We start from the raw sequence: 93,429 nt of genomic DNA, 5'->3' as shown, positions 1-93,429 counted from the left end.
GCCGCCGCCGGGCTGTAACACCCCGCACGCACCGGCACGCACCGGCACGCACCGGCACGCACCGGCCCGGCCCCCGCGACTCCCCACCGGAAGCCGCGGGGGCCGGGCCGTGTCAGCGTCTTCTGGTAGGACTGAGGGCTGTGAGCAGCGACAACGGGCGACCGGACAGGCCTCCGGCACAGGATCCGCCGGGAGGCGAGCAACTCGCGCTGATCCGCGAGACCGTCCGCCGGGCCAAGCCGCCCCGTGCCCGGCCGCGCACCTGGCGCGGCGCCGAGCTCGCCGGGCGCGACCCCGTCGCCCGCGTCCTGGTCGACAAGGGACTGCTCCACCTCGACCGTCTCTTCGACTACGCCGTCCCCGCCGCCATGGACGCCGAGGCCCGGCCCGGGGCGCGGGTGCGGGTGCGCTTCGGCGCGGGGGAGCGGGGCGGGCGCCGGGAGGGAGGCGGGCTGGTCAACGGCTTCATCGTCGAGCGCCGCGCGGACTCCGACTTCCCCGGCGTCCTCGCCCCCATCGCCCAGGTCCTCTCCCCGGAACCCGTCCTCGGCCCCGGCCTGCTGCGGCTGTGCCGGGCCGTCGCCGACCGCTACGCCGGAGCGCTGGCCGATGTCGTCCAGCTCGCCGTGCCCCCGCGCATGGCCCGCGCGGAGAAGCCCCCCGCGTCGGGAGCTCCAGCCGGGCCGCCGTCACCGCCCCCGCCGCCCGAGGCGTCCTCCTGGGCGCGCTACCCGGCCGGGCCCGGCTATCTGCGGGCGCTGGCCGGGGGCGGGTCCCCGCGCGCGGTGTGGACGGCGCTGCCCGGCCCGCACTGGCCCGACGAACTGGCCCGGGCCCTGGCCGCCGCCCTGGCCTCCGGCCGCGGCGCGCTCGCCGTACTGCCCGACGGGCGGGCCGCGGCCCGGGTGGACGCGGCCCTCACCGCCCTGGTCGGCACCGGCCGGCACGTCCTGCTCACCGCCGACGCCGGAGCCGAGGCCCGCTACCGCCGCTGGCTGGCCGTCAACCGCGGGCAGGTGCGCTGCGTCGTGGGCACCCGCGCCGCGATGTTCGCGCCCGTGCACGACCTGGGGCTGGTGGCGATCTGGGACGACGGGGACTCCAGCCACCGCGACCCCCGCGAACCGATGCCGCACGCCCGCGAGGTGCTGCTGCTGCGCTCCGCCCGCGAGAGCTGCGGCTTCCTGCTGGGCGCGCACGGCGGCACCGTGGAGGCCGCCCAGCTCGTCGAGACCGGCTGGGCCCGCCCGCTGGCCGCCGACCGCGACGCGGTACGGGCGAGCGCGCCCCTGGTCCGCACCGTCGGCGACGGCGACGAGGCGCGCGACCCGGCCGCGCGCGCCGCCCGGCTGCCCACCCTCGCCTGGAGCACCGTGCGCGAGGCCCTGCGACGCGGCCCGGTACTGGTGCAGGTGCCGCGGCGCGGCTACGTACCCCGGCTGGCCTGCGACCGCTGCCGCGAACCCGCCCGCTGCGCCCACTGCTCGGGCCCCCTGGAGGCCGCCGCGGGCGACGCCCCGCCCCACTGCGGCTGGTGCGGCCGCGACGCGCCCGGCTGGGCTTGCGCGGAGTGCGGCGGCACCCGCCTGCGGGGGCGGGTCTTCGGAACCCGGCGCACCGCCGAGGAACTGGGCCGGGCCTTCCCGGCCGTGCCCGTCCGCACCTCCGGCCGCGACCACGTCCTGGACTCCGTGCCCGACCGGCCCGCCCTGGTGGTCAGCACTCCCGGCGCGGAGCCGGTCGCCGAGGGGCCCGGCTACGCGGCGGCCCTGCTGCTGGACGGCTGGGCGCTGCTGTCCCGCCCCGACCTGCGGGCGGGGGAGGAGGCGCTGCGCCGCTGGCTGGACGCCGCCGCACTGGTACGCCCCCACGGGGAGGGCGGCACGGTGGTGGTGATGGCCGAACCCTCGCTGCGGCCCGTCCAGGCGCTGGTGCGCTGGGATCCGGCCGGACACGCCCGGCGCGAGCTGGCCGAGCGGGCCGAGCTGGGATTCCCGCCGGTGTCCCGGATGGCAGCGGTGACCGGGCCGCCCGAAGCCGTCGCCGAACTGCTGGCCGCGGCCGAACTGCCGCCCGACGCCGAGGTCCTGGGGCCGGTGCCGCTGCCCGTGCCCGACACGGGCCGTCCCCGGCGCCCCGGCGGCCCGCCGCCGGGCGAACGGTGGGAGAGGGCCCTGGTGAGGGTGCCGCCGGGCAGCGGCGCGGCGCTCGCCGCTGTGCTCAGGACCGCCCGCGCGGCCCGGCTCGCCCGCCGTGGGAGCGAGCCCGCACGCGTCCGTGTCGATCCGGAGGACATCGGCTGACCGCCCGGATACGGAACCGCCCGGAACGCGGAACCGCCCGGCGCCGGGCCGAGGGGGAGGGGCCGGGCGCCGGGCGGAGGAGGGGACGGCCTCGGGTCAGCCGTTGCGGGGGGAGGGAAGGGCGCCCGGGCGGGGCTCCGGCGGCTGCGCCCGCTGTCCGGGCGCCGGTGGAGCGTCCGGACCCGCGGCCACGGCGTGTGCGGCGGTCCCGGCCTCCCGGGCGCCCTCCCCGGCCGGGCCGGGCCGCCGCGCCGCCTCCGCCCCGTCGGCGGCCGGGGCCTGCGCGGCGGCCTGCGCGGAGGCCGCCGTCGCGGCACCGCCCACCCGTGCCGCCGGCCGGCGTGAGCCGTAGCGGCGGTGGACGGCCTGCTTGGTCACGCCGAGGGCCGAGCCCACCGAGTCCCAGGAGAAACCCAGTGAGCGGTCGAACTCCACGGCCGCCGTCACCAGCGTCTCCACGCTGTCGCGCAGCTCCTGGGCGAGCCGCACGGTCGGCGCGGGCGCCCTGCCGTAGACGACGAAGCCCGCCGACGGCCCCGTGCGCCGCGGCCGGTAGACGTTGCCGAGTTGTGCGGTGAGCGTACGCAGTGCGTCCACCTGCCGGCGGACCCGCTCGATGTCCCGCACCAGCAGGTGCAGGCTGGCCCGTGCCCGGGCGTCGGGGGTGGCGTGGTCGGCCATGGTCAAGCCTCTCGAACCGGCGTGGGGTCGGCCGGCCGCGTCTGCGGCCGATTCGGTCAAGCTGCATTGACCAACGCGGCACCGGGCGCCGGGGTCACGCTGAGGGGGCGTGAAAAGACCGGTGGGGGCGGGGCGTCCGGTCCCGTACGCCCCGCTCGGCGCCCGGAGCGCCCGCCGCTGAGGCGGACCGTAGACTGGTGCGCCGTTCCGCGCCGCGCTCGCATCCCGCGCCCGGCGCGGCCCCGTGCCCGCCCCGACGTATCCGCCCGCATCCGCCCACGCCCGTTCCCGGCACACCCGTCTTCGAGAGGTAGTCCCGCACCGATGAGGCTCGTCTTCGCCGGCACCCCCGAGGTCGCCGTACCCGCCCTCGACGCACTGATCGCATCGGAGCGGCACGAGGTCGCGGCCGTCGTCACCCGACCCGACGCGCCGGCCGGGCGCGGGCGCCGCCTGGTGGCGAGTCCGGTCGCCCAGCGGGCCGAGGAGGCCGGCATCGAGGTCCTCAAGCCCGCCCGCCCGCGCGAGGAGGACTTCCTCGCCCGGCTGCGCGAGATCGCCCCGGACTGCTGCCCGGTCGTCGCCTACGGCGCGCTGCTGCCGAAGGCCGCGCTCGACGTCCCGGCCAGGGGCTGGGTCAACCTGCACTTCTCGCTGCTGCCCGCCTGGCGCGGCGCCGCGCCCGTCCAGCACGCGATCATGGCCGGGGACGAGGTCACGGGAGCGTCCACCTTCCTCATCGAGGAGGGGCTGGACTCCGGGCCGGTCTACGGCGTGGTCACCGAGGAGGTCCGGCCCACCGACACCAGCGGCGACCTGCTGACCCGGCTCGCCTTCGCCGGCGCCGGACTGCTGGCCGCCACCATGGACGGCATCGAGGACGGCACGCTGCGGGCCGCCCCCCAGCCCGCCGACGGCGTCAGCCTCGCACCCAAGATCACGGTCGAGGACGCCCGGGTGGAGTGGGCCGCCCCCGCCCTGCGCGTGGACCGCGTGGTACGCGGATGCTCGCCCGCGCCCGGCGCCTGGACGCTCTTCCGGGGCGAGCGGTTGAAGCTGAGGCAGACCGCCCTCGCCCCCGGCCGCACCGGCCTGGCCCCCGGTGAGCTGGCCGTCGGCAAGAACACCGTGCACGCCGGCACCGGCTCGCACGCCGTCGAGCTGTTGTGGGTCCAGCCGCAGGGCAGAAAGCCGATGGCCGCCGCCGACTGGGCGCGTGGTGTGCGCATCGCCCCGGGGGAGCGGCTGGGGGACTGAGGCGGAGCCGGCTCCGGACCGTCGCGCCGCAGGTGGGGCGGCACCACCTGCGGCGGGATGCCCGGACGAGTGGGATTAGGCTGGAACGCCGCGCCCCCGGCGCCCACCGCGCCGTCCCCGACACCACCCGGAGCACCTTTTCCGTGAGCAGCCGGCCACGCCGTCCCGCCAGGCCCTACCGCCGACCCAAGAAGGACCCCGTACGCCTGATCGCCTACGAGGCGCTGCGGGCCGTGGACGAGCGCGACGCGTACGCCAACCTCGTCCTGCCCCCGCTGCTGCGCGAGGCCCGCGAGCGCGGCGACATCGACGGGCGGGACGCGGCCCTGGCCACCGAGCTGGTCTACGGCACGCTGCGCCGGCAGGGCACCTACGACGAGATCGTGGCCGCCTGCGTGGACCGCCCGCTGCGCGAGGTGGACCCGCCGGTGCTGGACGTCCTCTCGCTCGGTGCCCACCAGCTGCTGGGCACCCGCATCCCCGCCCACGCCGCGGTCAGCACCACCGTGGAACTGGCCCGGGTGGTGCTCGGCGACGGACGGGCCAGGTTCGTCAACGCCGTACTGCGCAGGATCGCCGCCGACGACCTGGAAGGCTGGCTGGAGAAGGTCGCCCCGCCCTACGAGGACGACCCCGAGGAGCACCTGGGGATCGTCCACGCCCACCCCCGCTGGATCGTCTCCGCCCTGTGGGACGCGCTCGGCGGCGGGCGCCGTGACATCGAGGCGCTGCTGGAGGCCGACAACGCCCGACCCGAGGTCACCCTGGTCGCCCGCCCCGGCCGCGCCACCGCCGGTGAACTGCTGACCGGTGAAGCGGTGCCCGGCCGCTGGTCGCCGTACGCCGTCCGGCTCGCCGAGGGCGGCGAACCCGGTGCGATCGGGGCGGTGCGCGAGGGGCGCGCCGGGGTGCAGGACGAGGGCAGCCAGCTCGTCGCCCTCGCGCTGGCGAACGCGCCCCTGGACGGGCCCGACGAACGCTGGCTGGACGGCTGCGCCGGACCGGGCGGCAAGGCCGCTCTGCTGGGCGCGCTGGCCGCCGGCCGAGGTGCGGCCCTGATCGCCGCCGAGAAGCAGCCGCACCGCGCCCGCCTGGTGGCCCGCGCCCTGCACGGCAACCCCGGTCCCTACCAGGTGATCACCGCCGACGGCACCCGCCCCGCCTGGCGGCCCGGCTCCTTCGACCGCGTCCTGGTCGACGTGCCCTGCACCGGGCTGGGCGCCCTGCGCCGCCGCCCCGAGGCGCGCTGGCGCCGCCGTCCCGAGGACCTGGCCGGCTTCGCCCCGCTCCAGCGCGGACTGCTGACCGAGGCACTGCGCGCGGCCCGGCCCGGCGGCGTCGTCGGCTACGCCACCTGCTCGCCGCACCCGGCCGAGACCCGCGCGGTCGTCGACGACGTGCTCAGGCACGAGAGCGCCGAGCCGATCGACGTCCGAGGGCTGCTGCCCGGTGTGCCCTCCCTCGGGGACGGCCCCGACATCCAGCTCTGGCCGCATCTGCACGGCACCGACGCGATGTATCTCGCCCTGCTGCGCCGCACCTGAGCACACGGCGGCACACGGCAGCGCACGATTCCGCCGCCGGGCGCGCCCCAGCGCACCTGGCGGCAGGGCCGGACGGGTGACACGACATACTGGGGCCATGGTTCAGATCAACCCCAGCATCCTGTCCGCCGACTTCGCGCGCCTGGCCGAGGAGGCGCGGCGCGTCGGAGGGCCCGAGGGCGCCGACTGGCTCCATGTGGACGTGATGGACAACCACTTCGTCCCCAACCTCACGCTCGGCGTCCCGGTCGTCGAGTCGCTGCGCAAGGCGACCGACACCCCGCTGGACTGCCATCTGATGATCGAAGACCCCGACCGCTGGGCGCCGCAGTACGTCGAGGCGGGGGCCGGATCGGTCACCTTCCACGCCGAGGCCGCCGCCGCTCCGGTGCGGCTGGCCCGCGAGATCCGCGCCAAGGGCGCCCGCGCCTCCATGGCGCTCAAGCCCGCCACGCCGATCGAGCCGTACGAGGACCTGCTGCCCGAGCTGGACATGCTGCTGGTGATGACCGTCGAGCCCGGCTTCGGCGGCCAGGCGTTCCTCGACGTCATGCTGCCCAAGATCCGCCGTACCCGGCAGCTCATCGACAAGCACGGCCTGGAACTGTGGCTCCAGGTGGACGGCGGGGTGTCGGCCTCCACCATCGAGCGGTGCGCCGAGGCCGGCGCGGACGTCTTCGTGGCCGGCTCGGCCGTCTACGGCGCGGACGACCCGGCCGCGGCGGTGCACGCGCTGCGCGCCCAGGCCCGGGAGGCCGCGAACGGGGCCGCCGGAACCTGCGCCCACTGAGGGCGGTCCGCGCCTCCCGCAGGGACGGCTGTGGGGAGGCGGGCATGGGTGCACCGTGCACGGAGTGGATCAGGACCGCCGCGGATCTGCGAGGATGAACGCGCAGAGTGAGGAACGGCGCGTACACGAGTACGGCGGAACGGTAGCGAGGTGAGTGCGGTGTCGACCGGGCGGTCAGCCACGAGAATGGGTCCCGCCGAGCTGATGCAGGCGGCGGCCATGGCGCGCCGCTTCTATCTGGAAGGCAAGTCCAAGATCCAGATCGCGGACGAGTTCGGGGTGAGCCGCTTCAAGGTGGCCCGGGTGCTGGAGACCGCGCTGGAGCGGGATCTGGTGCGCATCGAGATCCGCGTCCCGGCCGAACTGGACGCCGAGCGGTCCGACGCGCTGCGCGCCCGCTACGGGCTGCGCCACGCCGTGGTCGTCGAGTCGCCCTCGGACGCCGCGGAGGACGCCGCCGACCCCGAGAACCTCGGCGAGGTCGCCGCCGACCTGCTGGGCGAACTGGTCACCGAGGGGGACGTCCTGGGCCTGGCCTGGGGCCGCTCCACCATCCACATGGCCACCGCGCTGCACCGCCTCCCGCCGTGCACCGTCGTCCAGCTCACCGGCGTCTACGACGCGGGCACCGCCGAGCGCGGCTCGGTGGAGGCCGTACGCCGCGCCGCCACCGTCTCCGGCGGCGAGGCCCACCCGATCTACGCGCCGATGCTGCTGCCGGACGCGGCCACCGCCGCCGCGCTGCGCGGCCAGACGAGCATCGCCGCAGCGTTCGAGTACTTCGACAAGGTGACCGTGGCCGCGGTCTCCATCGGCTCCTGGGAGCCGGGCGTCTCCACCGTCCACGACATGCTCGGGGAGGAGGAGCGCGCCCACTACGCCTCCCTCGGGGTCGCCGCCGAGATGTCCGCGCACCTCTTCGACGCCGAGGGCCGCCGCATCGGCCGCGACCTGGGCGAGCGCTGCATCACCGTCGAGGCCGACCGGCTGCGCCGCATCCCCGAGGTCATCGCGATCGCCGGCGGCCGCCGCAAGGCCGAGGCGATCGGCGCCGTGCTCCGCTCCGGGCTGGTCACCAGCCTGGTCACCGACACCGCCGCCGCCGACTACCTGCTGCACGAGACCGCCCCCGGCCCCCGGCCCGCGCTGGAGCGGGCCGACCCGGACGAGAGCACGCCCTGAGGGCCTGGGCCGGCGGAGCCCGGCCCAGGCGCCGGCTTTGGTGGGAACGCACGACGACGGCCCCGCTCACCTGGTCTTCTCTCCATGGCCGGGGGCCGGGGCCGACGTGCAACAATGAAGTACGTGCGATTTCTCAACGACCAGCGGCCCGCGTACGACCTGACGTACGACGACGTCTTCATGGTGCCCAACCGCTCCGCGGTCGGCTCCCGGCAGGGCGTGGACCTCTCCGCGCCGGACGGGACGGGCACCACCATCCCGATCGTCGTGGCCAACATGACCGCGATCGCCGGGCGCCGGATGGCCGAGACGGTCGCCCGCCGCGGCGGCCTCACCGTGATCCCCCAGGACATCCCCCTGGAAGTGGTCACCGAAGTCATCTCCTGGGTCAAGCGGCGCCACCTGGTCCTGGACACCCCCATCGTCCTGGAGCCCTCCGCGACCGTCGCCGACGCCCTGTCCCTGCTGCCCAAGCGGGCGCACGGCGCGGGCGTCGTCGTCGACGGGGAGCGGCGGCCGGTCGGCGTCGTCACCGACTCCGACCTGACCGGCGTGGACCGCTTCACCCAGCTCGCCCAGGTCATGTCCCGCGACCTGCTGCTCCTGGACGCCGGAATCGACCCGCGCGAGGCGTTCACCCGCCTGGACGGCGCCCACCGCAAGCTCGCCCCCGCCGTCGACGCCGAGGGCCGCCTGGTCGGCATCCTCACCCGCAAGGGCGCCCTGCGCGCCACCCTCTACACCCCCGCGACCGACGAGGCCGGACGGCTGCGGGTGGCCGCCGCCGTCGGCATCAACGGCGATGTCGACGGCCGTGCCGAGGGGCTGCTCGACGCCGGGGTGGACACCCTCGTGGTGGACACCGCCCACGGCCACCAGGAGTCCGTGCTCTCCACTCTGGAGAAGATCCGCGCCCTGGACCCGCGGGTCCCCGTGGTGGCGGGCAACGTCGTCTCCGCCGAGGGCACCCGGGACCTGATCGAGGCCGGCGCCGACATCGTCAAGGTCGGTGTCGGACCGGGCGCCATGTGCACCACGCGCATGATGACCGGTGTGGGCCGGCCCCAGTTCTCCGCCGTCCTGGAGTGCGCCGCCGAGGCGCGCAGGCACGGGAAGCACGTCTGGGCCGACGGCGGTGTGCGGCACCCGCGCGACGTGGCCATGGCACTGGCCGCCGGAGCCTCCAACGTCATGATCGGCTCCTGGTTCGCCGGCACCCACGAGTCCCCCGGCGACCTCCAGCAGAGCGCCGACGGGCGCCTGTACAAGGAGAGCTTCGGGATGGCCTCCGCACGCGCGGTGCGCAACCGCACCGCCGATGAGTCCGCCTACGACAGGGCCCGCAAGGCCCTGTTCGAGGAGGGCATCTCCACATCCCGGATGTTCCTGGACCCGGCCCGGCCGGGGGTGGAGGACCTGATCGACTCGATCATCGCCGGGGTGCGCTCCTCGTGCACCTACGCCGGGGCCGCCACCCTGGAGGAGTTCGCCGAGAAGGCCGTCATCGGCGTCCAGAGCGCCGCCGGCTACGCCGAGGGCAAGCCGCTGCACGCCAGCTGGTGACCCGCGCCCCGTCGCCCGCGGCCCGCACCCTTCCCCGGTGCGGGCCGCGGCTGCTTCGATGGGCCCATGAGCGGACCGGCGTACGAGGAGACCCACCGGGGCCACAGCGGTACCGGCCCAGGAGCGATCACCCCCGACGGCTGCGCGGTGGAGGTCTACACCCGCGTCCCCGCCGGCGACGAACCCGGCATCATCGCCTCGGCCGTGCCCGCCGGGGCGAGCCTGCTGGAACTGGGCTGCGGGGCGGGCAGGGTGACCCACCCCCTGCTGGAGCGCGGTTTCACGGTGACGGCCGTCGACGAGTCGCCGCGGATGCTCGAGCACGTGCGCGGCGCCCGCACCGTGTGCTCGCCCATCGAGACGCTGGAGCTGGACGAGCGCTTCGACGCCGTCGTGCTGGCGTCCTTCCTGGTCCACACCGGCGACGTCCGGGCGCGCGACGCGCTGCTGCGCGCCTGCCGCCGGCACGTCGCGGACGACGGGTGCGTGCTGATCCAGCGCGAGGGCGAGGACTGGCACGAGCGGGTGCCCCGGGAGCGGAAGGCCGGGGGCGGGCTGATCCGGATCGCCGCGGCCGATCCCACCGACGACCCGCGGGTGTCCGCCATCCGCTGCGAGTACGTCTTCCCGGACGCCACCTGGACCCAGACGTTCCTCTCCCGGCGGATGGACCGGGAGGAGTTCGAGGCGGCGCTGGCCGGCGCGGGACTGGCCGTCGACTCCTACCTCACCGACGACCGGACCTGGGTGAGGGCCCTGCCCGCGGAGTGACGTACGCGGCGGCGGCCGGAGCGGCGCGTACGCGCCTGCACCGGCCACCGCCGGGCGGTGTGCGAGGCTCGGGGGATCCGCGTGTGACCGGTATGCGAAAGATCTCCCGAGGAGTCGTCCCGCGATGGACCAGGGCGCCGCTTCCCCCGTCCCCTCCCCCTCCCCAGGGCCCGGCAGGAACCTCTCGCGGCTGACGCGCCGCAAACCCGTCGAACGCCTCGTCGCCGAGAGCGGCCACGGGGAGGGCGGCCTGCTGAGGCGCTCGCTGGGGGTGTGGCAGCTCACCGCGATCAGCATCGGCGCCACCCTGGGCACCGGCATCTTCGTCGTCCTGGGCGAGGCCGTGCCCGAGGCCGGCCCGGCCGTCACCGTCTCCTTCGCCCTCGCCGGGCTGACCGCGCTGTTCTCCGCCCTGTCCTACGCCGAACTGGCCGGCGCCATCCCGGTCTCCGGCTCCTCCTACACCTACACCTACGCCACCATGGGCGAACTGCTGGGCTGGGTGATCGGCTGGTGCCTGATCCTGGAGTACGGGGTGTCGGTGGCCGCCGTCGCCGTCGGCTGGGGCGAGTACCTCAACGAACTGCTCGACGGCACCGTCGGCGCCACCATCCCGGCCGCCCTCTCCGCGCCCCCGGGCGACGGGGGGATCGTCAACCTGCCGGCCCTGCTGGTCGTCCTGCTGGCCATGGCGCTCCTGCTCGGCGGCGCCCGCGAGAGCGCCCGCGCCAACGCCGCCATGGTCGCGGTGAAGATCGGCGCGCTACTGATGTTCTGCGCCGTCGCCGCCACCGGCGTGCGCGCCGGGAACTACACCCCGTTCGCGCCCCTGGGGGTGGCCGGGGTCAACGCCGCGGCCGCGACGCTGTTCTTCTCCTACATCGGCTTCGACGCCGCCTCCACCGCCGGGGAGGAGGCCAGGAACCCCCGGCGCGACCTGCCGCGCGCCATCGTCCTGTCGCTGGTGATCGTCACCGTGCTGTACTGCCTGGTCGCGGCCGTCGCGGTCGGCGCCCTGCCCTGGCAGGACTTCACCGGCACCGAGGCCGCCCTCGCCGGGATCATGGAGGAGGTCACCGGCCGCTCCTTCTGGTCCGTCCTGCTGGCCCTCGGCGCCGTCGTCGCCATCGCCAGCGTCGTCCTGGCCGTCCTGTACGGGCAGACCCGCATCCTGTTCTCCATGTCCCGCGACGGACTGATCCCGAGGGTGTTCTCCCGGGTGCACCCGCGCACCGGAACCCCGCGCGCGGGCACCCTGATCGTGGCCGCCTTCTGCGGCACCCTGGCCGCCGTGATCCCGCTGGGCCGGCTCGCCGACGCCACCAGCATCGGCACGCTGTTCGCCTTCGCGCTGGTCAACGTCTCCGTCGTCGTCCTGCGCCGCACCCACCCGCGGGCGCCGCGCGGCTTCCGCGTCCCGCTCTCACCGCTGCTGCCCGCGCTGGGCTTCGGCTTCTGCGTGTGGACGATGGCCGGCCTGGACGCGGTCACCTGGACCGCCTTCGGCCTCTGGCTGGCCGGCGGCCTGGCGGTCTACTTCTTCTACGGCACCCGCCACTCGCGCCTCAACGAGCCGGGCGGGACCGCCGGGCCGGCCGGACCGGCCGCCACCGACCGGGCCGGGCGATAGCACCCGGCCGCAGCCGGTCCGGTGGGCCTCAGGTGCACTCGCCGGACTTCCCGACGGCCTCGGCGTAGGCGGAGATGAGCTTCTTCATCGCCGCCTCGTCGGGCTTGCCCGGTCCATTGACCCGTACCGCCACGAAGAGGTCACCGTCGGCCTTGCGGGGGTCCGAACAGGCGACCTTTCCGACCGCTCCGGTGTCCGAGTAGAGATACCGCCCGTCCCGCGTCTCCTTGTCGTCCGGATCGACATTGGGGATCACGAGGGCGGCCTTGCGCAGGGAGGTCCCTTTCTTCCACCACTCGGTACTGAGTGCGAGGACCTGTTCGCCGTCGACGCTGACGAGGCAGCGCCTCACTCCCTCCACCCTGTCGGAGACGGTGGTGGAGAACGTGTCCCCCGGCGGCAGGAGGGGCGTTGTGAGGTCGGGGGAGACCGCTGTGCCGCACAGAGCGGAGGGGATCTCGTAGTTCCTCTCCTGAACGGAGCAGGCGGCTGTCCCGAGGCCGAGGAGCAGGGCTCCGGCGGCCGAGGCCAGGAGCCGGGTCCGCTGCCGTGTGGGTTCCGCTGGGCTTCTCAAATCGACCTCGGTGGCGTGTGTATGGGGGTGTGGTTGCAGCATGCCGTCAGCTGGGGATGTTGGTGTCCAGATCGTCGGCCATCCGGGAGACGTTGACCGAGGCGTTGGCGAAACCGTCCTCACTCCCGTACAGCACCCAGTCCGCCACCTTGTTGCTGTATGGCAGGTCATGGGCCTCGGCGGCCTCGATTGCGGCGATCTGGCCGTGCTCCGTGCTGTTCTGCCTGGCCATCTCCCATCTCACACCCTCGTTCTTCCCCGCTTCCGCGAGGTTGTTCGGCTCGACATTGCCGAAGACCTGCTCCAGGACGACACTGCTGACGGTGTTCGCGGTTCCGCCTGCGACGGCTCCTGCGACGGGCGTCGCGACGAAACTCGTCCCCACGCCGATGCCGGTGCCGATGGTGCCGGAGATGATGTTCTTCACCTGCCCCATCGACTTCTTGTAATCCTCGTCCTTCTGGTGAGCTTCCCCCAGGACCGCTTCCTGGCGGCCGATGGCCAGGGTTCCGCTGACCTCGCCGGACCGTCTCGCGATCTCCTCGATCGTGGTCTGGGGGTTCTGCGGGTACCGCCTGTCCTCCGGCAGGTCGGGGTTCAGGTGGTAGTCCATCAGGTTGGTCATATAGGCCTTCTGGCCCATCTCGACCCTGGCGAACCCCTCCGGGTTCTGGCCCACGCTGACGAGGAAGCGCGTGACGTCGTTGTGGTCCAGCTCGGCCGCGGTGCCGGCGACGGGGAACAGCAGGTTGGTGTTCCCGTATCTGTCGTCGGCGGTGGCCCGGTTGATGTCGGGCAGGTACTCCGCCGCGATCTGGCCCATGCTGTCCGACAGGTAGCCGCGCTCGGTGAGGCGTTCGGTGTCGTCCGAGACGGAGTCGAAGATCTGCTCCACCAGCCGGGCCTGCTCCGGACTGTGCGGAGGGGTGCCCGGGCCGGGCTGCTCGCCGGCCGGGTGGCCGGTCGCCGCGGCCTCCAGGGCCCAGCCCATGGCGTTCTGCCCGGTGATGCTCTCCTCGAACTCGGAGTCGTACTGCTTGGGCCAGTCGCGCTCCTCGAAGAGGTACTGGAAGTTGGTCAGCCCGACCTTGCCCTCCTTGCCGTTGCCGTCGGTGTCCCGGGTGAAGTCGTGGTCCTCGTCCTTGGTGACGAAGGTGCCGTTGAAGAAGTCGGTGGCGGCCTCCGGGCTCCTGCCCAGCGCCATCATGAAGCCCGTCATCGGGTCCGAACCCTCGTCGGTGCCCGTCCGGTTGAGCATCGGGCCCATGGGGAAGTGCCAGGCCAGCTCCGCGCTGCGGCCGTTGCCGCTGCGCTCCTTCTCGACCCTGACGAGCTCGTCGCCGTAGTCCTTCAGGAACTTGTCGTCGAAGTCGCCCCAGCGCATCAGGTTGCTCATCACCTGGGCGCCCACGGCCCGGGGATTGTCCTTGCTCGGGACGAACTCGCCGGTCAGCCCGACCATGTCCCGCTCCCAGCGCTGCATGGCGGGGCTGTCGGACTGGGTGGCGGTGGCCAGGGTCAGACCGAGGTTCTCCTGCAGGGCGCCGTACTTGTCCACCCGGGCCTGGCCGAGCTGCATGTTGGTGTGCGGGTCGTTGATGCCCGCCCAGAAGTCCAGCACGCCCTGGGGGCCCAGCCCGGTGGCGAACCGCTCGGCGAAGAGGGGATCGTCCTTGTACCGCGCCATGGTGGAGTTGAAGTCGTCGAACTCCTGCGGGGACATGTCCGAGGGGTCCTCGGCGAGCTCGACGGCCCGGTCGGCGGCCTCCATCGCCTCGGCGGCGGAGTCGCGGTCGGAGTAGGAGGCGTCGGAGAAGCCATGGGGGGTCTGGTCGGCCAGGGCCCTGAGCGCCCTGGCGGCGCTGGAGTCGCTCTCGGCGGCCTTGGTGAGGATGCCCTGCACCTCGTCGCGCAGGGCGGTGACGTCCTCGGGGGTGTGGTCGGGTACGTCGGTGCCCCCGGCGGCGCGGTCGGGGTGGATGTTCATGGTGACGGTGAAGCTGCCGTCGGTGTTGGCGATGACCGTCAGGTTCTTCCTCAGCCCGCGCTCGATCGCGTCGTTGAGCTGCCTGCGGTACTCCACCAGCTCGTCGCGGGTGTCCTTGAGGATGTTGTGGATGGAGGACGCCTGGGTGTGGGCGTCGGCGAACTCGCCGGTGGTCTTGGCCACGAACTCCCGGGTGACGGCGGCGTTCATGCCGGTCCAGTCGGCCTTGTCGGCCTTGCCCTTGAGCTGGGAGCGGGCATCGTCCTTCAGGGTGCTGAGCTTCCCGACCATCTCCGACCAGTCGGAGACGGCCTTGTTCAGCTTGGAGAAGTCGGCGTGGCGGAGGGCGTCGAGCTTCACTGGAGCCGGGTCCTCTCGTCGAAGCCCTCGTCGAGCGCGGAGACGCTGTTGAACAGCGAGCTGATGTGCTGCTCGTCGTTGGCGTGGGCTTTGTTGCTGTACTCCATGTGGTTGGAGATGTGGGCGCAGGCGTCGGTGAGGGTGCGCAGCTGCTCCTGCCACCGGGTCGCGACGTGGTCCAGGGCGCCGCCGATCTCGAAGTCGCCCCTCAGGCCCGCGGCTGCGCTGTTGCTGCTCTCCCGGGCTAGGTCACCGTCCTTGCGCAGCCGCCCGTGGAGCTCGAACGCCGCGTCCCCGACGGCGGCCAGGTCCTTCTGCGAGACCTCCAGTTCACCGGAGGACGTCGAGACGCCCCCGCCTCCGCCGCCGTCGAGCCGGTTCAGGCGCATCTGTGTGGCCTTCCGCTCGGCGGCGGCCTCCACCAGCTGTTTCCACTCATCGTCGAACGACACGTTCTCTCCCCCGCGTCCGGCTCGGCCTGTCGGGCCACACCGTATAGAAGCGCGTCTTCCGGTCGCCAGTGAGAGCTGCGCTGAAGGGGGGCCGGGACGAGGCCGCCGTGCCGCCGGCGGCGGCACGGGGACGCCCGCTTCGCGGGGGTGCGGCCGGAAAGGGGCGCCCGGAAAACCGGATATGTGCCCTCCCGGGCCGTGGCGCCGCCGTGCGGTGCCTCGGTGAGGATTCCCCGGCCGCCCGCGCCGCGGCCCGGGACCGCCGGAGAAACGCCCCGCCGGCCCGGTGTGCTGTACTTCGCTGCCGGGGCGACGCGATCACCGCGGTGCCCCGAGTACCGCCCGCACGACAGAAGTGGCCCACCCGCAGTGCGACTGAACGAGCTCGACGAACGCATCGTCCGCGCCCTCGCCGAGGACGCCCGGCGCTCCTACGCCGACATCGGCGCCGAGGTGGGGCTGTCGGCCCCCGCCGTCAAACGCCGGGTGGACCGGCTGCGCGAGCAGGGCGCCATCACCGGCTTCACCGTACGGGTGGACCCGGCGGTGCTCGGCTGGGAGACCGAGGGCTTCGTCGAGATGTACTGCCGCCACAAGACCTCGCCCGAGGACATCCGCCGAGGGCTGGCGCGCTATCCGGAGGTGGCCTCCGCCTCCACCGTGACCGGCGACGCGGACGCCGTCGTCCAGGTCTTCGCCTCCGACATGAGGCACTTCGAGCGGGTGCTGGAGCGGATCGCGGGGGAGCCGTTCGTCGAGCGCACCCGGTCGGTGCTCGTCCTCTCCCCGCTGCTGCGGCGCTACGGTTCCGGGTCGCCGGCCTGAGGCACCGCGCACGCGCGGCCGGGCGCACACCCGGGTGCGCGACCCGGGCACGCAACGAATCGGCGCACCACGGCCCCAAGACGCAACGGATCGATGCCGGGTGCGCAACAGGTGCGGCTTGTGGGGCGAAGCGGGCGGACCGTACCGTCGAGGCGTCCCCAGATCCCGCAGCCGTACCCCGGCACGCCCGGTACGGCTGTCCGACGTGAACGCGAAGAGGTCCCATGACGCCGCTGCGCACCGCGCTGCTCCAGGGCCCCGGCGGTGTCCCCGGCTCCACCGCGGACAGCCTGGACGCCCTCGACCGCGCCGCCCGCGAGGCCGCCGCGGGAGGGGCCCGGCTGCTGGTCGCCTCCGAGATGTACCTGACCGGGTACGCGATCGGGGAGCGGGTGGCGGAGCTGGCCGAGCCCGCCGATGGCCCCGGCGGCGAGGCGGTCTCCCGCATCGCCGCCGAGCACGGGATCGCCGTCGCCTACGGCTACCCCGAGCGCGACGGCGACGCGGTGTACAACTCCGCCGGGCTCGTCGGCCCGGACGGCGCCCGGCTGGCCGACTACCGCAAGACCCATCTGTACGGCGGCTTCGAGACCTCGGCCTTCCGCCCGGGCGACACCCCCGTCGTCCAGGCCGACCTCGACGGCGTCCGCGTCGGGATGCTGGTCTGCTACGACGTGGAGTTCCCGGAGAACGTCCGCGCCCACGCGCTGGCCGGCACCGAGCTGCTGCTGGTGCCGACCGCGCTGATGCGGCCGTACGAGATCGTCGCCGAGACCCTTCTGCCGGCCCGCGCCTTCGAGAACCAGCTCTACATCGCCTACGCCAACCGCTGCGGCACCGAGGGCGCGGACGGGAACGGTGACGGCGGTGCGATCACCTTCGCCGGACTGAGCTGCCTTGCCGCCCCCGACGGCACGGTCCGCGCCCGCGCGGGAGCGGGGGAGGACCTGATCACCGCCGACGTCGACCCCGGGCGGCTGAGGGCGTCGCGCGCGGACAACCCGTATCTGCGCGACCGCCGCCCCGAGTTGTACGCCTCGCTCACCTGAGGGGCCGGCCCCGCGCCGCCCCCGTACCGACCCGCCCCACCCGGCACCGCCGCCGGCCGCCGGCCCGGGCCGACCGCCCGGACACAGCCCGCCACGTACCACCAGGAGAACCATCCATGACCTCCACGGTGCCCGCCGCCGTCCACGACGAGCAGCACGCACAGGCGCGGACCGAGCCGCCCGTCACCATGTTCGGCCCGGACTTCCCCTTCGCCTACGACGACTACCTCGCCCACCCCGCCGGTCTCGGCCAGGTGCCCGCCACCGAGCACGGCACCGAGGTCGCGGTCGTCGGCGGCGGACTGTCGGGGATCGTCACCGCGTACGAGCTGATGAAGATGGGCCTGAAGCCGGTGGTCTACGAGGCCGACCGGATCGGCGGGCGGCTGCGCACGGCCCGCTTCGACGGCTGCGACCCCGAACTGACCGCCGAGATGGGCGCGATGCGCTTCCCGCCGTCGTCCACCGCCTTCTGGCACTACGCGGACCTGGTGGGCCTGGAGACCAAGCCGTTCCCCAATCCGCTGGCGCCCGACACGCCCTCCACCGTCGTCGACCTCAAGGGCGAGTCCCACTACGCCCGCACCCTGGACGACCTGCCGGAGGTCTACCACCGGGTGATGGAGGCGTGGAACGCCTGCCTGGAGGAGGGCGCCGACTTCTCCGGCATGCAGCAGGCCATACGGACGCGCGACGTGCCGCGCATCCGCGAGATCTGGTCACGCCTGGTGGAGAAGCTCGACAACCAGACCTTCTACGGCTTCCTGTGCGACTCCCCGGCGTTCTCCTCCTTCCGCCACCGGGAGATCTTCGGCCAGGTCGGTTTCGGCACCGGCGGCTGGGACACCGACTTCCCCAACTCCATCCTGGAGATCCTGCGGGTCGTCTACACAGGCGCCGACGACGACCACCGCGGCATCGTCGGCGGCAGCCAGCAGCTCCCGCTGCGGCTGTGGGAGCGCGAGCCGGCCAAGCTGGTGCACTGGCCGGCGGGCACCTCGCTGAAGTCCCTGCACGGCGGCGACCCGCGTCCGGCAGTGACCCGGCTGCACCGCACCGCGGGCAACCGCATCACCGTCACCGACGCCACCGGCGACGTGCGCACCTACCGGGCGGCGGTCTTCACCGCCCAGTCGTGGATGCTGCTGTCGAAGATCGACTGTGACGACGACCTGTTCCCCATCGACCACTGGACGGCGATCGAGCGGACCCACTACATGGAGTCCTCCAAGCTGTTCGTGCCGGTGGACCGCCCGTTCTGGCTGGACAAGGACGAGCGCACCGGCCGGGACGTGATGAGCATGACGCTCACCGACCGCATGACGCGGGGCACCTACCTGCTGGACGACGGCCCGGACCGGCCGGCCGTGATGTGCCTGTCGTACACCTGGTGCGACGACTCCCTGAAGTGGCTGCCGCTCAGCCCCCGGGAACGGCTGGAGGTCATGCTCAAGTCCCTGCGCGAGATCTATCCGGACGTCGACGTCCGCAAGCACATCACCGGCAACCCGGTCACCGTCTCCTGGGAGAACGAGCCGTACTTCATGGGGGCCTTCAAGGCCAACCTGCCGGGCCACTACCGCTACCAGCGCAGGCTGTTCACCCACTTCGCGCAGGACCGGCTGCCCGAGGACAAGCGGGGCGTCTTCCTCGCCGGCGACGACATCTCCTGGACGGCCGGCTGGGCCGAGGGCGCGGTTCAGACCGCCCTCAACGCGGTGTGGGGCGTGATGCACCACCTCGGCGGCTCCACCGACCCCGCCAACCCCGGGCCGGGCGACGTCTACGACGAGATCGCCCCGGTCGAACTCCCCGAGGACTGAGCGGGCCGGGAGGCCTGCGCGGACCGGGACGGCCGGGAGGCGCACCCGGACGCCTGGAGGGACATCTCCCGCCGGGCGTCCGGGCGGCGCTCCAGCGGGGTGAGCAGGAAGCGGCCCACCAGGCCCGCTCCGGTGTCCAGCCGGCGGGTGAACTCCTCGGCCAGATCCGGCAGTCGCCGCATGCTCCACAGCATCCGCGCCGCCGACCAGGCCGATTCCCTGGCCCGCTCCATGTTCCAGCCGGCGATCAGATGGGTGAGCGGGTCGGCGACGTCCAGCGGGCCGGGACCGGGCGCCAGATCCTCGCGAATCCGCTCCTCCAGCTCCACCAGGACGTCCCCGATCCGGTCGAACGCGCCCTGGAGCGCGGAAGGTTCGCACCCGTGCGCCCGGGCGGTGTCCACCACGGCCAGCGCCAGGTCGTACCCGATGTGCGCGTTGACCCCCGCCAGCGCGAACTGCGCCGGGTGCAGGCCCGTGTGGTGGCGCGCCCGGAACAGCGGGCGCCAGCAGGCGGGGACGGGCTCCCCGGCGGCGGCCAGGTCGACGGCGGCCGGATAGCGGCCGGCGAAGACCGCCGCCAGGGTCGCCGCGGAGCGGGGGCGGGGCAGGAGACCGTCGACGAGGCTGTGGCGCACCGCCAGCGTCACGGACAGATAGACCCGGTTGAAGGCCGCCACCCCGTCGTGCGGCGGCAGTTCCTCCTGGAGCGAGCGCATCCGCGCGATCACTCCGTCCATCCCCTCCGCCCCGCCCGCCTCGTCGGTCCTGCCCGCGGCGGACCCGGACTGCGTCATCGTCATGCGCTCAGCGTGGCAGAAAGGGGCCGGACGCAGGGGGGAGAGCGGGAAGTCCGCCGGATCGGGCGACCCCCGAACGGACGGCGGACCACTGCCCGCGGGGGGAGCGGCGGTCGGCGGGCGGCAGGGGGCGACCGTCCGTTCGGGGGCGCCTACCGCCCGCCGAGACCGGTGCCGTTCGCGCCCTCCGCGCCGCCGGCGCCGGTGTCGTAGGAGGAGGTGCCCTCGTCCAGCAGCGGCTCCTGGGCGCGCATGTGCGCCGGGGCCAGCGCCCGCAGCACGTGGTAGCCGGTGAGGACGACGATGGTGCCCAGCGCGATGCCGTTGAGCTCGAAACTGTCGGTGATCTCCAGGCTGACGCCACCGACGCCGATGATGACGCCCGCCGAGACCGGCACCAGGTTCAGCGGGTTGCGCAGGTCCACCCGGCCCGCGAGCCAGATCTGCGCGCCGAGCAGGCCGATCATGCCGTAGAGGATCACGGTGATCCCGCCGAGCACGCCGCCGGGGATCGCGGCGATCACCGCGCCGAACTTCGGGCAGAGCCCGAACAGCACGGCGAAGCAGGCGGCGGCCCAGTAAGCGGCGGTGGAGTAGACGCGGGTGGCGGCCATCACCCCGATGTTCTCGGAGTACGTGGTGGTGGCCGGGCCGCCGACCGCCGTGGACAGCACCGTGGCCGCGCCGTCGGCGCCGATCGCGGTGCCCAGCTTGTCGTCGAGCGGGTCGCCGGTCATCTCGCCCACGGCCTTCACATGGCCCGCGTTCTCCGCGATCAGCGCGATCACCACCGGCAGCGCCACCAGGATCGCCGACCACTGGAACTCGGGGGCGTGGAGGGAGGGCAGCCCGATCCAGTCGGCCTCGGAGACGCCCGAGAGGTCCAGCCGCCAGTGGTCGACGGCCTCCCCGCCGCCCGCCGGGGAGTGGATCTTCCCGAAGACCAGGTCCATGATCCAGGAGACGACGTAGCCGAAGACCAGCCCGAGGAAGATCGCCACACGGGACCAGAAACCGCGCAGCGCCACCACCGCGAGCCCGGTGAAGAGCATGGTCAGCAGCGCCGTCCACTGGTCCTGCGGCCAGTACGTGGAGGCCGTCACCGGCGCCAGGTTGAAGCCGATCAGCATCACGACCGCGCCGGTGACCACGGGCGGCATCACGGCGTGGATGACCCGCGCGCCGAACCTTTGCACCACCAGGCCGGCCAGCAGCAGCACCACGCCGACCACCAGCAGCGCCCCGGTGATCGTCCCGCTGTCGCCGCCCGACGCCCGGATCGCCGCGGCGACGCCGACGAAGGAGAGGCTGGAGCCCAGATAGCTCGGCACCCGGCCACGGGTCATGAGCAGGAACACCATGGTGGCGACGCCCGACATCATGATGGCCAGGTTCGGGTCCAGGCCCATCAGGACCGGGGCGACGAAGGTGGCGCCGAACATGGCGACCACGTGCTGTACCCCCAGCCCGGCCGTCCGCGGCCACGACAGCCGTTCGTCGGGCCGTACGACGGCTCCGGGCGCCGGTGTGCGACCGTCGCCGTGCAGGGTCCAGCGCAGACCGAGGCCCATGGGTGCTCCGTTTCGTGCTCGCGCGGTGGTGCGTTCCGGCGCGCTTCGGAGCGCGCCGGGGTGTGATCGGGGGTGACCGGAATCGATCGGCCCACATGGTACGGGGCGCCTTTGACGATGTCAGTCGGCGGTGTGCGGCGGGAACGACCCGCCATGCCAGCCGGGTGGCCCCTCCGGCCGGGAACGTCGCCCCCGCTCCCGGCCCGTCCCCGCCCGACCTCAGCGCAGTTCCGCCCGCGCCTCCCCGGCGGCCCGGGCGACGACGCCGCCCCGGCGCGGGGCGCCCAGCACCCCGGCGGCCAGGACGAGGACGGCGGTCGCGGCGGTGACCAGGGCGAAGGACGCCCGCAGCGAGACCAGTTCGGCCAGGAGACCGATGACGGTCGGTGCGGCCAGCCCGGTGGTGTAGGTGATGGTGGCGACGCCGGCGATGGCCTGCCCGGGAGCCGGACCGCTGTGCCCGGCCGCGGCGAAGGCCAGCGGCACCACCACGGCGATCCCGACGCCCAGCAGGGCGAACCCGGCGACGCCCGCCACCGGTCCGGGCGCGGTCACCACCAGCGCGCCGCCCGCGGTGGCCAGGACGCCGCTGATCCGCACCGTGCGCACCGGGCCGAGACGGTGCACGGCGGCGTCGCCGGCCAGGCGGGCGGCGGCCATGGTGCAGGCGAACGCGGTGTAGCTCGCGGCCGCGACCGTCGCCGAAGCGCCGGTGACGTCCCGGAGGTAGACACCGGACCAGTCCATCGAGGCGCCCTCGGCGAGCACCGCGCACATGCCCACCGCACCGATCAGCAGGGCCGAACGCGGCGGCAGCGCGAAGCGCGGCGGCGCCTCCTGCCCCGGCGAGGGGCGTACGTCCAGCAGACCGCGGCAGGCGGCCGGAACGGCCGCGACCAGGACGGCGGCGGCCAGCGCGAGGTGGATCCGGGCGTCCAGACCGAGGTGGACGGCGCCCACGCCGGCCGCCGATCCCAGCAGTGCGCCCACGCTCCACATGCCGTGCAGCCCGGACATGATCGAGCGGCCGTGGCGCTGTTCCACCTCCACCCCCTGGGCGTTCATGGCCACATCCGCCATCCCGGCGGTGGCGCCCAGGAGGAGGAACGCGGCGCAGAGCACGGCCAGGTGGGGCGAGAGGGCGGGCAGGGCGAGACAGGCGCACCACAGGGCGAGCAGGACGCGTACGGCCGCCCGTCCGCCGTGGCGGTGCACGACGCGCCCGGCCAGCGGCATGGCGAGCGAGGCGCCGATCGCGGGGAAGGCCAGGGCGAGGCCCAACTGGCCGTTGCTCAGGTCGAGCTGATCCCGGAGCCAGGGGATGCGGGTGGTGAAACCGCCGGAGACCGCGCCGTGCAGGGCGAAGACCAGGGCGACCGAGCGCCGGGCCCGGCCGATGGGTGAGGAGGGCATGCGCGCAAACTATCAGGAAGGCTTCCTGAATGAAAAAGAAAATCTGCGAGGATTCCCGCATGACCACGCCCCCACGGCCCGAGCCCGGCGCCCCCACCCCTCCGGTCCGTCCCGCGCGTACCGCCTCGCCCCGCACGGCCCGCGCCATCAACGACCGGATCGCGCTGGAACTGCTGGTGGAGCACGGCCCCCTGACGGCCGGCCGGCTCAAGGAGCTGACCGGGCTGTCCCGCCCCAGCGTCGCCGACCTGCTGCGGCGCCTGGCCGAGGACGGGCTGGTCCGGGACGCCGGCGAGGCGGGAGGGAGCCGCCGCGGGCCCAACGCCCGGCTGTACGGCCTCGTCGCCGAACGCGCCCACGTCGCGGCCGTCGACGTCCGCACCACAGGCGTCTCCTTCGCCCTGGCCGACCTCGCGGGCGGCGCGGCGGGCGGCGCGGAACTGCCCGTCGCGGACGGCGGAGACGGTGCGGACGGCGGAGGCGGCGGGGGCGACCCCGCGGAGCGGACGGCGACCGCCCTGCGGCAGGCGCTGCGTGAGGCGGGCGTCGCCGCGCTGCACACCGTCACCGTCGGTGCCCCCGGCATGATCGACCCGGCCACCGGAGCCCTCGGCCGCAGCACCACGCTGCCGGCCTGGCACGCCCGCGTCCCGGCCGCGATCCGCGAACGGCTGGGCGTGACGGTGGTACTGGAGAACGAGGTGAACCTCGCGGGCATCGCCGAGCACCGCCTCGGCGCGGCGCGCGGCCGCGACACCTTCGTCCTGCTCTGGCTGGGGCACGGGGTGGGAGCCGCCGTGATCCTGGACGGCGCACTGCGCCGCGGCGCCTCCGGTGGTACCGGCGAGGTCGGTTTCCTGCCGGTGCCCGGCACCGCCGGACCGCCGTCGGCGACGGTCTGCGACGGCGGCTTCCACTCCCTGGCCGGTGCCGCGGCGGTGTGCGCGCTGGCGCGCGGGCACGGCCTGCGACCGCCGCGGCACGCCACCGGGGACGGCGTCCGCGCCGCGGAGGCGGTGGTCCGCGCCGCGGTGGCCGGCGGGGCGGGAGCCGGCGCCGAGGCGTTCCTGGACGCGCTGGCCGAACGGATCGCCGTGGGCGCCGCCGCCGTCGCATCGGTTCTCGACCCCGGCTGCGTGGTGCTCGGCGGGGAGGTGGGGCGGGCCGGGGGACAGCCCCTTGCGGAACGGGTGGCCGGCCGGCTGGCCGGGATGTCCCCGCTGGCCACCGAGGTGCTGTGCGGCACGGTCGAGGGAAGCCCTGTGCTCGGCGGCGGCCTGGTGACGGCGCTGGACGCGGCGCGGCGGGAGCTGTTCAACCCGCGGTGACGCGAGGTGAACAGCCGCCGTCGCGGGCCCGGCGGGCCCGCCGAGCTGCGGGTACGGGCCGATGCGCCGCTTGCCGCTGTGAGCCGGTCCACAGGCCCTCTCTAGTGCTGCCCTATCCGGACGTGGCACACTGGCCGCGTACCAACGTCAAGCGCACTCCGGGGTCGGTGAAATTCCGAACCGGCGGTTACAGTCCGCGACCCGGCCGCTGCCAGCGGCCGGTTGACCAGGTGAAATTCCTGGACCGACGGTCAAAGTCCGGATGGGAGGCAGTGCGCGGCGGGCCGTGAGACGGCCGGTACGCCGCCGCAGGCGGATTCTCGGGCGCTCAGCCGGGCCCGGAGAGTCCGGCCCCGCGCTCCGGCGTCCCGTCCATCCCGCGAGGCCGCTCGTTTCCCGTACCGCCCCGGAGTCCGTGCCCGAAGAGGCAGGAGGACCCGGTGGCCACCGAAGCCGCAGCACCCGCCGTGCGGGAGCGCGAACGCGACGCCATGCGCCGCGCCGTAGCCCTCTCCGCCCGCGGTCTCGGCTCCACCAGTCCCAACCCCGTCGTCGGCTGCGTCGTCCTCGACGCCGCCGGGCACGTCGTCGGCGAAGGCTGGCACCGGCGTGCCGGCGGTCCCCACGCCGAGGTCCACGCCCTCGCCGAGGCGGGCGAGTCGGCCCGCGGCGGCACCGCCGTCGTCACCCTGGAACCCTGCGACCACACCGGCCGCACCGGCCCGTGCAGCCGCGCCCTGCTCGACGCCGGCGTCGCCCGGGTGGTCTACGCCGTCGCCGACCCCACCCCCGCCGCCCGCGGCGGCGCGGCCACCCTGGCCGCCGCCGGGGTCGACACCGAGGGCGGCCTCCTGGCCGAGGAGGCCGCCGAGGTCAACGCCCCCTGGCTGACCGCCGTGCGTCTGGGCCGCCCGTACGTGCGCTGGAAGTACGCCGCCACCCTCGACGGCCGTACCGCCGCCGCCGACGGCACCAGCCGCTGGATCACCTCCGGCGCCGCCCGCGCCGACGTCCACCGGCTGCGCGCCGAGGCCGACGCCGTGCTCGTCGGCTCCGGCACCGCCCGCGCCGACGACCCCCACCTCGCGGTGCGAGGTGTCCCCGGCGCGGTCCAGCCGCTGCGCGTCGTCGCCGACACCGAGGCCCGCGCCGTCCGGCCCGGCGCACGTGTCCTGGACGGCGAGGCCCCCACCCTGGTCGCCGTCGCCGACGACCTGCCGGAGGCCGCCACCGCCCACCTCGACGGGCACGCCGAGGTGGTGCGGCTGCCGCGCGCCGGCGGGCCCGGCGGCGGTCTGGACGTCGCCGCGCTGCTCACGGCCCTCCACGACCGCGCGGTGCGGTCCGTGCTGCTGGAGGGCGGCGCGACCCTGGCCGGGGCCTTCGTCGCCGCCCGCGCCGTGGACCGGGTCACCGCCTACCTCGCCCCGGCCCTCCTGGGCGCCGGGCCCGCGGCCCTGGCAGGCGCCGGAATCGCCACCATCGCCGATGTGCTGCGGCTGACGGTGACCGCGGTCGAACGCATCGGGCCCGATCTGCGCATCGACGCCGTGCCCGCCGTGCCCGCCGCACCCGCCCCCGCCGTCCACGTGTCCAAGGAGTCCTGAGTGTTCACCGGAATCGTCGAAGAGCTGGGCGAGGTCGTCGCCGTCGAGGAAATGGCCGAGTCCAGCCGCTTCCGGCTGCGAGGCCCGCTGGTGACCGAGGGGGCGAAGCACGGCGACTCGATCGCGGTCAACGGCGTCTGCCTGACCGTCGTGGACACCTCCGGCGGCGAGTTCACCGCCGACGTCATGGCCGAGACCCTCAAGCGCTCCGGCCTCGGCGCCCTGTCCGCCGGCGACCGCGTCAACCTGGAGCGCCCCATGGCGCTGGGCGGACGGCTGGGCGGCCACATCGTCCAGGGCCACGTGGACGGCACCGGCACCATCACCGAGCGCGTACCCGGCGAGAACTGGGAGATCGTCAGGATCGCCGCTCCGGGCGGACTCACCCGCTACATCGTCGAGAAGGGCTCGATCACCGTTGACGGCGTCAGTCTCACCGTCGTCGAGGCGGGCGGGACGGACTTCACCGTCAGCCTCATCCCCACCACCCTCGCCCTGACGACCCTGGGCGTGAAGGGCGTCGGGGATCCGGTCAACCTGGAGGTGGACGTCCTGGCCAAGTACGTCGAGCGGCTGCTCGGCCACCGCGCCGCCGCCGGAACAGCCGGAACAGCCGAGTCCGCCGGTGCTGCCGGGGCCGTTCGATGAGCGCGCTGGAGTGGCTCGACGGGGCCCTCAACGGCACCGCCTTCGAGGCGTTCGGCCAGAGCGTGAAGTGGTCCGACATGGTCGGCAACGTCATGGGCCTGATCGCCCTCGCCCTCGGCTGGCGCCGCTCCATCTGGACCTGGCCCGCGCAGTTCCTGGCCGGGCTCATCCTGGTCGCCGCCTACGCCTCCGCCCAGCTCTCGGGCGGCGTCGGCAAGCAGCTGCTGGTCATCGGCGTCGCGGTGTGGGGCTGGTACCAGTGGCGGCGCGGAGCCCCCGCTTCCGCGGAGGACCACGGGAGCGCGGCCGACAGCGCCGACGGCAGGATCACCGTACGGTTCGCCACCTGGCGCGAACGCGGGTGGCTGCTGGCCGGAACGGCCGCCGGCACCCTCGCCGTCGGCGGACTGTTCACGCTCTACCCGCAACTGTCCTGGAGCCCGTGGGCCGACGCCTACATCTTCGTCGGCACCCTGGCGGCGATGGTCGCCCAGGCCCGCGGATGGGTGGAGTTCTGGTTCGCCTGGCTGCTGGTGGACCTGGTCGGCGTCCCGCTCGCCTTCGGCAGCGGCCTGGCCTTCTCCGGCCTGGTCTACGTCATCTACTTCGTCCTCGTCCTGTGGGGCCTGCGCGACTGGTGGCTGCGCTCCCGCGCGAAGGCGGCGAACGACTCCGCTCTGGAAGGAGCCCCGGCATGACCGTGCTGCACCCCTGGAACCCGCGCACCGCCGAATCCGAGGCAGCGGCCGACGCGTTCGGCGGTGCGGCCGGCGACGTCCCGGCGCTGGACCCGGTCGAGCGAGCGATCGCCGACATCGCCGCCGGGCGCCCGGTGGTCGTCGTCGACGACGAGGACCGCGAGAACGAGGGCGACCTCATCGTCGCGGCCGAGCTGATCACGCCCGAGATCGTCGCCTTCATGATGAGCGAGTGCCGCGGCCTGATCTGCACCCCGATGGAGGCCGGCGAGCTGGAGCGGCTGGAGTTGCCGCAGATGGTCGGCGACAACACCGAGTCGATGGGCACCGCCTTCACCGTCTCCGTGGACGCCTCAGCCGCCCACGGCGTGACCACCGGCATCTCCGCCGCCGACCGCGCCACCACCATCCGGCTGCTGGCCGACCCGGCCCGCGAGGCCGGCGACTTCGTGCGCCCAGGCCACGTCTTCCCGCTGCGCGCCCGCCCCGGCGGCGTGCTGGAGCGCCCCGGCCACACCGAGGCCGGGGTCGACCTCGCCCGGCTGGCCGGACTGCGCCCCGCCGCCGCCATCGTGGAGATCGCCGGCGAGGACGGCACCATGCTGCGCCTGCCCGAGCTGGTGCCCTTCGCCCGCAAGCACGGTCTGGCGATCGTCTCCATCGAGGCGCTGATCGCCTACCGCCGCTCCCGCGAGCGGGCCGCTCCCTCCGTCCCCGCGCCCGCCGCAGTCCCCGCCCCCGCCACCCCTGCCGTCCCCGTCGTCCGCCGCGAGGCCGTCACCTCCCTGCCCACCGCCCACGGCGGCTTCCGCGCCCACGGCTACCGCTCCACCGCCGACGGCGTGGAGCACATCGCCCTGGTCACCGGGGACGTCGAGGGCGCCGAGAACGTACTGGTGCGAGTGCATTCCGAGTGCCTGACCGGCGACGTGTTCGGCTCCCTGCGCTGCGACTGCGGCCCCCAACTGGAGGACTCCCTGCGCCGCGTGGCCGCCGAGGGCCGTGGTGTGGTGGTCTACCTGCGCGGACACGAGGGCCGGGGCATCGGCCTGCTGTCCAAGCTGCGCGCCTACCAGCTCCAGGAGGCCGGCCGCGACACCCTCGACGCCAACCTGGAACTCGGCCTGCCCGCCGACGCCCGCGACTACGCCGCCGCCGCGCGGATGCTTACCGACCTCGGCGTGCGTTCCCTGCGGCTGATGACCAACAACCCCGACAAGACCGGCGCCCTCGCCCGGTACGGCCTGCGCGTCACCGGCCGCGAGCCGATGCCCGTCCAGGCGGGCGAGCACAACCTGCGCTACCTGCGCACCAAGCGGGACCGCATGGGTCACGACCTGCCCTGGCTGGACGGCGAACCGGTCCCCGTCTGCGGCGGCCAGTGACACCGGCCCCGCCGTAACACCCCGCCCGCACATCCACACCCGTAACACCCCACCTCTACACCTGTCCATCGAACACCCGTCGACGAGGAGCAACGTGAGCGGCAAGGGCGCCCCCGAACTGACCGTCAAGAACTGCGGCGACCTGCGCGTGGCCGTGATCGCCGCGCAGTGGCACGAGAAGGTGATGGGCGGCCTGCTCGACGGCGCGCTGCGAGCCCTGGGCGAGCTGGGCATCCACGAGCCCACCGTGCTGCGCGTCCCCGGCAGCTTCGAGCTGCCCGTCGCCGCCAAGGTGCTGGCCGCCCGCGGCTACGACGCGGTCGTCGCCCTCGGCGTCGTCATCCGCGGCGGCACCCCGCACTTCGACTACGTCTGCCAGGGCGTCACCGCCGGCCTCACCCAGGTCTCCGTGGAGACCGGCGTTCCCGTCGGCTTCGGCGTGCTGACCTGCGACACCGAGGAGCAGGCCCTGGACCGCGCCGGGCTGGAGGGCTCCAGCGAGGACAAGGGCCACGAGGCGGTCACCGCCGCCGTCGCCACGGCCGCCGTCCTGCGCACCGTCGCCGAACCCTGGCGGTGAGCGGCCCCGCGACCGGCGTAGGGTAGGGGGCACCATGGCGAACAAGACATTCGAGGAGCTCTTCGGCGAGCTCCAGCAGAAGGCCGCCACCGGCGACCCCGCCACCTCCCGCACCGCCGAACTGGTGGCCGCGGGCGTCCACACCATCGGCAAGAAGGTCGTCGAGGAGGCCGCCGAGGTGTGGATGGCCGCGGAGCACGAGGGAGCCGAGCGCACCGCCGAGGAGATCTCCCAACTGCTGTACCACCTTCAGGTGATGATGGTCGCCCGGGGTATCGGCCTCGACGACGTATACGCTCACCTGTAGGAAGCGCCCCCGCAACCTCGCCGGCGCCGTCACCGCCGACCGCGCCCCCGCCCGTACCACCGCACCACTCCACCCGCACGACCCCACCGCGCGCCGCTCGCACCGGCCCGAAGAAGCGAAGGAAGACCGCCCCATGCTGCGCATCGCCGTCCCCAACAAGGGTTCACTGTCCGAGCCTGCGTCGGCGATGCTCCATGAGGCCGGCTACAAGCAGCGCAAGGACCGCCGCGAGCTGGTCCTGGTGGACAGCGACAACGAGGTCGAGTTCTTCTTCCTCCGCCCCCGCGACATCGCCGTCTACGTGGGCTCCGGCAAGCTCGACATCGGCATCACCGGCCGCGACCTGCTGCTGGACTCCGGGGCCGCCGCCGAGGAGATCCTCCGGCTCGGCTTCGCCGGCTCCACCTTCCGCTACGCCACCCGCCCCGGCACGGCCGGCGGTGTCGGCGACTTCGGCGGCATGACCATCGCCACCTCCTTCCCCGGCCTGGTCGCCAAGCACCTGGCCGACAACGGGGTGGACGCCTCCGTCGTCCGCCTCGACGGCGCGGTGGAGACCGCCATCCAGCTCGGCGTCGCCGAGATCATCGCCGATGTCGTCGAGACCGGCACCACGCTGCGCAACGCCGGACTGGAGATCATCGGCGAGCCCATCCTGGAGTCCGAGGCCGTCGTCATCCGGCGCACCGGAGCACCGGCCGACGACCCCAAGGTGCGGCAGTTCCTCCGCCGCATGCAGGGCGTCCTGGTGGCCCGGCGCTACGTGATGATGGACTACGACATCCGCGCCGAGAAGGTCGAGCAGGCCGTGGCCCTCACCCCGGGCCTGGAGTCGCCCACCATCTCGCCGCTGCACCACGAGGGCTGGGTCGCGGTGCGCTCCATGGTGCCCGCCGGGGAGGCCCAGCGGATCATGGACGACCTGTACGAACTGGGTGCCCGGGCGATCCTCACCACCGGCATCCACGCCTGCCGCCTCTGAGGCCGCCGGCACCCACCGAGGCATCGAGACAAGCAAGCACCGACCCATCGAAAGAGCGACGCACGTGCCCGCCCCCGCCCCCGAGCCCGGCACAGACCCCGGCTCCGGTCCCGGACTGCCGGTGACCTTCCGGCCCGCCCGCACCCGCGTCGTCCTGCTGTCGGTCGGCGTCGCGATCCTGGCCACCCTCACCACGGTCGCGATGATGCTGGAGGGTCTCGGCGCGGGGGAGCGGGCTTCCTTCGTCCTCACCGGCCTGCTGTTCCTCGGCGTCCTCGCCCTGCTCAGCCGTCCGAAGGTGGTCGCCGAGGAGAGTGGCGTCACGGTCGTCAACCTCACCACCGTCCGCCACCTGGAATGGGCGGAGATCATCAAGGTGAACCTCCGCCCCGGCGACCCCTGGGTCCTGCTCGACCTCGCCGACGGCACCACCCTGCCCGCCATGGGCATCCAGCCCGGCGTCGCCAAACAGCAGGCCGTCCGGGACGCGAAGGCGCTGCGCGCGCTGGCCGAGCGCCACGGCACGGGGCCGTCCTCCGGCTGACCCGCGGGCCCTCCGGGGCGGGCCGGAACCGCACTCCGCACCGCCCCCCGAGCGCAGGTCAGGCGAACGAGGGGGGCTCGCGCCGCGGCCCCTCGGGGCCGCGGCCGGACAGCACCTCACCATAGGCCTGCATCAGATCCGGCAGCCGCAGCGTCGCCAGCTCCTCCCGGGAGGGCGTACCCGGACAGTCCGACAGCCGCAGATCGCGGTAGGCGCAGGACTTCTCGTAAAGGGTGCGCAGAAAGCGGCCGTTGCCCAGCTCGTCGATCCAGCCCTGGCCCACCACATGGCCGCTGATGCTGCGCAGCTCCTCCAGCGCCTCCTCGTCCCACACATCGTCGTTCTCCGCCGCCAGCACCTCGCCGATGGCCGTCAGCTCCGGCGGGCGGTAGCTGGGGAAGTCCACCCGGGTGGTGAAACGCGAGCCCAGGCCCGGGTTGGCGGCCAGCAGCCGGTCCATGCCCTCCGGATAGCCCGCCAGGATCACCACCAGCCGGTCCCGGTTGTCCTCGGCGCGCTTGAGCAGCACCTGGAGCGCCTCGTCGCCGTACGCGTCGCCCTTGCCGTAGCCGGTGTTGGACAGGCTGTACGCCTCGTCCACGAAGAGCACCCCGCCCAGCGCGGAGTCGATCAGCTCGTTCGCCTTGACCGCCGTCTGACCCAGGTACTCGCCCACCAGGTCGGAGCGCTGCGCCTCCACCAGATGGTCGCCGCCCAGCAGGCCCAGCGCACAGAAGACCCGCCCCAGGATCCGCGCCACCGTCGTCTTCCCCGTGCCCGAGGGGCCGGAGAAGACGAAGTGCCGCTTGGGCGGCTGGACGGGCAGTCCCTGCTCGGCGCGGAGCCGCGCCATGTGCAGCTGCGCCGACAGCGCCCGCACCTGGCGCTTGACCGGCTCCAGGCCGACCATGCGCTCCAGCTCCCCCATCGCGCGGGCCAGCAGCACCGGATCGGCCGGCCCCGCCGGGAAGCGGCCGGCAGCCCCCCGGCGGCCGGAGGACCGCTCCCGGGCCCGGTCCGCCTCCACCGGCACGGGCCCGTCCACGCCGCCCGCGCCGCCGCCCGTCGGGCTTCCGGGGACCAGGCCCCCGGCGGCCGGGTCGGCGAGGTCCGCACCGTCGGCGGGCCACCCGCCGCCGACCGAAGGATCATCCGGAAGACCGCCGAACGACACGTCCCCCGCCCCGCCGGCACCGTCCACGACCGTCACGGCCGCGGACGCCACCTCCGGCGCGTCGTCCAGCCCGTCGCCCTCGGCGATGGCGGTGAGCCGGGCGGCGGTGTCCATGAACGCCGGATCCACCCGGTACACCGCCCGGTACAGCGGCAGCGCCGCCGCGCTGCGCCCGGTGCCCTCCCGCGCCCGGGCCAGCCAGTAGCGCAGCTCCTTGCGCTGCGGCTGCTCGCTGCGACAGCGCATCAGGGCGGCGGCCAGCAGCGGCTCGGCCTGCCCGTACATCTCCAGCCGCACCCGGGCCATGCCCGCGAACAGGCTCGCCTCCACACCCAGCAGCGGATCGCCCACCAGCGGCTCGGTGTGCCGGACCAGCAGCTCCCAGTCCTTGGTGAGATAGGCGCGGCAGGCGTGCAGGAACCGCACCAGCGGGTCGGCCTCGACCGGCGGGCACTCGGCCAGCGCCCGGTCCAGATCCGCCACACGCCGGCCGTCCAGCCAGTGCGAGGCGTGCGCCAGCAGCAGGTCGCGCTCGGTCTCCAGCACCGGCTGCACCCACCAGCCCAGCCAGTACCAGGAGTTGAGGGCGCGGTCATGCCGGGCGCGCTGCTCGCCGAAGCGGTGGCGGTGCTCGTGCATCCGCAGCAGTGCGGTGGCGGTGTCCACGCGCAGGGCGTGCAGCCCCAGCCAGGCGTCGGCCATACCCGGGTCGATGCGCACGGCGGTGCGGAACTCCTCCTCGGCGTGGGTGTAGGAGCCCACTGTGTACGCGTCGACGCCGCGCAGCCAGGCGAGATCGGCGGGGGCCTGCGGACCGTGGACGTCCTGCGTGCCGTAGTCCCTCACGTCCCCCACGAAACGTCCCCCGAAGGTATGCGCCGGGTGGTCACCCGACGGCGGCGGTGGTTCTCAAAGGCACTCGACGACCATGCTCTGAAAGGGAGTTGCCGCAGGCAGCAGGGCAGGATCCAAGCCGTCCGAGGCCTTTGGCATGGTACCCGCGCCCCGGTTTCTGGCGTAGACGGCGTATGGGCGGGCACGGGGCGGGCCGGAGGTGAGACGGCCGGGCGCCGGCGGACCGGTGACAGAAGTTCGGTGACGGACGGTGAGAACGCGCCGGAGCCCTCCGGACGGGACCTGACGGGGACCGGACAGGATCCGGACAGGATCCGGACAGGACGAAGCCCCCGATCACGGGGGAACAACCGGGGGCTTCGTGCGGAACGGCCTGTGCAGACCGTTCAGGGAGAACGTAGAACCGGGAACCGGGGCCGGTCAAGCCGGTGCGGGAGGGAACGTAGGGCCCGGTACGGCCGGAGCGCGCAGAGCTGACACCACGTCACCCGCCGTAGCCACCGGCGGACTTCTCGCGCTCTCCTCGCGGTCCCGGAAGCACCAGATATCCCCGTGCGCACCGCCGTACCAGGAGATCGGCGTGGGGGAGGGTGGGATCGGCGGCGAAGTGCCGCTCCTCCGCGCGCTCCCAGCCGTCCCAGAAGCCCGCGAGCCCCGGCCCGTCCCTGCGCCGCCCCCGGGCCCAGGCCTCCTCGCGCGGCACCCCCAGCCACACGACACAGGCCAGACGGGGGCGCAGGGCACGACGGCCCGCGCCGACCCCCTCCACCAGCACCACCGGCGCGGGCGGCAGCGTACACGCCCCGCCGAACACCCGGCGCTCCCAGTCGTACACCTCGTACCGGGCCGACTCCCCGCGCGAGAGGGGAGCGACCACCTGCTCCAGAAAACGGCCGGTCCACCCGAACAGGGCGTCATGGCTCGCCAGATCGTCCAGATGGAGCACCGGCGCCCCGTCCAGCCGGGCAGCCAGGCGCCCGGCCAGCGTGCTCTTGCCGGACCCGGCGTGTCCGTCGACCGCCACCAGCCGCACCGGCCCGCACGACGGCGGCAGGGCGCGCAGCCGCCGGACGAGACCTGCCAGGCCGTCCGGGCCGGCCGGACCGTCCGGATCGGAGCGGGCACCGGGAATCACCGCTCCAGCCTACGACCGGCCGGACGACGCCACTGGTCGAGACCAATGTTTTCGGGTGTGCGGAGACCGCAGCACTGGCCCCGAAGATCCGGTGGCGGGAAGATGTGGACACTCCGCGGTGCGTCCGCGGCGCCACCACCGCCGCCGTATCGGCGCAGCACCCACGCGCGACACCACACGCGCACCGACTCACGGAAGGACCGGGGTACCCACCGCCATGACCGACAGCAGACCGGCCACCCGCCGCACCGTACTCGCCGCCGCCGTCGCCACCGCAGCAGCGGCCGTCGCCTCCCAGACCGCACTCTCCCCGGCCGCCGCCTTCCCGCTCCCGGCCTCCCCCTCCGCCCCGGGCCGTGGCGGCACGGGGAGCGGCCCGCGGGCCGGCTCCACGGTGGACTACCGCGCCTGGACCTCCGCCGCCGACTGGCGCTCCGGCACCGGCCAGGGCACCCGCGTGGCGGCCGGCCGCCGCCCCGGCATCGCCGTCGCCGCCCCCGCGGGCACCACCGACTACACCGACCCGCACACCGGGCGCACCGCCGCCTGGGAGTACGCCGTGTGGACCTCGCCCGTCCACCGCCTGCCGGTGCCCGCGAGCGAACTCGTCGCCTCCTGGAACGCCCGCACCCCGGCCGGCACCTGGATCCGGATCGAGATGCGGGGCACCTACACCGACGGCACCGACACCCCCTGGTACACCCTGGGCGTCTGGGCCGCCGGCGACGAGGACATCCGCCGCACCTCCGTGGACGACCAGGGTGACGGCAAGTCCAGCGTCTGGACCGACACCTTCGCCGTCGACGACACCTCCACCGGCCTGCGCCTGGCCTCCTACCGGCTGCGCGCCACCCTCCACCGCGCCCCCGGCACCGACGCCACCCCCGTGGTCTGGCGCCTGGGCGCCATGGGCTCCGACGTCCCCGCCCGCTTCGAGGTCCCGGCCTCCGCGCCGGGCGTGGCCGCGGGCGTCGAGCTGGACGTCCCGCGCTACTCGCAGAACACCCACATCGGCCAGTACCCGGAGTACGACAACGGCGGCGAGGCGTGGTGCAGCCCCACCTCCTCACAGATGATCATCGAGTACTGGGGCCGGGGGCCCACCGCCGAGGACCTGTCCTGGGTCAACCCCGACTACGCCGACCCCCAGGTCTGCCACGCCGCCCGCTACACCTACGACTACCAGTACTCCGGCTGCGGCAACTGGCCGTTCAACACCGCCTACGCGGCCACCTACCGCGACATGCAGGGCATCGTCACCCGCCTGGACTCCCTCGCGGACGCCGAGCTCCTGATCCGTGCCGGCATCCCCCTGATCACCTCCCAGTCCTTCATGGAGTCCGAACTCGACGGCGCGGGCTACGGCACCGCGGGCCACCTGATGACCGTCATCGGCTTCACCGAGGACGGCGACGTCATCGCCAACGACCCGGCCAGCGACAGCAACGAGGCCGTCCGCCACGTCTACAGGCGCCGGCAGTTCGAGAACATCTGGCTGAGGACGAAGCGCTACAACGCCAACGGCCAGGTCAGAAGCGGCACGGGAGGCATCTGCTACATCCTCTTCCCGGCGAAGCCCTCCCCGGCCCAGCGCCGCGCCCTGCAAAGCCTCGGCATCCGCTGACCCGGAGCCCTGGCAGTCCGCCGTGACCTTGATGGACCGGTGCCCCGTCCACCGCGACGCCTCGTGCGGGGGAACACCGCTACTCAGGGGCACGGCGGACTTTTTGTGTCTCAAGTCGTGAGGGTTGCACTTCCGGACGCAGCGCGCCTGGGGTCTGCCGTGACCAACACGCGCATGTGACGCGCGTCACGTGTCCCTCCGTGTTCAATGACGTTTTCTCAGAGGCTTTCATTTCCATGAGTTGTTGAGGACGAGGGCGGCCTGGGCGATGGTGCCGATGCGGCTGGGGCTGGCCGTCACATGCTGCAGGGCGCGCCAGCGCTGTTTGAGTTCGGCCGCCGCGCGCTCGCCGATCGCGCGGATGCCGCGCAGGAGCCGGTTGTGGGCGCGGGTGTCCGCCGCCAGGGGTGAGGCGATGTCGGGGTGCGGGCGGAAGGGTGTGTGGACGCCGCTGCCGGCGTCGGTGTAGCCGACGTCGGCCAGCGTCGGCAGGCCGGCGCGGGCCGACGCGTACAGGGCGGGCAGGGCGTGGATGCGGGCGGCGCGCAGGTCGTGGACGGATCCGGGTTCGGCGTCGGAGACCCTTCCCCGAGCTCTTCGAGCTGGGGATGCCTCATGCGGGGTGCCGCCGGGGGCGGCCACGAACTGGATGTTCCCGTCGAAGTGCCGGGCTTTGCCGGAGTAGCACAGGTCATTGCCCTTCTCCGTGCTCCCGGCGACGCGGTCGCAGGAGATGAGGGTGCCGTCCAGCACCACGTGGCTCATCTGTTGCGCGCGGCAGCGGTCCAGCACGTCGTGTAGCTCGGGGCCGCGTCGGCCATGACGTCAATTTCCTCGTGGAGGTAGTCCCCCAGCCTTCGGCCGGGTGGTGCCCCAGTAGCCGGTGACTCGGGAGATTCCCGCGGCGCGGGCCAGGCAGTGCACGCAGCCGGCCTCGCGGAACCAGCGCAGCACGAAGACGGCCTGCCGGAAGGGGCCCAGTACACGGGCGCCCTTCGGGGTGCCGATCCGGCGGCGGTGGCCGGTCGGCAGTCGGGTCGTGTACTCCACCACGTGGCGTGGGACGTCGAGCATGGCAACGCAGGTGACCAACGTGAAGCCTCTGGTGCAGCGGACGATCTTGTGGTGAGAACCGTCCTGCCAGGGGCTTTACGTCTGTCCGCATTCGGGCCGCCACTGTCTGATCCAACCCTTGATGCCCCGGTCAACCCACTTCGCGAAGATTATCTCGCCGAGAAAACGTCATTGAATTTCTGATCGGTACACCAGGGAATCGGAATGTGCAAATTATTTTCTACATCGATTGGGCACCCTCGGGTCGCGTGGGTGTGATCAGTGTCACATCGACACGTTCTGTAATGGATCAACTTCAGGTTGATTTTAATTTTGGAGAAAAATGCCATATCGGGCATCTATTTTCACGCTCGGTTAACAAAGTGGGGTCAGGGGGTCGCGAAGCTGGTTAAGTGCTTTCGCTGCCACCACCCCTCCTATACCTTTTCTTCCGGCCGAAGGTCCTCGATGTGCTGGGTTCCTCTCCTTCGAGGTGTCGAGGCGAGGGGGTTTCCGGCGCAGTCAATGAGATTAACCGTAGGGTAAACCTTCCGCCGATAACCGCCGGAGACTGAAGAGGGTGGGTTCTTTGATTGGGAAGAGATCGGTTCGCGCCGGCCTGTTGGTATCCGCCACTCTTGCGGCTGTAATACTCCCCGCAGGTCAGGCGAATGCTGAAATCTCCTACACCGACAGTCAGTGCAGCTCGTCGACGCGGTGTTTTGCGATCTTCTTCAACAGCATGCAAAGCATCGGGATCTTCCGCAGCGCGTGCTTCATTACCAACAAGAGCGAGTACTCGCATCTGGGCTACGACTACGCCCAATATCAGGTCCGGTACCAGTTCAACTACGGGTACGGGTTCGGTTGGGACGGCCAACTGCCGAACGCAAGCGCGTGCGTGGGAACCGATCCCGGCTCGGGCTGGAGCGTGAAGAACAATGCTGCCGGAGCCTCCAACAGCGACTCCGTTTCCCATCGGGTGTACTACAACACCGGCTACGCCGGCGTCTACCAGACCATCGAGACCGACCACAACGAGAACCTCATTTCGTCCCTGAAGAACGATAATGCGAGCAGTAAGAGGCTGTGATGACGATACGACTCTCCCTCGCCGCCCCCCTCGCCGCGGCTTCGTTGGCGATGCTGGCCACCGGGTGCGGCCAAGGGCAAACCGATGGCTCCACGGTAGTGACCGGCGATGACGGCCAGGTGTCCGAGTCGGCCCCCTACACGCCGAGGGTCGTCAAGGAGAACTGGCCGGAGAAGGTGCCCACCCGCGGCCTGGCCAAGGGGATGGTGCTGCCGCTGGAGCAGTACATGGTCTCCTACGCCGAGGAAATCGCCGTCCAGCAGGCCCGCGACAACGCCGAGATCGCCTGCATGCGCCGCTACGGGTTCACCCACTGGCGCACCGAGGACCGGGGCACCTCCCCGCCGCCGGCGGACAACGCCTCCAACATGCCCCGCCGCTACGGCCTGAGCGATCTGGCCGAGGCCAAGAAGTACGGCCATCACCTGCCCGGCCAGGACCGGGGCAGTGCCCCGGTACCGGGACAGGACACTTCCGAGGCCAACACCGTCCTGCTCGGTGAGAACAAGGGGGAAGATATCACCTCCTTCAAGGGCAGGAGTCTGCCCGAGGGAGGCTGCATGGGCGAGGTGGGCCGCACGGTCGGAAATCTCGACATGGACCTCGTCGAGCGCCTCAACGGTGAGAGCTTCGAACGCTCCCAGCAGACCCCCGCCGTCAAGGACGCCATGGCACGGTGGGCGTCCTGCATGAAGGACCGCGGGTACCAGGTGGAAATGGTCTGGGACACCACAAAGGTGGTCGAAGACCTGGGGGAGACGGCCAGCGAGGAAGGCATCAAGATCGCCACGGCCGAGGTCGAGTGTAAACAGGAAACCGACCTCATCAAGATCTGGTTCTATGAGGAAACCAAGATCCAGAAGCAGATCATCGCAGACAACCAGAAGGCTCTCAGCGGTGCTCAGGGCCGCCAGGAAAAAACCCTGGGCGAGGCAGCCGGAGTCAACAAGGCCGCAGCACGGTAAAAGCCCTCAGGCTGCGACTGGCCCTGCTCCCAGCTGCTATTCTCATCACACAAGTCGATCCTCAAGCCGGTGGCCGTTTCCTCGCCTGTCGCACAAGGAAACGGTCGCCGACTGCTTGGCTACGCCGAGCGTGCGGCTGCCCGCGTGACGAGCTTCACAGAACCGGCCGGGAAGAAAACCGCAATACCGGATCACCGACACCCATGAGCCCACCGCTGCGGAGTTACCTGTCCCATCGCTCAGCTCAGCGGGCGGTCACCACGCTCTGTCCGTGCGTTTCGCCTACAAAGGGAGAATCCTTTGAGATTTCGCCGAAGAAGATTACGGACTCCGTTGGCCGTGGTGGCCGCTGGGGTGATGCTCACCGGGCTGATACAGGCCTCGGCCCAAGCGAATCAGCCCGCACCGAAGGAACGGAAGCAAGAGGCAGGGCCCGTGGCACCGTCCGCGATTCCGCCGGCCGAGCGCGCCGATGTGCTGGGTGGGGGCTGGGAGAAGTCCGGCGATCTGGCCTGGACGACTACCGGCGACGCTCGCGGCTTCCATATTCTGACCGCCCGGCAGGAGAACGGCTACGCCTGGCGGACGACGGCGTCGCTGTCTGAGCCGGGGTTCGACGTGGATGCGTGGATCGGAAACATCTGCGTGACCGGTTCGGGCAAGCGTGCGGTGGTGGTCTACGCGCCGCGGTCGTTCACCAACAAGCCCGAGCTGATGGCGCGCGGTGGGTTCACCGCGGTGGTGGAGCTGAACACCGGCACGGTGACCAAGCTGGACCTGCAGGCGTCACTGTCGTACTACAACCCCGGCTGCGGCACCGGCGAGAGCGCGGTGCTGACCCAGTCCGGTGGTGAGGACAAGACCTCCACCCGGCTGGTGCCGGTGGACGCCGCCGCCGGGAAGCTCGGCAAGGCGGTGGAGACCGCCGGGCAGGTGACCTCTGCGGTCCCCGCCCCCGCCGGCGGGATCCTCGGTGCAGCCGGCGCGCAGGTCGTCAAGATCGACGGCAAGGGCCACGGAACAGCCGTGGTCGGCACCGACGCGGTGCCCTACCGGCTGCACCCGGACGCCGACGGCGGGCTGGTCTTCCTGGACCAGCGGCCCGCGAAGCGTACGACCCCGGCGCTGGAGAAGAGCACGGCGGTCAAGCGGGTGACGGCCGCGCAGCTGAAACGGCCGGACGCGAGGAGGACACGGGCGAGCGTGCTGGCCGACGGTCCGCTGACCGCGACCGAACTGACCCGTGCCGCCGGGGGTCGGGTATACGTGACCGGCACCGGGACCAGGACCGCCAAGAAGCTGCCCGGTGCGGTCGAGCGCCTGGCCGGGACGCCCAAGGGCACACGAGTCAGCACTCGCGGAGAGGCGGTGCTCACCGAGACGGCGTGGGCCGACGGCAAGGACTCCCGCATCACCCCGGGGGAGGCCGTCCACACCCGCCCGGTGAACATCGCCATGACGGTGCCGGCCACCGGGAAGAGGGTCGAGTTCACCGTTGACCCGGCGGCCCGCCCCGGCGCCCGCGCCGAGCAGGGCCGGCAGCCCTCGCCGAAGCAGCCTTCGTCCGGGGGCGGTGACGGGAAGGGGCAGGACGGCCCACGTACCCAACTGGGCACGGCTGCCACGGCCGCCGGGGACCGCACCGAGATCGTGGAGTCCGAGCGGGTGTGCTCGGTGCCGCGCAACGATCCGCGTAACCAGGCGATGCAGCCCAAGCCGCGCCAGGTGGAGTGGGCGGTCGACCAGGCGGTCAACGGCACGCTGAACCTGCACATCAGCCGCCCGGCCAACTGGAAGAACCTGGGCATGCCGGCCTACCAGCCGCACACCCTGTTCCCCGTCGTCCCGCTGTCCGGCGGTGGGAAGATCCCCGCGCAGGTGCTGCTCGGCATCACCGCGCAGGAGTCGAACATGTGGCAGGCCGCCCGGTCCGCGGTGCCCGGGGTGACCGGCAACCCGCTGATCGGCAACTACTACGGCATCGACTACTACGACGGCGAGCCGCTCAACGACTGGGACATCAACTGGGCCGAGGCCGACTGCGGCTACGGCATCACCCAGGTCACCGACCACATGCGACTGGCCGGCCGGGAGGACGGGCACGGCGGCGCCGCCTGGGACTACCAGAAGCAGCGGGCCGTGGCCCTGGACTACACCGCCAACCTCGCCGCCGGCATGCAGATCCTGGCCAAGAAGTGGAACCAGATCCACGACGCCGGCCTGGAGGTCAACAACGGCAACCCGGCCAAGCTGGAAAACTGGTTCTTCGCCCTGTGGGCCTACAACTCCGGCTTCTACCCGCAGGCGGACGCCGGCAAGCACGGCGGCGCCTGGGGACTGGGCTGGACCAACAACCCCGCCAACCCCGAGTGGGACTTCGGCCGCACCCCCTTCATGGAGGACCGGCTCGGCAACGAGAGCCCGCACGACGCCGCCCACCCCCAGGACTGGCCCTACCCGGAGAAGGTGCTCGGTTTCGCCGCCCACCCGCCCAGCTACCTGGAGTCGCCGGGCACCATGGTGGCCGCCTTCCGCCCCGCCTGGTGGAACGGCAGCAACGGCGACGCGACCGCCTCGGGCAGCGCCATGTACAACCGTGCCCGCGTCAAGCCGCCGGAGAACCTGTTCTGCACCTCCTCCAACGACTGCGACCCCGGCCGGATCGGCGACGACGCGGCGAACGAGACCGGAGCCGGCCCCTGCCAGATCACCACGGGCGACCACAAGTTCAAGTGCTGGTGGCACGAGTCCGTCACCTGGAAGGACGACTGCAACTACTCCTGCGGCAACGAGTTCGTCCGCTTCAACTCCTCCTACGACGAGGAGGACGACGGCACCGCCTACCCGCCCGACTGCACCCGGAGCGGTCTGCCGTCCAACGCCATGATCATCGATGACGTACCCGCGGGCACCCCCTCGGTCAGACCGAACTGCTCCAACAGCTCCTGGACCAACCAGGGCACCTTCACCCTCGACTTCGGCGAGGGCGAGTCCGGCGGCCACCCCACCAACTCCTACACTCGCTGGCCCGCCAAGGTGGACCTGCACCAGATCGGCGGCGGCTTCGGCGGCCACTTCTACTTCGGCCACACCCGCAAGAACGACACCAAGGGCAACCGCCTGAAGTTCACCGGGACCTGGAAGCTGGACAAGGCGGTCAACGGCCCGGCCAAGATCATGGTTCACCTGCCCGACCACGGCGCGCACACCAAGTTCGCCAAGTACGAGATCACCACGGCCAAGGGTAAGCGGTACCGCACCATCGCACAGAAGGACGACAGCAACCGCTGGGTCAACCTGGGCGCCTTCATGTTCGACGGGGCACCCGAGGTCAAACTCACCACCATCACCCCGGACGGCACCGGGGACGAGGACGTCGCCTTCGACGCCATCGCCGTCGCACCGATCCAGGGAAGGTACGTCGAGGACACCGTCGAGGCGATCGCCTACTTCGACGAGGACCAGAACATCGACGCCGACCCCACCAGCACGGTGTTCTTCGACACTCCGTTCAAGAGCCGCCAAGACCTCTACGATTGGGCCCTGGGAACCTCCGGGGCTGTTCTGGACCTGCCCACATGTGTCGACGCCCCGGCTCCGAGCTGTGTCATGCCGGAGACGAAAGCGGCCATGAGCAGGTGGAACGCCGAGGTCAGGGAGGCCGGCACGTCCACCACCAACCATCCGGACGGCAAGAGCATCCCCGCATGGCTGCACTTCTCCAACGACTACCGCGACCGCCCGACCAGTTCGTCGAAACCGTCGCACTTCGACACCGACGACAGCAGCTACAAGATCAAGACCAAGGCAACGGTCAGCTTCGTGGCCACGGACGACGGCCAAGTTGTGGAGGGGAGCCAGTTCGCCGAGTACGACGACCGGACCGCGGACACCCACATTCCCGATTTCGTCATGGAGTCCCTGGCTGCGGTCGAGCAGGACTACCACATCACTCGCCCGAACCTGAACTACACCACCACCGACCTCAACGAGCACAACGGGAGGTCGACCACGACCGACACCAACACCACGGGCATTCTCCCCGGCCGTGCCTACGCGGCCGTCGGGAAGAAACCCGAAATCACCAACACGAACGGCTACCCCGCCTCCGGGACCGACGGCAAGTGCGTGGCCGTCTCGTACACGGCCGGCGGGTCCATCGGGTACCGGCCCATGCTCGCCGATCAGGGAATCCAGGACGAGATGGCCCGGTGGCGCGGCGAGGCCGGGGTGGATCACACCGTGGTGGCGGAGCCCGTGAGGAAACTCATGGGCGAGATCTACAACGCCTTCTTCAAGGCGGGCAAGACCGGATCGCTGTTCAACACCGCGCCGCCGATCTGGCAGGAACTGAACTTCCAGACCTGTTCGGACGGCACGCTCCGCAAGCGCAACAGCGAGGACACCGGAAGCCGGATCCTGCGCTCCAGCTTCATGCCCAGCCAGTACCTGTACCGTAACGGTGAGGCCATCGACCTGGACGGTCGTAGGATTTCCGGGCCCACTCCGGTGTACGAGGGCGATTTCGAGTCCTTCAGCCGGGTGGCCACCTTGGATGGTTCCCAAATGCCGTACGGACACTGCGCCCAGACCACCGGGCACGGCGGCAATCCGTGGGGCATCGACGTCCTCGACGGCCCCGGCGCCAATCCCGAGGGTGTCAACTGCTTCAAGGGCTGGAAGGGAGACCCCGGTTACAGCAGTCCGTAAGCGGCTGTGAAAAGCACCCCGGTGGGGCACCGAGAGCGCCTCGGTGCCCCACCGGCCCCCATCCACAGACAGGCGGAGCACCGTGTTCCTCGTACCGATCGCCGCCCTGCTCCTCTGGGCGGGATGGACCCTCCTGGCCGCCTCACGACCGCGAAATCCCCGCCTTGCGACGGTGCTCTCCTCGACGGTGCTGTCCGTCAGTGTCGCCGTCGTGGTGGCCTACCTCGTCGGTGACGGAAGCGGAGGCAAGACGATCGTCTGGTTCCTGGGGCCCGCGATCGTCCTGTCAGCACTGCGCCTGACACAGGCCGTACGGAGGGTCGGCGGCGACCGCTCCTGAACATCGGCCAATCACCATCGGTCTGACGGTCGTCGGCACACACCCGGCACCGTCCGGGTCGGTGGTCCCGCACGGGCCCCGGACGAGTCCTGGGATGCCACCCTGCTCGCTTCCGTGGTGATCCCGGCGGTGATTACCGCTCTGAAGCGGCTGCCATGGAGTTCACCGGAACCCTGCACGACCCGGACCGTCCTCCCGGCCCGCCCGCGGACCACGGCTGGGACCACCATGGGTCCGACGCCCCGGGAGGGCCGCGCCCTCACCTCCTGCCGAGGCGGGGGCCGTGCTTATTCACCCGGGGTCACCAGCCCCGACTCGTACGCGAAGACCACCGCCTGGGCGCGGTCGCGCAGGCCGAGCTTGTTCAGGACGCGGCTCACGTGCGTCTTGACCGTCTGCTCGGCCAGCACCAGCGTCTGCGCGATCTCCGCGTTGGACCGGCCGCGGGCCACCAGGGTGAGGACCTCGGTCTCGCGTTCGGTCAGAGCCTTGAGCCGCAGCGCGGGCCTGCCCCGGGCGGCGGGACGCTGCCGGGCGAAGTCCGCGATGAGGCGGCGTGTCACGGAGGGGGCGAGCAGCGCGTCGCCCGAGGCCACGACGCGTACGGCCGCGATGAGGTCGGCCGGCGGCGCGTCCTTGAGCAGGAAGCCGCTCGCGCCCGCCCGCAGCGCCTCGTAGACGTAGTCGTCGACGTCGAACGTGGTGAGCATCAGGACGCGCGGACGGTGTGTCACGCCCGGCGGGGGCGCCAGGATGTGGTGCGCGGCCCGGAGGCCGTCCATCTCGGGCATACGGACGTCCATCAGCACCACGTCGGGACGGGTGCGCCGGCTCAGTTCGACGCCCTGCGCGCCGTCGGGAGCCTCGCCCACCACGTCGATGTCGCTCTGGGCGGCCAGCAGCGCGGCGAAGCCGGCCCGCACCATGGCCTGGTCGTCGACGATGATGACCCGGATCGTCATGCCGCTCCCTCGCTGTCGTTCTCCGTCATCGGCAGCGTCACCGGCAACCGCGCGGTCACCCGGAAGCCGCCGTCCGGCAGCGGCCCGGTGTCCAGTTCGCCGCCCAGCAGCCGCACCCGCTCCCGCATGCCGACCAGGCCGTGCCCGGTGCGGTCCTCCTCGAACGGCGCGGCGGGCGGGGCGGGCGGCGGCCCGTTGACGACGAGGACGGTGAGCCGCGCGCCGCCCCCCGGAACGGACTCCGGCACGGACACCGACACCTGTGCCGGAGCGCCCGGCGCGTGCCGCACGACGTTCGCGAGGGCCTCCTGGACGATGCGGTACGCGGCCAGGCCCACCACCTCCGGCACGTCGGCGTCGCAGGGGGTGAACTCCACCGGTACGCCCGCCCTCACCGTCGCCTCCACCAGCTGCCCGATCCGCGTCAGTCCCGGCTGGGGCGCGAGCTCGCCGCGCGTCTCCTCGCTCCGCAGTACGCCGAGGAGCCGCCGCATCTCCCCGAGCGACTCGCGCGCGGTCGCCGCGATGGACGTGAACTCCTCCCGCACGTCCGGCGGCAGCCCGTCGAGGCGGTACACCGCGGTGTCCGCCTGCACCGTGATGACGGACATGTGGTGCGCCACCACGTCGTGCAGTTCGCGCGCGATGCGGGCGCGTTCCTCCAGCAGTGTCCGCCGCCCGCGCTCGGCCTCGCTGATCGTCTCCTGCTCGGCCAGCGCGCGCTGCGCCTCGTACCGTTCGCGGAGCGCGCCGCAGAGTACGAGCACGGCGCCGCTGAGCACGACGAGCAGTGTGGTGCTGCCGCTGGTGTCGTGGGACGTGGTGAACTCCAGGCCGATGCCCGCGCCCACCGTCGCCAGCCACACCAGCACAAGCGTCCGGCGAGGCTCGCGCAGGCCGAGGGCGATGCAGAGGCCGACGTACCCGACGATCTCCATGGGCGGGAACGGCCACAGGAGCCGCTCCTCGAGGCCGGCGGCGAGCATGGCGAGCGCCCCGGCCACGTCCGCGGCGAAGATCACGTACCAGGCCCGCAGCGGACGGACGACGGCGAGTAGCAGCGGTGCCGTCTGCGCGACGGCCAGCATGCTCGCCACGCCGCCGTTCAGGCCGTAGTCGGTGCCGAGCACATGGATGGTGGTGGGCAGCAGGGCGACGCACAGCACGAACGCCACGCCCCACGGCAGCAGCCGCACCCACCGGCGCGACGCGCCGGCGAGCGGCGCCCGCGGGCGCTGCCCTCCCCCTGAGTTCATGGGCCCCAGCTTAGGCGCGGCGGGACGGGGGCGGGGCGCGCGGCCGTCGGGTGGGCTCGGCGCGGTCACGGTAACGGTCACCGGTTCCGGCGACGGCGGCGGCGGGGTTCGCCGGGCTGTCCGTGCCGGTCGCGCGGCGACTGCCGTGCCCGGGCGCGTGCCGGGCCGTGAGCCGGTGCACGCCGAACGCCTCCGGCGCCGGCGCGGAGCGGCTCCCCCACCTCGTGCAGGTGCCGCAGGGCCTGGCGGTAGGAGTCGATGAGGCCGGTCTCCGCGTAGGGGACGCCGAGATCGCGGCAGTGGGCCTTCACCATGGGCCGGGCGAGCCTCAGGTGGGGTCGGGGCATGCTGGGGAACAGGTGGTGCTCGATCTGGTGGTTGAGGCCCCCGAGGAACCAGTCGGTGAGGACGCCGCCTTCGATGTTGCGGGACGTTAGGACCTGGCGCCGCAGGTGGCCCCACTTCTCGCCGTCGGGGTCGGGCATGTCCATCCCCTTGTGGTTGGGCGCGAAGGCCATGCCCAGGTGCAGCCCGAACAGGGCCTGGTGGAGTGCGGCGAAGACGAGTGCCCGCGCAGGCGGCATGGTCGTCAGGAGCAGAGCGGTGTATCCGGCGGTGTGGGCGGTCAGGAGCGCACCTTCCACCAGGCGCTCGCGGCCGGTGCGGCGGCGCAGGTCCCGGAAGCCGTGGAACTTCAGGGCGAGGCCCTCCAGGAGGGTGAGCGGGAAGAACAGCCGGGCCTGGTGGCGGGTGAGCAGCCCGCGGAAGCCCGTGCGGGTGGCGGCCTGCCCGCCGGTGAGGACCAGGACGTCGGCGGCGACGTCGGGGTCCTTGCCGATGTGGTTGGGGTTGGCGTGGTGGCGGTTGTGCTTGTCGTTCCACCAGCCGTAGCTCATACCGAGCAGGAGGTTGCCGTGGACGAGTCCGATGCGGCGGTCGGTGGCCCGGTCACCGCTGATCTGGGCGTGGCCCGCGTCGTGGCCGATGAACGCGGTCCGGGCGCACAGGACGGCGAGGACGGGGGCGAGAGCGAGTACCCACCACGAATCGCCGGTGAGCGCCATGCCGGTGACGACGGCGGCCAGACCGAGTGCGTTGGCCGCCATGGTGCGCGCGTACCAGCCGGGGCGCCGGTCGAGCAGCTCCTGTTCCCTGATACGGCGCAGCAGGGGCGTGAACTCGCTGCCGGTTTCCGGCGAGGACTGCCACGCGGCGGCCTTCGCGGGGGGCGGCACAGCGGTTTCGTCGTTTGTGGGCATGGTTGCACTCCGGTGTCCGGTGGAGGGTGTGGTGGTGCTCGGTTCCGTCCGGCTCTCCGAGGTGCTCGGCACAGCCGCCGGTGGGTAGGGGGCGGGACGCGCCGGCCCCGGCCCGCGGTGACACGGCGGCGCGGACACGCCGTTCGCGCCGTTCGCGCCGTTCGCGCCGTTCACGCCGCGAGGGCGAAGTAGAAGAAGCCTGCCGCGAGCACGCCCGCCGCCGCGCGCAGGACCGTGCCGGCGCGGTCCCAAGGCGTCTCCAGGGGTCGGGCGAGCCTCGCGATCACCACGAGCAGCCCCGCGAAGAGCGGTATCCAGGCCGGCCGCGCCAGGATCCATCCGGCCGTGTCCGGCGCTGTGGTCAGGCCGGGGACCTCACCGAAGCGCGAGGCGGGGACCGCGGCGGCGAGCATCGCCGTCTGGTGCCAGCACAGGATCGTCATCGCCGACAGGTTGACGGCCACCACCGGGCCCCACAGGGCGGGGCGCCGGAGCAGCCGGGCCAGCCGGTCGCGCAGCGCGATCGCCGCGCCGGACTGGACGGCCGCCAGCGCGAGGACCAGCAGGGACGGCGGATGGGAGTTGGTACGGGACCGGCCGGGCACGCCCACCATCGACGCCGGGTAGTGGAAAGCGAGCAGCAGGGCGGCGAACAGGGCCGCGCCGCCCGCGAGCAGCAGCCACGCCTCGCGCCGGCCCAGCCGCCTGTCCGCCCAGGAGACGCCCAACTGGTAGGCGAACATCCAGCCCGGAAGCAGGTTGAGCAGACTCAGCCAGGGCGGCACGGCGTCCGCGTGGGGCCCGTAGCGGAGGAGGTCCACCACCGCGACGCAGCCGAGCAGCGGGGCGGCGGCCCAGAGGCCCAGACGCCGCGAGGCCCAGGCGCAGTACGGGGTGAGGGCGGTGATCACCGCGTAGACGCCGACGAACCACAGGGGCTGGACGACCAGGGTCGACGCGGTGCGCAGCGTGGCGGTCGGGACACCGAGGCCGTAGTGCAGGATCGGCAGGAGCAGCGCCCACACGGCGGTGACGCCGAGGACCGGGCGGCCCAGTCGCACAAGGCGGCCGGCGGTCCACCGGCGGACCGAGCCCGTGCGGCGGCGGAAGGACAGGTACGAGGAGTAGCCGCCGACCAGGAAGAAGACGCCCAGCATCTGGAGGACCCAGCTTGCCGGGGCCAGCGAGCCGAACGCGGACAGCGGGCTGGCGTTGTGCAGGCCGCCGCCGCTGTCGAGGGTGAAGCCGCCCAGCAGCCAGTGCCCGGTCGGGACGGTCAGGAGCGCCAGCGCGCGCAGGCCGTCGACGGCGCGGTCGCGGTGGGCGGGGGTCCGCTCGTCGATCCTGGCGGTGAGCTTCGCGAGCTTCGCGGGGGCCCTCACCGCAGGTCCCCGCGGGCGATCGCCGCGAACGCGGTCAGAGTGGAGGTGCCGGGGGCGAGGTACCCGTCGTGCGCCGGGACGTCGTCGGCGGGCAGGACGGTCGCGCCGAAGCCGGGCGAGGTGGGGTCCGCGCCGTGGCCCAGGCCCAGGACCTCGACGTTGGGGACGCGATTGATCCAGTCCTTCGGGGACTTCGCCGCCCAGATACGGGCACCGGTGTCGAGCGCGGTGACGTCGTCGGCGCGCATGCCGGGCGAGCCCATGACGACGATGTCGCTCGCATCGGTGCCGGAGGCGGCGAGGCCGCAGACCACCGAGCCGTAGCTGTGGCAGAGGAGGGCGGGGTCGGGCAGGCCCGCCGCGTCCAGGCCGTCGGTGAAACGGGCGAGGCGCTCGGCACCGGTCTCGGCGAGCCGGCCCGTCGCCAGGTCCAGGCCGATACCGGAAGGGGTGGTGTAGCCGGCCCAGGCGATGACGGCCGTGTCGTCGCCCGCCTCCTTCTGGAGGTCGGCGGCCTGCTGTGCCATGGCGCCGAACGCGGCGAGGTCGGTGTCCGAGCCGGGGACGATCACCGCGACGTGGGCGGCGTTCTCCAGGTCGCCCGCGACCTGCGCGATCAGGCCGCGGCCGCGCGGGTCGTACGCCAGGACCTGCTCGCCCGCGCGGGCGTTGGCCTCGTAACGGAGGTTCACGGGAGCGCCGTCGAGGTTGCCCACCACGGTGGGGTGGTCCCTGACGAGTCTGCGCTGCTGAGCGCCGGTCAGACCGGCGAAGAAGGCCGCCACCTCACGCGGGCCGGCCGTGGCGGGGTCCGGTGGCTCCTCGCCGGTGAAGTCGTCCGCCAGCCAGGCGGTGGTGCCGGGGGGCGGGCCGCCCGGCGGGCTCTGGGCGCTCGCCGAGGCCCGGCCCGCCGTGCCGCCGGCCAGCAGTGCGGTCAGCAGGGCGGTGATAAGAGTCCTCCTGAAGCGGCGCATCGTCCCTCTCCTCCGTCTCGTCCGCGGTGACGGCGGGAAGGTAGGAAGGCGGCGGGAGGCGGGGCGTCACTCCGGGGAGCCAAGTCGGCGGTGATACCCGGGTAGGGGGTGGGTGAGAAACCGTTGCCCTTCGACCGCGGTGAACATCGGGTGGGGCGCGGGGACCCGGGCGGGCGACGGAACGCTGGAGGCAGCGGGTCAGGGGGTGCTTGGCGGCGAGGTGCCAGACCGTCCCGGGCGAGGTGGCCGCAGTGGTCTGCCGTGACCCGGCGGTCGGCTTCCGGGTTTCCCTTTCACGGCTTCTCCCCCGGTGATGGAATGAGGGAGTCCGGCCTGAATCACCGTGGGAGAGACATACGCGTGCACGCTCAGGAGACCACCTTCAGCAAGCTCGTCCAGGGCGAGAAGCAGTTTCAGGTCCCGCTCTACCAGCGGACGTACAGCTGGAGTGAGGAGGAACTCAAACGCCTGTGGGACGACGTGACGGAGTTGGTCGAGGACCGGCTCGGGGGGCAGTCACCGGCTGCGCACTTCCTCGGCTCCGTCGTGTTGGCGCCGGGGCGCATCACGGCGGGAGGCATGCAGCGCTGGCTGGTCGTCGACGGCCAGCAGCGGCTCACCACACTCATGCTCGCCTTCGCCGCCCTGCGCGATCGCCACCGCGAGCGCGGAGAATCCTCCCGCATGAAGGCCGAGCGCATCCACAACCTTCTACTGGTCAACGGTTACCAGTCCGGTGACGACCACTACCGCCTGCTGCCGACCCAGGCCGATCGCGAGGCCTTCGCCGCATGCGTTGACAACTCCCCCCGAGCAGGCGGCCCCGGTAACGTGGGCAACGCCTACCGGTTCTTCCTGCGTGCCCTCACCGAGGGCGAGGAGAGCGGAGGGGAACGGTGGACGGACGCGGTCGAAACCGTGCTGAGCGATCTGCTGACGATCGTCGAGATCACGGCCGCGGAGGGCGACAACGTCTACCGCATCTTCGAGTCGATCAACAACACCGGCGTCGGACTCAGCCAGAGCGATCTGCTGCGCAACTACGTCTTCATGTGTCTGCCCACCCGTGGGGAGTCCGTCTACCGCAATCTATGGCTGCCCATGCAGGAGTTGCTCGGGCCGGAGCGTCTGGAACTGCTCGTCTGGCTCGACCTGGTGGTGGCCGGCAACAGCAGGGCCAAGCAGAGCGAGATCTACCGAGACCAGAAGCAGCGCCTGGAACCCCTGAGTGGTGACGAGGCCGCCCTGGAGGCGGAGATCGCATCGCTGGCCCGGCGCGCCGGGCGTCTGATGCGCATCCTGGACCCTGCGCGCGAACCGCATCCGCAACTGCGTGAGGTGCTGGAGAGGCTCTCCCGGTGGGGAGGGCAGACGCACTACCCGCTGGCCCTCCACCTGCTCGACCGGGTGGACACCGGCGATGCCACCCCCGACGACGCCGCCCTCGCCCTGACCTACGCCGAGAGCTACATGGTGCGCCGGCTCTTCGCGGGCCTGTCCACCACCGGCAGCAACCGGGTCTTCATGGAGATGGCCAAGGAACTGGAGAAGGACGGCCCCCGGGCCGAGGCCGTACGCCGTTTCCTGTCCAAGAACACCGGGGTCAGGGCGTGGCCCGGGGACGCGGCCGTGCGCGAGGCGGTCCGGGCCCGCCCCTTCTACCGGGCAGGCCGCAGCAACCAGCGGTTCCAGGTACTGCGCAGGCTGGAGGAGAGTTACGGCGGCAGTGAGCCCGTCGACTACGCCAGGGCGCGGCTCACCGTTGAGCACGTCCTGCCGCAGCGGCCGGCCCAGCAGTGGTACGACCTGCTGGCCGAGGAGGCCGAGGACGGCCAGAGCCCGGACGAACTGCACGCCCTGCTGGTCCACACCCTGGGCAACCTGACCCTGTCCGCCGACAACGCGCGGCTGTCGAACCATCCGTTCCGCCGCAAGCAGGAGATCCTGGACGCCAGCGCCCTGCGCATGAACCAGAAGATCGCCGCCCAGGAGCGCTGGGGCCGTGCGGAGATCCTTGCCCGTGCCGACGAACTCGCAGAGCGGGCTGTGCGGTTGTGGCCGGGGCCCGTCGAGGACACCCTGCCCGCCGACGACGAGTGGACCGGATGGAAGGAACTGCGCGCCGCGCTGCTCGCCATGCCGTCCGGTACCTGGACGACATACGGCGATGTGGCGGCGCTGATCGGCACCCATGCGGTCCCCGTCGGGCAGTACCTGGCCTCCAAGCCGGGAGTCCACGGCGCGTACCGCGTCCTGACGGCCGACGGCCGGGTCTCGTCGAAGATCCCCTCGGTCGGCGGCCGGCATTCGGAGGCTCCGAGGACGCTCCTGGAGGCGGAGGGCGTCACCTTCGACGAAGCGGAGCGTGCCCGCCGCTCCCACCGGCTGACCACCGCCGACCTGGCGGCTCTCCTCGGCAAGGACATCGCCGAGGACGCCGCCCCGGTCCCCGACACCGATGCGGAGCAGCAGGCCGCGGCCGGCCGCTTCGAGGCGCTGCTGCGTGACAACCAGACCAGGCAGACCGTGGCCGGTGTGCTGGAAGCACTGCGGTTCTGGGAGCGGCAGGGCGGCCACCGCGCCTACGGGAGGGCGAGCGAGACCAGTTGCTCGCCGGTGATCAGGCTGGGCGGGCGGCTCGACTCCCGCGTCCTTTGGCCCATCGCGATCTACCCGGTCACCGGTACGGTCGAGGTCGTCTTCCAGCACCTCAAGCGACGTCCTCCCTTCGACGACGAACCGCTGCGCCGCGAACTGATGACCATGCTCAACGAGATCGAGGGCATCGACCTCGCCGAGGCCAAGCTCGACCTGCGGCCCTCCTTCCCGGTCGAGGTCTTCGCGGAGCACGGGGAGGAGATCTGCGCCGTGCTGGAGTGGTTCGCGCACACGGTCGCCCTCTCGGAGGCCCGTCGCATGCTGGACGACGACCCCGGCACGTACTGAGAACCGGGGCCGGACGGATCTCGTTTGCTCCCCGCGCTCCTCGCACGAGGCACGAGGTCCGTCCGGCCGGACGGCCGCGCTACGAGGAGTCCCTGCCCATGACGGGCGCCAAGAACGGGCTCGGCGTGCCGTGCCAGGACACCCGGAGCGCCTCCCGTGCCCGTGTGCACGCCACGAAGAGCAGGCTCAGCTCGCTGTTCATGTCCTCCTGGTGCTGCTGTGCGTCGACCTCCGCCAAAGTGACCGCCGACTTCATCGGCACGGTGCCGTCGTTCACGCCGGCCACGGCCACGCACCGGAACTCCAGCCCCTTCATCCGGTGCATGGTCGCGACCCGCACTCCGGGGCCGCCGCGTCCGCGGCCCAGTACGCACGCCGCGATCCCGGCTCCCTCCAGAGCTCGCGCGATGTCCCGCCCGAACTGCAGGAACCGCACCGCGATTCCGATGTGCTCCGCCTCCACCCCCGAAGCGATCCACTTCTCCACCCGGGCCACCAGCGCGGCCATCTCCTCGGACCTGGTCGCGTGCGCGGCGGCCTCCGGCCGTTCGCCGTGCATGGTGGAGCGGTAGCCGGCCAGGGACTCCTTCGCACCGTCCATGTCGTCCGGTTCCTCGCCGGTCAGCAGTGAGGCGGACCACAGGAGGATCTCCTGTGTGGTGCGGTAGTTGATCCGCAGTCTGTGCGAGCGTCCCATCACCGGGATGCCGAGCGAGCGCAGTGAGACACGGTTGCCGTATATGCGCTGATGGGTGTCGCCGGCGATGAACAGGTCGTCGGGGCCGGGGACCGAGAGGGAGCGGAGGAACCGCCACTGCGCGGGATGCAGGTCCTGTGCCTCGTCGACCACCACGTGCCGGAACGGCCGCTCGCCGAGTTCCTCCGTGACACGCGCCGCCTCGGCGCACACCTGCAGGAAGGTCCACTCGCCGGCCTGCCGCAACTGCTCCTCGAAGGCGGCGATCGCCCGCCACACCTGGAGCCGCTTCAGCGGCCCGAGCGGGCTGCCCCGTCCGGTCCTCGGCGCCTTCAGGTACTCCTCCGGTGTGGTGAGCGCCTGAGCGAGGACGACCTGCTGCCACTCCTGGTCCAGGAACACGTCCGTGAAGTCGAGATCCAGGCGGCGGGCGATCCGCGCCCAGCGTGCGGTGATCTCCTTCTGGTCGAAGACCAGCTTCAGTGGTGCGCCGCCGCGCCGCGCCCGTACCATCTCGTTCGCCAGGGCGTCGACGTTCACCACCCGGATCCTCGTGCGGACGGCGGCGTCCGTCACCAGCAGCTCCAGGCTCCGCTCCAGTTCGGCGGCCAGGTCCTTGGTGTAGGTGGTCAGCAGCACGCAGCCGTCGGGCGTGTCTGCGGGCAGCTGCCGCGCCAGGTGGTACGCCCGGTGCAGGGCGACCACCGTCTTACCCGTACCGGGGCCGCCCATGACGCGTGCCGGGCCGGCGTAGCCCTCGTGGTACGCGACCCGGTACTGGCTCGGATGCAGGAAGACCCGCCATGCGTCGAACGGCCGCTCCAGGATCTCCTGCAGCTCGTCGGTGCCGGAGACCAGCGCGACCCGGCCGCGTGAACGGGCCATGGCGGTCGCGAGTTCGTCACCGCCGGGGGAGTCGGCCCGCTCCGGCGCGGTCCGGGCGTACGCCTGGACGATCTCCCGGTCGATCTCGGCCGGTTCCATTCCGGTGGCGAGTCCGAGGAGCACGTCGTACTGCTGCTCCGGGAGCACCTTGTGCAGCGCCTCCAGATGAGTCTCGTCCGGCACCAGCCGGATGATGGGCAGGATCTCCTCGTCCACACCGAGGCTGCGAAGCACCTTGTCCGGGAACTTCGGGACGGGGAACAGACGGGAGGGTTCCTCGGCCGCCCGGGCGCGCAGCCCGGCCGTGACCCGCTCCAGAGCGACGTCGTTGCGGATCTCGACGCCCTGGGTGGCCTCGTTGACGGAGGCCCGGTGCTTCGTGGCCCACTCGTTGGCCTTGTCGTGGGGAAGGACTCTCAGCAGCAGGTAGCTGTCGCCGGTTTCCGCCTTGAGGACGACGCCCCGCCAGAAGCCGGTGATGCGGATGGTCCGGATCCGCGGGTCCCGCTGGTGTGTCAGCTTTTCGAGGTGGAGTCCCGTGTGCGTGGCCTCGGCGAACTTCTCGAACACCTCGTACACGCGTCTCTGGACGGCTTTCTCCAGCCCGGCGAACTCCAGCAGGAAATCCCGGTGCATGCCCAGTGTCGCCATTCCGTCCCTTCGGAGGCCCTTCTCGGATCACCTCACTCTACTGAGAGTCACCTGTGGGGGAGGGGGGACCGCGTGAACCGTCCGTCGCGCCTCCGGGGGGCCGGGACGCCATCGCATGCGCCCATGTGACCGGAGCCGTACGGGCGCATGCGGTGGCGGCCCGCGAAGGTCACCGGCGCTGGACGGGGAAGGATGCCGCGTTGGGGCGCCGCGGGTTGAAGACCCAGACGCCCTGGGAGTGTGTGGCGCCCATCACGCGTCCGGAGTCGCGCAGCCAGGGGTTCGCCCTCTGGAACGGGGCGAAGTTGTCATGGCCACTCTGATCGTGACCGTCGAGGCGTTCGGCCACGGGTCGCCGGCGTGGGGTCATCGGTCTCGGCCGATGACCTCGACCGGCCGTTTCGCTGCCCGGTCAGACGCTGGACGGAAGCGGTTCGAGATGCCGCGCCACGACCGCCCGCATCCCGTCGACGCTCGCCCCGTCGCGCAGTCCGCGCTTCGGCAGCAGGGCCATTCCGCCCACCGTGTCGTCGATGACCAGTACGAAGAGGTTCGCCGTCTCGATGTAGTGGCGGAACGACGCCCACGGGATCGTGGTCTCCACGAGTGCCGTGGCGGCGTGTACGCCGGTGTCGTCCGCCCGCATGGTGTACTCGCCCTGGGAACGCGCGTACCTGGTCATCCGCCGCACCCGGTGCAGCTGGTTCGCCCACCCGCCCACGAGACTCCCCAGGACCGGGCACAGGGCTACGGCCACCAGCACGGTCACACCCTTGGGCGCCGAGAGCGTCAGGAGGGCCACAAGAACGGCCGCCGTGATCAGCCCGGCGGCCAATGGCAGACGCCACCAGTGCGCGGAGGAGCCGGACCGTGCGCGCAGAGCCTCGGCCATGTCGGCCCGAGTCGGCAGATAGGTCAGCTCGATGTCGGCCGACACCGGGGCCGCCTCCCGCTCCTCGTTCTCCATGGAGCGGGATCGTAGTGGCACCCGGCGGACCGCCTTGACCAGGGCTCCCGGGCTCCGTGCCCCACCCTGTCGATTGTGGCTGACCGGTGCGTCCGGAGGGGATAACACCGATATGCGTGATGACGAGGTGGCCGACTCGCAGCAGACACCCGAACCCGCCCTCGACGGAGGGCAGAACGCCACCGTCGGCCCGTTGGGCAGAAGGATCATCGGCTTCTGCATGGTAGGCATGGCCGTCGTGGCGCTTCTTGGCCAGACCCTGGGAGTCTGGCAGGAGGTCTACGACTTGTTCAGGTCCGAGGAGAACGGCTCCGCACCGTCGGTGGCGGACGGTGTCCGCTCACCTTCGGCCGAGGTCTCCGGCCGGCCGGGGTCCGCGCCCCGCTGCGAGGCGTCGGACGACCGGCAGGTGCTGATCGAGCTCAAGGGGGAACCGACCCGTTCCGGGGCGCATGCGGTGGCCACGGTGAGGTGCGAGGTCGGGCCGGGGGACCGCCTGTCGTGGGTGGTGCGCAAGGAGACCGGTGATCCGGACCGGCCGCGCGTCCACTACACCCTGAGGTACGAGCTGGGGCGGCAGGGGCCGGGGCGTTACACCTACGACGCGGATCTCAGCACCACCGCGCCTGGGTCCGAGCGATCCCTGATCGCCGTCCTGATGGACGACGCCACCTACCGCGAGGTGAAGGCGGTCAGGGATCCCGAGACCGCCTATGTGGACCTGCCCTTGCCCGTCCCCGTCGTGTCCAACTCGCTGCTGATCACCACACCCCGGTAGCGCACCGGCAGGAGAGGGCGGCCGCCGGGCAGGAACGCGCTTTACGGGCCGCGCCCTCGGCCACGAAACTGGTGCGCGCAGGATGCGGGGGAGAAGCGGGGGCGAACATGGCTGAGGGACAGGGGAGTTGGGGAAGGCCGGTGCCGCTGGGGCAGGGCGGTGCGTCCGAGGCGGCCCACTTCGTCGCCGCGCCGCTGCTGGCCGGCGCCTGCATCGCCACCGTCGGCGTGCTGGGCGCGGACGCCGAGAAGTTCCGCTGGCCCGGCCCCGCGATGCTGCTGCTCACCCTCGCCTTCGCCGCGCTCGTCGGCAGTGTGCAGTACGGCTTCCACGCCCGCCGGCACCTGTACTCCCCCGCGGACGTGGAGTCCTGGCACCCGCCGGATTCCTTCAGGCCCTCCGCCGAGCTGTTGCGCCGGGAGCAGCGCCGCCACTTCGGGGAGTGGCTGCGGCAGAGCCGCCGCGCGGCCCTGACCTACAACCTGGGGATCGCCCTGCTGGGCGCGGGCGGGGCGCTGGCCCTCGCGGCCCCCGAGGGCGCCTCGTTCTGGCACGCGGCATGCCGATGGGCGGCGAGCGCCGTGCTGGCGGCCGGCGCCCTGGCGGAGCTGGAATGGACGCTGCGGGAGTGGTGGACGCGCAGGGCGCTGCTGCGCGCCGCCCGGGCCGGCGGGGGAGAGGCCGGCCGGGGAGAGAGCGGAGAGGAGGGGCGCGATGTCTGAGTCCGTCGTGCGCGCCGTCGGCGGCCCGTGGGAGCCGGAGGTGACGCACTGCTGCGTGTGCGGTGGCCCGCTGCTGCTGCGCGGGCGCCCGCTGACGGTGCGTCCGCGCGTGTGGTCCCTGCGCGGGCGGGGCTTCCTGGACGACCTGGCGTACGACCACGACGGCGGCTGCGCCGCGGCGGCGGTCCCGGCCGCCGTGCTCGTCGGGATGAGCAGGGAGCAGGCTCTGGCGGAGGCGGCCCGCCGCGCCGCCTCGCCGGGGGAGGGCGGGAGCGGCAGGGGGGACGGAGACGGCTGAGTTCGGCGGAGCCGAAGTCGGGCATACGGGCAACATCCGTACTCGGCGGGGCGGTTCGCCGCCGGGTACGCCGCAGAAAACCGAGCCGAGGAGGACCGTATGGCCGTCACGTTCCGCAAGAGCATCCGGATCCTGCCCGGAGTGCGCCTGAACCGCAACCGCCGCTCCTGGTCGCTCAGCCTGGGCAGGGGGAAGGGTCCCAGGTACACGTTCGGGTCCAGGGGGCGGCGCACCACGTCGATGAATCTTCCCGGCCCGTTCGGATACCGCAGGACGGCGACGAGCCGGAGCCGTCGCGGCGGCCGCTGAGACCGAGGCGGCCCCCGAGTCGCGCGACACACCCAGGGCCGGCCCCGGAACCCTTCGAAGGGTTCCGGGGCCGGCTCTTTCGCGGACGGCCGCCGAGTGGTCGCCGGAGGGCCGCCGAATGGCCGAAAAGGGGCTGCGCGGAACCTTGCCAGTGACCAGTGGCGTACCTACAGTCAACCTACTCGCCGGTATTGACATGTTCACTAATACCGGAGGAGCCCCCCGTGTGCCCCGGCCGGGCGCGGGGCGGAGCCGCGCCACCGCGGGTGCCGGCGCGTCGCCGGGCCGCGTGCACCGGCCCGGTACCAGCACCGCACCGGCAGGAACCACCAGCACCGCACCAGCACAGAACCTCGCAATCCGTATGCCACAGGCGCGTCCGCGAGATGTTCGCGGGCTCCGCCGGAAGGGTGTGTCATGAAGGACGAGCAGGAGAGACCCGTGGACGGCCGCGTCAGATGGCGCAGGTTCGCCGCCGTGTGCGTGCCCGGCTTCGCCGTCACCGGCGTACTGGCCGTCGCGCTGGCCGAGGGAGCCCTCGCAGCGTCGTTCGCCGTGTCCGGGCAGCAGTTCAAGGTGTCCGCGGACCGGCTCACCGGCGAGGGCTTCGTGCAGTACGGCAGCGTGGACGTCAACGCCCGCGAACAGCTGCTGCCCGTCGCGGTGACCGGCATCAAGAAGGCGGAGATGGAGAGCCTGTGCCAGTCCGTCGTCACCACCCTGCCCATGCTCGGCGACATCTCGCTCAAGCTGTCCGCCGGCACCGGCGACAAGCCGGTGAAGGCCACCGACCTGTTCGTGGACGCCACCCAGCTCTCGGGCGACGCCTCGTTCGAGAACATCGAGATCGGCCGTGACGCCTCCACGCTGGACAAGGGGCCCGAAGGCGGGCAGGGCATGCAGGACGCCTTCTCCCAGCAGGCCGACACCATAACGATCAGCGATCTGGAGCAGACCGCCTGGGCGACCAACGCGGGCACGTTCAAGCTCGCCGACCTCAGCATGAAGATCACCCAGGGCAAGCACGAATGCTTCTGAGATGGCGGCGCTGGCGCCGCGGCCGGCCCTTCTGGGGCGGGCTGGTCACCGTCGCCGCGGGCGCGGAGATCGCGGCCATCCCCCTGGCCCCGGTGAAGGTCATGCTGCACCAGGGGGTCGCGGGAGCCATGTCCGTCCTCCTGGGCGCCGTACTGATCGTGCTGGGCCTGTCGGCCTGGTTCACGCCGCACTACCGCACCCTCACCGGCATCCTCACGGCCATGATCGCCGCGGCCGCGCTGGTGTTCTCCAATCTCGGCGGCTTCCTGATCGGGACGGTCGCCGGACTCATCGGCGGCGGGCTCGTCTTCGGCTGGCAGCCGAGGACGGCGCCCGCGCCGGAATCCCCCCACCCCAACCCCCCGCTAGTCGAGGAGGAAGCGTGACCTTGAGCGCATCGCGTTCCCGCACCCCCCTGTCCATCGGCGCCGGTCTGGCCGCCGCGGCCGCCCTGGCCCTGGCCGGGGGCGGCACCGCCGCGGCCGAGCCGGCCGCCGTCGCGGGCTCCACGACCGTCACCCCCGCCGGGCACTACTTCGCCGCCGACCTCAACGGCAGCGCCACCTTCAAGGCCGGCAGCGTGACGGTGACCTGCACGGTCTCCAGCTCCGCCCCCACGGGCACCGGCGACGCCAACCGAGTCCCCGGCGCGCCGGACAACCACAACGCCGCCGGCCCGGTCGGAGGCCCGCTCAACGCGCCCACCTACAGCTCGTGCCGCACCAGCATGCCGGGCGTCTGGGCCACCGTCACCACCAGCGGCTCCTGGGGAGTATTGGTCCAGCACGGGGCGCCGTCCACCGCGACCCTGTCCATGCCCAGCGGCGGACTGGTCGTCAAGACCACCGGCCTGGCCAACTGCACCGTGACCGCCGCGCCCGACGCCGGCGCCTCGATACCGGGCACCTGGACCAACGGGGCGCCCTCCGAGCTCACCTTCACCAACGTCTCCGTGCCCGTCGACGTCGTCGGCGGATTCGGCTGCCCGACCAGCGCGAGCAGCTCCGTCTTCAACGCCACCTACGACATCACCGACACCACCGACCCCGCCTCGCAGATCACCGTGACCGGCTGACCGGCCGACTGACCGGGGGAGCGGCGGCTCCCCCTCCCGAGGGCCCCGGGCGGCGACCAGGCCACCGCCCGGGGCCCGTCGCGCCGCAGGCCGTGCCACGCCTCGGGCCGTACGGCGGGCCTGCGCGAGTCAGCCGGCCGCCGCACGGCCGCCGAGCACCCGCTCCTCGATACGGGAGCGCACCTCGTCGGTCAGACGCGACAGGGCCCCGGAGGCGACGGGCTCCGGGGGCACCGGATCCACCACGCGCCGGGCCTCCTCGGGCAGCCGGGCCAGATCGGCCTCCAAGCGCTCGCGGGCGGCCGCCAGCGTCGCGGGGGCGGCGACGCGCCGGCCACCGGTCATCACCGTCTCCAGCAGCGGTTCGGCGCCGGGCGGCGGCTCCTCCCCCCGCAGGGCGACGACATCGGCGAAGCCGGGGCCGCGGAAGACCTGCTTGGCCCCCGGGGCGGTCACCTTGGCGGCCGACAGCTTCATCACCGGCCGCCCGTCGTAGGACACCAGCTTGTAGGCGGAGTCCAGGTAGGGGGCGTCGGCCGAGACCCCGACGCGGGTGCCCACGGCGTAGACGTCGATCGGGGCGCCCGAGCGCACCAGGCGGTCGACGCCGTACTCGTCCAGGCCGCCGCTGGCGGTGATCCGCACCTCCTCAAGCCCCGCCCCGTCCAGGATCCGCCGCGCGCGCACGGCCAGTTCGCCCAGATCGCCGCTGTCCAGCCGGACGGCGCAGCCGGGCCCGTACCCCAGGTCGCGCAGCACCCGCGCCGCCGTCCGCACGCCCTCCTCGGTGTCGTAGGTGTCCACCAGGAAGGTCACCGGGCCCGGATGGACCCGGGCGAAGGCGCGGAAGGCCGCCTCCTCGTCCTCGTAGGCCTCCACGAAGGAGTGCGCCATGGTGCCCACCGCCGGGATGCCGTAGGCGGCGGACGCGGCCACGTCGCTGGTGCCGGCGAAACCCACCAGGGAGCCGAGCCGGGCCATGCGCAGGCCCGCCTCGATTCCGTGGGTGCGGCGCAGCGAGAAGTCCACCACCGGGCGGCCCCCTGCGGCCAGGACGCAGCGCGCCGCCTTCGAGGCGACGGCGGTCTGGTGGCTGATCTGGTTGAGCAGGCAGGTCTCCACCAGCTGCGCCTGCGGCAGCGGGGCGGTCACCTCCAGCAGCGGCTCGCCCGCCAGTACGATCCGGCCCTCGGGCACGGCCCGCACCTCGCCGGTGAACTCCAGGCCCCGCATCGGCTCCAGGTCCTCCACCGGCCGGTGCAGCGCCTCGGCGAAGGCGGCGGCCTCGCTCGCGCCGACCCGCAGCCCCTCCAGGTACGACAGCGCCGACTCCAGCCCCGCCGCCACCAGGAAGCCGCGGTGCGGCGGCAGCTTCCGCACGAACAGGCTGAAGACGGCCTCGCCGGTCATGTCCTCGCGCAGGTAGGCCAGGGCCATGCTCACCTCGTACAGGTCCGTGGTGAGCGCTCCGGGGACGGCCATCTGTCCGGTCATGTCCGAATCATCCTTCCGTGCGCGGCCCGGCGCACCTTCGCGGGGCGTGCCCCCGCACGGCCCGGCCCGTCAGCCTGTCGGCCGGCCCGTCAGCCCGGCTCCATGTAGGGGCGGCGGAAGGCCGGCGCGGGCCCGGCGCCGTGCGGGTACACCGCCGCCAGCGCCTGGTCGGCCGTCGCCCGGAGCGGGCCGGAGGTGTCCACGGTGACGGCCTCCGGCCACGGCACCTCCCGCCGCGCCATCGCGGCGGCCACCTCCGCCCCGGCGTCGGAGACCCCCGGCTCGCGGCCGGCCAGCCGGGAGTCGGCCACATCACCCGGCGTCCGGCAGTTCAGGGCGACCAGCTCCGCGCCGGCGCGCTCGGCGGTCCGCCGTGCCGCCTCCCGCTGCTCCGGATCCGTCCAGCTCGCGTCCAGCACCACCGACTCGCCCGAGGACAGCAGGGCGGCCGCGCGGTCCAGGAGGGCGGAGTAGGTGGCGCGCGTCCGCTCGGGCGTGTACAGGCCCTCGCCGTACGGGGCGGGCGCCGGCCGCTCGGCCGGGATGCCCGCCAGCTCCTTGCGGACGCGGTCGCTGCTGAGCAGCGTGACCCCCATCCGGTCCGCCAGCGCCCCCGAGAGCGTGGACTTGCCGCGGGCCGGCAGCCCGCCGACCAGCACCAGGCGTACGGCGGAGGCGCGCAGGTGGCGCAGGGCCGCCGTCACCAGCCCCCGCGCCTCCTCCCGCGCCCCCGGCGCGCCCTGCACGGCCTGGATGAGGGAGACCTTGGCGCGGACGAAGGCACGGTAGGCGACGTAGTGGTGCCACAAGGAGGGCGGCGCCGGGTCCGCGGAGTACTCGCTGTAGCGGGCCAGGAAGAACGCCGCCGCGTCCGGCGCGCCCAGCCGCTCCAGGTCCATCGCGAGGAAGGCGGCGTCGTCCAGGCCGTCGACGTGGCGCAGCCTGTCGTCGAACTCCAGGCAGTCCAGGACGCGCGGGCCGTCGTCGAGGCAGAAGATGTCCTCGGCCCGCAGATCGCCGTGTCCGTCGACGACCCGGTTCCGCCGGATCCGCGTCTCGAACAGCACCTCGCGGCCGCCGAGGTAGCGGCGCACCAGCCGCTCGGCCTCGGACACCCCCTCGGGCAGCCCGGCCGGGCCCTCCATGGCGCGGACCTCGGTGAAGTTCGCCTCCCAGCGCCCGGCGAGCGCGTCCCGGGTGCCCTCGCGCACCACCTTTGGCCCGCGCGGGGAGTCCGCGTGCCGCGCCGCCAGCAGCCGTGCCACGGCCCGCAGCGGCTCCCGTACGTCCTCGCCCCGGCGCACCAGGGCGGACAGCCGGCGCCCGGCCGGCATACGGCGCATCACCACGACCGGCTCGGGTCCGCCGTCCCCCTCCCGTCCGGAGGGGGAGTCGAAGGGGCAGTGGACCTCCGCGAGCCCCAGGTAGACGTCGGGCGCGAAACGGCGGTTGAGCTCGATCTCCCGCTCGCACCCCCACCGCCGGGCGGCGGGGGTGGTGAAGTCCACGAACCCCAGGGAGACCGGCTTCTTGAGCTTGTAGACGCGGTCCCCGAGGAAGAACAGCACCGCGGTGTGGGTCTCGTCGACCTCCGCGCGCGGGGGGTGCGCCGCTCCCGCCCCGGTGCCGGTGTCGGCGTCGGGGCGGGGACCGGGGCCGGAGGTCGGGGGTGTGGGCATCCTGTGGCTCCTTGGCTGCCGTCGAGCGTGCTGAGGTCGTGCGGGGCCGCGTGGGCGGCGGCCGCCGCCCGGTGGGGAGTACCGGGAAGGCCGCTCCGGAAACCCGCGGCCCCGCCCGGAGCGGGACGCGGGCCGTACGCCGTCCGATGGAACGCTCACGGCACCGGGGTTACCGTGGGAGGCAGAGGCCGCAGGCGTATCCACGCCGAGGAGGTGCCGGCGGTGCCCGGTGCGGCGACCACCGAGGCCGGCGGGCCCGGTGGGCGGAGTGCGCAGCGGGAGGCACGGCCACGCCGGGAGGACCGCGGAGGGCCGCGGCAGGCACGTACACACGGACCGGGCCGAACGCATCCGGACCCCATCGGCCCCGCACCACCCCAGGGAGCAGACGATGGCTCACACACAGGACTGGAAGGTCCGCCTCCACCTCTTCGAGGAGGAAGGCACGACGAAGGCCCACGCGGTACTGGACCTCGGGGGCACGGAGATCAGCGGGCAGGGCGTCGCACGGCGCAACCCGCACGACAGGGACGTCCCCGAGATCGGCGACGAACTCGCGGCGGGACGTGCGATGAACGACCTGGCGCAGAAGCTGCTGAGCGTCGCGCGCACCGACATCGAGGGCGTGGCGCACCCCGGCCCCTGACACCGGCCGACCCCGGATCCCCGGCCCCGGCCGGGGATCCGGCTCGATACCCGGCTCGACCGAGTCCCGGGCACGCCCCCGGCCCGCGGGCGTGCCCTCCGGAGCCGTCCGCACCGGCAGACCGGCGGGCCGTCAGGAGCGGGGAGGCCCGATGAGCACACGGGAGATGTCCGACGAACGGGTGACGGCCGCGGTCCGCGACGCCGCCGCGGCCCCGTCCGTGCACAACACCCAGCCGTGGCGGTTCCGCTATCCGAGGAGCGAGGGCGCCCTCCAGGTGCGCGCGGACTTCGGCCGGGCGCTCCCGCACGCCGACCCCGAGGGGCGCGCCCTCCACATCAGCTGCGGCGCGGCCCTGTTCAACCTGAGGGTCGCGCTCGCCCACGAGGGGCTGCGGCCGGTGACCCGGCTGCTGCCGGACCCGGACGACCCCGCCCTGCTCGCCGTGGTGCGTCCGGCCGGCCCCGGAGACGGGCAGGGCCCCGGGGCCGGCGGGGACGGCGGGGAGGGGATCGGCGCGCTCCACCCGGCCGTCCACCGCCGCCACATCAGCCGCCGGCCGTTCGCCGAGACCGAGATCCCCCGGTCACTGCGCACCGCGCTGTCCGACGCCGCCCTGCGGGAGGGCGCCCTGCTGGACTTCCCCGGGCCGATTCATCTGCGGTGGGTGCTGGAGCTGGTGGAGGAGGCCGAGGCCCGCAACCGCGCCGACCGCGGCGAGGCGGAGGACCTGGCCCGCTGGACCCGCACCGGAACCGCCGCGTCCGCCACGACAGCCGGGGCGGACGCCGGGGACGGTATCCCCGAGTACGCCTTCGGGCCGCGCAAGTTCGACGGGCGCGCCCCGGTACGGGACTTCGCGGGCACCGGGCGCGTGCCCGGGCGCCGCTCGGAGACCTTCGAGCGGCATCCGCAGATCGCCCTGATCAGCACGGTGAAGGACCGCCCCGTCGACTGGCTGAGGGCGGGGCAGGCCATGGAGCGGGTCCTGCTGCTGGCCACCGGAGAGGGCCTGGTCGGCTCGCCGGCCACCCAGCCCGTGGAGTGGCCCGACCTGCGCGGGCCGCTGCGCGACCCGGTGTCGGGCCGGGGCCAGGTGCAGCTGGTGCTGCGTCTGGGGTACGGGCCGCCGGGGCCCGGCACACCGCGCCGCCCGCCGGGCGAGGTGCTCGACATCGAGCCCTAGCGCGCCGGACCGGGGCCCGCCGGGCCACGGCCGGTTCACCCCCGGCCGGCCGCGCCGGACGGTCCGCCCGGCTCCGTGGCGCCCGGGGCGACACCCGGGCCCTTACGGTGGTGCAGATGCCGGACGTGGGCGTCGGGCCCGGGGAAGACCAGCGACACCCGGCCGGTGTCCGACCAGCGCACGTCGTACGGCGGTGTCCCGTCGCTGTGGTGCAGCCCGATGATCTCGCCGTCCCGCCGGGCGACGCCCGTGGCCGGGCTCTCGATGATCAGCTCGTCTCCCAGTTCCGCGTGCATGGTCGTCACCGCTCTCCGAAGCTCTCCGGCGCCCGCCCTTCGAGACCTCTGCTCCGGCCTCCGCGCGCCCCGGGTGCACAGCCGGGTACCCCGGGACGCGGTACCCGCGACCGGTGGACGCAACCCCGCGGGACTTGCGATTGCGGCGCCCGCGGGCCGCGCCCACACTGAGGACCATGAGCACCGCCTTCCCCGAGATCCGGCCCGGCGCGGGCGGCGCGGACGGCGGCGGCGCGCCCCGATGAGCGCCGGGGCCGAGCCCCTGGGGGCGGCCTCCTCCCGGCCGGGAGCGCGGCGCAGACGGTGCCGGCCGCGCAGGTCCACGTCGCGCTGGGCACCTCCCCGCGCGGCCTGACCGCGGCCGAGGCCGCCGCACGGCGCGAGAGGTACGGGCCCAACCGGCTGCCGCGCGCCGCCCGCCGCGGTTCCTGGCGGCTGCTGACCGCCCAGTTCACCGACTTGTTCGCGGTCGTCCTGATCGTCGCGTCGGCGATCACCTTCCTGGCCCACGCCCTCCAGGACCCGCCGCGGGAGGGCACCCTGCAACTGGCCGTCGCCATCCTCTGCGTGGTGGTGCTCAACGCGGCCATCGGCTTCGCCCAGGAGTACTCCGCCGAGCGCACCGCCGAGACGCTCCGGGCGATGGTGCCGCACACCAGCCGGGTACTGCGCGGCGGCGAGCGGCGCGAGGTCCCCGCGGACGAACTGGTGCCCGGCGACGTGGTGGTGCTGGAGGCCGGGGACGCGGTGCCGGCCGACTGCCGCCTGGCCGAGGCCCACGAGGTATCGGTCGACAACGCGCCCCTGACCGGGGAGAGCGCACCCGTGCGCCGCACCGCCGACGCCGTGGCACCCGGGCCGCCGCTGGAGGCCCGCAACCGCGTCTTCATGGGCACCGACGTCGTCACCGGAACGGCCAAGGCCGCGGTGTGCGCCACCGGTTCGGCCACGGAGTTCGGACGGATCTTCCGGCTGGCGTCCGCGGTGCCCCGGCAGCGGACGCCGCTGCAGCGCCAGGTCGCCTCCATGGCACGCCGGGTGGCGGGCGCGGCACTGGCCGTCGGCGCGGCGCTGTTCGCCGTACGCCTGCCCGCCGGTCAGGACCCGGTGGCCGGCTTCGTCTTCGCGCTGGGGGTGATGGTCGCCCTTGTCCCCGAGGGACTGCCCGCCACCCTGTCGGTGTCCCTGGCGATCGGGGTGCGGCGCATGGCCCGGCGGCACGCGCTGGTCAAGAAGCCGCTGGCGGTGGAGGCGCTGGGCGCCACCACCGTGATCTGCACCGACAAGACCGGCACCCTGACCCGGGCGGAGATGACCGTCACCCGGGTGTGGGCCGGCGGGAGGGCCCACCCGGTGTCGGGGGTGGGTTACGAACCGGCCGGGGAGGTGGACGACCCCGCGGCGGTACGCCCGCTGCTGCGCGCGGCGGCCCTGTGCTGCGACGCCCGGCTCCTGCCGCCCGCGGAGCGCCGGGGGTGGCGGATCCTGGGTGACACCACCGAGGGGGCGCTGCTGGTGGCCGCCGTCAAGGCCGGGATCGACCCGGCCGCCGAGGAGGCCGCGGCCCCCCGCGTCGCCGAGCACCCCTTCGACCCGGCCCGCAAGCTGATGAGCACCGTCCACCGCACCTTCGGAACCCCGGGCGGGGCGGGGAGCCGCCGCACCGGGGGCCGCGGCGGGAGTCGCGACGGGAGGACGGTGCGCGATGAGGGTGGTGATCGCCGGCTGCGGGCGGGTGGGTTCCGCGCTCGCGGTCCGACTGGCCGCCGAGGGCCACGACGTACGCGTCGTCGACCGCTCGGCCAGGGCGCGCGGCCGGCTGCCGGCCGGCTTCACCGGGAGGTTCCGGCAGGGCGGCGAGTACGCACGCGTCGCGCTGGAGGCCGCCGGCATCGAGCACGCGGACGCGTTCGTCGCTGTGGCCTCCGAGGACAACCGCAACATCGTCAGCGCGCGGACGGCCAGGGACACCTACCGGGTGCCCGTCGTCCTGGCCCGCGTCGAGGACAGCGGACGGGCCGACATCTGCCGTGAGCTGGGCATCCCCACCAGCGCCGGCGTCCAGTGGACGGTGCACCGCATCCACCGGATGCTGCTGCACCGCCATCTCGTCCCGGAGGTCGCCTTCGGCGGCGGCGAGACGCTGCTGGTGCGCTCCCGGCTCCCGGGCCACCTCACCGGGAGGCGGCTGACCGACCTCGGCGTCGACGGCGAGATCCGCGTCGTGGAGGTCACCCGCGGCGGCCGTTCCCTCGTCCCCGCCCACGGCACCCGCGCCGAGCCCGGCGATCTGGTCTCCTTCGCCGTCGCGGCCACCTCTTTGGACCGGCTGCGCGGCTTCCTGGACAGGGAGCTGGGCACATGAGGGTCCTCATCGCGGGCGCCGGGCACCTGGGCGAGCAGATCGCCCGGGCGCCGGCCGCCGCCCGCAACGAGGTCGTCCTCGTCGACCGGGACGAGGACCGGGCCGCCGGGCTCGCCGGCCGGGCCGGCGTCGGCGTGGTCGCGGGGGAAGCGTGCGAGCCCGCCGTCCTGGAGCGTGCCAGGGCGCTCACCGCGGACGTCCTGATCGCCGCCACGGACCGGGACGAGGACGATCTCGTCATCGGTCTGCTGGCCAAGCGCCGGTTCGCCGTCCCGCGCGTGGTCGCCCGCGTCAACGACGCGGAGAACACCTGGCTGTTCGACGGCCGCTGGGGCGTCGACGCCGCCATCCCCGCGACCACCCCGCTGATCTCCCTGGTGGAGGAGGCCACCGGGGCGGCCGACACGGTGGCGCTGCTGCGGCTGAGCAGAGCGGGCGTGGACGTCATCGAGACGGCGATCACCCCGCACTCCCGCGCGGCCGGCCGGCCGCTGGGGGACGTCGGCCTGCCGTCCGGCACCGTGGTGGCCACCGTCGTACGCGACGGCCGGCCCACCGTCCCCGCACCGCAGATGCGGCTGAGGCCCGGCGACGAGCTGCTCCTGGTGTCGCACTCCGCCACCGAGGAGGAGATCCGCGCGGCCTTCCGGTGACGGGCGGAACGGGGCCGGCGGGCCGGCTCGGGAGCGGGTCAGTTCGGGGAGTAGGTCAGGCAGTCGGCCGTGCCGTGCAGGGCGCCCACCGAGATGCCGGTCGCCTGGCACTCGAAGTCGGTGTTGTGCCGGCAGTCCGACATCTTGCAGGCGCCGACGTGCGCGGCGGCCTCCGGACTGCCGCCCTTGCGCGGGGCGGTGAAGAACGTGTCGCATTGGGCCTGCTGGGGGTCGCCGACGGTGATGGCGAGCGCGTGGCAGGCGTGCTCCCTGTTGTACGCGCAGGGCTCCACGGCGCATTCGGTCACAGCGGGCATCTCCATGGATCTCTCCAGTGCTCTTCGGGTGTCCTCGGGCGCTTTCCGGTGTTCGGGCACCCGGCCCCGGGCCGGGCTGTCCGAGGTGGAGACCTTCCCGGACGGACGGCGGTGCCTGCCTCCGGGGCGCCGTAGTTCACCCGATGGGCCGAGCACGGGGGGACAGCCCGCCCTCATCCGTGTCAACTTCTCGGCCCTGAAGGGCCGAGCTTGCAGCTCTGTCCCGTGCCTGGTGGGTACGGGTCAGGCCGCGTCGTCGGCAGCGTGACTCACTGCCCAGCCCGCGACACCGCGCGCGGCGATGTTGCGGGCTGCGTTCACGTCGGCGTGCTCAGCGAAGCCGCACGACGTGCAGCAGAAGATGGCCTGTGCGGGCCGGTTCTTCTTGTCGATGTGGCCGCACGCCGAACACCCCTGCGAGGTGTAGCGCGGGTCCACGCAGACCACCGGCACACCCGCCCGGAGCGCCTTGTAAGCGATGTACGCGCCGAGCTGGGCGAAGCTCCAGGTGTGCAGCGTGACCCGCTGGGGCTTGCGGAGCCGTACCCTCTCGCGGATGCCGCCCAGGTCTTCCAGGGCGATGCCGCGCGAGGTGCGTTCAGCCTCGGTCACGATCTGCTTGGAGATGCGGTGGTTGGTGTCGGCCGCGAAGCGGGCCTCGCGGCCGGAGAGTTTGCGCAGCAGCCGCTTGGCGGACTTCGTCCCCTTGGTCTGGAGGCGCTGCCGGAGTCGGCGGTTGCGGTGCCGGACCTGGTTCAGGTGCTTGCCCGCGTGGACGGTGCCGTCGCTGGTGGTCGCGATGTTCGCGATTCCCAAATCGACGCCGAGGAACCCGTCTGGCTCGATCGGGTCGGCCTCGGGCACCTCGCAGGTGGCGTACAGGTACCAGTTGCGGCCCCGGTGCACGAGGTCGCTCTCGCCACGGCGGTGCTCGGTAAGCGTCTTCATCTGGTCGGCGGAGGCCTCGAACGGGATACGCCCGGAGCGTCCGCGGGTGGTCCAGATGGACACGGTGCGGGCGTCGGTCTGCCAGGACAGGCAGCGGTCGTCGAACGGCTGGGCCGCGTCCTTGCGGAAACGGATCGGCCTGGACTCGGCGGCCGCGCGGTGTTTCGATCCTTCGCGGCCGTAGTTCCCGGCCTTCAGGTTCGCCTTCAGCGTGGCATAGGCCCCGGCGACCTTCCGCGTGACGTGGATCGCGGGCTGCGCGGACAGGCCCGCCCCCTTCAGGTCTCCGTACACCAGGCGCTGGAGGGAGGTCTTGCCCGTGATGCCGGTGTCGAATGCGCGCCGTGAGGCGTGGTTCGCGGCGCGGTTGCACAGACGCAGCGTCTCCCGGAGCGCGGCCTCGGTGGCCTCGTCCGGGAGCAGCTTCACCTGCACAACCAACTTCACGTGATCACTATAACGTTTTGCCTATGTCACCCCGATGGGAACCAGACCCCAATCTACGCCGGGGTCGTAGCGTCGTCTTCGATCTTCATGTGCGTCTTGTCTTTGTCACGAAGTACCGGCGCGGCGTCCTCACCGACACGATGCTCACGCGCTGCGAAGAGGTCATGCGGGACGTCTGCACCAAGCTGGACGCGACCTTGCGGGAGTTCAATGGCGAGGACGACCACGTCCACCTGCTCGTGCACTACCCGCCGAAGCTGTCGATCTCCACCCTGGTCAACCGGCTCAAGGGAGTCTCGGCGCACTATCTGCGGAAAGAGTTCGAGCCACACGTCCGCCAGTACCTGTGGGGCAGCCACTTCTGGTCCCCGTCGTACTTCGCCGCCTCCTGCGCAGGCGCCCCCCTGGAGATCATCCGCGAGTACATCGAGAACCAGAAACGACCGGAGTGAACGGCGGCGCTGCGCGCCGCCCAGGTCAAGGATGCGATTCCTCCCGGCCCTGAAGGGCCAGGATTCCTCGCAAGAGACAGTTAATAATGTGCCAAGCAGTTCGTAATACAGACTCAGAGGCCGAGATGGGCGCCCTGGGCCGGGCACCCCGAGGCGGGGCAGCGGTCCGCCCGGGTGAACCGATACCTTTGGTCAAAGGCTCTGGAGCCTGATGGAAGGAGCCGGTGGGCATGGGGAGCGAGAAGGACGCAGGGCGTCTGCCTCGGCTGCAGTTGGACGAGTTGCTGGACGAGCTGCAGGCTCGCGTCGACGCGGTGCGCGGCACCCGGGACCGGGTGCACAGCCTGCTCGAGGCCGTGATGTCGGTGGGGCAGGAGCTGGAGCTGTCCCACGCCCTCCAGCGGATCGTGGAGGCCGCGGTGCTGCTGGTCGACGCCGAGTACGGCGCCCTCGGCGTCATCGGCGAGGACGGCAGGCTCTCCCAGTTCATCCCGGTGGGCATCGAGGCGGAGACGGTCGACGCCATCGGCCCGCTGCCGTCGGGCCACGGGCTGCTGGGCGAGCTGATCCGCCACCCGGAGCCGCTGCGCATCCCGGAGCTGGCCGAGCACCGCAACTCCTCGGGCTTCCCGCCCAACCACCCGCCGATGCACTCCTTCCTGGGCGTGCCGATCCGGGTGCGCGAGGAGGTCTTCGGCAACCTCTACCTGACCGAGAAGCGGGGCGGGGCGGAGTTCGACGCCGAGGACGAGGCGGTGCTGTCCACCCTCGCCGTGGCGGCGGGCGTGGCCATCGAGAACGCCCGCCTCTACGAGCAGGCCCGCAACCGCGAGCGCTGGATGGAGGCCAACGCCGAGATCACCGCCGGGCTGCTGTCCGGGGTGGACGAGCAGGAGGTGCTGGCGCTGGTCGTCGACCACGCGCGCCACATCCTCGCCGCCGACCTGGGCGTACTGGCCCTGCCGCTGGAGGACACCGGCAACCTCCAGGTGGTGCTGGCGAAGGGGGAGGGCGGAGAGGCGTTCCGCGGACTGGTGCTGCCCGAGGAGGGATCGTTCGTGGGGGCGGCGCTGGCCGCCGGCGAGGCGATCACCAGCGTCGACATCGCGAACGACTCCCGTATCTCGGCCGGTACGGAGCGCTGGAAGGGCATGGGCCCGACGGTGGCGGTGCCGATGGGCGCCGGCGACGGGGTGCGCGGTGTGCTGCTGCTGGCGCGCCGGGAGCGGCGCGCGCCGTTCACGGAGACGGAGACGGCGCCGCTGGCGTCCTTCTCCGGACAGGCCGCGGTGGCCATGGAGCTGGCGGAGCGGCGCCGGGCGGCCGAGCAGGTGGCCCTGCTGGAGGACCGCGACCGCATCGCCCGCGATCTGCACGACCTGGCCATCCAGCGGCTGTTCGCCACGGGTATGACGCTGCAGAGCGCGGTGCGCTTCGTCCAACACCAGGAGGCGAGCGAGCGGCTGCTGCGGGCCGTGGACGACCTGGACGAGACCATCAAGATCATCAGGTCGACGATCTTCGGCCTGCGCAGCCACGGGGACGGCCGCTCCCGGCAGCAGGGGCTGCGGGTGCGGGTGGCCCGGCTGGTGGAGGAGGCCGTGGGGAACCTGGGCTTCACCCCGACCCTGCGCATGGAGGGGCTGGTGGACACCGATGTGCCGCCTGCCGTGGCCGAACACGTGGTGGCGGTGCTGGCCGAGGCGCTGTCGAACGTGGCGCGGCACGCGCGGGCCGCGGTGGCCGAGGTCTCGCTGGTGGTGGCGGGAGGTTCCCTGACCGCCACGGTGGCCGACGACGGGGTGGGCATCCCGGAGGGCGGCCGCCGCAGCGGGCTGGTGAACCTGGCGGAGCGGGCCGAGAAGCTCGGCGGCGAGCTGCTGGTGGAGAGACCGCCGTCCGGCGGCTCCCGCCTGGTGTGGCGGGTGCCGCTGGACGGGGCCTGAGAGGCGGAACCCGGGAGCCGGGACCGCGGCCCCCGGATGGCGCGCTCAGGCTCCCGCCTCCAGCACCTCCCGCACCGGCCGGCGCGGTGTGGCCGGTCCCTCGGGGCCGTAGCCGAGGCGGACGAGCATCTGGACGTACCGCGGGCCGGAGGTGACGCGCTGCAGGGACATCCTGAGGTCCGGCCACTCCAGGGCTTGGTGCAGCAGCGAGGTCCGCACCGAGTGGGCGGTGGCGACCAGCAGGACGTGCTCCAGGGCCTGCCCGGCGCGGAGCCAGTCCGCGCGCCGGTCGCGGGCCGTGGCCAGGACGGCGGCGGTGGGCCCGGTCTCGAACCGGGCCGTGAGGGCGCCGGCCGCCCCGACGCCGGAGAAGTCGCGCAGCGGCAGGCGCCCGGTGGCGTCGCGTGCGCCCAGGGCGGGGCCGGGGAGCCCGTCGTGGGCCCCCTCGCGCATCCAGGCGCGGTTCTCGGCGCGGCGCTCGTCGGTCTCGGCGTTGCGGCGTTCGGCCGCGGCGGTCAGACGCATCATCCGGGCGGTGTCCCGGGCGCCGGGGAACCACAGCGAGGCGCCTTCGGCGCGGGCGGCGGCGGCCAGTTCGCGCAGGAGCTCCGCGGGCGGGCGGTGGGGCGAGAAGGGGAAGCGGCTGCTGTGCCGGCGCCACAGGGCGGCGTACAGGTCGGGGCGGTGGCGCGGGTCCGGGGCGCCGGCCCCGACCGGGCGCACGGAGGCCAGCAGGTCCGGTTCGCCGGGGCGGGGCAGCAGCCGTACGGACGGCTCCCAGCCGGTGCGGGCCACCGCCACGCGGAGGTTGAACACGGCGGCGCCGACGGAGACGTGCAGGGCCCGTCCGACGGGGTCGGTGTGGCGCAGTCCCCGCCCCGCGGCGGCGCGTACCTCCAGGGTGGAGGTGGCGGGGTCCAGGCGGTAGCGCCAGGGCTGGGTGTTGTGGATCGACGGTGCGGCCACGGCGGCGGAGACGAGGTTCTCCAGGACGATCGCGTCGAGTGTGGTGGGTGGCATGGGGTGCTCCTCCCGTTCCGGCCGCCACCAGGCTGTCCCGGCGTCCTTGTGGCGGGGCAGTGCCGTTGGTCCCGTTCCGGCCGCCGACCGGTCCAGGTGGCCGTACGGCCCCGCTTCCCGGGTCCGTACGGTCCCCGGGCGCGTCCGGTCGGCCCCTGTCGCGGCGGTGCGGCAGGGCGGTTGACTGGGGGCGATGTCAAGGAGGTGCGTCATGGAGAAGGTGGCGGTGGCCCTGTCGGGGGGTGACGCCTACCGGATTTCGGTGCGCGGTCACGAGTTCACCGTGGACCAGCCGCCGGAGGCCGGCGGGGAAGGGCTGGGGCCCGCTCCCGTGGACCTGTTCGTCGCCTCGCTGGCGTCGTGCGTGGGCTTCTACGCGGGCCGCTATCTGGCGAGGCACGGGCTGCCGCGCGAGGGGCTGCGGGTGGAGACGGAGTACGAGATGACCGCCGACCGGCCGGCGCGGGTGGGGGAGGTGCGGCTGCGCGTGGTGCTGCCGCAGGACGTCGGGGAGACGCGCGCCCGGGCGCTGGCGGCGGTGGTGGAGCACTGCACGGTGCACAACTCGCTGCGGCAGCCGCCGCGGGTGGACATCGTGATCGGCTGAGGAGCCGGGGGCGAGGAGGGAGCGGCCCAGCCGGGCAACCGGCCGGGCCGCGGCCTTGGGCCCGGTGTTCCCGGTCCGGCTTCCGGGATACGTCCGGGGGCCGGGCCTCGGCCGTGTCCTGTGGCGTGGTCCTGTGCCGCCTCGCGCGCGGGAGGCGGCACAGGACCACGGCGGCTTCCGGGCGATCAGGTGTTCCGGGCCGCCCCGGTGAGTTCGGCGGCGACCGAGCGCGCCCACCGGCGGATGTGCTCGCGGTCGCGGAAGTCGCCGCCCTTGCCCTGTTTGACGATCTGCCGGGCGATGAAGCCGCGCGCGTCCTCGCCCAGCCGGCCGCCGAAGGTGGTGTGGCCGCGCGCGTCGATCAGGGCGGCCACACGCGCGGCGCCGGGGGCGGGCGGGATGTCGCGCTCCTCGGCGGAGGCGTCCAGCGGACCGCTGCTGAACAGCCACACCGGCAGCCGCGCCAGCGCGTGGCGCCTGCGCCGGGCGAAGCGGGTGGCCTCCCCGACCCAGCGACCCGCGTACAGGCCGGAGCCCAGCAGGACGGCGTCGTAGGCGTCGAGGCCGCCGAGGGCCGCGGCCTCCGCGGCGGGCAGGACGTCGGCGGTCAGGCCGCTGTCCCGCAGATCCTGGCCGATCCACTGGGCGATCTGCGCGGTGGAGCCGTTCTTCGAGCCGTAGGCGACGAGTACGTGCGGTGGTGCCATCGTGATCGCCTTCCTGTGTGTTGCCGGCCCTTCCGGGTGCCCGGAGGGGCCGGCTTCGTGCCGACTTCGTGCCGGCGGGTGTGTCAGTGGTTGCGCAGCCAGCGGTCGGCGAGGCCGTGCAGAGCGGGTTCCTCGGGCCGCAGCCGTGAGTCGTCCAGGCGGTAGGTCAGGCGGCTGACGACGTCGACCACGCCGTCGAGGCGGCGGATGAGGGCGGTGGCGACGGGGATCTCGCTGCGCCGCTCGACCTGTCCGGTGAGGGTGACCACGCCTTCGGCTACGGAGACGGAGACGGTGTCCGGGGACAGCCACAGGGAGCGGATCAGGACCTCGTCGACGACCTGGGCGCGGATGTCGGCGTCCGGGCGGAGGAAGACGCCGAGCAGGTCGCGGCGGGTGACGATGCCGACCAGCCGCTCCTCCTCGTCCAGGACCGGCAGCCGCTGGACGCCGTGGGCGACCATGGTGTGGGCCGCGCGTGCCACGGAGTCCAGGGCGTGGACGGTGACGGCGGGGGAGGTCATCAGCTCGCCGGCGGTCAGCGGACGTCCGGCGGCGGCCCAGCGACGGCCGGGGCGCCCCCTGGGCGGGGTGCCGTCCGAGCCCTGGCGCGCCTGGTGGGCCAGGAGGTCGGTCTCGGAGACGACGCCGAGGACCTTGTCGTCGCCGTCCACGACGGGCAGGCCGCTGATGCCGTGCCGTGTGAGCAGGTGGGCGATCTGCTTGAAGGGTGTCGTCGGGTGGGCCTTGACGACGTCGATCGTCATGACGGCGCCGACCACTTTGTGCTTCATGGCGTCCTCCGTGTTCTCTTTCCGGCGGCCTGTCAGCGCAGCCGGCGCAGGTGTGGGTCGTGGGCGCGCCTGGGCAGCAGGCGCACGCGGGTGCCGACGGCGGTGGCGCCGTCGGGGCGGGCGATGACCGGGCCGAGGTGGGCCTCGGCGAGTCCGGGCAGGTCGCAGGCCATCCGCGACAGGCGCAGCAGGATCTGCTCCAGTGCCTCCAGGTCCACCGGCGTGCCGCGGCGTCCGAGCAGCAGGGGGGCGCGGCGGGCGGTGCGGGAGAAGGCGCGCGGGTTGCCGAAGGACTCCAGGTGGAGCAGGGCCAGATCGGTGCGGCCGTCGCCCTCCCACCACCGGAGCATGTCGTTGCCGCTGACGTCGTACTTGTCGCCCAGGGAGGCGAAGGTGGAGACGCCGATGCCCAGGCGGGCCAGCCCGCCCAGCAGGGCGGCACCGACCCCGCCGGACTGCACGGCCACCCCGGCGGTGCCAGGGGCGGGGGGTGAGGCGGTGGGGACGGCCGCCAGGCGGACGTCGTCCTCGGTGTGTTGGCGGCGCCCAGCGAGTGGGGGCCGAGCAGGCGCATGCCGTGGCGCCGGCAGGCCGCCAGCAGGGCGGCGCCCCGGGTGGCGTCGAGGCGGGGGCCGAGGACGGCCAGGGCGCGCACCCCCGTCTTGCCGCACTGCTCGGCGGTCTCGGGGACCTCGTGGGCGGGGAGGGCCAGGACGGCCAGCTCGGGCGCCTTGGGCAGGGCGGTCACCGACGGGTGGGCGGGGACGCCCTCGACGGACCGTGTGCCGGGGGCGACGGCCAGCAGGCGTCCGGTGAAGCCGGCGCGGCGCAGGTTGCGCAGGACGGTGCGGCCCGCCTCCCCCTCCGGTCCGCCGGCGCCGACCACGACGAGGGAGCGGGGGCGCAGCAGCGGGCGGAGGCTGGCGGCGTCGGCGGTGCGGGCGCGCTCGTCGACGGCGGTCAGGTAGTGCTCGTCGGGGTCCAGCCGGATGGTCCAGCGCACCTCGCCGGAGTCGTAGCGGCGGGTGGTGTGCAGCCCGAGGTCGGCGAAGACCTTCTGCATCGCGTGGTTGTCGGCCAGGGCTCCGGCGGTGAAGGCGGTGATGCCGGCGGCGCGAGCGGCGTGGACGAGGTGTTCGAGTAGCAGGGTGCCCACGCCGCGGTGGCGGAACTCGTCGGTGACCGCCAGCGCGACCTCAGCGGTGCGGCCCGCGCCCCCGCTCCCGTCCCCGCCCTCGTACTCGGCGATCCCCACGGGCCGCGCCTCGTGGAGGGCCAGCAGGGCCAGGCTGCCGGGGCGGCGCGGGGCACAGACGCGGCAGGCGGCCTGCCTGCCCAGCTCGCGGCCGGAGCCGAAGAACCGCAGGCGCAGGTTCTCGGGCGACATCCGCTCGTACAGGCCCTCGACGCCGGTGCGGTCCTCGGGGCGGGCGGGGCGGATCTCCACGGTCCGGCCGTCGGCCAGCAGCGCGTGGGCCGGCCGTACGGTGGGCGCCGCGCCCGTGGTGTCCGCTGTTCCGGTGGTGCCGGTGGTGCCCGTCATGGCCGGTCCCCTCTCCTTCTGCCTCGGTTTCCAGGGTCGTACGGGAGCCGGGCGGCTCCCAGGGCCGGCAGGGGCCCGGCGCAGGGCCGTTCGGCCCGGGCCGGGCGGGCAAGGCGGCCCGGCAGGCCGGTCGGTCCCACCCGTCGGGACCTGTGTCCCCTCGCGGTGGCGGGTACCCGGCCGCAGCCTGGAGGTGGAGCGGACGACCGCTCCGCAGGGAAGGCTTTGGAGGTACACACCATGACCCGCACCGTCACCGTGGGCCTGGACGGCTCGCGCGAGAGCCTGGCCGCTGCCGAGTGGGCGGCCCGCGAGGCGCTGCGCCGCACGCTGCCGCTGCGGCTCCTGCACGTGAGGGAGAACGACTCCCACCCGAGGGTGCTGTCCGGGATGGACCCGGAGGCGCGGGAGCGGTGGGAGGCGCTGCCGGACGAGACGGCCTCCGACCTGGCCCGCAAGCACCCCCCGCTGGAGGTCGCCGTGGAGCGGCTGACCGGCCGCCCGGCCGAGGCGATCAGGGATTCGGTGGGCGAGGCGGAACTGCTGGTCCTGGGCTCGCGGGGCCGGGGGACGCTGACGGGCTTCCTGGTGGGCTCGGTGGCGCTGTCCACCGTGGCGCACGTGGGGTGCCCGGTGGTGCTGGTGCGGGCCGGGACCGCCGAGCAGGACACCGGTGACGTGGTGGTGGGACTGGATCTGACCAGGCCGCGCGAGGAACTGCTGGAGTTCGCCTTCGACGCCGCCGCCCGGCGCGGGGTGCCGCTGACGGTCGTCCACGGCTGGGACCCGCCGCCGGTGTACGGCATCAACCCGGTGGCCGTGAACCCCCATCTGATCGACGACCTGGCCGAGGAGAAGTCCGACGCCCTGACCCGGGTGCTGGCCCCCTGGCGGGAGAGCCACCCGGAGGTGGAGGTGCGGCCGCAGGCCGTGGTCGGCAGGGCCGCCCACCATCTGCTGGAGGCCGCCGAGAACGCCTCCCTGCTGGTGGTGGGGCGCCGTAACCGCCGCGCCCGGCTGGGCTTCCACACCGGACCGGTCACCCACGCCCTGATGCACCACTCGCCGGCGCCGGTGGCCGTCGTACCGCACGACTGAGCCGGACCCGGTGCGGCGGGCCGGCCCTCGCGGCAGGCTCCCGCACCGGGTCCGCGACCCACATCCACCGAGGTGCTCCGCCGCCGGGCCCGGCCCGCGCGGGCGCCGAGCCGCTGAGGAGGCACCACAGATGGTCCGCTACGTCCAGGACTTCACCGAGGGGGGCCGGGAGCAGGCCGACCTGCTCGGGGGCAAGGGCGCCAATCTCGCCGAGATGACCCGTATCGGGCTGCCCGTGCCGCCCGGTTTCACCGTCACCACCGAGGCGTGCCGGGCCTATCTGGCCACCGGTGCCGAGCCCGAGGGGCTGGAGCAGGAGATGGCCGGGCACCTGGCGGCGCTGGAGCGGGCCGCCGGGCGGAGGCTGGGCGATCCGGACGACCCGCTGCTGCTGTCGGTGCGTTCCGGCGCGCGCTACTCCATGCCGGGGATGATGGAGACGATCCTCGACATCGGGCTGAACGACGCCTCCGTGCACGGGCTGGCCCGCACCTCCGGGCACGAGGACTTCGCCTGGGACTCCTACCGGCGGCTGATCCAGATGTTCGGCACCACGGTGATGGGGATCGACGGGGCCCTGTTCGCCGGGGCACTGGCCCGCCGGCCCGACCCGGGGCAGCGGCGGCTGCTGGTGGAGGACTTCCGCCGCATCGTGCGCGAGCGGACGGGCGAGGAGTTCCCGCAGGACCCGGCCGAGCAGCTGCGGCGCTCGGTGCGCGCGGTGTTCTCCTCGTGGAACATCGAGCGCGCCCGCGTCTACCGCCGCCGCGAGCACATCCCCGAGGACCTGGGCACGGCCGTCAACGTCCAGACGATGGTCTTCGGCAACCTCGGCCCCGACTCCGGCACCGGTGTGGCCTTCACCCGCGACCCGGCCACCGGCCTCCAGGGGGTCTACGGCGACTACCTCGCCGACGCCCAGGGCGAGGACGTCGTCGCCGGCATCCGCAACACCGTGCCGCTGGCCGAGCTGGAGACGATCGACAAGAAGTCCTACGAGCAGCTCATGCGGATCATGGAGACCCTGGAGAACCACTACAGGGATCTGTGCGACATCGAGTTCACCATCGAGCGCGGCAAACTGTGGATGCTCCAGACCCGGGTGGGCAAGCGCACCGCCGAGGCCGCCTTCCGCATCGCCGCCCAGCTCGCGGACGAGGGGACGATCGGCTGGGACGAGGCCCTGGACCGGGTGAGCGGCGAGCAGCTCGCCCGGCTGATGTTCCCGAGCTTCGACACTGCCGGGGCCGGCACCCCGCTGGCCCGCGGGGTGCCGGCGTCCCCCGGCGCGGCCTTCGGGGCGGTGGTCTTCGACTCGGCCGAGGCCGCCCGCCGGGCGGCGGCCGGGGAGAAGGTGGTGCTGGTGCGCGGCGAGACCACGCCCGACGACCTGCCGGGGATGGTGGCCGCCCAGGCGGTCCTGACCAGCCGGGGCGGCAAGACCAGCCATGCGGCCGTGGTGGCCCGGGGGATGGGCCGGGTGTGCGTGTGCGGCGCGGAGGCCGTGGAGATCGACGTCGCCGCGCGCCGCTTCACCGTGGGCGGCACGGTGGTCGCCGAGGGCGAGACGGTCTCCGTGGACGGGTCGGCCGGCGCCGTCTACCTGGGCGAGCTGCCCCTGGTGGGCTCCCCGGTGATGCGGTACTTCGAGACGGGGGAGCGGCGACCGGGCGTGGTCGACGCGGTGGCCCGGCTGATGGAGCACGCCGACGCCACGCGCCGTCTGGGCGTGCGGGCCAACGCCGACACGCCCGAGGACGCCGCCCGCGCCCGCCGCTTCGGCGCTCAGGGCATCGGCCTGTGCCGCACCGAGCACATGTTCCTGGGCGAGCGGCGGCGGCTGGTGGAGGCGATGATCCTGGCCGAGGACGACGCCGGACGCGAGAAGGCGCTGGCGGCGCTGCTGCCGCCGCAGCGCGAGGACTTCACCGCCATGCTGGAGGCGATGGACGGCCTGCCGGTGACCATCCGCCTGCTGGACCCGCCGCTGCACGAGTTCCTGCCCGACCACACCGAGCTGGCGGTGCGGGTGGCGTCCGCCGAGGCGGCCGGGGGCGAGCCCGACCCGCACGACGTGCGGCTGCTGAGCGCGGTGGAGCGCATGCACGAGCACAACCCGATGCTGGGGCTGCGCGGGGTGCGGCTGGGCCTGGTGGTGCCGGGGCTGATCGCCCTGCAGGTGCGGGCGGTGGGCGAGGCCGTGGCACGGCGGCTGCGCGACGGCGGCGACCCGCGGGCGGAGATCATGGTGCCGCTGGTGGACACCTCCGCCGAGCTGCGGCTGGTGCGCGAGGAGGTGGACGCCGTGCTGGCCGAGGTCTCCCGGGAGACGGGCGTGGAGGTCGCCTGCCCGGTCGGCACGATGATCGAGCTGCCCAGGGCCGCGCTGACCGCGGACCGGATCGCGGCCGAGGCCGAGTTCTTCTCCCTGGGCACCAACGATCTGACCCAGACCACCTGGGGGCTGTCGCGCGACGACGTGGAGGCGTCGTTCTTCTCCGCCTACCTGGAGCGGGGCATCCTGCGGGACTCGCCGTTCGAGACGCTCGACCGGCAGGGCGTGGGCCGACTGGTGCGGATCGCGGTGGAGGAGGGCCGGGCCGCCCGGCCGGGCCTGAAGGTGGGGGTGTGCGGCGAGCACGGCGGCGATCCCGACTCCGTGCACTTCTTCCACCAGGTGGGGCTGGACTACGTCTCCTGCTCGCCCTTCCGGGTGCCCGTCGCTCGTCTGGAGGCGGCCCGTGCGGCCCTGGCTCCCGGACGCGCGCGGTCGACGACCGCGTGACCCGGGGCCGCTCCCGGCCCGGTGCCCGCACGGGTGCCGGGCGGGAGCGGCCCCGGGCGGATGTGCTGCGTCCGGGGCCGGCCGGCCCACCGGAAGGGCGGCCGACCCCAGGCGGAAAAGGACTTTTCCGGTAAGGCTGGAGTAAGGCGGGCGAGATGCCCGCGCCGTACGGCGAAACGGGAGGAGCGACCGATGGAGGTCAACACAGCCGGACCCCGGGGCCATGTGGCCGTCGGGGTGGACGGCTCCCGGCACGCCGAGCTGGCGCTGGAGCAGGCGGCGGCCGAGGCCCGGCGCCGCGGGGTGCCGCTTCAGGTCGTGCACGGCCGCCCCTGGGCCGCGCTCCCGCAGACCGGGGCGGAACCGGCGGCCCACACCCCCTCCCGCGAGGACGCCCGGGCGCTGGCGGAGTCGGCCGCCGGGCACGCCCGGCGCCTGGCCCCGGGGCTGGAGGTGGTGGCCTCGGCCGTGGACGAGGACGCCCCGGACGCCCTGGTGCGCCTGAGCCACCGGGCCGCGCTCACCGTGATCGGCTCCCGCGGGCTGGGCGGCTTCACCGGCCTGCTGCTGGGATCGGTGGGTCTGCGCGTCGCCGCGCACACCGCCGGGCCGCTGCTGGTGGTGCGCGGCGACCTGCCGCCGGAGCACAACCGCGTCCCCCACGACACCGTGCTGCTGGGTGTGGAGGGCGAGGCCGACGCCGACGCGGTCGATCTGGCCTTCCGCGAGGCCGCCTCCCGGGACGCGCGTCTGGTGGCGCTGCACGCCTGGGTCTACCGCCACCTCGCCCCGCCGGGGGAGCCGCTGGTGCCCACCAGCCCGCGGCGCGAGGACGTCGCCCGGGTCGCGCGCGCCGAGACGGCCGCGGCCGAAGGGGTGCTGGGCCCGTTCCGCGGCCGCTATCCGCAGGTGCGCGCGGAGGTCAGGGCCGTCAACGGCGCCGCCGCCCACGCGCTGGTCGAGGCCAGCGAGGCGGCGGACGTGGTGGTGGTCGCCGTCCACCGGAGGCGCGGTCGGCTGGCGATGCGGCTGGGCCCGGTGGTGCACTCCCTGCTCCACCACGCCGGCTGCCCGGTGCTGGTCGTGCCGGTCCCGCTCGGCGGGGAGCGGAGCGGGGGCCGGGGCGAGGAGGAGACGACATGACCGTACTGGTGGGATACGCCAGCGCCCACGGCTCCACTCGCGAGATCGCCGAGCGCATCGCCGCCCGGCTGGCCGAGCGGGGCGTCGGGGCCGAGACCGCGTCCCTGGACGCGGTGGGCGACGCGGGCGGCTACGACGCCTACGTGCTGGGCAGCGCCGTCCACGGAATGGCCTGGCTGCCGGAGGCCACCGGATTCGTCCACACCCACCGGGAGCTGCTGGCCGGCCGGCCGGTGTGGATCTTCAGCGTCGGCATGCCCGCGGCCCTGCGCGGCCCGTGGAAGCCCATGGCCGCCAAGGAGGAGCCGAAGGTGACCGAGGAGGTCCTGGCCGATCTCTCCCCCCGCGGCCACGCCATGTTCTCCGGGGTCGTCGCACCGGAGCACCTGCCCGGTCCCGGACGCGCGGTCTTCCGGGCGATGGGCCTGCGCTACGGCGACTACCGCGACTGGGAGGCGGTCGACGCCTTCGCCGACACCGTCGCACACTCCCTGCGCCCGGCCCCCGGCAGTCCCTGAGCGCCCGCGGACACCACAGAACGAAGGAGCTGATCACCGTGTTCTCCATGGCGGCAACCGGAGCCCGCCGGCCCGTGACGGTGGAGGCGGAGCTGGACCGGCCGCTGTCGAGGTGGCTGTGGCTGGTGAAGTGGATCCTGCTGATCCCGCACTTCGTCGTGCTGTTCTTCCTGTGGATCGCGTTCTTCGTGGTGACCGTGATCGCGTTCTTCGCGATCCTGTTCACCGCCCGCTACCCCAGGCCGCTGTTCGACTTCAACACCGGTGTGCTGCGCTGGAGCTGGCGGGTGGCCTTCTACTCCACCAGCGCGTTCGCCACCGACCGCTACCCGCCCTTCGGCCTGGGCCCGGAACCGGACTACCCGGCGCGGCTGGAGATCGACTACCCCGGGCGGCTCTCGCGCGGCCTGGTGCTGGTGAAGTGGTGGCTGCTGGCGATCCCGCACTACATCGTGGTCGCCTTCCTCGCCGGCGGAGGCAGTGGCGGAGGCATGGAGGAGCAGGGGTTCTGGTCCGCGGGGCTCATCATGGTCCTGGCGTTCTTCGCGATCATCGCCAAGGCCTTCACCGACACCTATCCCCGGGGCCTGTTCGACCTGCTGGTCGGGCTCAACCGCTGGGTGCTGCGGGTGACGGTCTACGCGGCGCTGATGACGGACGCCTACCCGCCCTTCCGGCTGGACCAGGGCGGCAGGGAACCGGAGCCCGCGCCGTGATCAGGGCGCTGGTGGTGATCCTCCTCCTCACGCACGCCCTGGTGCACTTCAGGGTCTGGGTGACGCCGCCGGACCCGGACAACCCGCCGCCCTTCGCTCCCGGCCACTCCTGGGCGCTGGCCGCGGCCCATGTGACCGAGGAGACCTCCAGGGCCGCGTCGACCGCACTGGCCGCGGTCACGGCCCTGCTGTACGCCATCGCGGGCGTGGCCCTGCTGGCGGACGCCGGCTGGTGGGCGCCCGCGGCCGTGGTGGCGGCGGCGGGCGGGCTGGTGCTGAAGGTGCTCTGGTTCAACCCGTGGCTGCTGCTGGGCATCGCGCTGGACGCGGGCGTCGTCCTGGCCGTGACGCTGACCTGGCCCGCCTCGCTGTACTGATCGGGCCGGACTCCTGATCGGGCGGACCGCGCGGGACCCGCGCGGTCCGCCGGGCATCCGCCGTGACGAACCGGAGCAGACCATGCAGGACCCGCCCGCCCCTCCCGCCGCGCGACCGGACGGCCTCACCGAGGAGGAGGCCGCCCGGCGGCTGGCGGAAGGGGGCCGCAACGAGGTGGGACGGTCCCCGGGCACACCGCTGCGGGCGCGGGTGGCCGCACAGCTGCGCGACCCGCTGATCCTGGTCCTGCTCGGCGCGGTGGCGCTGACGCTGCTGACCGGGGACCACGGCGACACCGCCGTCATCGCCCTGGTGATCGTCGCCAACACGGGCGTCGGCGTGGCCCAGGAGGTGCGCGCCGACAACGCCGTCGCGGCGCTGACCGCCATGTCCGCCCCCGTGGCCCGGGTGGTGCGCGGCGGCACCGAACGGGAGGTGCCCTCGGCCGAGGTGGTGACCGGCGACGTACTCCTGCTCGGCGAGGGCGACATCGTCCCGGCGGACGCGCGGCTGCTGCGCTCCTGGGCGCTGACGGTGGACGAGTCCGCGCTGACCGGCGAGTCCGTGCCCGTGGACAAGGACGCCCGGGCCGGCGGGCCGGAGGCCGGCGCCCTGCGGGCGGGCACCGTCGTCGTACGCGGCCGGGCGGTGGCAACCGTCACCGCCACCGGAGCGGACAGCGCGCTGGGCCGCATCGCCGCCCTGCTGCGTCCCCGCCGCGACCCCACCCCGCTCCAGCGCCGCCTGGCCGGCCTGGGCCGGGTGCTCGCCGCGGTCACGGTGGCCCTGTGCCTGCTGGTGCTGCTGCTGGGCCTGGCCCGCGGCCAGTCGCTGGAGACGATGGCCGTCACCGCGATCAGCCTGGCCGTGGCCGCCGTCCCCGAGTCGCTGCCCGCCGTCGTCACCCTCGCCCTGGCCCTCGGCGCCCGGCGGATGGCAGCCCGCAACGCGCTGGTGCGGCGGCTGCCCGCGGTGGAGACCCTCGGCTCGGTCACCGTGCTGGCCACCGACAAGACCGGCACCCTCACCGAGGGGCGCATGGTCGTGGAGCGGGTGTGGACGCCCCGGGGCACCGTCCGCCTCACCGGCGGCGGCTACGAGCCGGCCGGCGAGATGCTGTCCGACGGCGGTGGCAGCGGTGGCGGTGGCAGCGGCGAGGACGCGGACGGGCGGCCCGCCCCCGCGACGGCACAGGCCGTACGGGCCCTGCTGACCGCCGCCGTGCTGTGCAATGACGCCGCGCTGCGCCCCCCGCACGAGGGCGAGGAGCGCTGGAGTGCGCTCGGGGATCCCACCGAGGCGGCGCTGCTGGCCGCGGCCGCCAAGGCCGGCCTGGACCGCGACGGGGTGCTGCGCGCCCGCCCCCGGATCGGCGAGGTGCCCTTCGACAGCCTGCGCAAGCGCATGACCACCGTTCACCGGGAGCCCTCCGGCGGGCGCCTGGTGTGCCTCAAGGGCGCCCCCGAGGCGGTCCTGAACGGCTCGCTCCTGGACGAGACGCCCCTGCGGCTGGAGCGCGCCCACCGCGAGGCCGCCGCGCTGTCGGCGGAGGGCTACCGCGTCCTGGCCGTGGCGTCCGGCCCGCTCGACGGGGAACCCGGCCGCTGGGAGGAGGCCGAGAGCGGGCTGCGGCTGCTGGGGCTGGCGGCGCTGAGCGATCCGCCCAAGGAGGTGGCCGGGGCCACCGTCGCAGCCTGCCGGGAGGCGGGCATCACCCCGGTGGTGATCACCGGGGACCACCCGGCCACCGCCCGCGCGATCGCCGCCCGGCTCGGCATCCTCGACCGCGGCCCGGGCCCGACCGGAACCGACGGGGCCGCGCCCACCGAGCCGCCCGAGGTGGTCACCGGTCGCGCGCTGGCCGCCGGACAGGTCGCCGACCCGTCCACGGTCCGGGTGTTCGCCCGCACCGACCCGCAGCAGAAGGTGGACATCGTCCAGGCCTGGCGGGCACGCGGCGCGGTCACCGCCATGACCGGCGACGGAGTCAACGACGGCCCGGCGCTGCGGCAGGCCGACATCGGGGTGGCGATGGGACGGCGGGGCACCGAGGTCGCCCGGCAGGCCGCCGACCTGGTGCTCGCCGACGACGAGCTGCGCACGGTGGTCGCGGCGGTGGAGGAGGGCCGGCGGGTCTACGACAACATCCGCCGCTTCCTGCTCTACGGCATGGCCGGGGGAGCGGCGGAGATCCTGGTGATGCTCACCGGACCCTTCCTCGGTCTGACGGTGCCGCTGCGGGCGGGCCAGATCCTGTGGATCAACCTGCTCACCCACGGCCTGACGGGCGTGGCCATGGGGGCCGAACCGGTCTCCGCCGACGCCATGCACCGCCCGCCGCGGCCCCCCGGCCGGCATGTGCTCGGCGAAGGGCTGTGGCTGCGGATCCTGCGGCTGGCCGCGCTGGTGACGGCCGTCTCCCTGGCGGCGACGCTGTGGGCGCGCGAGACCGGCCGGCCGTGGCAGACCACACTGTTCCTGGCCCTGCTGGCGGCCCAGCTCGGCGTCGTGCTGGGGCTGCGGGAGCGGCTGCTGACGCGTGAGAACCCCTTCCTGCCGACGGCGGTGCTGGCCGCGGTGGTGCTGGGCGCGGCCACCGTCACGGTGCCCTTCCTGGAGGGGCTGCTCCGCACCGAGCCGCTGGACGCGTCCGCCCTGGCGGCCGTCGCGGCCGTCGGCGCGGCCGGGTTCGCCGCCGCCCGGTTCGAGAGCCGCTTCACGCGCGGCACCGGGAGAGGGGAGGCCGCCTCCCCCGGTGCCGTCGGTCTTCCCGTCTCCGGCGGGCCGCCGCGGGCCTGAGGCCTCACGCGCGTACGGCCGCCGCGCCCACCGGGGCACGGCGGCCGGACCGGGCCGGACCGGGCCGGAGCCCGGTCAGCGCGGGGCGGGTGGGGGGACGAGGACGTTCTCGCCCGGGCGCCCGGCCAGGTGGTCCTCGACGTTGGCGGCGGTGGCCCGGACGATCTGCTCCACCGCGTCGTGGGTGAAGTACGCCTGGTGGGAGCTGACCAGGACGTTGCGGAAGGTCATCAGCCGGGCGAGGGTGTCGTCGGTCACCACGTCCAGCGAGCGGTCGAAGAAGAAGACCCCGGCCTCCTCCTCGTAAACGTCCAGCCCCACCCCGTCCAGGCGGCCCTCGCGCAGGGTCTCCACCAGGGCGTGGGCGTCCATCAGACCGCCCCGGCTGGTGTTGATCAGGATCGCGTCGTCCTTCATCCTGCGCAGGGCGTCGCCGTCGACCACGTGGTAGGTGTCGGGCAGCAGCGGCAGGTGAAGACTGATCAGGTCGGACTCGGTGAACAGCCGGTCGCGGTCGACGTACTCCATGCCCAGGGCCAGGCACTCGGGGTTCTCCGCGATGTCGGAGCCGAGCAGGCGCATGCCGAAGCCCGCGGCGATACGGGCGAAGGCCGCACCGATCTTCCCGGTGCCCAGGATCCCGGCGGTGCGCCCGTGGAAGTCGCGCCCCATCAGGCCGTTGAGCCGGAAGTCGAAGTCGCGGGTGCGGACCACCGCGCGGGGCACCCGGCGGTTGACCGCAAGGGCCAGCGCCCAGGCGAACTCGGCCACCGAGTGCGGGGAGTAGTGCGACACCCGCGCCACCGACAGGCCCAGCCTCCGGGCGGCGTCCAGGTCGATGTTGTTGTAGCCGGTGGCGCGCTGGGTGACCAGCCTGGTGCCGCCGCCGGCCAGAGCGGTCAGCACCTCCTCGTCCAGCACGTCGTTGACGCTGCTGCACACCACGGCGCACCCGGCGGCCGTGGCGGCGGTGTCCCGGTCCAGGACCAGGTCCAGGCAGCGCAGGCGGTGCCGCCCGTCGAACGCCTTCTCCAGCAGGGGCCGTTCGTCGGCGACGACGCCGTAGGCGACGACGTCCACCGCCTCCTTCGCCCTCCCGGCCGTGCCCTGTGCCGTCCGCTCCACCGTTTCCTCCCTCGTCCCGCGCCGTCCCGCGCCGTCCCGCGCCGGGGCCCGGCGCGCGTGCGCGTGTACGTGTCCGGCCGGCCGTGCGAGGCCGGCGGGGGCGCGGGGTTCCGCGCCCCCGTGGAACACGCTGCCCGCAAGCCTTCAGCCGACTCCTGCCCCGGGCCCAGGGCCGAACGGGCCACCCGGCCCCGCCCGGGGGGCCCGAAGCGGGCCGGCGACCGGGGAGGGCCCGCGGCCGGCGGGGCGTCAGCCGAAGCACGCCTCCCAGGTCCTGGGGCCGACGACGCCGTCGACCGTCAGGCCGTGCCGCGCCTGGAAGCGCTCGCACACCTCCTTGGAACGCGCGTCGTACCGCCCGTCCGTGCCGGGGGACCAGCCGAGCTCGCGCATCCGCCGCTGCCACAGCCCCACGGCGGGGTGCTCGGTGGCCGGCGGATGGCTGAGGTGGACGCCGGGCCAGGCAGGGGGGCCGGAGGCGGGCTCCAGCGAGCCGTCGCGCACATGGGAGGAGAGCAGGCCGGGACAGGACGTCGGCAGATGGTCGCCGTGCCGGTTGATCCCGCGGCCCGCGCCGCCGATGTCGCGCAGATTGGCGATCGACCAGCGGAAGGCGTCCAGGAGTTCCTCGGTGACGGTGTCGTAGCCGGAGGAGGAGCCGCCGGTGAGCGCGCAGACCGCGTACCAGTCCCGGTTGCCGGAGTCGGTGCCGTTGGCGGCGGTCCGCACCCACGGCCCGCGCCCTTCGTAGACGCGGCCGTGGACGCACACCAGATAGGTGTAGGCGATGTCGGCCCAGCCGTTGCCGTCCATGTGGTGGCTCTGGATGCCGCGCACCTGGCCGGCGCACTCGCCGTGGTCGGAGCGGGCGACGGGCGTGCCGCCGACGTGGTGGACGGTGGTGCCGCCGTTGCCCGGTGTGATGTGGGAGGGCCGGTTGGTGGGGGCCCGGGCGCCCCACTCCGAGCGGGGGACGAAGACGGCCATCAGGCGTCCACCCCCTCCCGGCAGCACTCCACCCCGGCGTTGAGGGGCTCGCCGGGGGCGTCGTCGTCGGCGTCCCCGGGGTAGATGGCGGCCGGGTGGTAGGGGTGGGTGACCGCCGGGAGGCTGTACTCGCCGGCCGCGGCGCCGGCGCCGAAGGCGCCCAGGGGCGGAAGCGCCGCCGCACCGGCCGCGGCCGCCGCGGCGGCGCCGGTCAGGCCCAGGAAGCCGCGCCGGGTCGTGCGGGGGGACGGGCCGAAGGACGGCCCGGGAGACGGTCTGGGGGACAGTGTGGAGGACAAGGGCGTTTCTCCTGCCGCCTGGGGATGGGGTGGGGAGGGGTGGGGGACGGAGACGGGGACCCGTCCGCCTCGGTGCGCACAGGGGCCTACCCCCCGGCGTCCGGTACAGGCTCGCCCGTACCGGTGAACCGCACTGCCCGATGCGGACCGACCAGACGGTATGCAACGAGCGGCGGGACGTCTAAGCTCCTGCCGACCCCGCCGGCAGTGCACCGGCACACCGGCACACCGGCACACCGACACGCCGACACGGCGGCAAGGAGACCCCCATGGCCATCGACCCCACGGGAGCCGACCTCAAGCGCATGCTGGCCGAGGACCCCGGCGGCCCGGTCGTCATGCTCAACCTGCTGCGCTTCGCCCCGGACGGCCGGGCCTCGTACGAGGAGTACGCGCGGCACCTGGCGGACCGCTTCCTGGAGCGCTACGGCGCCGAGGTGCTCTACGCCGGCGACGGCGCCACGGCTCTGGTCGCCGAGGACGGGCAGGCCTGGGACGCGGTGCTGCTCGTCCGCTACCCCAGCCGGGAGGCGTTCTGCCGCATGGTCGCCGACCCCGAGTACCAGGAGGTCACCGTCCTGCGCACCCGCGCGCTGACCGAGGCCGTCCTCCAGCCGACCGTCCCGTGGACCTCCCGCGGCGGCTCCTCCACCGAAAAGGACTGACGAGCGGCCGGGCCCGTCCACGCGTTCCCCGGCGCGGCCCGGCCCGGACGAGTCGTCCAACGGGCTGGCGCTGTGCACCCTGCACCACGCGCTGTTCGACCTGGGGGCGCTCGGCCTCACCTTGGACCTGCGCATCCGCGTCTCCCCCCGCTACACCGCCGGCGGCCCGGAGGGCCGCGCCGTCGGGGCGCTCGACGGCGCCCCGCTGGCCGGGCCCCGCCCCGGACTGCCGCCGGTCGACCCCGTCTTCGTGAAGTGGCACGACCGCCAGGTCTTCAAGCACGGCGACCGCACGGTCCCCGCCTGAACCGCCGCGGGCACCGGCGGGCGCGAGCCGCGCGGAGACGGCGGACGAGGACGCGGAGGCGCATGCGGCGCTCCTGAACGGGTACGGCGTCCTCCTGCACAGGAGATCGACGGCGGTCGCGGACGACCGCGTACGCCACGGAGCCGAGGAGGCCGTCATGACCACCCCCGAGGAGAACCGGCCGAAGACCGAGAAGACCGACCAGGTCGTCTTCGACGAGCAGGGCCAGGAGTCCGCCCGCCGGGCCGAGGAGGCCAACAAGGACCGCGGGAACGTCGGGCGGCAGCTCGAGGACGCCATGAACGAGGCCGGTGTGGACCGCGAGGACCTCACCGGCGAGAAGGGCGAGGGCGGGCGGGCCTAGGCCCTGTCTGACAAATAGCGCTGTCCGCCGCCGGGCCGCCCCGCGAACGGCCCGCACACGCCCCGGGGGGCGTCGTACGGGCGGAGGCTCAGCCCTTGCCGAAGACGGCCTTGCTGACGTCGTCCGGCCCGTCGAAACGGTCCTTCTTCAGCGAGGAGAGCTCCTCGACGACCTCCTTCTCGGCGCCCTTGTCCTTGGCGTTCCTCACCAGGGACTCGCGGTCGGCGGGATAGTCCACGCCGCCCAGGGCCTTCTGCAGCTCGATCGGGTCGCTGATCTTCGCCATCGGATCCTCCTGTACGGGGGTGTACGGGCTCCACCGGCTCTGCGGGCCGGGCGCCGTGTGGGCCGCCGGGGTACCCCGGCGGCCCACACGGCATGCACTGCGGCCCCGCCCGTACGGCCGACCGGGTGCCCCGGAGTCCGGGAGCGCTTCAGGAGGAGGCGCTGCTCGCCGCACCCGGAGTACGCCGCCCCCGTGCCGGGCGCCCACGGCGCCCGCGGGAGGCGCCGGACGCACCGCCCCGGCCGGACGCACTGCCCCGGCCGGAGGAGCCTCCCCGGCCGGACGCGCCGCTCCTGCCGGAGGAACCGCCGCCCCGGGCCCGCTGGGGCCGCTCGGCGGGCGGCGCGGCGAGGACCACGGGGACGCCGGAGGGCTCCTTCGCCCCGGTGATCCGGACGAGTTCCTCACCGGTGGAGCGCACCGGGGTGACCCGGGGCGACACACCGGCGGCGGCCACCATCCGGTCGACCTCGCGGCGCTGGTCGGGGGTGACCAGGGTCACGACGCTGCCGGACTCGCCCGCCCGCGCGGTACGGCCGCCGCGGTGCAGGTAGTCCTTGTGGTCGGCGGGCGGGTCGACGTTGACGACCAGGTCGAGGTTGTCGACGTGGATGCCGCGGGCGGCGACGTTGGTGGCCACCAGGACCGTGGCCTGCCCGTCCTTGAACTGCTCCAGCGTGCGGTTGCGCTGGTTCTGGGACTTGCCTCCGTGCAGCGCGCCGGCCCGCACGCCGCTGGCCAGCAGCCTTCTGACCAGTCGGTCCACGGCGCGCTTGGTGTGCACGAACATGATCACGCGCCCGTCGCGGGCGGCGATGCGCGTGGCGACGGCGTTCTTGTCGTCGGTGCTCACCCGCAGGATGTGGTGCTCCATCGTGGTGACGGCACCGGCCGGGGGGTCCACGGAGTGGACCACCGGGTCGGACAGGAAGCGCCGCACCAGCCGGTCCACGTCGCGGTCCAGGGTGGCGGAGAACAGCATTCGCTGACCGTCCGGGCGCACCTGGTCCAGCAGGGCGGTGACCTGCGGGAGGAAGCCCATGTCGGCCATCTGGTCGGCCTCGTCCAGCACGGTGGTGCGCACCTGGTCCAGCCGGCAGTCGCCGCGCTCGACCAGGTCCCTCAGCCGGCCGGGGGTGGCGACGACCACCTCGGCGCCGTTCCTGAGAGCCGCGGCCTGGCGGCCGATGGACAGACCGCCCACGACCGTGGCCGTCCGCAGCCGTACGGCCTTCGCGTACGGGGCGAGGGCCTCGGTGACCTGCTGGGCCAGTTCCCGGGTGGGTACGAGCACCAGGGCCAGCGGGCGGCGCGGCTCGGCGCGCTGTCCGGCGGTGCGGGCGAGCAGGGCCAGTCCGAAGGCGAGGGTTTTGCCCGAGCCGGTCTGGCCGCGGCCCAGGACGTCACGTCCGCCGAGCGAGTCGGGCAGGGTGGCCGCCTGGATCGGGAACGGGGCGGTGACGCCCTCGCGGCCCAGGGCCTCCAGCAGCGGGGCGGGCATGTCCAGCTCGCCGAACGAGGCGGCCGGGGGCAGACCGGGGGTGCCGGCCGGCGCCATGGGCTCCTCCCGACGCGGGGCGCTCCCGCGGCCGGGGGCCGTCTTCTGCGAGGGGATCCGCGCGGGGGCCTGGGAGCGGGAGGGGCGGCGGCGGGCGGGACGGGGGGAGCGGGTGGAACGGGTTCCGGAATTCTGGTTCACGCGGGGTGTGGCCTTCCTCGGGGCGGCGCGTGCCGGGGAGGCTCCGCAGCGCGTGAGCGGGCGGAGAGTCGCGGGAACGAGCCGGTGAAAGAGCGGATCGCGCTGCTGCGCGGAGAGAGCCCGCCGGACGGGCCGGCGAGGCGTACGGCGGGGCGGCGCAGTGGCGGTGCGGCCGCGGGCCGGAAAGCGGCACGAGCCGGGGCCCGCACCCTGTGGTGCGGGCCCCGGCTTTTCGTGGTGCTGCGCGTCGCGTTCGCCGAACGCGGCGGGATCAGGCGGGGAGGATGTTCTCCGCCTGCGGGCCCTTCTGGCCCTGGGTGACATCGAAGGTGACCTTCTGGCCCTCGTGGAGCTCGCGGAAGCCCTGGGTGGCGATGTTCGAGTAGTGCGCGAAGACGTCGGCGCCGCCGCCGTCCTGCTGGATGAAACCGAAACCCTTTTCCGCGTTGAACCACTTCACGGTGCCAGTAGCCATACTTTTTCTCCTCCAGATAGGGGCAGAGCAGGAGATCCGCACTGTGCGGATCTCCGTGTCGCCGCAATGAGACCCCGCCGGAAGAGCCGGAAAAACAAAGGCGCCCGAAGGTCACAAACCGTCAGGCGCGCACAAAGTTCATGGGTACCAAAACTGCAACGTGGTCCAACCTAACACAGATCCGCTCCCGGCGGTCGGGAGGACGGCCGGGAGCGGTGCACAGGGGGGAGTGGTGTCAGGCGGTGTGCGGCGCCGGGCGGCGAGGCGGTGTCCCCGGGCCGCCCGCCGGCGCTCCGGCAGGCCGTGCGGCACGGCGGCGGACGAGCCCTGCCGCCTCCGGCCGATGCGGGGGGAAGTACGGGACCGCTCGCCGCCGATGTCCTCCTCAGGCCGGAACGGCCTGGGGGAAGGTGAAGAAGCCGTACGGGTCGTAGGCGCGCTTGACCCGGATCAGCCGGTCGAGGTTGGGGCCGTAGTAGGCGTCGGCGTAGTCCTCCAGCCGGGTGTCGGGGAAGTTCACGTAGGAGTGGCCGTTCGAGTAGGGGTCGATGACGTCGAACAGGCCGTCCAGCCAGCTCTGCGCCGCCTGGCTGTCCTCGGGAGCCGGAGTCGGCGAGGCGAGGCTGACCGTGAGGGTGGCGCTGTAGAGGGTGTCGCGGTGTGGCCAGGCCGTACTGCCGACCGAGGGCAGGTTGGCGTTCTTCCCCAGGCCCAGCAGGCTGACGACGCGGCTCTGCCCGGCCCGGCGGTCGGCGTCGAAGGCGGCGAGCATACTGTCGACGCCGGTCCGGGGCAGGGCACGGTCGAACATGCGGCCCCGGTTGAGGACGTAGGCCTGCCGGGGCAGGGTGGCCTCGGGGTTGCTGCCGGTCAGGTGGCAGGC

The 93,429-nt window shown here is 73.6% G+C and carries 81 protein-coding genes, 5 pseudogenes and 1 riboswitch (1 of these 87 only partly in view); of the genes and pseudogenes, 51 read left to right on the top strand and 35 right to left on the bottom strand.

Annotated features, from left to right (window positions below; all coding sequences use genetic code 11):
• Positions 1 to 140: 140 nt before the first annotated feature.
• Positions 141 to 2,303: a primosomal protein N' gene (locus IQ279_RS08410; protein WP_206347706.1), complete on the top strand. Its 2,163-nt coding sequence runs from the start codon at positions 141 to 143 to the stop codon at positions 2,301 to 2,303.
• Positions 2,304 to 2,399: 96 nt separating this feature from the next.
• Here the strand turns inward: IQ279_RS08410 and IQ279_RS08405 are convergent, their stop codons facing one another.
• A complete protein-coding gene (locus tag IQ279_RS08405; protein ID WP_206347705.1) occupies positions 2,400 to 2,984 on the bottom strand; it encodes a hypothetical protein in 585 nt (194 codons plus the stop codon).
• A 324-nt stretch (positions 2,985 to 3,308) separates the two neighbouring features.
• Here IQ279_RS08405 and fmt point away from each other — a divergent pair, with 324 nt between their 5' ends.
• From fmt to IQ279_RS08370, 7 genes are all read left to right on the top strand, one after another.
• Complete coding sequence (fmt, locus tag IQ279_RS08400; RefSeq protein WP_206347704.1) at positions 3,309 to 4,241, top strand: methionyl-tRNA formyltransferase; 933 nt, start codon at positions 3,309 to 3,311, stop codon at positions 4,239 to 4,241.
• Positions 4,242 to 4,384: 143 nt separating this feature from the next.
• Positions 4,385 to 5,785 (top strand): RsmB/NOP family class I SAM-dependent RNA methyltransferase, encoded by a 1,401-nt coding sequence (locus IQ279_RS08395; RefSeq protein WP_206347703.1) that lies wholly within the window; start codon positions 4,385 to 4,387, stop codon positions 5,783 to 5,785.
• Positions 5,786 to 5,882: 97 nt separating this feature from the next.
• On the top strand, positions 5,883 to 6,575 hold the full coding sequence (gene rpe, locus IQ279_RS08390; protein ID WP_206347702.1) for a ribulose-phosphate 3-epimerase: 693 nt from the start codon (positions 5,883 to 5,885) through the stop codon (positions 6,573 to 6,575).
• A gap of 186 nt (positions 6,576 to 6,761) precedes the next feature.
• On the top strand, positions 6,762 to 7,757 hold the full coding sequence (locus IQ279_RS08385; RefSeq protein WP_206347701.1) for a sugar-binding transcriptional regulator: 996 nt from the start codon (positions 6,762 to 6,764) through the stop codon (positions 7,755 to 7,757).
• 114 nt (positions 7,758 to 7,871) lie between these two features.
• The gene (locus tag IQ279_RS08380) at positions 7,872 to 9,320 is read left to right on the top strand and encodes a GuaB1 family IMP dehydrogenase-related protein (RefSeq protein ID WP_206347700.1); all 1,449 of its coding nucleotides are present in this window, start codon (positions 7,872 to 7,874) and stop codon (positions 9,318 to 9,320) included.
• A 66-nt stretch (positions 9,321 to 9,386) separates the two neighbouring features.
• Positions 9,387 to 10,091, top strand: a complete 705-nt coding sequence (locus tag IQ279_RS08375) for a class I SAM-dependent methyltransferase (RefSeq protein ID WP_206347699.1) — start codon at positions 9,387 to 9,389, stop codon at positions 10,089 to 10,091.
• Between the two features lie 124 nt (positions 10,092 to 10,215).
• The gene (locus tag IQ279_RS08370) at positions 10,216 to 11,721 is read left to right on the top strand and encodes an amino acid transporter (RefSeq protein ID WP_206347698.1); all 1,506 of its coding nucleotides are present in this window, start codon (positions 10,216 to 10,218) and stop codon (positions 11,719 to 11,721) included.
• A 28-nt stretch (positions 11,722 to 11,749) separates the two neighbouring features.
• Here the strand turns inward: IQ279_RS08370 and IQ279_RS08365 are convergent, their stop codons facing one another.
• Genes IQ279_RS08365 through IQ279_RS08355 form a run of 3 tightly spaced genes read right to left on the bottom strand, consistent with a single transcriptional unit; the run spans position 11,750 to position 15,094 of the window.
• Positions 11,750 to 12,295: a hypothetical protein gene (locus IQ279_RS08365; protein WP_206347697.1), complete on the bottom strand. Its 546-nt coding sequence runs from the start codon at positions 12,293 to 12,295 to the stop codon at positions 11,750 to 11,752.
• Between the two features lie 46 nt (positions 12,296 to 12,341).
• Positions 12,342 to 14,642 (bottom strand): DUF6571 family protein, encoded by a 2,301-nt coding sequence (locus IQ279_RS08360; RefSeq protein ID WP_206347696.1) that lies wholly within the window; start codon positions 14,640 to 14,642, stop codon positions 12,342 to 12,344.
• Positions 14,639 to 15,094 (bottom strand): hypothetical protein, encoded by a 456-nt coding sequence (locus IQ279_RS08355; RefSeq protein WP_307792265.1) that lies wholly within the window; start codon positions 15,092 to 15,094, stop codon positions 14,639 to 14,641. Before IQ279_RS08355 ends, IQ279_RS08360 begins: the two co-directional genes overlap by 4 nt.
• A 369-nt stretch (positions 15,095 to 15,463) precedes the next feature.
• On the opposite strand from IQ279_RS08355, the gene IQ279_RS08350 reads away from it, so the two are divergent.
• From IQ279_RS08350 to IQ279_RS08340, 3 genes are all read left to right on the top strand, one after another.
• Positions 15,464 to 15,919, top strand: coding sequence for an Lrp/AsnC family transcriptional regulator (locus IQ279_RS08350; protein ID WP_093849257.1), 456 nt, complete (start codon positions 15,464 to 15,466; stop codon positions 15,917 to 15,919).
• Positions 15,920 to 16,143: 224 nt separating this feature from the next.
• Positions 16,144 to 16,968, top strand: a complete 825-nt coding sequence (locus IQ279_RS08345; RefSeq protein WP_206347695.1) for a carbon-nitrogen hydrolase family protein — start codon at positions 16,144 to 16,146, stop codon at positions 16,966 to 16,968.
• Between the two features lie 116 nt (positions 16,969 to 17,084).
• Positions 17,085 to 18,791: a flavin monoamine oxidase family protein gene (locus IQ279_RS08340; protein WP_206347694.1), complete on the top strand. Its 1,707-nt coding sequence runs from the start codon at positions 17,085 to 17,087 to the stop codon at positions 18,789 to 18,791.
• Positions 18,792 to 18,883: 92 nt separating this feature from the next.
• Here IQ279_RS08340 and IQ279_RS08335 read toward each other — a convergent pair.
• The 3 genes and pseudogenes from IQ279_RS08335 to IQ279_RS08325 form a co-directional block, all read right to left on the bottom strand.
• Positions 18,884 to 19,531: pseudogene (locus tag IQ279_RS08335) on the bottom strand (DUF5995 family protein); the annotation flags it as partial.
• 212 nt (positions 19,532 to 19,743) lie between these two features.
• Positions 19,744 to 21,162 carry a uracil-xanthine permease family protein gene (locus IQ279_RS08330; protein ID WP_206347693.1) on the bottom strand — a complete coding sequence of 473 codons (1,419 nt, stop codon included), beginning with the start codon at positions 21,160 to 21,162 and terminating at the stop codon, positions 19,744 to 19,746.
• Between the two features lie 219 nt (positions 21,163 to 21,381).
• Complete coding sequence (locus IQ279_RS08325; protein ID WP_206347692.1) at positions 21,382 to 22,575, bottom strand: MFS transporter; 1,194 nt, start codon at positions 22,573 to 22,575, stop codon at positions 21,382 to 21,384.
• Positions 22,576 to 22,634: 59 nt separating this feature from the next.
• Between IQ279_RS08325 and IQ279_RS08320 the strand changes: the two genes are divergently transcribed.
• The 9 genes from IQ279_RS08320 to IQ279_RS08280 all read left to right on the top strand — a co-directional run bounded on the left by IQ279_RS08320 (position 22,635) and on the right by IQ279_RS08280 (position 30,654).
• Positions 22,635 to 23,903 carry an ROK family transcriptional regulator gene (locus IQ279_RS08320; protein WP_206347691.1) on the top strand — a complete coding sequence of 423 codons (1,269 nt, stop codon included), beginning with the start codon at positions 22,635 to 22,637 and terminating at the stop codon, positions 23,901 to 23,903.
• 149 nt (positions 23,904 to 24,052) lie between these two features.
• A riboswitch (FMN riboswitch) is annotated at positions 24,053 to 24,183 on the top strand.
• 211 nt (positions 24,184 to 24,394) lie between these two features.
• Positions 24,395 to 25,510 carry a bifunctional diaminohydroxyphosphoribosylaminopyrimidine deaminase/5-amino-6-(5-phosphoribosylamino)uracil reductase RibD gene (ribD, locus tag IQ279_RS08315; protein WP_206347729.1) on the top strand — a complete coding sequence of 372 codons (1,116 nt, stop codon included), beginning with the start codon at positions 24,395 to 24,397 and terminating at the stop codon, positions 25,508 to 25,510.
• Positions 25,511 to 26,158 carry a riboflavin synthase gene (locus tag IQ279_RS08310; protein WP_206347690.1) on the top strand — a complete coding sequence of 216 codons (648 nt, stop codon included), beginning with the start codon at positions 25,511 to 25,513 and terminating at the stop codon, positions 26,156 to 26,158. It begins immediately after the preceding gene.
• The gene (locus IQ279_RS08305) at positions 26,155 to 26,856 is read left to right on the top strand and encodes a nicotinamide mononucleotide transporter family protein (protein WP_206347689.1); all 702 of its coding nucleotides are present in this window, start codon (positions 26,155 to 26,157) and stop codon (positions 26,854 to 26,856) included. Before IQ279_RS08310 ends, IQ279_RS08305 begins: the two co-directional genes overlap by 4 nt.
• Positions 26,853 to 28,241, top strand: coding sequence for a bifunctional 3,4-dihydroxy-2-butanone-4-phosphate synthase/GTP cyclohydrolase II (locus IQ279_RS08300; protein WP_206347688.1), 1,389 nt, complete (start codon positions 26,853 to 26,855; stop codon positions 28,239 to 28,241). The genes IQ279_RS08305 and IQ279_RS08300 overlap by 4 nt, the downstream gene beginning before the upstream one ends.
• 94 nt (positions 28,242 to 28,335) lie before the next feature.
• Positions 28,336 to 28,821: a 6,7-dimethyl-8-ribityllumazine synthase gene (gene ribH / locus IQ279_RS08295; RefSeq protein ID WP_093656616.1), complete on the top strand. Its 486-nt coding sequence runs from the start codon at positions 28,336 to 28,338 to the stop codon at positions 28,819 to 28,821.
• Between the two features lie 34 nt (positions 28,822 to 28,855).
• Positions 28,856 to 29,128, top strand: a complete 273-nt coding sequence (locus IQ279_RS08290) for a phosphoribosyl-ATP diphosphatase (protein WP_093656614.1) — start codon at positions 28,856 to 28,858, stop codon at positions 29,126 to 29,128.
• 133 nt (positions 29,129 to 29,261) lie between these two features.
• Positions 29,262 to 30,110: an ATP phosphoribosyltransferase gene (gene hisG / locus IQ279_RS08285; protein WP_206347687.1), complete on the top strand. Its 849-nt coding sequence runs from the start codon at positions 29,262 to 29,264 to the stop codon at positions 30,108 to 30,110.
• A 64-nt stretch (positions 30,111 to 30,174) separates the two neighbouring features.
• Positions 30,175 to 30,654 carry a PH domain-containing protein gene (locus IQ279_RS08280; RefSeq protein WP_206347686.1) on the top strand — a complete coding sequence of 160 codons (480 nt, stop codon included), beginning with the start codon at positions 30,175 to 30,177 and terminating at the stop codon, positions 30,652 to 30,654.
• Positions 30,655 to 30,712: 58 nt separating this feature from the next.
• Here IQ279_RS08280 and IQ279_RS08275 read toward each other — a convergent pair whose 3' ends face one another.
• Both IQ279_RS08275 and IQ279_RS08270 read right to left on the bottom strand, forming a co-directional pair.
• A complete protein-coding gene (locus IQ279_RS08275) occupies positions 30,713 to 32,683 on the bottom strand; it encodes an AAA family ATPase (protein ID WP_206347685.1) in 1,971 nt (656 codons plus the stop codon).
• 484 nt (positions 32,684 to 33,167) lie between these two features.
• Positions 33,168 to 33,818, bottom strand: coding sequence for a uridine kinase family protein (locus tag IQ279_RS08270; protein WP_372445097.1), 651 nt, complete (start codon positions 33,816 to 33,818; stop codon positions 33,168 to 33,170).
• Positions 33,819 to 34,035: 217 nt separating this feature from the next.
• On the opposite strand from IQ279_RS08270, the gene IQ279_RS08265 reads away from it, so the two are divergent.
• The gene (locus IQ279_RS08265; protein ID WP_206347684.1) at positions 34,036 to 35,442 is read left to right on the top strand and encodes a C39 family peptidase; all 1,407 of its coding nucleotides are present in this window, start codon (positions 34,036 to 34,038) and stop codon (positions 35,440 to 35,442) included.
• 228 nt (positions 35,443 to 35,670) lie between these two features.
• On the opposite strand, the gene IQ279_RS28925 is transcribed toward IQ279_RS08265, so the two are convergent.
• Entirely contained in the window at positions 35,671 to 36,207 is a 537-nt protein-coding gene (locus IQ279_RS28925) for a transposase family protein (RefSeq protein WP_206347683.1), read from the bottom strand.
• Positions 36,208 to 36,267: 60 nt separating this feature from the next.
• Positions 36,268 to 36,516: a hypothetical protein gene (locus IQ279_RS28920; RefSeq protein ID WP_206347682.1), complete on the bottom strand. Its 249-nt coding sequence runs from the start codon at positions 36,514 to 36,516 to the stop codon at positions 36,268 to 36,270.
• A 559-nt stretch (positions 36,517 to 37,075) separates the two neighbouring features.
• Between IQ279_RS28920 and IQ279_RS08250 the strand changes: the two genes are divergently transcribed.
• The 4 genes from IQ279_RS08250 (at position 37,076) to IQ279_RS08235 (ending at position 43,603) form a co-directional block, all read left to right on the top strand.
• The gene (locus IQ279_RS08250; RefSeq protein ID WP_206347681.1) at positions 37,076 to 37,588 is read left to right on the top strand and encodes a hypothetical protein; all 513 of its coding nucleotides are present in this window, start codon (positions 37,076 to 37,078) and stop codon (positions 37,586 to 37,588) included.
• Positions 37,589 to 37,686: 98 nt separating this feature from the next.
• Entirely contained in the window at positions 37,687 to 38,553 is an 867-nt protein-coding gene (locus tag IQ279_RS08245) for a hypothetical protein (RefSeq protein WP_206347680.1), read from the top strand.
• Positions 38,554 to 38,988: 435 nt separating this feature from the next.
• Positions 38,989 to 43,263, top strand: coding sequence for a golvesin C-terminal-like domain-containing protein (locus IQ279_RS08240; protein WP_206347679.1), 4,275 nt, complete (start codon positions 38,989 to 38,991; stop codon positions 43,261 to 43,263).
• Between the two features lie 82 nt (positions 43,264 to 43,345).
• Complete coding sequence (locus tag IQ279_RS08235; protein WP_206347678.1) at positions 43,346 to 43,603, top strand: hypothetical protein; 258 nt, start codon at positions 43,346 to 43,348, stop codon at positions 43,601 to 43,603.
• A 287-nt stretch (positions 43,604 to 43,890) separates the two neighbouring features.
• On the opposite strand, the gene IQ279_RS08230 is transcribed toward IQ279_RS08235, so the two are convergent.
• The 5 genes from IQ279_RS08230 to IQ279_RS08210 all read right to left on the bottom strand — a co-directional run bounded on the left by IQ279_RS08230 (position 43,891) and on the right by IQ279_RS08210 (position 49,436).
• Positions 43,891 to 44,565 (bottom strand): response regulator, encoded by a 675-nt coding sequence (locus IQ279_RS08230; RefSeq protein ID WP_206347677.1) that lies wholly within the window; start codon positions 44,563 to 44,565, stop codon positions 43,891 to 43,893.
• Positions 44,562 to 45,821 (bottom strand): sensor histidine kinase, encoded by a 1,260-nt coding sequence (locus IQ279_RS08225; protein WP_206347676.1) that lies wholly within the window; start codon positions 45,819 to 45,821, stop codon positions 44,562 to 44,564. Before IQ279_RS08225 ends, IQ279_RS08230 begins: the two co-directional genes overlap by 4 nt.
• A gap of 77 nt (positions 45,822 to 45,898) precedes the next feature.
• Positions 45,899 to 47,080: a fatty acid desaturase family protein gene (locus tag IQ279_RS08220; RefSeq protein WP_206347675.1), complete on the bottom strand. Its 1,182-nt coding sequence runs from the start codon at positions 47,078 to 47,080 to the stop codon at positions 45,899 to 45,901.
• Between the two features lie 170 nt (positions 47,081 to 47,250).
• Positions 47,251 to 48,462 carry an acyltransferase family protein gene (locus tag IQ279_RS08215; protein WP_206347674.1) on the bottom strand — a complete coding sequence of 404 codons (1,212 nt, stop codon included), beginning with the start codon at positions 48,460 to 48,462 and terminating at the stop codon, positions 47,251 to 47,253.
• On the bottom strand, positions 48,459 to 49,436 hold the full coding sequence (locus IQ279_RS08210) for an alpha/beta hydrolase (RefSeq protein ID WP_206347673.1): 978 nt from the start codon (positions 49,434 to 49,436) through the stop codon (positions 48,459 to 48,461). Before IQ279_RS08210 ends, IQ279_RS08215 begins: the two co-directional genes overlap by 4 nt.
• 360 nt (positions 49,437 to 49,796) lie before the next feature.
• Here IQ279_RS08210 and IQ279_RS08205 point away from each other — a divergent pair, with 360 nt between their 5' ends.
• Positions 49,797 to 52,382 carry a GmrSD restriction endonuclease domain-containing protein gene (locus IQ279_RS08205; protein WP_206347672.1) on the top strand — a complete coding sequence of 862 codons (2,586 nt, stop codon included), beginning with the start codon at positions 49,797 to 49,799 and terminating at the stop codon, positions 52,380 to 52,382.
• 79 nt (positions 52,383 to 52,461) lie between these two features.
• On the opposite strand, the gene IQ279_RS08200 is transcribed toward IQ279_RS08205, so the two are convergent.
• The 3 genes from IQ279_RS08200 to IQ279_RS08190 all read right to left on the bottom strand — a co-directional run bounded on the left by IQ279_RS08200 (position 52,462) and on the right by IQ279_RS08190 (position 55,582).
• Entirely contained in the window at positions 52,462 to 54,615 is a 2,154-nt protein-coding gene (locus IQ279_RS08200; protein WP_206347671.1) for a UvrD-helicase domain-containing protein, read from the bottom strand.
• 169 nt (positions 54,616 to 54,784) lie between these two features.
• Entirely contained in the window at positions 54,785 to 54,964 is a 180-nt protein-coding gene (locus IQ279_RS08195) for a hypothetical protein (protein WP_206347731.1), read from the bottom strand.
• Positions 54,965 to 55,027: 63 nt separating this feature from the next.
• Positions 55,028 to 55,582, bottom strand: a complete 555-nt coding sequence (locus tag IQ279_RS08190; protein ID WP_206347670.1) for a YcxB family protein — start codon at positions 55,580 to 55,582, stop codon at positions 55,028 to 55,030.
• A 112-nt stretch (positions 55,583 to 55,694) separates the two neighbouring features.
• Here IQ279_RS08190 and IQ279_RS08185 point away from each other — a divergent pair, with 112 nt between their 5' ends.
• The 7 genes from IQ279_RS08185 to IQ279_RS08155 all read left to right on the top strand — a co-directional run bounded on the left by IQ279_RS08185 (position 55,695) and on the right by IQ279_RS08155 (position 59,802).
• Positions 55,695 to 56,360 carry a hypothetical protein gene (locus tag IQ279_RS08185; protein WP_206347669.1) on the top strand — a complete coding sequence of 222 codons (666 nt, stop codon included), beginning with the start codon at positions 55,695 to 55,697 and terminating at the stop codon, positions 56,358 to 56,360.
• 107 nt (positions 56,361 to 56,467) lie between these two features.
• Entirely contained in the window at positions 56,468 to 57,082 is a 615-nt protein-coding gene (locus tag IQ279_RS08180; RefSeq protein WP_206347668.1) for a hypothetical protein, read from the top strand.
• Positions 57,075 to 57,380: a hypothetical protein gene (locus IQ279_RS08175; protein ID WP_206347667.1), complete on the top strand. Its 306-nt coding sequence runs from the start codon at positions 57,075 to 57,077 to the stop codon at positions 57,378 to 57,380. The genes IQ279_RS08180 and IQ279_RS08175 overlap by 8 nt, the downstream gene beginning before the upstream one ends.
• A 99-nt stretch (positions 57,381 to 57,479) precedes the next feature.
• Entirely contained in the window at positions 57,480 to 57,689 is a 210-nt protein-coding gene (locus IQ279_RS08170; RefSeq protein ID WP_206347666.1) for a DUF4236 domain-containing protein, read from the top strand.
• 417 nt (positions 57,690 to 58,106) lie between these two features.
• A complete protein-coding gene (locus tag IQ279_RS08165) occupies positions 58,107 to 58,727 on the top strand; it encodes a DUF6230 family protein (protein WP_206347665.1) in 621 nt (206 codons plus the stop codon).
• On the top strand, positions 58,718 to 59,113 hold the full coding sequence (locus tag IQ279_RS08160; RefSeq protein ID WP_206347664.1) for a DUF6114 domain-containing protein: 396 nt from the start codon (positions 58,718 to 58,720) through the stop codon (positions 59,111 to 59,113). Before IQ279_RS08165 ends, IQ279_RS08160 begins: the two co-directional genes overlap by 10 nt.
• The gene (locus IQ279_RS08155) at positions 59,110 to 59,802 is read left to right on the top strand and encodes a hypothetical protein (RefSeq protein ID WP_372445096.1); all 693 of its coding nucleotides are present in this window, start codon (positions 59,110 to 59,112) and stop codon (positions 59,800 to 59,802) included. Before IQ279_RS08160 ends, IQ279_RS08155 begins: the two co-directional genes overlap by 4 nt.
• A gap of 129 nt (positions 59,803 to 59,931) precedes the next feature.
• Here IQ279_RS08155 and IQ279_RS08150 read toward each other — a convergent pair whose 3' ends face one another.
• A complete protein-coding gene (locus tag IQ279_RS08150; protein WP_241027775.1) occupies positions 59,932 to 61,296 on the bottom strand; it encodes a nicotinate phosphoribosyltransferase in 1,365 nt (454 codons plus the stop codon).
• An 89-nt stretch (positions 61,297 to 61,385) separates the two neighbouring features.
• Positions 61,386 to 62,975 carry a bifunctional aminoglycoside phosphotransferase/ATP-binding protein gene (locus IQ279_RS08145; RefSeq protein ID WP_206347662.1) on the bottom strand — a complete coding sequence of 530 codons (1,590 nt, stop codon included), beginning with the start codon at positions 62,973 to 62,975 and terminating at the stop codon, positions 61,386 to 61,388.
• A gap of 391 nt (positions 62,976 to 63,366) precedes the next feature.
• On the opposite strand from IQ279_RS08145, the gene IQ279_RS08140 reads away from it, so the two are divergent.
• Both IQ279_RS08140 and IQ279_RS08135 read left to right on the top strand, forming a co-directional pair.
• Entirely contained in the window at positions 63,367 to 63,621 is a 255-nt protein-coding gene (locus tag IQ279_RS08140; protein ID WP_093849325.1) for a DUF1876 domain-containing protein, read from the top strand.
• 151 nt (positions 63,622 to 63,772) lie between these two features.
• The gene (locus IQ279_RS08135) at positions 63,773 to 64,807 is read left to right on the top strand and encodes an Acg family FMN-binding oxidoreductase (protein ID WP_206347661.1); all 1,035 of its coding nucleotides are present in this window, start codon (positions 63,773 to 63,775) and stop codon (positions 64,805 to 64,807) included.
• Positions 64,808 to 64,842: 35 nt separating this feature from the next.
• Here IQ279_RS08135 and IQ279_RS08130 read toward each other — a convergent pair whose 3' ends face one another.
• The gene (locus IQ279_RS08130; RefSeq protein WP_206347726.1) at positions 64,843 to 65,103 is read right to left on the bottom strand and encodes a DUF1918 domain-containing protein; all 261 of its coding nucleotides are present in this window, start codon (positions 65,101 to 65,103) and stop codon (positions 64,843 to 64,845) included.
• Between the two features lie 303 nt (positions 65,104 to 65,406).
• On the opposite strand from IQ279_RS08130, the pseudogene IQ279_RS08125 reads away from it, so the two are divergent.
• The 3 genes and pseudogenes from IQ279_RS08125 to IQ279_RS08115 all read left to right on the top strand — a co-directional run.
• Positions 65,407 to 66,720, top strand: a pseudogene (locus IQ279_RS08125) (cation-translocating P-type ATPase); the annotation flags it as partial.
• 88 nt (positions 66,721 to 66,808) lie between these two features.
• Positions 66,809 to 67,468: a potassium channel family protein gene (locus IQ279_RS08120; protein WP_206347660.1), complete on the top strand. Its 660-nt coding sequence runs from the start codon at positions 66,809 to 66,811 to the stop codon at positions 67,466 to 67,468.
• Positions 67,465 to 68,121, top strand: a complete 657-nt coding sequence (locus IQ279_RS08115) for a potassium channel family protein (protein ID WP_206347659.1) — start codon at positions 67,465 to 67,467, stop codon at positions 68,119 to 68,121. Before IQ279_RS08120 ends, IQ279_RS08115 begins: the two co-directional genes overlap by 4 nt.
• A gap of 38 nt (positions 68,122 to 68,159) precedes the next feature.
• Here IQ279_RS08115 and IQ279_RS08110 read toward each other — a convergent pair whose 3' ends face one another.
• Complete coding sequence (locus IQ279_RS08110) at positions 68,160 to 68,444, bottom strand: DUF1540 domain-containing protein (protein ID WP_206347658.1); 285 nt, start codon at positions 68,442 to 68,444, stop codon at positions 68,160 to 68,162.
• A 237-nt stretch (positions 68,445 to 68,681) separates the two neighbouring features.
• Complete coding sequence (locus IQ279_RS08105; RefSeq protein ID WP_206347657.1) at positions 68,682 to 69,833, bottom strand: RNA-guided endonuclease InsQ/TnpB family protein; 1,152 nt, start codon at positions 69,831 to 69,833, stop codon at positions 68,682 to 68,684.
• A gap of 23 nt (positions 69,834 to 69,856) precedes the next feature.
• On the opposite strand from IQ279_RS08105, the gene tnpA reads away from it, so the two are divergent.
• Positions 69,857 to 70,285: an IS200/IS605 family transposase gene (gene tnpA / locus IQ279_RS08100; protein ID WP_206347656.1), complete on the top strand. Its 429-nt coding sequence runs from the start codon at positions 69,857 to 69,859 to the stop codon at positions 70,283 to 70,285.
• Positions 70,286 to 70,515: 230 nt separating this feature from the next.
• Positions 70,516 to 72,231, top strand: a complete 1,716-nt coding sequence (locus tag IQ279_RS08095; RefSeq protein ID WP_206347655.1) for a sensor histidine kinase — start codon at positions 70,516 to 70,518, stop codon at positions 72,229 to 72,231.
• 45 nt (positions 72,232 to 72,276) lie between these two features.
• Here IQ279_RS08095 and IQ279_RS08090 read toward each other — a convergent pair whose 3' ends face one another.
• Positions 72,277 to 73,251 carry an Acg family FMN-binding oxidoreductase gene (locus IQ279_RS08090; RefSeq protein ID WP_206347654.1) on the bottom strand — a complete coding sequence of 325 codons (975 nt, stop codon included), beginning with the start codon at positions 73,249 to 73,251 and terminating at the stop codon, positions 72,277 to 72,279.
• A gap of 211 nt (positions 73,252 to 73,462) precedes the next feature.
• On the opposite strand from IQ279_RS08090, the gene IQ279_RS08085 reads away from it, so the two are divergent.
• Positions 73,463 to 73,858, top strand: a complete 396-nt coding sequence (locus IQ279_RS08085) for an OsmC family protein (RefSeq protein ID WP_241027774.1) — start codon at positions 73,463 to 73,465, stop codon at positions 73,856 to 73,858.
• A 185-nt stretch (positions 73,859 to 74,043) separates the two neighbouring features.
• Here IQ279_RS08085 and IQ279_RS08080 read toward each other — a convergent pair.
• The 3 genes and pseudogenes from IQ279_RS08080 to IQ279_RS08070 form a co-directional block, all read right to left on the bottom strand.
• Positions 74,044 to 74,535: pseudogene (locus tag IQ279_RS08080) on the bottom strand (flavodoxin domain-containing protein); the annotation flags it as partial.
• A 113-nt stretch (positions 74,536 to 74,648) separates the two neighbouring features.
• Positions 74,649 to 75,359, bottom strand: coding sequence for a CBS domain-containing protein (locus tag IQ279_RS08075; protein WP_206347651.1), 711 nt, complete (start codon positions 75,357 to 75,359; stop codon positions 74,649 to 74,651).
• Positions 75,360 to 75,391: 32 nt separating this feature from the next.
• Positions 75,392 to 76,902, bottom strand: a pseudogene (locus IQ279_RS08070) (GNAT family N-acetyltransferase).
• 240 nt (positions 76,903 to 77,142) lie between these two features.
• Here IQ279_RS08070 and IQ279_RS08065 point away from each other — a divergent pair.
• From IQ279_RS08065 to IQ279_RS08035, 7 genes are all read left to right on the top strand, one after another.
• The gene (locus IQ279_RS08065; RefSeq protein WP_206347650.1) at positions 77,143 to 78,000 is read left to right on the top strand and encodes a universal stress protein; all 858 of its coding nucleotides are present in this window, start codon (positions 77,143 to 77,145) and stop codon (positions 77,998 to 78,000) included.
• Positions 78,001 to 78,130: 130 nt separating this feature from the next.
• The gene (gene ppdK, locus IQ279_RS08060) at positions 78,131 to 80,785 is read left to right on the top strand and encodes a pyruvate, phosphate dikinase (protein ID WP_206347649.1); all 2,655 of its coding nucleotides are present in this window, start codon (positions 78,131 to 78,133) and stop codon (positions 80,783 to 80,785) included.
• 192 nt (positions 80,786 to 80,977) lie between these two features.
• Complete coding sequence (locus IQ279_RS08055; RefSeq protein WP_206347648.1) at positions 80,978 to 81,928, top strand: universal stress protein; 951 nt, start codon at positions 80,978 to 80,980, stop codon at positions 81,926 to 81,928.
• Positions 81,925 to 82,446: a flavodoxin domain-containing protein gene (locus IQ279_RS08050; protein WP_206347647.1), complete on the top strand. Its 522-nt coding sequence runs from the start codon at positions 81,925 to 81,927 to the stop codon at positions 82,444 to 82,446. The genes IQ279_RS08055 and IQ279_RS08050 overlap by 4 nt, the downstream gene beginning before the upstream one ends.
• 47 nt (positions 82,447 to 82,493) lie before the next feature.
• Positions 82,494 to 83,162, top strand: coding sequence for a DUF4389 domain-containing protein (locus tag IQ279_RS08045; RefSeq protein WP_206347646.1), 669 nt, complete (start codon positions 82,494 to 82,496; stop codon positions 83,160 to 83,162).
• Entirely contained in the window at positions 83,159 to 83,539 is a 381-nt protein-coding gene (locus IQ279_RS08040; protein ID WP_206347645.1) for a hypothetical protein, read from the top strand. Before IQ279_RS08045 ends, IQ279_RS08040 begins: the two co-directional genes overlap by 4 nt.
• Positions 83,540 to 83,621: 82 nt before the next feature.
• Entirely contained in the window at positions 83,622 to 86,339 is a 2,718-nt protein-coding gene (locus IQ279_RS08035) for a cation-translocating P-type ATPase (RefSeq protein ID WP_206347644.1), read from the top strand.
• A 75-nt stretch (positions 86,340 to 86,414) separates the two neighbouring features.
• On the opposite strand, the gene IQ279_RS08030 is transcribed toward IQ279_RS08035, so the two are convergent.
• The 3 genes from IQ279_RS08030 to IQ279_RS08020 form a co-directional block, all read right to left on the bottom strand.
• Positions 86,415 to 87,419 carry a 2-hydroxyacid dehydrogenase gene (locus tag IQ279_RS08030; RefSeq protein WP_206347725.1) on the bottom strand — a complete coding sequence of 335 codons (1,005 nt, stop codon included), beginning with the start codon at positions 87,417 to 87,419 and terminating at the stop codon, positions 86,415 to 86,417.
• A gap of 294 nt (positions 87,420 to 87,713) precedes the next feature.
• Positions 87,714 to 88,451: a peptidoglycan-binding domain-containing protein gene (locus IQ279_RS08025; RefSeq protein WP_206347643.1), complete on the bottom strand. Its 738-nt coding sequence runs from the start codon at positions 88,449 to 88,451 to the stop codon at positions 87,714 to 87,716.
• Positions 88,451 to 88,750, bottom strand: coding sequence for a hypothetical protein (locus tag IQ279_RS08020; RefSeq protein ID WP_206347642.1), 300 nt, complete (start codon positions 88,748 to 88,750; stop codon positions 88,451 to 88,453). Before IQ279_RS08020 ends, IQ279_RS08025 begins: the two co-directional genes overlap by 1 nt.
• Before the next feature lie 269 nt (positions 88,751 to 89,019).
• On the opposite strand from IQ279_RS08020, the gene IQ279_RS08015 reads away from it, so the two are divergent.
• From IQ279_RS08015 to IQ279_RS08005, 3 genes and pseudogenes are all read left to right on the top strand, one after another.
• The gene (locus IQ279_RS08015) at positions 89,020 to 89,415 is read left to right on the top strand and encodes a DUF1330 domain-containing protein (RefSeq protein ID WP_206347641.1); all 396 of its coding nucleotides are present in this window, start codon (positions 89,020 to 89,022) and stop codon (positions 89,413 to 89,415) included.
• Positions 89,416 to 89,443: 28 nt separating this feature from the next.
• Positions 89,444 to 89,722, top strand: a pseudogene (locus tag IQ279_RS08010) (HNH endonuclease); the annotation flags it as partial.
• A gap of 157 nt (positions 89,723 to 89,879) precedes the next feature.
• Positions 89,880 to 90,086 carry a hypothetical protein gene (locus IQ279_RS08005; protein WP_206347639.1) on the top strand — a complete coding sequence of 69 codons (207 nt, stop codon included), beginning with the start codon at positions 89,880 to 89,882 and terminating at the stop codon, positions 90,084 to 90,086.
• Between the two features lie 88 nt (positions 90,087 to 90,174).
• On the opposite strand, the gene IQ279_RS08000 is transcribed toward IQ279_RS08005, so the two are convergent.
• The 4 genes from IQ279_RS08000 to IQ279_RS07985 all read right to left on the bottom strand — a co-directional run.
• Positions 90,175 to 90,372, bottom strand: coding sequence for a DUF2795 domain-containing protein (locus IQ279_RS08000; RefSeq protein WP_206347638.1), 198 nt, complete (start codon positions 90,370 to 90,372; stop codon positions 90,175 to 90,177).
• Positions 90,373 to 90,520: 148 nt separating this feature from the next.
• The gene (locus tag IQ279_RS07995) at positions 90,521 to 92,071 is read right to left on the bottom strand and encodes a DEAD/DEAH box helicase (RefSeq protein WP_372445095.1); all 1,551 of its coding nucleotides are present in this window, start codon (positions 92,069 to 92,071) and stop codon (positions 90,521 to 90,523) included.
• A gap of 271 nt (positions 92,072 to 92,342) precedes the next feature.
• Entirely contained in the window at positions 92,343 to 92,546 is a 204-nt protein-coding gene (locus tag IQ279_RS07990; RefSeq protein WP_093656524.1) for a cold-shock protein, read from the bottom strand.
• Between the two features lie 385 nt (positions 92,547 to 92,931).
• Positions 92,932 to 93,429 carry the final stretch of an FAD-binding oxidoreductase gene (locus IQ279_RS07985; RefSeq protein WP_206347636.1) on the bottom strand. The gene runs 1,020 nt beyond the window's last position, so the window shows 498 of its 1,518 coding nt (coding positions 1,021-1,518); its start codon lies beyond the right edge, outside the window — the gene reads right to left on this strand; its stop codon occupies positions 92,932 to 92,934.

This window comes from Streptomyces verrucosisporus, assembly GCF_017114865.1.
Lineage (GTDB): Bacteria > Actinomycetota > Actinomycetes > Streptomycetales > Streptomycetaceae > Streptomyces > Streptomyces fenghuangensis.
The sequence above is the reverse complement of the archived record's forward strand: the minus strand, read 5'-3'. Positions and strand labels throughout refer to the sequence as shown.

Bases quoted from the DNA above. Each gene is read 5' to 3' on its own strand.
- IQ279_RS08405 (WP_206347705.1), bottom strand. From the start codon at position 2,984: ATGGCCGACCACGCCACCCCCGACGCCCGGGCACGGGCCAGCCTGCAC.
- fmt (WP_206347704.1), top strand. From the start codon at position 3,309: ATGAGGCTCGTCTTCGCCGGCACCCCCGAGGTCGCCGTACCCGCCCTC.
- rpe (WP_206347702.1), top strand. From the start codon at position 5,883: ATGGTTCAGATCAACCCCAGCATCCTGTCCGCCGACTTCGCGCGCCTG.
- IQ279_RS08385 (WP_206347701.1), top strand. From the start codon at position 6,762: ATGGGTCCCGCCGAGCTGATGCAGGCGGCGGCCATGGCGCGCCGCTTC.
- IQ279_RS08380 (WP_206347700.1), top strand. From the start codon at position 7,872: ATGAAGTACGTGCGATTTCTCAACGACCAGCGGCCCGCGTACGACCTG.
- IQ279_RS08375 (WP_206347699.1), top strand. From the start codon at position 9,387: ATGAGCGGACCGGCGTACGAGGAGACCCACCGGGGCCACAGCGGTACC.
- IQ279_RS08370 (WP_206347698.1), top strand. From the start codon at position 10,216: ATGGACCAGGGCGCCGCTTCCCCCGTCCCCTCCCCCTCCCCAGGGCCC.
- IQ279_RS08345 (WP_206347695.1), top strand. From the start codon at position 16,144: ATGACGCCGCTGCGCACCGCGCTGCTCCAGGGCCCCGGCGGTGTCCCC.
- IQ279_RS08340 (WP_206347694.1), top strand. From the start codon at position 17,085: ATGACCTCCACGGTGCCCGCCGCCGTCCACGACGAGCAGCACGCACAG.
- IQ279_RS08330 (WP_206347693.1), bottom strand. From the start codon at position 21,162: ATGGGCCTCGGTCTGCGCTGGACCCTGCACGGCGACGGTCGCACACCG.
- IQ279_RS08325 (WP_206347692.1), bottom strand. From the start codon at position 22,575: ATGCCCTCCTCACCCATCGGCCGGGCCCGGCGCTCGGTCGCCCTGGTC.
- IQ279_RS08320 (WP_206347691.1), top strand. From the start codon at position 22,635: ATGACCACGCCCCCACGGCCCGAGCCCGGCGCCCCCACCCCTCCGGTC.
- ribD (WP_206347729.1), top strand. From the start codon at position 24,395: ATGCGCCGCGCCGTAGCCCTCTCCGCCCGCGGTCTCGGCTCCACCAGT.
- IQ279_RS08305 (WP_206347689.1), top strand. From the start codon at position 26,155: ATGAGCGCGCTGGAGTGGCTCGACGGGGCCCTCAACGGCACCGCCTTC.
- IQ279_RS08300 (WP_206347688.1), top strand. From the start codon at position 26,853: ATGACCGTGCTGCACCCCTGGAACCCGCGCACCGCCGAATCCGAGGCA.
- IQ279_RS08290 (WP_093656614.1), top strand. From the start codon at position 28,856: ATGGCGAACAAGACATTCGAGGAGCTCTTCGGCGAGCTCCAGCAGAAG.
- hisG (WP_206347687.1), top strand. From the start codon at position 29,262: ATGCTGCGCATCGCCGTCCCCAACAAGGGTTCACTGTCCGAGCCTGCG.
- IQ279_RS08265 (WP_206347684.1), top strand. From the start codon at position 34,036: ATGACCGACAGCAGACCGGCCACCCGCCGCACCGTACTCGCCGCCGCC.
- IQ279_RS28925 (WP_206347683.1), bottom strand. From the start codon at position 36,207: ATGAGCCACGTGGTGCTGGACGGCACCCTCATCTCCTGCGACCGCGTC.
- IQ279_RS28920 (WP_206347682.1), bottom strand. From the start codon at position 36,516: ATGCTCGACGTCCCACGCCACGTGGTGGAGTACACGACCCGACTGCCG.
- IQ279_RS08230 (WP_206347677.1), bottom strand. From the start codon at position 44,565: ATGACGATCCGGGTCATCATCGTCGACGACCAGGCCATGGTGCGGGCC.
- IQ279_RS08225 (WP_206347676.1), bottom strand. From the start codon at position 45,821: ATGAACTCAGGGGGAGGGCAGCGCCCGCGGGCGCCGCTCGCCGGCGCG.
- IQ279_RS08220 (WP_206347675.1), bottom strand. From the start codon at position 47,080: ATGCCCACAAACGACGAAACCGCTGTGCCGCCCCCCGCGAAGGCCGCC.
- IQ279_RS08210 (WP_206347673.1), bottom strand. From the start codon at position 49,436: ATGCGCCGCTTCAGGAGGACTCTTATCACCGCCCTGCTGACCGCACTG.
- IQ279_RS08200 (WP_206347671.1), bottom strand. From the start codon at position 54,615: ATGGCGACACTGGGCATGCACCGGGATTTCCTGCTGGAGTTCGCCGGG.
- IQ279_RS08190 (WP_206347670.1), bottom strand. From the start codon at position 55,582: ATGGAGAACGAGGAGCGGGAGGCGGCCCCGGTGTCGGCCGACATCGAG.
- IQ279_RS08185 (WP_206347669.1), top strand. From the start codon at position 55,695: ATGCGTGATGACGAGGTGGCCGACTCGCAGCAGACACCCGAACCCGCC.
- IQ279_RS08180 (WP_206347668.1), top strand. From the start codon at position 56,468: ATGGCTGAGGGACAGGGGAGTTGGGGAAGGCCGGTGCCGCTGGGGCAG.
- IQ279_RS08175 (WP_206347667.1), top strand. From the start codon at position 57,075: ATGTCTGAGTCCGTCGTGCGCGCCGTCGGCGGCCCGTGGGAGCCGGAG.
- IQ279_RS08170 (WP_206347666.1), top strand. From the start codon at position 57,480: ATGGCCGTCACGTTCCGCAAGAGCATCCGGATCCTGCCCGGAGTGCGC.
- IQ279_RS08165 (WP_206347665.1), top strand. From the start codon at position 58,107: ATGAAGGACGAGCAGGAGAGACCCGTGGACGGCCGCGTCAGATGGCGC.
- IQ279_RS08160 (WP_206347664.1), top strand. From the start codon at position 58,718: ATGCTTCTGAGATGGCGGCGCTGGCGCCGCGGCCGGCCCTTCTGGGGC.
- IQ279_RS08150 (WP_241027775.1), bottom strand. From the start codon at position 61,296: ATGACCGGACAGATGGCCGTCCCCGGAGCGCTCACCACGGACCTGTAC.
- IQ279_RS08145 (WP_206347662.1), bottom strand. From the start codon at position 62,975: ATGCCCACACCCCCGACCTCCGGCCCCGGTCCCCGCCCCGACGCCGAC.
- IQ279_RS08140 (WP_093849325.1), top strand. From the start codon at position 63,367: ATGGCTCACACACAGGACTGGAAGGTCCGCCTCCACCTCTTCGAGGAG.
- IQ279_RS08135 (WP_206347661.1), top strand. From the start codon at position 63,773: ATGAGCACACGGGAGATGTCCGACGAACGGGTGACGGCCGCGGTCCGC.
- IQ279_RS08130 (WP_206347726.1), bottom strand. From the start codon at position 65,103: ATGCACGCGGAACTGGGAGACGAGCTGATCATCGAGAGCCCGGCCACG.
- IQ279_RS08120 (WP_206347660.1), top strand. From the start codon at position 66,809: ATGAGGGTGGTGATCGCCGGCTGCGGGCGGGTGGGTTCCGCGCTCGCG.
- IQ279_RS08115 (WP_206347659.1), top strand. From the start codon at position 67,465: ATGAGGGTCCTCATCGCGGGCGCCGGGCACCTGGGCGAGCAGATCGCC.
- IQ279_RS08110 (WP_206347658.1), bottom strand. From the start codon at position 68,444: ATGGAGATGCCCGCTGTGACCGAATGCGCCGTGGAGCCCTGCGCGTAC.
- tnpA (WP_206347656.1), top strand. From the start codon at position 69,857: ATGTCACCCCGATGGGAACCAGACCCCAATCTACGCCGGGGTCGTAGC.
- IQ279_RS08095 (WP_206347655.1), top strand. From the start codon at position 70,516: ATGGGGAGCGAGAAGGACGCAGGGCGTCTGCCTCGGCTGCAGTTGGAC.
- IQ279_RS08090 (WP_206347654.1), bottom strand. From the start codon at position 73,251: ATGCCACCCACCACACTCGACGCGATCGTCCTGGAGAACCTCGTCTCC.
- IQ279_RS08085 (WP_241027774.1), top strand. From the start codon at position 73,463: ATGGAGAAGGTGGCGGTGGCCCTGTCGGGGGGTGACGCCTACCGGATT.
- IQ279_RS08075 (WP_206347651.1), bottom strand. From the start codon at position 75,359: ATGAAGCACAAAGTGGTCGGCGCCGTCATGACGATCGACGTCGTCAAG.
- IQ279_RS08065 (WP_206347650.1), top strand. From the start codon at position 77,143: ATGACCCGCACCGTCACCGTGGGCCTGGACGGCTCGCGCGAGAGCCTG.
- ppdK (WP_206347649.1), top strand. From the start codon at position 78,131: ATGGTCCGCTACGTCCAGGACTTCACCGAGGGGGGCCGGGAGCAGGCC.
- IQ279_RS08055 (WP_206347648.1), top strand. From the start codon at position 80,978: ATGGAGGTCAACACAGCCGGACCCCGGGGCCATGTGGCCGTCGGGGTG.
- IQ279_RS08050 (WP_206347647.1), top strand. From the start codon at position 81,925: ATGACCGTACTGGTGGGATACGCCAGCGCCCACGGCTCCACTCGCGAG.
- IQ279_RS08045 (WP_206347646.1), top strand. From the start codon at position 82,494: ATGGCGGCAACCGGAGCCCGCCGGCCCGTGACGGTGGAGGCGGAGCTG.
- IQ279_RS08035 (WP_206347644.1), top strand. From the start codon at position 83,622: ATGCAGGACCCGCCCGCCCCTCCCGCCGCGCGACCGGACGGCCTCACC.
- IQ279_RS08025 (WP_206347643.1), bottom strand. From the start codon at position 88,451: ATGGCCGTCTTCGTCCCCCGCTCGGAGTGGGGCGCCCGGGCCCCCACC.
- IQ279_RS08015 (WP_206347641.1), top strand. From the start codon at position 89,020: ATGGCCATCGACCCCACGGGAGCCGACCTCAAGCGCATGCTGGCCGAG.
- IQ279_RS08005 (WP_206347639.1), top strand. From the start codon at position 89,880: ATGACCACCCCCGAGGAGAACCGGCCGAAGACCGAGAAGACCGACCAG.
- IQ279_RS08000 (WP_206347638.1), bottom strand. From the start codon at position 90,372: ATGGCGAAGATCAGCGACCCGATCGAGCTGCAGAAGGCCCTGGGCGGC.
- IQ279_RS07990 (WP_093656524.1), bottom strand. From the start codon at position 92,546: ATGGCTACTGGCACCGTGAAGTGGTTCAACGCGGAAAAGGGTTTCGGT.